The 112,621-nt window shown below is 71.9% G+C and carries 103 protein-coding genes and 1 riboswitch (2 of these 104 running past the window's edge); of the genes, 59 read left to right on the top strand and 44 right to left on the bottom strand.

The features are described from left to right. Positions 1-836, top strand: partial view of a glycoside hydrolase family 13 protein gene (locus tag AB0K18_RS16255; protein ID WP_364914800.1) — the 3' portion only. 658 nt of this gene lie to the left of the window's left edge; 836 of the gene's 1,494 nt are visible here — the last part of the coding sequence; the start codon falls outside the window, past its left edge; it ends in the stop codon at positions 834-836. Positions 837-910: 74 nt separating this feature from the next. Continuing rightward, entirely contained in the window at positions 911-2,281 is a 1,371-nt protein-coding gene (locus AB0K18_RS16250) for a HAMP domain-containing sensor histidine kinase (protein WP_364914799.1), read from the top strand. A gap of 116 nt (positions 2,282-2,397) precedes the next feature. Here the strand turns inward: AB0K18_RS16250 and AB0K18_RS16245 are convergent, their stop codons facing one another. Beyond that, entirely contained in the window at positions 2,398-3,735 is a 1,338-nt protein-coding gene (locus AB0K18_RS16245) for a cation:dicarboxylase symporter family transporter (RefSeq protein ID WP_364914798.1), read from the bottom strand. A gap of 109 nt (positions 3,736-3,844) precedes the next feature. On the opposite strand from AB0K18_RS16245, the gene AB0K18_RS16240 reads away from it, so the two are divergent. The 5 genes from AB0K18_RS16240 to AB0K18_RS16220 all read left to right on the top strand — a co-directional run bounded on the left by AB0K18_RS16240 (position 3,845) and on the right by AB0K18_RS16220 (position 10,502). Beyond that, positions 3,845-5,344 (top strand): sensor histidine kinase, encoded by a 1,500-nt coding sequence (locus AB0K18_RS16240; RefSeq protein ID WP_364914797.1) that lies wholly within the window; start codon positions 3,845-3,847, stop codon positions 5,342-5,344. Then, the gene (locus tag AB0K18_RS16235; protein ID WP_364914796.1) at positions 5,341-6,039 is read left to right on the top strand and encodes a response regulator; all 699 of its coding nucleotides are present in this window, start codon (positions 5,341-5,343) and stop codon (positions 6,037-6,039) included. The genes AB0K18_RS16240 and AB0K18_RS16235 overlap by 4 nt, the downstream gene beginning before the upstream one ends. 62 nt (positions 6,040-6,101) lie before the next feature. Then, positions 6,102-8,138, top strand: a complete 2,037-nt coding sequence (locus AB0K18_RS16230; protein WP_364914795.1) for an N-acetylneuraminate synthase family protein — start codon at positions 6,102-6,104, stop codon at positions 8,136-8,138. Positions 8,139-8,266: 128 nt separating this feature from the next. Further along, positions 8,267-9,247 carry a glycosyltransferase family 2 protein gene (locus AB0K18_RS16225; RefSeq protein ID WP_364914794.1) on the top strand — a complete coding sequence of 327 codons (981 nt, stop codon included), beginning with the start codon at positions 8,267-8,269 and terminating at the stop codon, positions 9,245-9,247. A 1-nt stretch (position 9,248) separates the two neighbouring features. After that, positions 9,249-10,502, top strand: coding sequence for a polysialyltransferase family glycosyltransferase (locus AB0K18_RS16220; RefSeq protein WP_364914793.1), 1,254 nt, complete (start codon positions 9,249-9,251; stop codon positions 10,500-10,502). Here AB0K18_RS16220 and AB0K18_RS16215 read toward each other — a convergent pair. Both AB0K18_RS16215 and AB0K18_RS16210 read right to left on the bottom strand, forming a co-directional pair. Next, entirely contained in the window at positions 10,486-11,652 is a 1,167-nt protein-coding gene (locus tag AB0K18_RS16215; protein ID WP_364914792.1) for a DUF6716 putative glycosyltransferase, read from the bottom strand. The genes AB0K18_RS16220 and AB0K18_RS16215 overlap by 17 nt on opposite strands. Then, positions 11,649-12,593 carry a hypothetical protein gene (locus tag AB0K18_RS16210; RefSeq protein ID WP_364914791.1) on the bottom strand — a complete coding sequence of 315 codons (945 nt, stop codon included), beginning with the start codon at positions 12,591-12,593 and terminating at the stop codon, positions 11,649-11,651. The genes AB0K18_RS16215 and AB0K18_RS16210 overlap by 4 nt, the downstream gene beginning before the upstream one ends. 93 nt (positions 12,594-12,686) lie before the next feature. Between AB0K18_RS16210 and AB0K18_RS16205 the strand changes: the two genes are divergently transcribed. The 3 genes from AB0K18_RS16205 to AB0K18_RS16195 all read left to right on the top strand — a co-directional run bounded on the left by AB0K18_RS16205 (position 12,687) and on the right by AB0K18_RS16195 (position 15,502). Next, complete coding sequence (locus tag AB0K18_RS16205; RefSeq protein ID WP_364914790.1) at positions 12,687-13,502, top strand: aldo/keto reductase; 816 nt, start codon at positions 12,687-12,689, stop codon at positions 13,500-13,502. 82 nt (positions 13,503-13,584) lie between these two features. After that, positions 13,585-14,538 carry a Gfo/Idh/MocA family oxidoreductase gene (locus tag AB0K18_RS16200; RefSeq protein WP_364914789.1) on the top strand — a complete coding sequence of 318 codons (954 nt, stop codon included), beginning with the start codon at positions 13,585-13,587 and terminating at the stop codon, positions 14,536-14,538. Between the two features lie 116 nt (positions 14,539-14,654). Next, positions 14,655-14,791: riboswitch (cyclic di-AMP (ydaO/yuaA leader) on the top strand. 12 nt (positions 14,792-14,803) lie between these two features. Continuing rightward, positions 14,804-15,502: a CHAP domain-containing protein gene (locus tag AB0K18_RS16195; protein ID WP_364914788.1), complete on the top strand. Its 699-nt coding sequence runs from the start codon at positions 14,804-14,806 to the stop codon at positions 15,500-15,502. A 62-nt stretch (positions 15,503-15,564) separates the two neighbouring features. Here the strand turns inward: AB0K18_RS16195 and AB0K18_RS16190 are convergent, their stop codons facing one another. Both AB0K18_RS16190 and AB0K18_RS16185 read right to left on the bottom strand, forming a co-directional pair. Further along, positions 15,565-17,316, bottom strand: coding sequence for an ABC transporter ATP-binding protein (locus AB0K18_RS16190; protein WP_364914787.1), 1,752 nt, complete (start codon positions 17,314-17,316; stop codon positions 15,565-15,567). Next, positions 17,313-18,974, bottom strand: coding sequence for an ABC transporter ATP-binding protein (locus AB0K18_RS16185; protein ID WP_364914786.1), 1,662 nt, complete (start codon positions 18,972-18,974; stop codon positions 17,313-17,315). Before AB0K18_RS16185 ends, AB0K18_RS16190 begins: the two co-directional genes overlap by 4 nt. A gap of 126 nt (positions 18,975-19,100) precedes the next feature. Here AB0K18_RS16185 and AB0K18_RS16180 point away from each other — a divergent pair, with 126 nt between their 5' ends. The 9 genes from AB0K18_RS16180 (at position 19,101) to AB0K18_RS16140 (ending at position 28,449) form a co-directional block, all read left to right on the top strand. After that, on the top strand, positions 19,101-19,649 hold the full coding sequence (locus AB0K18_RS16180) for a hypothetical protein (protein ID WP_364914785.1): 549 nt from the start codon (positions 19,101-19,103) through the stop codon (positions 19,647-19,649). A gap of 100 nt (positions 19,650-19,749) precedes the next feature. Beyond that, a complete protein-coding gene (locus tag AB0K18_RS16175; protein ID WP_364914784.1) occupies positions 19,750-20,190 on the top strand; it encodes a YciI family protein in 441 nt (146 codons plus the stop codon). Positions 20,191-20,232: 42 nt separating this feature from the next. Continuing rightward, the gene (locus AB0K18_RS16170; RefSeq protein ID WP_364914783.1) at positions 20,233-21,480 is read left to right on the top strand and encodes an RNA polymerase sigma factor; all 1,248 of its coding nucleotides are present in this window, start codon (positions 20,233-20,235) and stop codon (positions 21,478-21,480) included. 390 nt (positions 21,481-21,870) lie between these two features. Continuing rightward, a complete protein-coding gene (locus AB0K18_RS16165) occupies positions 21,871-23,211 on the top strand; it encodes an extracellular solute-binding protein (RefSeq protein WP_364914782.1) in 1,341 nt (446 codons plus the stop codon). Positions 23,212-23,268: 57 nt separating this feature from the next. Next, entirely contained in the window at positions 23,269-24,222 is a 954-nt protein-coding gene (locus AB0K18_RS16160; protein ID WP_364914781.1) for a sugar ABC transporter permease, read from the top strand. After that, positions 24,219-25,049, top strand: coding sequence for a carbohydrate ABC transporter permease (locus tag AB0K18_RS16155; RefSeq protein ID WP_345402170.1), 831 nt, complete (start codon positions 24,219-24,221; stop codon positions 25,047-25,049). The genes AB0K18_RS16160 and AB0K18_RS16155 overlap by 4 nt, the downstream gene beginning before the upstream one ends. After that, positions 25,046-26,455: a GH1 family beta-glucosidase gene (locus AB0K18_RS16150; protein ID WP_364914780.1), complete on the top strand. Its 1,410-nt coding sequence runs from the start codon at positions 25,046-25,048 to the stop codon at positions 26,453-26,455. Before AB0K18_RS16155 ends, AB0K18_RS16150 begins: the two co-directional genes overlap by 4 nt. Beyond that, positions 26,436-27,434 (top strand): LacI family DNA-binding transcriptional regulator, encoded by a 999-nt coding sequence (locus AB0K18_RS16145; RefSeq protein WP_364914779.1) that lies wholly within the window; start codon positions 26,436-26,438, stop codon positions 27,432-27,434. Before AB0K18_RS16150 ends, AB0K18_RS16145 begins: the two co-directional genes overlap by 20 nt. 19 nt (positions 27,435-27,453) lie before the next feature. Further along, a complete protein-coding gene (locus tag AB0K18_RS16140) occupies positions 27,454-28,449 on the top strand; it encodes an aminoglycoside phosphotransferase family protein (protein ID WP_364914778.1) in 996 nt (331 codons plus the stop codon). On the opposite strand, the gene AB0K18_RS16135 is transcribed toward AB0K18_RS16140, so the two are convergent. Both AB0K18_RS16135 and AB0K18_RS16130 read right to left on the bottom strand, forming a co-directional pair. After that, positions 28,393-30,621 (bottom strand): M64 family metallopeptidase, encoded by a 2,229-nt coding sequence (locus AB0K18_RS16135; RefSeq protein WP_364914777.1) that lies wholly within the window; start codon positions 30,619-30,621, stop codon positions 28,393-28,395. The two genes, AB0K18_RS16140 and AB0K18_RS16135, sit on opposite strands and share 57 nt — an antisense overlap. 155 nt (positions 30,622-30,776) lie before the next feature. Next, complete coding sequence (locus AB0K18_RS16130; protein ID WP_364914776.1) at positions 30,777-31,586, bottom strand: anti-sigma factor; 810 nt, start codon at positions 31,584-31,586, stop codon at positions 30,777-30,779. Positions 31,587-31,706: 120 nt separating this feature from the next. Between AB0K18_RS16130 and AB0K18_RS16125 the strand changes: the two genes are divergently transcribed. The 3 genes from AB0K18_RS16125 (at position 31,707) to AB0K18_RS16115 (ending at position 35,409) form a co-directional block, all read left to right on the top strand. Further along, on the top strand, positions 31,707-32,906 hold the full coding sequence (locus tag AB0K18_RS16125; RefSeq protein ID WP_364914775.1) for an FAD-dependent oxidoreductase: 1,200 nt from the start codon (positions 31,707-31,709) through the stop codon (positions 32,904-32,906). Between the two features lie 91 nt (positions 32,907-32,997). Next, positions 32,998-34,335: a class II 3-deoxy-7-phosphoheptulonate synthase gene (locus tag AB0K18_RS16120; RefSeq protein ID WP_345402146.1), complete on the top strand. Its 1,338-nt coding sequence runs from the start codon at positions 32,998-33,000 to the stop codon at positions 34,333-34,335. A 306-nt stretch (positions 34,336-34,641) separates the two neighbouring features. Then, the gene (locus AB0K18_RS16115; protein WP_364914774.1) at positions 34,642-35,409 is read left to right on the top strand and encodes an SAM-dependent methyltransferase; all 768 of its coding nucleotides are present in this window, start codon (positions 34,642-34,644) and stop codon (positions 35,407-35,409) included. A 69-nt stretch (positions 35,410-35,478) separates the two neighbouring features. On the opposite strand, the gene AB0K18_RS16110 is transcribed toward AB0K18_RS16115, so the two are convergent. Together AB0K18_RS16110 and AB0K18_RS16105 are read right to left on the bottom strand one after the other, a co-directional pair. Next, positions 35,479-35,853 (bottom strand): thioredoxin family protein, encoded by a 375-nt coding sequence (locus AB0K18_RS16110; RefSeq protein ID WP_345402140.1) that lies wholly within the window; start codon positions 35,851-35,853, stop codon positions 35,479-35,481. 118 nt (positions 35,854-35,971) lie between these two features. After that, positions 35,972-37,729: an ExeM/NucH family extracellular endonuclease gene (locus AB0K18_RS16105; protein WP_364914773.1), complete on the bottom strand. Its 1,758-nt coding sequence runs from the start codon at positions 37,727-37,729 to the stop codon at positions 35,972-35,974. A gap of 105 nt (positions 37,730-37,834) precedes the next feature. On the opposite strand from AB0K18_RS16105, the gene AB0K18_RS16100 reads away from it, so the two are divergent. Further along, the gene (locus tag AB0K18_RS16100) at positions 37,835-39,241 is read left to right on the top strand and encodes a pentapeptide repeat-containing protein (RefSeq protein WP_364914772.1); all 1,407 of its coding nucleotides are present in this window, start codon (positions 37,835-37,837) and stop codon (positions 39,239-39,241) included. 157 nt (positions 39,242-39,398) lie between these two features. On the opposite strand, the gene AB0K18_RS16095 is transcribed toward AB0K18_RS16100, so the two are convergent. The 3 genes from AB0K18_RS16095 to AB0K18_RS16085 are packed head-to-tail and all read right to left on the bottom strand — an operon-like array spanning position 39,399 to position 40,532. Then, positions 39,399-39,863, bottom strand: a complete 465-nt coding sequence (locus AB0K18_RS16095; protein ID WP_364914771.1) for an SRPBCC domain-containing protein — start codon at positions 39,861-39,863, stop codon at positions 39,399-39,401. Beyond that, complete coding sequence (locus AB0K18_RS16090) at positions 39,820-40,182, bottom strand: metalloregulator ArsR/SmtB family transcription factor (protein ID WP_364914770.1); 363 nt, start codon at positions 40,180-40,182, stop codon at positions 39,820-39,822. The genes AB0K18_RS16095 and AB0K18_RS16090 overlap by 44 nt, the downstream gene beginning before the upstream one ends. Next, the gene (locus tag AB0K18_RS16085) at positions 40,179-40,532 is read right to left on the bottom strand and encodes a VOC family protein (protein ID WP_364914769.1); all 354 of its coding nucleotides are present in this window, start codon (positions 40,530-40,532) and stop codon (positions 40,179-40,181) included. Before AB0K18_RS16085 ends, AB0K18_RS16090 begins: the two co-directional genes overlap by 4 nt. A gap of 108 nt (positions 40,533-40,640) precedes the next feature. Between AB0K18_RS16085 and AB0K18_RS16080 the strand changes: the two genes are divergently transcribed. Beyond that, positions 40,641-41,294 carry a permease prefix domain 1-containing protein gene (locus tag AB0K18_RS16080; protein WP_364914768.1) on the top strand — a complete coding sequence of 218 codons (654 nt, stop codon included), beginning with the start codon at positions 40,641-40,643 and terminating at the stop codon, positions 41,292-41,294. 31 nt (positions 41,295-41,325) lie between these two features. On the opposite strand, the gene AB0K18_RS16075 is transcribed toward AB0K18_RS16080, so the two are convergent. Next, complete coding sequence (locus AB0K18_RS16075; protein WP_364914941.1) at positions 41,326-41,661, bottom strand: helix-turn-helix transcriptional regulator; 336 nt, start codon at positions 41,659-41,661, stop codon at positions 41,326-41,328. 98 nt (positions 41,662-41,759) lie between these two features. Between AB0K18_RS16075 and AB0K18_RS16070 the strand changes: the two genes are divergently transcribed. From AB0K18_RS16070 to AB0K18_RS16035, 8 genes are all read left to right on the top strand, one after another. Next, positions 41,760-42,929 carry a cytochrome ubiquinol oxidase subunit I gene (locus tag AB0K18_RS16070; protein WP_364914767.1) on the top strand — a complete coding sequence of 390 codons (1,170 nt, stop codon included), beginning with the start codon at positions 41,760-41,762 and terminating at the stop codon, positions 42,927-42,929. A gap of 12 nt (positions 42,930-42,941) precedes the next feature. Beyond that, positions 42,942-43,706 carry a cytochrome d ubiquinol oxidase subunit II gene (locus AB0K18_RS16065; protein ID WP_364914940.1) on the top strand — a complete coding sequence of 255 codons (765 nt, stop codon included), beginning with the start codon at positions 42,942-42,944 and terminating at the stop codon, positions 43,704-43,706. 54 nt (positions 43,707-43,760) lie between these two features. After that, entirely contained in the window at positions 43,761-45,404 is a 1,644-nt protein-coding gene (gene cydD, locus AB0K18_RS16060; protein WP_364914766.1) for a thiol reductant ABC exporter subunit CydD, read from the top strand. Then, positions 45,401-47,083, top strand: coding sequence for a thiol reductant ABC exporter subunit CydC (cydC, locus tag AB0K18_RS16055; RefSeq protein WP_364914765.1), 1,683 nt, complete (start codon positions 45,401-45,403; stop codon positions 47,081-47,083). Before cydD ends, cydC begins: the two co-directional genes overlap by 4 nt. A gap of 79 nt (positions 47,084-47,162) precedes the next feature. Further along, positions 47,163-47,792: a hypothetical protein gene (locus AB0K18_RS16050; protein ID WP_364914764.1), complete on the top strand. Its 630-nt coding sequence runs from the start codon at positions 47,163-47,165 to the stop codon at positions 47,790-47,792. Further along, entirely contained in the window at positions 47,789-48,103 is a 315-nt protein-coding gene (locus AB0K18_RS16045) for a transcriptional regulator (protein WP_364914763.1), read from the top strand. Before AB0K18_RS16050 ends, AB0K18_RS16045 begins: the two co-directional genes overlap by 4 nt. Beyond that, positions 48,100-48,981, top strand: coding sequence for an ABC transporter ATP-binding protein (locus AB0K18_RS16040; protein ID WP_364914762.1), 882 nt, complete (start codon positions 48,100-48,102; stop codon positions 48,979-48,981). Before AB0K18_RS16045 ends, AB0K18_RS16040 begins: the two co-directional genes overlap by 4 nt. Continuing rightward, positions 48,974-49,714 (top strand): ABC transporter permease, encoded by a 741-nt coding sequence (locus AB0K18_RS16035; protein WP_364914761.1) that lies wholly within the window; start codon positions 48,974-48,976, stop codon positions 49,712-49,714. The genes AB0K18_RS16040 and AB0K18_RS16035 overlap by 8 nt, the downstream gene beginning before the upstream one ends. 85 nt (positions 49,715-49,799) lie before the next feature. Here AB0K18_RS16035 and AB0K18_RS16030 read toward each other — a convergent pair whose 3' ends face one another. The 6 genes from AB0K18_RS16030 to lon all read right to left on the bottom strand — a co-directional run bounded on the left by AB0K18_RS16030 (position 49,800) and on the right by lon (position 58,120). Further along, positions 49,800-51,038 carry a trypsin-like peptidase domain-containing protein gene (locus AB0K18_RS16030; RefSeq protein WP_364914760.1) on the bottom strand — a complete coding sequence of 413 codons (1,239 nt, stop codon included), beginning with the start codon at positions 51,036-51,038 and terminating at the stop codon, positions 49,800-49,802. A 156-nt stretch (positions 51,039-51,194) separates the two neighbouring features. Next, positions 51,195-52,730: an acyl-CoA synthetase gene (locus AB0K18_RS16025; RefSeq protein ID WP_364914759.1), complete on the bottom strand. Its 1,536-nt coding sequence runs from the start codon at positions 52,728-52,730 to the stop codon at positions 51,195-51,197. Positions 52,731-52,842: 112 nt separating this feature from the next. Next, the gene (locus AB0K18_RS16020; protein ID WP_364914758.1) at positions 52,843-53,667 is read right to left on the bottom strand and encodes a MetQ/NlpA family ABC transporter substrate-binding protein; all 825 of its coding nucleotides are present in this window, start codon (positions 53,665-53,667) and stop codon (positions 52,843-52,845) included. A gap of 9 nt (positions 53,668-53,676) precedes the next feature. Continuing rightward, positions 53,677-54,333: a methionine ABC transporter permease gene (locus AB0K18_RS16015; RefSeq protein ID WP_364914757.1), complete on the bottom strand. Its 657-nt coding sequence runs from the start codon at positions 54,331-54,333 to the stop codon at positions 53,677-53,679. Further along, positions 54,330-55,292, bottom strand: a complete 963-nt coding sequence (locus AB0K18_RS16010) for an ATP-binding cassette domain-containing protein (RefSeq protein ID WP_364914756.1) — start codon at positions 55,290-55,292, stop codon at positions 54,330-54,332. Before AB0K18_RS16010 ends, AB0K18_RS16015 begins: the two co-directional genes overlap by 4 nt. Before the next feature lie 467 nt (positions 55,293-55,759). Further along, positions 55,760-58,120, bottom strand: coding sequence for an endopeptidase La (lon, locus tag AB0K18_RS16005; RefSeq protein WP_364914755.1), 2,361 nt, complete (start codon positions 58,118-58,120; stop codon positions 55,760-55,762). Positions 58,121-58,356: 236 nt separating this feature from the next. On the opposite strand from lon, the gene AB0K18_RS16000 reads away from it, so the two are divergent. The 3 genes from AB0K18_RS16000 (at position 58,357) to AB0K18_RS15990 (ending at position 62,407) form a co-directional block, all read left to right on the top strand. Further along, positions 58,357-60,048: a histidine kinase gene (locus AB0K18_RS16000; RefSeq protein ID WP_364914754.1), complete on the top strand. Its 1,692-nt coding sequence runs from the start codon at positions 58,357-58,359 to the stop codon at positions 60,046-60,048. Then, the gene (locus AB0K18_RS15995) at positions 60,045-60,701 is read left to right on the top strand and encodes a response regulator transcription factor (RefSeq protein ID WP_364914753.1); all 657 of its coding nucleotides are present in this window, start codon (positions 60,045-60,047) and stop codon (positions 60,699-60,701) included. Before AB0K18_RS16000 ends, AB0K18_RS15995 begins: the two co-directional genes overlap by 4 nt. 347 nt (positions 60,702-61,048) lie before the next feature. Next, positions 61,049-62,407, top strand: coding sequence for a phenylacetate--CoA ligase family protein (locus tag AB0K18_RS15990; RefSeq protein ID WP_364914752.1), 1,359 nt, complete (start codon positions 61,049-61,051; stop codon positions 62,405-62,407). A gap of 166 nt (positions 62,408-62,573) precedes the next feature. Here the strand turns inward: AB0K18_RS15990 and AB0K18_RS15985 are convergent, their stop codons facing one another. From AB0K18_RS15985 to AB0K18_RS15955, 7 genes are read right to left on the bottom strand one after another with little or no spacing between them, the layout of a single operon-like run. Further along, entirely contained in the window at positions 62,574-63,566 is a 993-nt protein-coding gene (locus AB0K18_RS15985) for an Lrp/AsnC family transcriptional regulator (protein WP_364914751.1), read from the bottom strand. A 19-nt stretch (positions 63,567-63,585) separates the two neighbouring features. Further along, positions 63,586-64,449, bottom strand: a complete 864-nt coding sequence (locus tag AB0K18_RS15980; protein WP_364914750.1) for an alpha/beta hydrolase — start codon at positions 64,447-64,449, stop codon at positions 63,586-63,588. A 21-nt stretch (positions 64,450-64,470) separates the two neighbouring features. After that, the gene (locus AB0K18_RS15975) at positions 64,471-65,640 is read right to left on the bottom strand and encodes a Xaa-Pro peptidase family protein (protein WP_364914749.1); all 1,170 of its coding nucleotides are present in this window, start codon (positions 65,638-65,640) and stop codon (positions 64,471-64,473) included. Next, complete coding sequence (locus AB0K18_RS15970) at positions 65,637-66,491, bottom strand: ABC transporter permease (RefSeq protein WP_345402051.1); 855 nt, start codon at positions 66,489-66,491, stop codon at positions 65,637-65,639. The genes AB0K18_RS15975 and AB0K18_RS15970 overlap by 4 nt, the downstream gene beginning before the upstream one ends. Next, on the bottom strand, positions 66,488-67,441 hold the full coding sequence (locus AB0K18_RS15965; RefSeq protein WP_364914748.1) for an ABC transporter permease: 954 nt from the start codon (positions 67,439-67,441) through the stop codon (positions 66,488-66,490). Before AB0K18_RS15965 ends, AB0K18_RS15970 begins: the two co-directional genes overlap by 4 nt. A 4-nt stretch (positions 67,442-67,445) precedes the next feature. Next, complete coding sequence (locus AB0K18_RS15960) at positions 67,446-69,035, bottom strand: ABC transporter substrate-binding protein (RefSeq protein WP_364914747.1); 1,590 nt, start codon at positions 69,033-69,035, stop codon at positions 67,446-67,448. Beyond that, a complete protein-coding gene (locus AB0K18_RS15955) occupies positions 69,035-70,243 on the bottom strand; it encodes a membrane dipeptidase (RefSeq protein WP_364914746.1) in 1,209 nt (402 codons plus the stop codon). Before AB0K18_RS15955 ends, AB0K18_RS15960 begins: the two co-directional genes overlap by 1 nt. A 129-nt stretch (positions 70,244-70,372) precedes the next feature. Here AB0K18_RS15955 and AB0K18_RS15950 point away from each other — a divergent pair, with 129 nt between their 5' ends. From AB0K18_RS15950 to AB0K18_RS15940, 3 genes are all read left to right on the top strand, one after another. After that, positions 70,373-71,371, top strand: a complete 999-nt coding sequence (locus AB0K18_RS15950; RefSeq protein ID WP_364914745.1) for an ABC transporter ATP-binding protein — start codon at positions 70,373-70,375, stop codon at positions 71,369-71,371. Continuing rightward, positions 71,355-72,365, top strand: a complete 1,011-nt coding sequence (locus AB0K18_RS15945; protein WP_364914744.1) for an oligopeptide/dipeptide ABC transporter ATP-binding protein — start codon at positions 71,355-71,357, stop codon at positions 72,363-72,365. Before AB0K18_RS15950 ends, AB0K18_RS15945 begins: the two co-directional genes overlap by 17 nt. Before the next feature lie 129 nt (positions 72,366-72,494). Then, positions 72,495-73,145, top strand: a complete 651-nt coding sequence (locus AB0K18_RS15940; RefSeq protein ID WP_364914743.1) for a biliverdin-producing heme oxygenase — start codon at positions 72,495-72,497, stop codon at positions 73,143-73,145. 6 nt (positions 73,146-73,151) lie between these two features. Here the strand turns inward: AB0K18_RS15940 and AB0K18_RS15935 are convergent, their stop codons facing one another. Beyond that, positions 73,152-74,279, bottom strand: a complete 1,128-nt coding sequence (locus AB0K18_RS15935) for a Fic family protein (protein WP_364914742.1) — start codon at positions 74,277-74,279, stop codon at positions 73,152-73,154. Between the two features lie 129 nt (positions 74,280-74,408). On the opposite strand from AB0K18_RS15935, the gene AB0K18_RS15930 reads away from it, so the two are divergent. Both AB0K18_RS15930 and AB0K18_RS15925 read left to right on the top strand, forming a co-directional pair. Then, entirely contained in the window at positions 74,409-75,014 is a 606-nt protein-coding gene (locus tag AB0K18_RS15930; RefSeq protein WP_364914741.1) for a TetR/AcrR family transcriptional regulator, read from the top strand. After that, complete coding sequence (locus tag AB0K18_RS15925; protein ID WP_364914740.1) at positions 75,007-76,410, top strand: MFS transporter; 1,404 nt, start codon at positions 75,007-75,009, stop codon at positions 76,408-76,410. The genes AB0K18_RS15930 and AB0K18_RS15925 overlap by 8 nt, the downstream gene beginning before the upstream one ends. Before the next feature lie 8 nt (positions 76,411-76,418). Here AB0K18_RS15925 and AB0K18_RS15920 read toward each other — a convergent pair whose 3' ends face one another. Further along, positions 76,419-77,648 carry a cytochrome P450 gene (locus AB0K18_RS15920; protein WP_364914739.1) on the bottom strand — a complete coding sequence of 410 codons (1,230 nt, stop codon included), beginning with the start codon at positions 77,646-77,648 and terminating at the stop codon, positions 76,419-76,421. A gap of 166 nt (positions 77,649-77,814) precedes the next feature. On the opposite strand from AB0K18_RS15920, the gene AB0K18_RS15915 reads away from it, so the two are divergent. After that, positions 77,815-79,197 (top strand): FG-GAP and VCBS repeat-containing protein, encoded by a 1,383-nt coding sequence (locus tag AB0K18_RS15915; protein ID WP_364914738.1) that lies wholly within the window; start codon positions 77,815-77,817, stop codon positions 79,195-79,197. Positions 79,198-79,225: 28 nt separating this feature from the next. Here AB0K18_RS15915 and AB0K18_RS15910 read toward each other — a convergent pair whose 3' ends face one another. From AB0K18_RS15910 to AB0K18_RS15885, 6 genes are read right to left on the bottom strand one after another with little or no spacing between them, the layout of a single operon-like run. After that, on the bottom strand, positions 79,226-80,701 hold the full coding sequence (locus tag AB0K18_RS15910) for a HAMP domain-containing sensor histidine kinase (RefSeq protein WP_364914737.1): 1,476 nt from the start codon (positions 80,699-80,701) through the stop codon (positions 79,226-79,228). Positions 80,702-80,706: 5 nt separating this feature from the next. Next, positions 80,707-81,399, bottom strand: coding sequence for a response regulator transcription factor (locus AB0K18_RS15905; protein WP_364914736.1), 693 nt, complete (start codon positions 81,397-81,399; stop codon positions 80,707-80,709). Next, on the bottom strand, positions 81,396-81,965 hold the full coding sequence (locus AB0K18_RS15900; RefSeq protein ID WP_364914735.1) for a hypothetical protein: 570 nt from the start codon (positions 81,963-81,965) through the stop codon (positions 81,396-81,398). The genes AB0K18_RS15905 and AB0K18_RS15900 overlap by 4 nt, the downstream gene beginning before the upstream one ends. 11 nt (positions 81,966-81,976) lie before the next feature. After that, the gene (locus tag AB0K18_RS15895; protein WP_364914734.1) at positions 81,977-83,227 is read right to left on the bottom strand and encodes an ABC transporter permease; all 1,251 of its coding nucleotides are present in this window, start codon (positions 83,225-83,227) and stop codon (positions 81,977-81,979) included. Next, the gene (locus AB0K18_RS15890) at positions 83,224-83,991 is read right to left on the bottom strand and encodes an ABC transporter ATP-binding protein (RefSeq protein ID WP_364914733.1); all 768 of its coding nucleotides are present in this window, start codon (positions 83,989-83,991) and stop codon (positions 83,224-83,226) included. The genes AB0K18_RS15895 and AB0K18_RS15890 overlap by 4 nt, the downstream gene beginning before the upstream one ends. Next, positions 83,988-85,061 carry an efflux RND transporter periplasmic adaptor subunit gene (locus AB0K18_RS15885; RefSeq protein ID WP_364914732.1) on the bottom strand — a complete coding sequence of 358 codons (1,074 nt, stop codon included), beginning with the start codon at positions 85,059-85,061 and terminating at the stop codon, positions 83,988-83,990. The genes AB0K18_RS15890 and AB0K18_RS15885 overlap by 4 nt, the downstream gene beginning before the upstream one ends. A gap of 146 nt (positions 85,062-85,207) precedes the next feature. On the opposite strand from AB0K18_RS15885, the gene AB0K18_RS15880 reads away from it, so the two are divergent. Further along, positions 85,208-86,836 carry an efflux RND transporter periplasmic adaptor subunit gene (locus AB0K18_RS15880; RefSeq protein WP_364914731.1) on the top strand — a complete coding sequence of 543 codons (1,629 nt, stop codon included), beginning with the start codon at positions 85,208-85,210 and terminating at the stop codon, positions 86,834-86,836. A 190-nt stretch (positions 86,837-87,026) separates the two neighbouring features. On the opposite strand, the gene AB0K18_RS15875 is transcribed toward AB0K18_RS15880, so the two are convergent. From AB0K18_RS15875 to AB0K18_RS15865, 3 genes are all read right to left on the bottom strand, one after another. Beyond that, positions 87,027-88,571 carry an alkaline phosphatase D family protein gene (locus AB0K18_RS15875; protein ID WP_364914730.1) on the bottom strand — a complete coding sequence of 515 codons (1,545 nt, stop codon included), beginning with the start codon at positions 88,569-88,571 and terminating at the stop codon, positions 87,027-87,029. A 139-nt stretch (positions 88,572-88,710) separates the two neighbouring features. Then, positions 88,711-89,292 (bottom strand): HAD family phosphatase, encoded by a 582-nt coding sequence (locus AB0K18_RS15870; protein WP_364914729.1) that lies wholly within the window; start codon positions 89,290-89,292, stop codon positions 88,711-88,713. Beyond that, the gene (locus tag AB0K18_RS15865; RefSeq protein WP_364914728.1) at positions 89,289-90,104 is read right to left on the bottom strand and encodes a hypothetical protein; all 816 of its coding nucleotides are present in this window, start codon (positions 90,102-90,104) and stop codon (positions 89,289-89,291) included. The genes AB0K18_RS15870 and AB0K18_RS15865 overlap by 4 nt, the downstream gene beginning before the upstream one ends. Before the next feature lie 171 nt (positions 90,105-90,275). Between AB0K18_RS15865 and arfB the strand changes: the two genes are divergently transcribed. Then, positions 90,276-90,683: an alternative ribosome rescue aminoacyl-tRNA hydrolase ArfB gene (arfB, locus tag AB0K18_RS15860; RefSeq protein WP_364914727.1), complete on the top strand. Its 408-nt coding sequence runs from the start codon at positions 90,276-90,278 to the stop codon at positions 90,681-90,683. Positions 90,684-90,774: 91 nt separating this feature from the next. Here the strand turns inward: arfB and AB0K18_RS15855 are convergent, their stop codons facing one another. Beyond that, positions 90,775-91,218, bottom strand: coding sequence for an NUDIX hydrolase (locus AB0K18_RS15855; protein WP_364914726.1), 444 nt, complete (start codon positions 91,216-91,218; stop codon positions 90,775-90,777). 77 nt (positions 91,219-91,295) lie between these two features. Here AB0K18_RS15855 and AB0K18_RS15850 point away from each other — a divergent pair, with 77 nt between their 5' ends. The 3 genes from AB0K18_RS15850 (at position 91,296) to AB0K18_RS15840 (ending at position 94,967) form a co-directional block, all read left to right on the top strand. Then, positions 91,296-92,225 (top strand): acyl-ACP desaturase, encoded by a 930-nt coding sequence (locus AB0K18_RS15850; RefSeq protein WP_364914725.1) that lies wholly within the window; start codon positions 91,296-91,298, stop codon positions 92,223-92,225. A gap of 82 nt (positions 92,226-92,307) precedes the next feature. Further along, positions 92,308-94,302 carry an AarF/UbiB family protein gene (locus tag AB0K18_RS15845; protein ID WP_364914724.1) on the top strand — a complete coding sequence of 665 codons (1,995 nt, stop codon included), beginning with the start codon at positions 92,308-92,310 and terminating at the stop codon, positions 94,300-94,302. A gap of 62 nt (positions 94,303-94,364) precedes the next feature. Continuing rightward, positions 94,365-94,967, top strand: coding sequence for an NADPH-dependent FMN reductase (locus tag AB0K18_RS15840; RefSeq protein ID WP_364914723.1), 603 nt, complete (start codon positions 94,365-94,367; stop codon positions 94,965-94,967). Between the two features lie 49 nt (positions 94,968-95,016). On the opposite strand, the gene AB0K18_RS15835 is transcribed toward AB0K18_RS15840, so the two are convergent. Then, entirely contained in the window at positions 95,017-95,487 is a 471-nt protein-coding gene (locus AB0K18_RS15835) for a hypothetical protein (RefSeq protein ID WP_364914722.1), read from the bottom strand. Between the two features lie 171 nt (positions 95,488-95,658). Next, entirely contained in the window at positions 95,659-96,399 is a 741-nt protein-coding gene (locus tag AB0K18_RS15830; RefSeq protein WP_364914939.1) for an HAD-IIA family hydrolase, read from the bottom strand. 100 nt (positions 96,400-96,499) lie between these two features. Between AB0K18_RS15830 and AB0K18_RS15825 the strand changes: the two genes are divergently transcribed. The 8 genes from AB0K18_RS15825 (at position 96,500) to AB0K18_RS15790 (ending at position 105,457) form a co-directional block, all read left to right on the top strand. Next, complete coding sequence (locus AB0K18_RS15825) at positions 96,500-97,705, top strand: M20 family metallopeptidase (protein ID WP_364914721.1); 1,206 nt, start codon at positions 96,500-96,502, stop codon at positions 97,703-97,705. Between the two features lie 11 nt (positions 97,706-97,716). Beyond that, positions 97,717-98,697, top strand: coding sequence for a zinc-dependent alcohol dehydrogenase family protein (locus tag AB0K18_RS15820; RefSeq protein ID WP_364914720.1), 981 nt, complete (start codon positions 97,717-97,719; stop codon positions 98,695-98,697). Between the two features lie 145 nt (positions 98,698-98,842). Continuing rightward, on the top strand, positions 98,843-100,672 hold the full coding sequence (locus AB0K18_RS15815) for an ABC transporter substrate-binding protein (RefSeq protein ID WP_364914719.1): 1,830 nt from the start codon (positions 98,843-98,845) through the stop codon (positions 100,670-100,672). A gap of 3 nt (positions 100,673-100,675) precedes the next feature. After that, positions 100,676-101,683 (top strand): ABC transporter permease, encoded by a 1,008-nt coding sequence (locus AB0K18_RS15810; RefSeq protein ID WP_364366512.1) that lies wholly within the window; start codon positions 100,676-100,678, stop codon positions 101,681-101,683. Then, entirely contained in the window at positions 101,680-102,597 is a 918-nt protein-coding gene (locus tag AB0K18_RS15805) for an ABC transporter permease (RefSeq protein ID WP_364914718.1), read from the top strand. The genes AB0K18_RS15810 and AB0K18_RS15805 overlap by 4 nt, the downstream gene beginning before the upstream one ends. Positions 102,598-102,600: 3 nt before the next feature. Continuing rightward, the gene (locus tag AB0K18_RS15800) at positions 102,601-103,587 is read left to right on the top strand and encodes an ABC transporter ATP-binding protein (protein ID WP_364914717.1); all 987 of its coding nucleotides are present in this window, start codon (positions 102,601-102,603) and stop codon (positions 103,585-103,587) included. After that, positions 103,584-104,594: an ABC transporter ATP-binding protein gene (locus tag AB0K18_RS15795; RefSeq protein WP_364914716.1), complete on the top strand. Its 1,011-nt coding sequence runs from the start codon at positions 103,584-103,586 to the stop codon at positions 104,592-104,594. The genes AB0K18_RS15800 and AB0K18_RS15795 overlap by 4 nt, the downstream gene beginning before the upstream one ends. Next, positions 104,594-105,457: a GNAT family N-acetyltransferase gene (locus tag AB0K18_RS15790; protein ID WP_364914715.1), complete on the top strand. Its 864-nt coding sequence runs from the start codon at positions 104,594-104,596 to the stop codon at positions 105,455-105,457. The genes AB0K18_RS15795 and AB0K18_RS15790 overlap by 1 nt, the downstream gene beginning before the upstream one ends. Before the next feature lie 8 nt (positions 105,458-105,465). Here AB0K18_RS15790 and AB0K18_RS15785 read toward each other — a convergent pair whose 3' ends face one another. Then, a complete protein-coding gene (locus AB0K18_RS15785) occupies positions 105,466-106,575 on the bottom strand; it encodes a DUF1343 domain-containing protein (RefSeq protein WP_364914714.1) in 1,110 nt (369 codons plus the stop codon). A gap of 57 nt (positions 106,576-106,632) precedes the next feature. Between AB0K18_RS15785 and murQ the strand changes: the two genes are divergently transcribed. From murQ to AB0K18_RS15770, 3 genes are read left to right on the top strand one after another with little or no spacing between them, the layout of a single operon-like run. Next, the gene (murQ, locus tag AB0K18_RS15780) at positions 106,633-107,532 is read left to right on the top strand and encodes an N-acetylmuramic acid 6-phosphate etherase (protein WP_364914713.1); all 900 of its coding nucleotides are present in this window, start codon (positions 106,633-106,635) and stop codon (positions 107,530-107,532) included. A gap of 44 nt (positions 107,533-107,576) precedes the next feature. Then, positions 107,577-108,638, top strand: coding sequence for a serine hydrolase domain-containing protein (locus AB0K18_RS15775; RefSeq protein WP_364914712.1), 1,062 nt, complete (start codon positions 107,577-107,579; stop codon positions 108,636-108,638). Between the two features lie 10 nt (positions 108,639-108,648). Next, positions 108,649-109,029 carry a VOC family protein gene (locus tag AB0K18_RS15770; RefSeq protein ID WP_364914711.1) on the top strand — a complete coding sequence of 127 codons (381 nt, stop codon included), beginning with the start codon at positions 108,649-108,651 and terminating at the stop codon, positions 109,027-109,029. Here AB0K18_RS15770 and AB0K18_RS15765 read toward each other — a convergent pair. Then, positions 109,026-109,913: a TIGR03619 family F420-dependent LLM class oxidoreductase gene (locus tag AB0K18_RS15765; protein ID WP_364914710.1), complete on the bottom strand. Its 888-nt coding sequence runs from the start codon at positions 109,911-109,913 to the stop codon at positions 109,026-109,028. The genes AB0K18_RS15770 and AB0K18_RS15765 overlap by 4 nt on opposite strands. 65 nt (positions 109,914-109,978) lie before the next feature. Here AB0K18_RS15765 and AB0K18_RS15760 point away from each other — a divergent pair, with 65 nt between their 5' ends. After that, the gene (locus AB0K18_RS15760; protein WP_364914709.1) at positions 109,979-110,836 is read left to right on the top strand and encodes a phosphotransferase; all 858 of its coding nucleotides are present in this window, start codon (positions 109,979-109,981) and stop codon (positions 110,834-110,836) included. A gap of 59 nt (positions 110,837-110,895) precedes the next feature. Then, positions 110,896-111,159: a zf-TFIIB domain-containing protein gene (locus tag AB0K18_RS15755; RefSeq protein WP_364914708.1), complete on the top strand. Its 264-nt coding sequence runs from the start codon at positions 110,896-110,898 to the stop codon at positions 111,157-111,159. A 162-nt stretch (positions 111,160-111,321) separates the two neighbouring features. Here AB0K18_RS15755 and AB0K18_RS15750 read toward each other — a convergent pair whose 3' ends face one another. Both AB0K18_RS15750 and AB0K18_RS15745 read right to left on the bottom strand, forming a co-directional pair. After that, positions 111,322-112,296, bottom strand: a complete 975-nt coding sequence (locus tag AB0K18_RS15750) for a hypothetical protein (protein ID WP_364914707.1) — start codon at positions 112,294-112,296, stop codon at positions 111,322-111,324. 38 nt (positions 112,297-112,334) lie between these two features. Next, positions 112,335-112,621, bottom strand: the end of a protein-coding gene (locus AB0K18_RS15745; protein ID WP_364914706.1) for an ABC-F family ATP-binding cassette domain-containing protein. 1,387 nt of this gene lie beyond the right edge of the window; 287 of the gene's 1,674 nt are visible here — the last part of the coding sequence; its start codon lies beyond the right edge, outside the window — the gene reads right to left on this strand; its stop codon occupies positions 112,335-112,337.

Raw genomic sequence — 112,621 nt, 5'->3', positions numbered from 1 at the left:
ACTTCGACCAGGACGGCGTGCACGACATCTACCGCGAGTGGCGGCCGATCCTCGACTCCTACCCCGGCGGGCGCATGGCGGTGGCCGAGGCGTGGGTGTCCTCCCCCGAGCGGCTGGCCCGTTACGTCGGGCCCGACGAGCTGCACCAGGCGTTCAACTTCGAGTTCATGATGGCCGACTTCCACGCCAAGTCGTTCCGTTCCGTCATCGAGAAGTCGCTCGCCGAGGCCGAGCTGGTCGGCGCGCCCACCACCTGGGTGCTGTCCAACCACGACAAGCCGCGCCACGTCACCCGGCACGGCTCGCTCGCCCGCGCCCGCGCGGCCACCCTGCTCATGCTGGCGCTGCCCGGCTCCGCCTACCTCTACAACGGCGAGGAGCTGGGCCTGCCCGAGGTGCTCGACCTGCCGGACGAGCTGCGCCAGGACCCGGCGTTCCTGCGGCGCGGCGAGAGCCGCGACGGCTGCCGGGTGCCGCTGCCGTGGACCTCGTCGGAAGGGCTCGGCTGGCGGAACCCGTGGCTGCCGATCCCGGGCGAGTGGGCGGCGCTGTCGGCCGAGGCGCAGCACGACGACCCCGCCTCGACCCTGAACCTCTACCGCGCCGCCCTGCGGCTGCGCAGGCAGCACCCGGCGCTCGGCGGCGGCACGCTGACCTGGCTCGACTCGCCCGAGGACGTGCTGGTCATCGAGCGCGAGCCCGGCCTGGTCGTGGTGCTCAACACCGGCGACGAGCCGGTGCGCCCCGGCATCGCGGGCGAGGTGCTGCTGTCCAGTGGCCCGCTGGCGGAGGACGGCGCCGTCCCGCCGGACACCACGGTGTGGCTGCAGCGCTGAGGCTTGCCTAATCTTTTCCCTTATCCGGTATATAAGCGACAAAACACTGCAATCACGCTCGGTAGCCTCGGGGGATGGCACCCTGGTGGGCCAGGTCCCTGCGCGGACGCGTCACTCTCATCGCGACGGCCGTAGCCGCCCTCGTGCTGATCCCTGTGGCCGTCGCGGGGATCATGGTCGCGAGGACCCTCGTGAGCGCGAGCGTCTTCAACGACACGAGGAACACCGCCGAACGCATCGCCTCCGAGATGCGCGGCGGTGTTCTGCCGCTGGGCGCCGCCATCCCGGTGCCCGACCCGTCCGTGGACCTGATCCAGGTGGTGAGCGCCGACGGGCGGCTGCTGGGGGCCAGCGACGGGGCCAGGGCGCTGCCGCTGCTCGATGACGTCAGGCCCACGGACGCCGGCCAGGTCATCAACACCACGACCTGCCTGCCCACCGAATGCGTCCACGTGTCGGCGGTGCGGGTGTCGATGTTCCCCGACTCCCCCATCGTCTATGCCGGACGCAGCTCGCCCGACGTGCTGCAGACCCACACGCTGGAGATCGTCGTGTTCATCGAGGTCGCCATGCTCATCGCCCTGGCGGGCTGGTCCACCTGGCTGGTCACCGGGCGGGCGCTGCGGCCCGTCGGCACCATGCGCGCCGAGCTGGACGCCGTGCACGCCGGCGACCTGAGCCGCCGCGTCACCCAGCCGCCGGGCGACGACGAGGTGGCCCTGCTCGCCCGCTCCGTCAACGGCACTTTGGCCCGGCTGGAACGCTCGGCCGAGCAGCAGCGCCAGTTCGCCTCCGACGCCTCCCACGAGCTGCGCACCCCGATCGCCGGGCTGCGCGCCCAGCTGGAGAGCGCCCAGCTCTATCCGGACGACACCGACATGGAGGCGCTGGTCGAAAGCGCGCTGCGCGACACCGACCGGCTGGAGACCATCATCACCGACCTGCTGCTGCTGGCCAGGATCGGCTCCCGGGTGGACATCGTCAAGGAACGCCTCGACCTCGCCTGCCTGGTACGGCAGGAGCTGGCCACCCGCAACGACAAGATCCCCGTGCAGGTGGACCTGACGGAGGGCGCGTACGTGGAGGGCGTGCGGACGCAGCTCGCCAGGGCGCTGACGAACCTGCTGGACAACGCCCAGCGCTACGCCGAGCAGACCGTCCTGGTCACCGTGCACCCGGAGCCGGTCAGGACGGCCAACGGCTCCGACAACTGCGCCCTGGTGGTGCTGACCGTGGAGAACGACGGCATCGAGATCCCCCTGCACGACCGCGAGCGCATCTTCGAGCGCTTCACCCGCCTCGACACCGCCCGCAGCCGCGACACGGGCGGCGCCGGGCTGGGGCTGGCCATCGCGCGCGACGTGGCCGTCGCGCACGGCGGCACGATCTGCGTCGAGGACCGCCCGGGCGGCGCCCGCTTCGTGCTGCGCCTGCCGTCCGCATGACCGGACCGGCAGGCGGGGACGTCACACCGGCGTCTCCCGTCCGCATGACAGGGGCGGGGACGTCACGCCGGCGCCTCCCGGCCGCGCGGGCGGCGGGAGGCGCCGACGGCGCGTCGTCAGGCGGTCGAGAGCTCCTTGGCGGGCTCGCGGCCATCCGGGTCGCCCTCGGAGCCGCCGTCGTCCAGGAGCGTGGCCTCGTCGAACGGGGCCTGCCCGGCCAGCACCTGTCCCGCGCGTTCCCTGTCGAACTCGCCGGTCCAGGTGCCGACGAGCACGGCGGCCACGGCGTTGCCGGCGAAGTTCGTCAGCGCCCTGGCCTCCGACATGAACCGGTCGATGCCGACGATGAGGCCGACGCCGTCCACCAGCTCGGGCCGATGCGCCTGCAGGCCGCCGGCCAGCGTGGCGAGGCCCGCGCCGGTGACGCCCGCCGCGCCCTTGGACGCGATCATCATGAACAGCAGCAGCGTGACCTGCTCACCGAACCCGAGCGGCGACCCGGTGGCCGTGGCGATGAACAGGGTGGCCATGGTGAGGTAGATCGCGGTGCCGTCGAGGTTGAAGGAGTAGCCGGTCGGCACGGTGATGCCGGCCACGGTCTTGCTGACGCCGAGGTGCTCCATCTTGGCGATGAGCCGGGGCAGCGCCGTCTCCGACGACGAGGTGGACAGGATCAGCAGGAACTCCCTGCCGAGGTAGCGCAGCAGCGACCACAGGTTGATCCTGGCGACCAGCCACAGGATCGTGCCGAGCACGACGCCGACGAACAGCGCGCAGGTCACGTAGAAGGCGATCATGATGATGGCCAGGCTCTTGAGCGCTTCAAGGCCGGTGTCGCCGACGACGGCCGCGATCGCGCCGAACGCGCCCACCGGAGCCGCCCACATGATCATGGCGAGGATGCGGAAGACCAGCCGCTGGAAGTGCTCGATGCCGCGCAGGATCGGCTCGCCCCTGCGGCCCATGGCCTGCAGCGCGAACCCGGCGAGCAGCGCCACCAGCAACGCCTGGAGCACCGAGCCCTCGGTGAGCGCCGACACCAGCGTCTTGGGGATGATGCCGAGCAGGAAGTCCACCATGCTCGCGTCGGCGCCCTTGGCCGCCTCCGCCTCGGCCCTCTCCCTGGCCGCGTCGGTGAGCTGCAGGCCGGAGCCGGGGTCGATGACGTTGCCGACGGCCAGGCCGATGATCAGCGCGACCGTGGACATGGCGATGAAGTAGCCGAGCGCGAGCCCGCCGACCTTGCCGACCTGGGCGGCCTGGCGTACCGAGCCGATGCCCAGCACGATCGTGCAGAAGATGACGGGCCCGATCACCATCTGGATGAGCGAGACGAACCCCGTGCCGATGGGTTTCAGCTGGACGGCGAGGTCGGGCCAGATGAAGCCGACGAGGATCCCGAGCAGGACCGCCACGATGACGGCCAGGTAGAGATAACGGGTGCGATCGCGCATAGGGGGGTTCTCCGGCGGTTTTGGAACGAGCTTCTGTCCGTGCGACTATGCGCTGCACAAGTGATGCAGGTCACCATTGCGTAAGTTTCGTTCACGGGGAGGGTGGGACATGCGGCGCTGGAGCCTGGCCGGGCAGATGCTGGTGCTGCAGCTGCTCGTGGTGATCGTCACGGCGGCGGGCGGCGCGACGCTCGCGCTGGTGCAGGCCCACCGGCTGCTCACCGATGAGGCGGGCAGCACGGCGAAGGCGGTGGCGGTGAGCGTGGCGGCCTCGCCCGACGTGCTGACCGCGCTCGACGAGCGCGACCCGACGGCGCGGCTGCAGCCGTACGCCGAGCGCGTCCGCACGGCGACGGAGGTCGACTTCATCACGATCATGCGCCCCGACGGCACCCGCTACACCCATCCCAACCCGGCGGAGATCGGCGGGCGCTTCCTCGGCCACATCGAGCCCGCGCTGCGCGGCGAGACGTTCACCGAGACCTACACCGGCACGCTGGGCCCCTCGAAGCGGGCGGTGACGCCGGTGATGGCCGGCGGCCGGGTGCGGGCCCTGGTCAGCGCCGGCATCACCATCGACCGCATCGACGCCAGGCTGCGCGACCAGCTCGCCTGGGGCGGCCTCATCGTGGCGCTCGCGCTCGGCCTGGGCGCGGCGGGCACGTGGCTGGTGACCGCGCGGCTGCGCCGCCAGACGCACGGACTCGGCCCGGTCGAGCTGGGCCGCATCCACGAGCACCACGACGCCGTGCTGCACGCGGTCAGGGAGGGCCTGCTGCTGGTCGGCAGGGACGGCACGCTGACGCTGTGCAACGACGCGGCCAGGCAGCTGCTCGGCCTGCCCGCCGACGCCGAGGGGCGGCACGTCGCCGAGCTGGGCCTGGCGGAGCTGCTGACGGACGACGAGGAGCGCGTGCACCTGGCCGGTGACCGGGTGCTCGCGGTCAACAGCGCGGCCAGCAGGCTCGGCACGGTCGTCACCGTACGCGACCACACCGAGCTGCAGGCGCTGACCGGCCAGCTCGACGCCGAGCGCGGCTTCGCCGACTCGCTGCGCTCGGCCGCGCACGAGGCGGCCAACCGGCTGCACACCGTGATCACGCTGGTGGAGCTGGGCCGCACCGAGCAGGCGGTGGCGCTGGGCACGGCGGAGCTGCGGGCCGCGCAGGAGCTGACCGACCGGGTGGTGGGCGCGGTGCGCGAGCCCGTGCTGGCGGCACTGCTGCTGGGCAAGAGCGCGGAGGCGGCCGAGCGCGGCGCCGAGCTGGTGATCAGCGCCGACAGTGAGCTGGACGACCTGGGCCTCGACCCGCGCGACCTGGTCACGATCGTCGGCAACCTCATCGACAACGCCGTGGACGCGGCGAGCCGGGTGGAGGTGCATCTCAGCGGCGACGAGCGGGGCGTGCTCATCAGGGTGGCCGACGACGGTCCAGGGCTGACCGGCCGGGCCGCGTTCGAGAAGGGCTGGACCACCAAGGGCGACGGCCACGGGCTCGGCCTGGCGCTGGTGGGCCAGGCGGTGCGGCGCCTCGGCGGCACGATCGACGTGGCCGGCTCGGTCTTCACCGTACGGCTGCCGGCGCCGAGGCGGGAGCCGGTGCCGTGACGACGCCGGAACCCGGGCTCATCTCCGTGCTCGTGGTCGAGGACGAGGAGATCACCGCCGAGGCCAACCGCATCTACGTCGAGCGGGTGCCCGGCTTCGGGGTGGCCGGGGTGGTCAGGTCGGGCGGCGAGGCGCTGCGCTTCCTGCGCCGCAGGCCGGTCGACCTGATCCTGCTCGACCTCTACCTGCCCGACATGCACGGCCTCGAGGTGTGCCGGGCGGTGCGGGCGGGCGGCCTGCTGTGCGACGTGATCGCGGTGACGTCCGCGCGCGACCTCACCATGGTCCGCTCGGCGGTGTCGCTGGGCATCGTGCAGTATCTGCTCAAGCCGTTCACGTTCGCCGCCCTGTCCGAGAGGCTGACCCGCTACGCCCGCTTCAAGGAGGAGGCCGGGCTGGCGGTCGGGCAGGGCGACGTGGACCGCGTGCTGGGCACGCTGCGCGGCTCGTCCGCCGAGCTGCCCAAGGGCATGGCGCAGGACACTCTCGACGCGGTGGCCGCGCAACTGCGCGCCCAGGCGGGCGGGGTGGGCGCGCAGGCCGTGGCGGACGCGATCGGGGTGTCCAGGGTGACCGCGCGGCGCTACCTCGAATACCTGGTGGAGCTGGGCGTGGCGGCCCGCGTCCCGCAGTACGGCGGCGTGGGCAGGCCAGAGTTGCTCTACCGGATCCCCACGCAGAGTTCAGGACGGTGACGCCGCCCGTTCAATCCGGCCTTCTAGCTTCTGGGTGCAATCCGATGCACTGAGGAGTCATCTTGCGAGTCCTGGCCGTAGTTCCCGCCCGCGGAGGTTCGGCGGGCGTACCCCTGAAGAACCTCGCCCTGGTCGGGGGCGTCCCGCTGGTCACCAGGGCGGTGCGGGCCTGCCTGCGCGCCGAGTCGATCGACCAGGTGGTGGTGAGCACCGACCACGAGGGGATCGCCGAGACCGCCCGCCAGGCGGGGGCGGTCGTGGTGGAGCGGCCCGCCGAGCTGAGCGGCGCCGCCGCCTCCAGCGAGTCGGCGGTGCTGCACGCGCTCGACGCGCTCGGCGCCGAGCCCGAGGTGGTGGTGCTCGTGCAGTGCACGAGCGCGTTCATCGACCCCGCCGACCTGTCGGCGGCGGTGCGCAGGGTGCTGGACGGCGAGGCCGACTCGGTCGTGTCCGGGCTGCCCACGCACGAGTTCCTGTGGACGGCCGCGGGCTCCGGCGTCAACCACGACCCGGCCGTACGGCCGCGCCGGCAGGACCGCGAGCCGCAGTTCCGCGAGAACGGCGCCTTCTACGTCATGCGCACCGCCGGCCTGCGCGAGCACGGCCACCGCTTCTTCGGCACCGTCGCCGTGCAGCCGGTGCCGGCCCGGCACGCCATCGAGATCGACGAGCCCGAGGACCTGGAGCTGGTCCGCGCGCTCGCGCCGTTCATCGACCGGCCCGAGCCGATCGACGTGGACTGCGTCATCACCGACTTCGACGGCGTGCACACCGACGACCGCGCCTACGTCGACTCCGACGGCCGCGAGATGGTGCTGGTCAGCCGCTCCGACGGGATGGGCGTCTCGCTGCTGAAGCGGTCGGGGGTGAAGGTGCTGGTCATGTCCACCGAACAGAACCCGGTCGTGGCCGCCCGCGCCCGCAAGCTGGGCGTGCCGGTGCTGCAGGGCCTGGCCGACAAGCGCACGGTGCTGCGCGACTGGCTGAACATCGAGGGCCTCGACCCGGCGCGGGTGGCGTACGTCGGCAACGATGTCAACGACCTCGGCCCGATGGCGGAGGTCGGCTGGCCGATCGCCACGCCCGACGCGCACCCGAGGGTGCGTGCCGCCGCCCGCGTCGTGCTGACCAGGCCCGGCGGGTCGGGCGCGGTGCGCGAGCTGTGCGACAGGGTGGTGGCCGCCCGGCCTGAGCCGCCCGCCGCCGAGGCGCGCGTCCGTCCGCACTTCGGTCCCGTCGCGATCGGGGACGTGCTGGTCGGCGACGGCGAGCCGGTGTACGTGATCGGCGAGATCGGCATCAACCACAACGGCGACATCGACCTGGCCAGGCGGCTCATCGACGTGGCCGCCGACGCCGGGTGCCAGGCGGTCAAGTTCCAGAAGCGCACCCCGGCGATCTGCGTGCCCGAGGAGCAGAAGGGGCAGCTCCGGCAGACGCCGTGGGGCGAGATGACGTACCTGGAGTACAAGGAACGCACCGAGTTCGGGCGCGACGAGTACGCGCAGATCGCGAAGCACTGCGCCGAGCGGGGGCTGCACTGGTTCGCCTCGCCGTGGGACGTGCCGTCGGTGGAGTTCCTGGAGGAGATGGACGTCCTGGTGCACAAGGTGGCCTCGGCGGGCGTGGCCGACCACGAGCTGCTGCGGGCGCTCGCGGCCACCGGCAAGCCGGTCATCCTGTCGACCGGCATGTCCACGCTGGCGGAGATCGACGCGGCCGTGGAGATCCTCGGCACCGAGAAGCTGATCATGATGCACGCGACGTCCACGTACCCGCTGCCGCCCGAGGAGGCGAACCTGCGCACGATCACCACGCTCAAGGAGCGCTACGGCGTGCCGGTCGGCTACTCGGGGCACGAGCGCGGCCTGCAGATCTCGCTGGCGGCGGTCACGCTGGGCGCGGTCTGCGTGGAGCGGCACATCACGCTCGACCGGACGATGTGGGGCTCCGACCACGCCGCCTCGCTGGAGCCGGCCGGGCTGGAGCACCTGGTCCGCGACATCCGCATCATCGAGCAGGCCATGGGCGACGGCGTCAAGCGCGTCTTCCCCGGCGAGGAGGCCCCCAAGGCCCGCCTCCGCCGCGTAACCGTCTGACCCGGCGCCGTCTGACCCGGCGCCGTCCGAAACGGGTGCCGTCCGAAACGGGTGCCGTCTGCGACGGGTGCCGTCTCAGGCCCTGAACCGACGGCCACCCCCTCCCATCCCCCAGGAGACCAGCCGCTTTGATCACGCTCTCGGTCGTCGTGCCGGTGCGGGACGGTGAGCGCTTCATCGCCGACGCGCTCACCTCCCTGTGCCGCAACGCCGCACCCGGCTTCGAGTTCATCGTCGTGGACGACGGCTCCGTGGACGCCACGGCGGACATCGTCGCCGGCTTCGCCGGCGACCTGCCGGGCCTGACCGTGCTGCGCAACCCGGAGCCGCTGGGCCTGGCGGACGCGCGCAACACGGGCCTGACGGCGGCGACAGGCCGGTACGTCACGTTCATGGACGGCGACGACTGGCTGGCCCCCGGCCACCTGGCCCGGCTCGTCGCCGCGATCGACGGGCTCGGCTGCGACTTCGTCCGCACCGACCACGTGCAGGCGGAGGGCCGCAAGCGGGTCGTGCACCGCGCCCCGCTGGCGCGGCGGGGCGCGGTGCTCGACCCCCGCGAGGCGATCCTGCCCGCGGGGGTGCGCACGATGGTCGACTACCCGTACGCCTGGGCGGGCGTCTACCGGCGCTCGCTGGGCGACCTGCTGCACTTCCCCGGCTCGCTGCACACCGCGGAGGACCGGCCGTGGATCTGGCGGCTGCACCGCGAGGCCGCCTCGTTCGCGGTGGTGCCGCTGGCCGGCCTGTTCTACCGGCGCCTGGTGCCGGGCTCGCTCACGCAGGTGGGCGACGAGCGCCAGCTGCACTTCTTCGACGCCTTCGAGCTGGTGCTGAAGGACCTGGAGCCGGAGTTCCTGCCCAAGGCGGTGCGCAACTTCTGCGCGCTGCTGGCCCACCACCTGAACATCGGCGACCGGTTCACGCCCGAGCTGCGCGCCCGCTTCGAGGAGCGCGGCAGGGACATGCTGCGCACGCTGCCGCAGGAGCAGGTGTCCGAGGCGCTGGCGGGCATGCCGGCCGAGCGCGAGGCCGCCCTGCGGGCCCTGCTGCCCGATCTGGCGCCCGGAACGCGTTTCCGGGTCAGCCGCGACCACGAGGAGCTGTGACGTGCGGGTCTTCTACGCCTCGACGCTGTTCGGCGCCATGTCGCTGGCGGCGGCCATCGACGACGGCCGCTTCGGCGACGGCCGCAGGCTGCTGATCGTCTCCACGAACGCGGCCGTGCCCGAGGTGGCGACGCCGCTGGACGAGACGCCCGGCTTCGCCGCCTTGCGCTCCCGCTTCGACGAGGTGCGCTCGTGGAACGAGCTGATCGCGCCGCTGCACCCGTCGGACTGGCGGGCCCGCGTCATCGAGGTGCCGATGCTGGAGCGCCTCATCCGCGCCCACTGGGGCCTGGACGGCGTGGCGGAGCTGGTGCTGGAGTCGATCGCGGTGCCGCCCGCGCGGACGATCGCCGGGCTGGTGCGCGACTGCCCGATCACCGTCTACTCCGACGGGCTGATGAGCTACGGCCCCACCCGCGACCCGCTGCCCGCCGAGATCTTCCGCCGCGTCACCCGGCTGCTCCACCTCGACCTGGTGCCGGGCCTGACGCCGCTGCTGCTCAGCGAGTACGGCGTCGCCCCCGAGACCCTGCCCGCCGAGCGTTTCCTCGCGATCGTGGACGAGGTCGCCGCCGCCACCCCGCCCCCGCCGGCAGGCCGGGCGGTCGTCCTCGGCCAGTACCTGTCGGCGCTGGAGATCGTCACGCCCGAGGAGGAGGCCGCGCTGCACGAGACGATGCTGAAGGCGCTGGCCGCCCGCGGCCACACCTCCGTCCTCTTCAAGCCGCACCCGGCCGCCGGGCGCCGGCACGCCCAGCTGCTGCGGGCCGCCGCGGGACCGGCGGGCGTGCGGCTGGAGGTGGCCGGGGAGAGCGTGCCGGCCGAGGCGTGCTTCGCGGCGCTGCGGCCCGAGCTCGTCGTGGGCTGCTTCTCCACGGCCCTGGTGACCGCGTGGCGCTATTACGGGCTGCCGGTGGCCTCGTACGGCACGGAGCTGGTCCTGGAGCGGCTGACCCCGTACGAGAACAGCAACCGCGTGCCCGCCACCATCGTGGACGCGCTGCTGCCGCGCCTGTCGGCGGACGGCGGCGTCGAGCAGCCGCCGGAGACGGACCTGCCGGCGCTGGTGCGCGCGGTGGGCTACTGCATGCAGGCCGACGCCTACCCCGGGCTGCGCCCCGAGGGCGTCGCGTTCGACCCGCGCTACTTCAAGCGCCGCCGCCTGGAGGCCCTCGGCCTGGCCGGACCGCCGCCCGCGGCGGCCCGGCCCGGCACGCTCACCCGCATCCGCAGGAAAATCAGGTCAGCGCTCTGAGGTAGCGGCGCACGCGGCGCTTGGCGCGGTACCCCACCCGCAGCATCTTGGGCGGCACCTCCACGCGGAGCCTCGCCCTGCGCCGCGCCGCCGCGTGCTCGGGCCCGTCGAGCAGCGACCGCGCGGGCGTGTCGGGCCCCGCCTCCACGAGGCCGGCCAGCCGCCCGGCCCAGTCGTCGCGCTCGGCGGGGTGGAAGTAGTTGGCCGCGCACCAGGTGGGCGACGCCGTATGGAAGCCGCCTTCGGCCAGCTCGTCCAGCGTGCCCAGCAGGTCGCTGCCCTCGAACACCAGGTTGATCATCTCGGCGCTGACCCCGAAGTCGCGCAGCACCAGCGACGGCACCCCCATCGCGATGGCCTCCAGCGCCGCCGTCGAGCTGACCGTGACGAACCCGGCCGCCCGCTCCAGCTGCTCCCGCATCGGCCCGGCCGCGAACGTCAGCCGTCCCGGCTCCCCCATCTCGCGCCACAACCGCTGGTACGGCAGCCGCTCGTTGTGCGTCTGCCGCTCGCCGTCGAGGGCGCGCAGCTTGACCACGACCTCCAGGTCGGGCCGGTCGGCCGCCAGCGCGGCCAGCGACAGCAGGATCTGCTCGCGCTGCCGCCGCTCGCGCGGCACCTTGGCCTGAGTGGCGAACACCACCCGGTCGCCGCCGCCGGCGCCCCGCTGGGGCCGCAGGAAGGGCAGCCTGGCCAGGCCCACCGCGCCACCGCCGCCGAGCCGGCCGGCGATCGCGGTGAACTCGGCCACCTCGCGCTCGCTGTGCACCACGAACAGGTCGCAGCCGCTGCGGAACGTCCACGCCTTCTCCGTGGCGGGCACGGAGATGCCGGGCAGGCCGGAGACGAAGACGGGCCGGGGCCGCAGGCCGTCGAGCACCTCGGCGACCAGCACGTCCACCACCGGGCCCGTACAAGCCACCAGGATCGCGTCGGGCCTGGTGCGCTCGGCCAGCCGCCGCAGCGACCGCGCCGACAGCACCGGCGGCACGGCCCGCTCCCCCACGGCGGCGGCGATCTGCTCAGGCGAGGGCGCGATCGGCGTGCGGACCACGACCAGGTCGGTCACGCACCCGGGAGGCAGGTCGTCGAGCAGGCAGGCCGCCCATTTCAGATACGAGTCGGAGTCGGCGACGGCCAGCACTCTCACCCGGGAACTCCTGTCAAATGCGAGCGCAGGGCGGGCACCGCCCTGCTGGTCCACCAGTCATCGGGTACGTCCACGGGCTCGACGGCGACGCCGCGCGGCCCGAGCAGCACGCGCAGCGACGTGATCGCGGTCGAGGGCAGGCTGAGCACGCGCTGGTCCGCGTCGAGGCCGCGCAGCGTCAGCTCGGCCGGCACGCCGCCGTCGTGGACGGTGATGCCGGGACGCTCCCGGATCAGCGCGACGTCCACGGGGTCCTCGCGGCGGTGCGGGTAGTAGGCGAGCGGCTCGCGCGCGGCCAGGTCGGTCAGCCAGCGCAGGTAGTGGTCGCGGCGGATGAGACCGTTGCGGACGAGCGAGGTGCCGAGCACGACCGTACGCTCGGCGGGGCCCTCGGAGCTGGGCGGCTGCGCGCGCAGCCAGGCGAAGTCGTGGCGGACGAGATGCACCCCTGCTTCCCGTACGGCTTCGGCGAGCCGGTCGTCCACGGGCAGCGCGGTGAAGACCGACACCTCGCTCAGCCGCAGCCGCAGCGCCGCGGCCAGGCCGAGCACCGCACGCAGCCGTCCCCCTTCGGCGCGGGCCCGCAGCAGCGGCCGGTACGGCCCGGCGGCCAGTAGTTCGAGCAGCCGCAGCGTGGCCAGCCCGTCGTCCACCACGACGACGCGTCCCGGCCTGGACAGCAGCCAGCGCAGCTGCACCCGTCCCGAGAAGGCGTCGCCCACCGCCAGCGCGCGGCGCGGCATGCGCTCGCGCGGCTCGGCCAGCTCCAGCCCGCCGGGCAGCGCCATCGAGCGCAGCTCGCGCCGGGTGGCCTTGAGCGGGCGCAGGCCGGCGCGCGGCACGACCGCCGTGGCCGGGCCGAGCAGCCCGGCGTGGTGGGCCTCGACGGCGCACAGCATCTGGAGCGGTGACTCCACCCAGGCCGACGCCTGTTCGACCACTCCTGCCCTCCCAGGTGATGGGCCGTTCACGACCGCTTCAAGCTAGCCCGCCCGGCTTAAGCCGCCAGGAACGCGGCGTGAACAATGGAGGGTATGAACTCGCTCATGCTCAACACGGACGGCGTGCAGATCCCGCAGCTCGGTTATGGCGTCTGGCAGGTACCTGCCGAGGAGGCCGAGCAGGCGGTCACGACCGCGTTCAAGGCCGGCTACCGGCACATCGACACGGCCGCCGCCTACGGCAACGAGGAGGGCGTGGGCCGGGCGGTGCGCAACAGCGGGCTGCCCAGGGAGAAGGTGTTCGTCACGACCAAGCTGGCCAACGGCGAGCACGCCCGCGCCGAGGCCGCCTTCGACGAGTCGCTGGCCCGGCTCGGCCTCGACTACGTCGACCTCTACCTCATCCACTGGCCGATGCCGCGGCAGGACAAGTACGTGCAGGCGTGGAAGGCCATGGAGAAGATCTACCGGGACGGCCGGGCCAAGGCCATCGGCGTCTCCAACTTCACCGTCGAGACGCTCACCAGGCTCATGGACGAGGCCGACATCGTCCCCGCCATCAACCAGATCGAGCTCCACCCCTACTTCCAGCAGCGGCAGATGCGCGAGTTCCACGAGGCCAACGGCATCCTCACCGAGGCGTGGAGCCCGCTGGGGCAGGGCAGGGGGCTGCTCGACGACCCGGCGCTGCGGGTGCTGGCCGACAAGCACCGCAAGACGCCGGCGCAGATCGTGCTGCGCTGGCACCTGCAGCTCCGGAACGTGGTGATCCCGAAGTCGGTGACGCCGGCGCGGATCGCCGAGAACATCGACGTCTTCGACTTCATCCTGGACGCCGAGGACCTCGCGGCCATCGGGGCGCTCAGCCGGGGGCAGCGGCTCGGGCCCGACCCCGACTCGTTCGAGTGACGGATGTGACAAAACGACATTCCTGATATTTCCGGCACTACCGACATAAGCCCATATTTGCCTTCCGTATACGATCGCCGGCGTGCGAGATTTCACTTGGGGAATAGCCGCCACCGGCGGCATCGCCCGTACCGTGGGTGCGGCGATCGTGGCGGAGCCCGGCATGCGGGTGGCCGCCGTAGGAAGCAGGAACCTGGCCAGGGCGCAGGCCCTGGCGTCGACCTTGGGCGCCGAGTCGGCGTACGGGTCCTATGAGGAGCTGTGCGCCGACCCGGCGGTGGACGCGATCTACGTGGCCACCCCGCACGCCCAGCACCTGCAGGTCGCCGCGGCCGCCATCGCGGCGGGCAAGGCGGTGCTGTGCGAGAAGCCGCTGGCCGCGACCGTGGACGACGCGGAGAAGATGGTGCGGCTGGCCCGCGAGGCCGGGGTCTTCCTGATGGAGGCCATGTGGATGCGGTTCAACCCGCTCATCAGGCGCATCAAGGAGGATCCGCGCTTCGGGGAGATCCGGTCGGTGCAGGCGAGCTTCGGCTTCGCCCATCCGTACGACCCGGCGCACCGCCTGTGGGCTCCGGAGCTGGGCGGCGGCGCCCTGCTCGACCTGGGGATCTACCCGTTCGGGCTGGCCCAGTTCATCCTGGGCATGCCCACCGACCTGCACGTCACCGGCTCCCTGGCCCCGAACGGCGTTGACGCGGAGGCGGCCGGCGTCTTGCGTTACCCCGGCGGGCGGCACGCTCTCGTGGCCACCTCATTGCTCGGGAATTACCCGAACGGGGCCAGTGTTGTAGGTACCCAGATGCGGGCGGACATCCAGGCACCGTTCTGGGCACCGCAGCGGATCGTGCTCTCCGGGCCGGCGATGGAGCCGGAAGAGCACGTGCTCGACCCGGCCGACAACGGTTACGCCGGAGAGCTCCGCGAAGTCCGCGCCGCCACGGCCGAAGGCAGGACCGAATCCTCGATCATGCCGCTTGACGAATCCCTTGCCATGATGGGGCTTCTGGCCGAGGCGCGCAGTCAGCTCGGCTGACTTTACTTTTATGGATTTGTAATCCTCTTGCCTCATGTATTACCTTATGGGCATCTTGAGGCATACGTCCGGTTTGTCCGGCTATGTCAGACCATCGCACGACACATCACAGGATCGTCCTGTGACCGCTGAATCCGCCACGTGCGGAACCGGGGACCCATGTCCTTTGGGGTGAATCGGCACTTCGGTGCCGTAGGGCAGCTTCCACGCCCGAACCCGTCAGCTAACCCGGTAAGCGGCATGGAAGCAAGGAGTAACCCCCTCGATGGCCAAGCATCGTCTTACCGCTGTCTCGAAGAGCACCATCGCCCGCGCCGTCCTCGGCGCCGGCGTCCTGGCCTCGGCCTTCGGCGTCCCCGCCGCGGCCCACGCCGACACCTCCACCGCGGTCGCCGCGGCCACCGCCGCGAAGCACCCGGCCAGCGCGCTCGCCGCCCACAAGGCGGGCGAGCGTGACGAAACCAAGATCACCGCCACCGCCGACCAGGTCCTGGCCGTAGCCAGGGCGCAGGTGGGCGTCTCGGAGAACGCCAGCGGCGGCGGGACCAAGTTCCAGCAGTGGTACGCCAACTCGCAGCGTGCCGCCGAGACCGTCGCCCGTGACGGCGGCAGCCGCAACGCCTACCTGAACGCCGCCTGGTGCTCGATGTTCGTGTCCTGGGTCGGCGAGCAGACCGGCGCCCGCCCGCAGGTCGGCTGGGACGCCTGGACCGTCGCCCACGCCAAGTGGTTCGCCGCCAACGAGCGCTTCGGCCACGAGGCCAAGCCGGGTGCCGTGGTGTTCTTCTCCTGGAAGGGCGGCAAGTCCCTGAGCGACATCCAGCACGTGGGCTTCGTCGTCAAGGACAACCACGACGGCACCATCTCCACCGTCGAGGGCAACACCGGCAACGGCAAGGTCGAAGAGCGGGTCCGGCCGAAGTCGCAGGTCGTCGGCTACGGCTACCCCGAGTACGCCGGCTGACCTTCCCTCGCGTCCCTCTTCGTGACAGCGGAACGCGCGCCCCTTCCCGGGGCGCGCGTTCGTCATGTCAGGAGGTCGGCGTACGGCCCCGGGAGCTCGCTGAGCTCGTCATGGGTGCCGCACTGCACGATCCGGCCTTCGCCGAGCACGACGATCAGGTCCGCCATCCGCACCGTGGGGAAGCGGTGGGTGATCAGCAGCGTGACGGCTCCCGGACGGCTCCTGGCCGCCTCGGCGTAGCGGGCGAAGACCGCGCTCTCGGCCGGTGCGTCCAGCGCGGCGGTCGGCTCGTCCAGCACCAGCAGCAACGGCTCCGTCCGCATCGACCCGCGGGCCAGGGCCAGCCGCTGCCACTGCCCGCCGGAGAGCCGTACGCCGTGCTCGAACGTCTCCCCCAGCTCGGTCTCCAGCCCCTGGGGCAGCCCGGCCACCACCTGGCCGGCGTCGGCCAGTTCCAGCGCCCCCGCCACCGCCGCGGGGTCGTGCAGCTTGGGCAGATCCCCCACGCCGACCGTCTCGCCGGCCGTCAGCTCGAAGCGGGCGTGATCCTGGAAGACGGCGCCGACCCTGGCCTGCCACGCGTCCTGCGCGAGGTCGCCGAGCGGACGGCCGTCCACCAGGATCGTGCCGCGCGACGGCCGATGCAGCCCGCACAGCAGCTTCACCAGCGTCGTCTTGCCCGACCCGTGCGTGCCGACCAGCGCGACCGTGGCGCCCGCGGGCAGGTGCAGGTCGAGGTCGTGGAGCACCTCGCGGGACGTCCCCGGGTAGGTGAAGGAGAGCCCGGCCAGCGTGATGCCGCTGCGCAGCGCCGGCGGCGGCGCCGCGGCACCTTGATGCTCATGACGGGCGGCCGCGTAGGCGCGGAGCCAGGCCAGGCGGGTGGCGGCGTGCCGGCCCGCGGCGGCCGAGCCGAGGTGGAAGGCGAGGCGGGCGGCCTGGGTGACGAACTGCACGCCGACCGTGGCCACCAGCACCACGTCACCCGCCGTCGCCTGGCCCCGGCCGGCCAGCCAGGCGGCGTGGGCGAGCGCGGCGACGTATCCCGTGAGGAACGTGGCCGAGCCCGCGAACGTCAGCAGGCCCGCCCGCAGCCGCGCCCGCCCGAGCGCGGCCGACACCGCGTCCCAGTGCCGTCCCGCCATCGCGTCCAGGACCTCTCCGGCACCGCCGAGCCGCAGGTCCTTGGCCGCCCCTGCGGACGTGGCCGTCTCCGACAGGCTCAGCTCCAGCCGGGCGGTCTCGGCGGTGCGAATCGTGGCGGCGTCGATGCGGGCGGCGGCGCGGCCGCGTACCAGGAGTGAGGGCAGCACGGCGGCGCCCAGCAGGAGCGGGAGCAGCGGGTGCACGGCGGCGAGCAGCGCCACGCCCAGCCCGATCTGCAGGCCGTGCTCGGCCACCAGGGCCAGCGCCCACACCGCGAAGTACAGCTCCCTGCTCTCCTCGCGCAGCGTGCGCAGCCTGTCCAGGTACGCGGGCCGTTCCAGGTGCTCGATCGTGGGCAGGCTCGCCGTGAGCGCGAGGATCTCCTCCTGCACCGCCAGCCCCATCCGCTCGGCCAGCTCCTGCATCAGCGCCAGCTCGGCCCGGCCCAGCGCCACCCCTGCCGCCAGCGCCGCCCCCGCTGCCACGGCCTGGACGGCGGCCGGTCCGAGGAGGCCACGCGTGGCGGCGTCGGTCAGTTCCCGCAGGAACACCCCGACCAGGCCGTGGCTGACGGCGCCCGCGAGCAGGAGCCCGGCCAGCACGACCACCGCCCGCCGATCGATGCGCCACGCCACCCGCGCCAACGCCCCCAACGCGGCTCCGGTCATGAGGTGCCTCCGATGGTGAGGGTGGACTGGAGGGTGTACCAGCGGGCGTACCGGCCGCCCAGGGCCATGAGGTGGTCGTGGTCGCCCTCCTCCGCGATGACGCCTCCGTCCAGGACCACGATGCGGTCGGCGCGGCTGACGGTGGCGAAGCGGTGGGAGACGAGCACCAGCGTGCGGCCCCTGGCGTGGTCGAGGAGCCGGTCGAAGACGTCGCGTTCGGCGCGGGCGTCGAGGTGGGCGGTGGGCTCGTCCACGATGAGGACGCGGCGGCCCGAGCGCAGGGCGTACACGGCCCGGGCGAGCGCCACCTTCTGCCACTGACCGCCGGACAGGTCGCGGCCCCCGGTGAAGGCGCGCGACAGGGGCGTGTCGAGGCCGGCGGGGAGCGCGGCCACGAGGTCCAGCGCGTCCACCGCCTCCAGGGCGGCGAGCACGTCGGCATCGGTGCCGTCATAGCCGGCGTCGCCGAGGCGGACGTTGTCGCGCAGCGGCAGCGGGTAACGCGCGAAGTCCTGGAAGACGACGGCGGCGGGGCCGCTGGTGACGGTGCCGCAGGACGGGGTGTAGAGGCCGGTGAGGAGCTTGACCAGGGTGGTCTTGCCGGCGCCGTTCAGCCCGACGATCGCCAGCCGCTCACCCGGGCGGACGCGAAGGGTCAGGTCTTTCAGGAGCGGGCTCGGGCGGCCGGGGTAGGCGAAGGAGACGCCGTCCAGCGCGAGAGCCTTGTCCCCTTTGTCGGCCGTGTCGTCGCTGGACGAGGGTGTGAGAAGGCGGAGGGTGGCCTGGAGGGGGACGGCGCCGTGGCTGATCTCGAACATCTGGTGGCTGCCCGCCCCGTACGCGAAGACCAGCAGCGCCGCCAGCACGCACTGGGCCGGCGCCCCCGCGTCGAGCCGCCCCGCCGCGGTGTGCCAGGCGAGGACGGCGAACGTACCGGAGGCCGAGAGGAGTTGCAGGCCCAGCACCGACGCGTAGCCGCGCACGACGGCCCGCCGCACCAGGGCCTGCGGCGCGAGGTAGGCGCGCATGGCGGCCGAGTAGCGCCCGGTGAAGAACGCCTGCAGCCCGAACACGCGCACCTCCTTGGCCGCGCCGAGCCCGCCCGCGACGTCGGCCAGGTAGTCGGCGCGGCGCCGCAGGAGCGCCTGCGCCGGGCCGCCCGCCAGTGACTCCACTCCCCCGGGCCCGACGAGCATGGCCGCGATGCGCCGGTTCTGGGCCAGGGCGAGCGCGAGGACGAGGGCGGCCGGCCAGCCGATGTGCACGGCCAGGACGGCGGCCCCGAGCAGAGCCGAGACGAGCCGGCCCGCCTCGCCCACCACGGCCACCGCCGCCGTGCCGGGTGTGGCGCCCCGGTGGCCGTGCAGGGCGAGCCGCAGGTCACCCTGCACGTGGGCGGTCTCGAGCCGGGCGAGTGGCATGGCCGCGGCGGCGGCGCGTACCCGGTGGCGCAGCACCCCGTCGATGCGCCGCGCCACGGCGGCGCCTGCGGGCTCCAGCAGCGACGTGCAGAGCTCCTGGGTGAGCAGCACCAGCAGCAGGGTGACGAGCGGGCCCGCGCCGCCGTGGGTGACCAGCCGGCCGAGCGGGAGCGTGCCGACCGGCCCGAGGACGGCCGCGCCCGTGACGGCCGGCGCGTACGCCCCGAGGCGCCGCATCCCGGCCAGGGGCAGCAGCCTCGTTAATCCAATGTGTTCACATCGGTTTGCCACACTCGGGACGGTAACCCGGTTCCGCCCCGCCGGTCAATTGCGGAAAGTTGTAAGGCGCCTTACGATTTGGCGATGATCCACGGTGAGCGGCCGTCGTACGACGAGATGGTGTCGATGCTGGGAGTCCCCTTCGCGGTCGAGGACGCCCGCGCCCGCTGGGGCAGGCTCGTGGAGGAGGCCAAGGGCGGCAGGACCATCATGATCACCCGCGAGCGCTGGGAGTGGGCGGCCCTCGTGCCGCTCTTCAGGGTGGGCGGGGTGCTCACCGGCCTGCCGCTCGTGCCGCTGTCGACCGCGCGGTCCAAGCTGGGCGACCTCGTACGCCAGGTCGCCGACCCGTACGGCGAGCCCGTGCTGCTCGGCCGGCACCGCAAGCCGGTCGCCGGCCTGGTCGGCGCGCACGTCCTGCTCGGCAAGGACGCCCAGCAGGACCGCACGGCCACCGCCGACGCCCTGCTGGTCGGCGGCCACACGATCACGCTGGCCCACAACCCGGCCGAGGGCCTCGTCCTGGCCGTCGCGCGCGACCGGGAAGGCAAAGAGGTCTCCGCCGGCGCCGGCCGCAACGCCCGCGAAGCCCTCCACGCCCTCACCACCCCACCGCCCTGGCCGCAGACCTGACGTCCGGCGCCTCCGAGAAAAGTCGCGGGGGCGTGTCGATCCGGGACGCAGCCGTTCGACGCCTTGCAGAGAACGTTCGAAAGAGACCCGAGGAGAACCGATGAAGTTCATGATCGTGGGCAAGGCGAGCGCCGAGACCGAGGCGGGGGCGGTGCCCAGCCAGGAGCTCGTGGACGGCATGCGCGCCTACAACGAATCGCTGACCAAGGCGGGCGTGCTGCTGGCGGCCGAGGGCCTCTATCCCAGCTCGCACGGCGCCCAGATCTCCTACAGCGACGGCAGGGCGACCGTCATCGACGGGCCGTTCACCGAGGCCAAGGAGCTGATCGCGGGCTTCTGGCTGATCCAGGTCAAGTCGCGCGAGGAGGCCATCGAGTGGGCGCTGCGCGTCCCTGTGCCGCCGGGGAACGACGGGGTCGGCCTGGAGGTGTGGCAGGTGTTCGACGGCTCTGACACACCAGAGGGGACGCTGTCGCCGGAGCAGCACGCATACGACCAGGCCCTGCGCGAGCGCCTGCTGGGAGACGAGCCTCGCCCCTGATCCCGGTTGCGAAGCCGTGGGGCGGACTGGTCTCATGGGCCGGTGACGGGATCTGACGTCCAGCGGACGATCGAGGCGGTCTGGCGGATCGAGGCGGCGCGGCTCATCGCCGGGCTCGCCGGGCTCGTCCGGGACGTCGGGCTGGCGGAGGAGCTGGCTCAGGACGCGCTGGTGGCGGCGCTTGAGCAGTGGCCGGAGTCGGGGGTGCCGCGTAACCCCGGCGCGTGGCTGATGACGGTGTCCAAGCGCCGCGCCATCGACCTCGTCCGCAGGAACGAACGCCTCCAGCGCAACCTCGCCGAGCTGGGCCGTCGCATCGACCTCACCGAGGAGGCGCCGGAGCCCGACGAGATCGAGGACGACCTGCTGCGGCTGGTGTTCACGGCCTGCCATCCGGTGCTGTCGATGGAGGCGCGGGTGGCGCTGACGCTGCGCGTGCTCGGCGGCCTGACCACCGATGAGATCGCGCGGGCGTTCCTGGTGCCGGAGCCGACGGCGGCGCAGCGCATCGTCCGCGCCAAGCGCACGCTCGCCGAGAAGAAGATCCCGTTCGAGGTGCCGTTGGGGGCGGAGCTGGCGGCGCGGCTGTCGTCCGTGCTGGAGGTCGTCTACCTCATCTTCAACGAGGGGTACTCGGCGACGGCGGGCGACGACTGGATGCGGCCCGCCCTGTGCGACGACGCGCTCCGCCTCGGCCGCGTCCTCGCCGGGCTCATGCCCAAGGAGGCCGAGGTGCACGGGCTGGTGGCGCTGATGGAGATCCAGGCGTCCCGGTCGGCGGCCAGGGTGGGGCCGTCCGGCGAGCCGATCCTGCTGCTGGAGCAGGACCGCGGCCGCTGGGACCGCCTGCTCATCCGCCGCGGCCTGGCCGCGCTGGAACGCGCCGAGGCGCTGTCCGGCTCGCCGGGGTCGTACACGCTGCAGGCCGCCATCGCCGCCTGTCACGCTCGGGCGCTCGCACCCGAGGAGACCGGCTGGGCGCGGATCGCGAGCCTGTACGAGGAACTGGCCAAGCTGTCCCGCTCCCCCGTCGTCGAGCTGAACAGGGCGGTGGCGCTGTCGATGGCGTACGGCCCCGCGGCCGGGCTCGCGCTGCTCGACCAGATCGCCGGCCAGCCCGCGCTCAAGGGCTATCACCTGCTGCCGAGCGTGCGCGGCGACCTGCTGGCCAAACTGGGCCGCAGGGACGAGGCCCGTGCCGAGTTCGCCCGCGCCGCCGCCATGACCCGCAACGCCCGCGAACGCGCCCTCCTGGAGGAACGCGCCGCCGCCTGCGCGCCCGCCGACTGATCAGCCGACGGCGCGTGCCCCGAGCAGGCCGGCCAAGGCCGGGTGCGCGCGGCCCACGTCGATCGTGGTGATCCGCGTACGCGGCGACCCCGGCCCGCCCCATGATGACACCCGGAGGCTCAGGCCCCGTTCAGGTGAGGAGACATGCCCCGAAGCGACACGAAAGATGCCTCTTGTGATGGGAGCGCTCCCAATCAGCTCTTTGGGGCGTATGTGGCTAAAAATCCGATTTTCGAGTGGTAAACCGCCCCATTGGTAACGGTTGCGTTTCGCGGGATTGACGGGCGAACCGGGTAAGTGCACCCTTTGTGGGAGCGCTCCCAAAGATTCCACCGCGGCAGAGCGCGTGTCGCGGTGCCCTCCCAACATTCACCCCAGAAGGGCTCCACCATGATGATCAGGAAGCGTCGCGGCACCCTCGCCGCGGCCTCGGCCCTGGCCGCGGCGGCGCTCGCCGTCGCGTCGTGCGGCTCCGGTGGCACCGCGGAGCAGAGCGGCGCCCCGGCCTCCTCCGCGGCAGCGGGGCCGATCACCATCCGCGTGCAGACGTTCGGCGGCGGCACCAACTTCGGCTACAAGAACGCCGTCGACAAGTGGAACGCCGAGCACAAGGACATCCAGATCCAGCACGAGAACCTGACCGACCAGTTCGAGCAGCAGTACTGGCCCCAGATGATCCAGTGGCTGCAGGCCGGCAGCGGCGCGGGTGACGTCGTCGGCATCGACGAGGGCGGCATGGGTCTGGCCAAGGCGCGCACCGAGTGGTGGGCGGACCTTAAGGAGCACGGCCTCGAGTCGCGCAAGGCCGACTTCCCCGCCTGGAAGTGGGAGAACGGCGTCGCCGCCGACGGCAAGCTGTTCGCCCTCGGCACCGACATCGGCGGCATGAGCCTGTGCTACCGCAAGGACCTGTTCGAGAAGGCCGGCCTGCCGACCGACCGCGAGGAGGTCGGGGCGCTGTGGCCGACCTGGGACGAGTTCCTGAAGGTCGGCGAGAAGTTCCAGTCGAAGGTCAAGGACACCAAGTGGGCCGACGGCACGAACACGCTGTACCAGGTGGTGCTCTACCAGGAGGCGGCCAAGAACGGCAACGTCTCCTACTTCGACAAGGACAACAACCTGATCGTCGACAAGAACCCGGCGGTCAGGACGGCCTTCGACTTCGCCCAGAAGCTGAGCCAGCAGGGCCTGACCGCCAAGCTGCGCAACTTCACCGACGAGTGGGCGACGGGCACCCAGAAGGGCGCGTTCGCCACGCTCGGCTGCCCGTCCTGGATGCTCGGCGCGATCAGCGGCAACGCCGGTGACGAGGGCAAGGGCAAGTGGGACGTCGCGGCGGTGCCCGGCGGCGGCGGCAACTGGGGCGGCTCCTGGCTGGCCGTGCCGAAGCAGTCGAAGCACCCGAAGGAGGCGGCGATGGTCGCCGACTACCTGACGCAGGCGACGACGCAGGCGAGCATCTTCACCGACTTCGGCAACATGCCGAGCAACACGAAGGCGCAGCAGGACCCGGCGGTGCAGGGCGCGAAGAACGAGTACTTCAACGACGCGCCCGTCGGTGAGATCTTCGCCAAGTCCGCCGCCAGCCTCCAGCCGGTCTTCCTCGGCGTGAAGCACGCGCAGGTGAAGAGCGCGATCGAGTCGGTCGTGCAGGGCATGGACGACGGCTCTGTGCCGTACGACAAGGCCTGGCAGCAGCTGGTCGACGACGCGGTGAAGGCCGCGGGCTGATCTCCCGCCCGGCCCGCCTCGGGGCGGGCCGGGCTTGTTGCCGCCGAAAGGTCTGTTATGAGCCTCGACACCCTTCCGCGGGCGGCGCGGAGCAATCACCGCGCCCGCCCGCCCGGCCGCCGCTGGCGTTCCCGCCTGGACGTCAAGGCGATGCCGTACTTCCTGGTGTCCCCGTACTTCCTGCTGTTCGCCGCCTTCGGGCTCTTCCCGCTGGCGTTCACGCTCTACTACTCGCTGTACGACTACGACCTGACCGGCACCGTCGAGTGGGCCGGTCTGGGCAACTACACCGCGCTGCTGAGCGACGACGACTTCTGGCGGGCCACGGTCAACACCCTGGCCATGTTCATCATCGCCACCGTCCCCCAGATGCTGCTGGCGCTGTTCCTGGCCAACGCGCTGAACAAGCGCATGCGCTTCCGGCTGGCGCTGCGCATGAGCGTGCTGCTGCCGCTGGTCACCTCGGTGGTCGCGGTGGCGGTGGTGTTCACGCAGCTGTTCGCCCGCGACTGGGGCCTGGTGAACTGGCTGCTCGGCATGGCCGGGGTGGACAACACGAACTGGCGGGCCGAGCGCGTGCCGTCGTGGATCGCGATCGCGACCATGGTCGACTGGCGCTGGACCGGCTACAACGCGATCATCTTCCTGGCCGGCATGCAGACGATCCCGCGCGACCTGTACGAGGCCGCCTCGATCGACGGGGCCTCGCAGCGCCGGCAGTTCTGGCAGATCACGCTGCCGATGCTGCGCCCCACGATGATCTTCGTGGTGCTGAACTCCACGATCGGCGGCCTGACGCTGTTCTCCGAGCCGATGACGTTCTACAACGGCAACCCGGACGGCGGCTCGCAGGGCCAGTTCCAGACGGTGGCCATGTTCGTCTACAAGGAGGCGTTCCGTGAGTTCGACTACGGCTACGCCTCGGCCGCGGCCTGGCTGCTGTTCCTGCTGATCCTCATCGGAGCGGCGATCAACTTCGCGTTCGTGCGCAGGATCGGGGGCACGAAATGACCATCTGGAAACCGACCGTCCTGACGCGGGTGCTGCTCGGGCTGGCCATCTTCCTGTCGGCGTTCCCGCTGTACTGGATGCTGGTGATCGCCTCGCGGACGAACTCCGACGCGGTCTCGTCGCCGCCGAAGTTCCTGCCGGGCGGCAACCTGGGCCAGAACATCATCGCGGTGCTCCAGCACCCCGAGGCGAAGTTCGTGGCCGGCCTGACGAACTCGTTCATCGTGGCGAGCGTCGTGACGATCTCGGTGATCCTCATCTCGACGCTGGCCGGCTTCGCGTTCGCCAACCTGAACTTCCGTGGCCGCAACGCGCTGCTGCTGCTGGTGCTGCTGACGATGGCGGTGCCGCTGCAGCAGATGGGCGTGGTGCCGCTCTACCGGCTCATGGTGAGCCTGGAGTGGACGGGCACCCTCAAGGCGGTCATCCTGCCGTACCTGCTCAACGGGTTCGGCGTCTTCCTGATGACGCAGTACACGCGGCAGTCGGTGCCGATGGAGCTGGTCGAGGCCGCCCGGGTGGACGGCGCCGCCACGCTGCGCATCTGGTGGAACGTCGTGCTGCCCGCCGTGCGGCCCGGCATGGCCGTGCTCGGCATCAACACGTTCATGCTCATGTGGAACGACTACATGTGGCCACTGATCGTGCTCAACCAGGACAACCCGACCGTGCAGATCGCGATCAACGGGCTCAACGCGCGGTACTCCACGGAGTACTCGTTGATCTTCGCGGGCACCGCGTTGTCCATCATTCCGCTCATCGCAGTATTCGTCGCATTCGGCCGCCAGATCGTCGGCGGCCTCATGGAAGGTGCGGTCAAAGCGTGACGACACAAGAGGAACAGACGCGTTCCGGGCTGCGCTTCCCTGCGGGCTTCGCGTGGGGGGCCGCGACCTCGGCGTACCAGATCGAAGGGGCCGTCGCGGAGGACGGGCGCGGCACGTCCATCTGGGACACCTTCACCAAGACGCCGGGAAAGGTGCTGAACGGGCACCACGCGGACGTGGCCATCGACCACTACCACCGCTACCGGGAAGACGTCGCCATCATGGCGGAGCTGGGCCTGTCGGCCTACCGCTTCTCGGTCTCCTGGCCCCGGATCCAGCCGGACGGCTCCGGCCGGATCAACCAGAAGGGCCTCGACTTCTACCGGCGGCTCTGCGACGAACTGCGCGAGCACGCCATCGACCCGTGGCTGACCCTCTACCACTGGGACCTGCCCCAGGCGCTGGAGGACGAGGGCGGCTGGCCCAACCGCGACACCGCCTACCGCTTCGCCGAGTACGCCGCCGCGGTCCACGACGCGCTGAAGGACTACGTCCACACGTGGAGCACGGTCAACGAGCCATGGTGCGCCGCGTTCCTCGGCTACGCCTCGGGCGAGCACGCCCCCGGCCGTCGTGAGCCGGAGAACGCGATCAGGGGCGCGCACCACCTCAACCTGGCCCACGGTCTGTCCGTGCAGGCGATGAACGCCCAGCGGGTCGGCGGCTGCGTCAACCTGTACGCGGTCACGCCGGAGACCGACAGCGAGCGCGACCTGGACGCGGCCCGCCGCATCGACGGCCTGCAGAACCGCTTCTTCCTGGACGCCATGCTGCTCGGCCGCTACCCGGAGGACGTGCTGGCCGACCTGCCGGTCGAGCCCGACTTCATCCAGCCGGGCGACATGAAGACCATCAACGCGCCCCTCGACGTGCTGCTGGTCAACTACTACAGCCGCTTCACGGTCTCGGGCGCGCCCGGCGGCAAGCAGTCGGCCGCCGCGGCCCCCACGGACTCGGGGTCTCCGTGGGTCGGCAGCGAGCACGTCTCGTTCGTCAACGGCGGCCGCCCGGTGACCGCGATGGGCTGGGAGATCGACGAGGGCGGCCTGGTGGAGATCCTCACCAGGGTGGCGCGGGACTACCCGCCGATCCCGATGGTGGTCTCCGAGAACGGCGCGGCCTTCGACGACGTGCTGGACGACGGCCGGGTCCACGACAGGGAGCGGCAGGCGTACGTGGAGGCGCACCTCGGCGCCTGCAAGGAGGCCATCGACGCGGGCGTGCCGCTGGAGGGCTATTTCGCCTGGTCGCTGATGGACAACTTCGAGTGGGCCTGGGGTTACGGCAAGCGATTCGGCCTCGTGCTGGTGGACTTCGAGACCCAGGAGCGCGTTCTGAAGGACAGCGCGCTCTGGTACTCGGAGATCATCCGGCAGAATAGGCGCCATGAACCGACCGACTCTTGAGGCAGTCGCTGCTCGGGCCGGGGTGGGCCGGGGCACGGTGTCGAGAGTCATCAACGGCTCGCCCAACGTCAGCGCGAAGGCCCGCGAGGCCGTCGAGCTGGCGATCCGCGAGCTGGGCTACGTGCCCAACCGTGCGGCGCGCGCCTTGGTGACGCGCCGCACGGACACGGTGGCGCTGGTGGTGTCCGAGTCCCAGTTCCGGGTCTTCGACGAGCCGTACTTCGCGGGCACGATCCGCGGCATCGGCTCGGCGCTGGCCGAGACCGGGTTGCAGCTCATCCTCGCGATGGCGCGCACCCCGGAGGAGCACGCGCGGCTCGAGCACTACCTGACGGGCCAGCACGTCGACGGCGTGCTGCTGCTGTCCCTGCACGGGGCCGACCCGCTGCCGGGCAGGCTGGAGACGATGGGGGTGCCGACCGTGCTGGGCGGCCGCCCCGTCGGCCTCGACCCTTACAGCTATGTGGACATGGACAACAGGGCAGGGGCCCGGCAGGCGGTCAAACACCTGCTGGGCCTCGGCCGCACCGCGATCGCCACGATCGCCGGCTCCCAGGACATGGGCGTGGGCGTCGACCGGCTCTCGGGTTACCGAGACGCGCTGCTGCCCTCGGGCCTTCCCGAGCTCGTGGCCTACGGTGACTTCTCCGAGCACAGCGGCGCCGCGGCGATGACCGAGTTGCTGCGCGCCCACCCCGAGCTCGACGCGGTGTTCGCCGCCTCCGACCCGATGGCGCTCGGCGCGATGCGCGTGCTGAGGGCCGAGGGCCGCTCGATCCCCGACGACGTCGCGGTGATCGGGTTCGACGACTCCAAGGCCGCGTTGCACGCCGACCCGCCGCTGACGACCGTGCACCAGCCGACCGAGGCGATGGGGCGGCAGATGGCCCAGCTTCTGGTGGCCCGCATCAACGGCGAGGAGCTGCGCCAGCCCGTGGTGATCCTCGACACCCACCTCGTACGCCGGGAGTCCGCATGAGCAGCAGGATGCGAGGGCCATGGACAGCAGGACCAAGCGGCGTTTAGCGGCGGCCGAGCTCGACGCCCTGGCCCGCCGCGCGGTGGGCGTGGGCGTCGAGTCGGCCACCGAGCTGACCGACGGCTACGCCAACGCCGTGTGGCGGCTGCGACTGGCCGACGGCCGCGACGCGGTGCTCAAGCTGAGCCCGCCGCCCGACCTCGACCAGCTCAGCTACGAGCGCAACCTGCTGCGCATGGAGGCCGCCGCGATCGGCCTGGCCGCGCAGGCGGGCGTGCCGGTGGCGGCGCTGCTGCGCGCCGGGTTCGACGACCCGGTGCTGGGCGGCGACTACCTGCTGCTGGCCGCGCTCGACGGCGTGTCGTGGAACGACGTCAAGCCGGACGGCGAGGCCGCGCTGCGCAGAGAGCTGGGCCGCCACCTTGCCAGGTTCAACACCGTGACGGGCGAGGTGTTCGGCTATCCGCACGCGGGCATCACCGGCCCCACGTGGCGCTCGGCCTTCCTCGCGATGGTGGCGGCGCTGCTGGGCGACACCGAGCGCTACCCGACGCCGCTGCCGCTGCCCGCCGCGGAGATCATGGCGATCGCCGAGGCGGCGGCGCCGGTGCTGGACGAGGTGACGACGCCGCGGCTGGTGCACTTCGACGTGTGGGCGGGCAACGTCTTCCTCGACGTGAGCGGGCCGCCCCGCATCCAGGCGATCATCGACCACGAGCGGGCCTTCTGGGGCGACCCGCTGGCCGAGTTCGTCACGCCGACGATCTTCGGCGAGCTGGCCGACGACGACCCGCTGCTGGCCGGCTACCGCGAGGTGACGCCGCTGGAGCTCACCCCGGCCGCCCGCACCAGGCTCGACCTCTACCGCGCCTACCTCTACCTGATCCTGCTCATCGAGAACGGACCCCGGCAGTACCCGCCGGACGAGTACGCCAGGGTCCGCGACGCCGCGACCGCGTCACTGACGGACGTGCTGAACCGCCTCGTACGCGCGGCCGCGCGGCCCGTCGATTAGGTCGCCGCAGCTGCTGCCGCCCTTGACCGTGTTCGGCACGCCGAGGTCGGCCGGCGTGCCGCCGGAGCAGGCGAGCGCACCCTTGACCGTGCTGCCCGACAGGACGGCCGCACCGCTCTTGAGCCCGGTGAGCAGCGCCGCGCCGCGCAGGTCGGCGCCGGCGACGGTCAGGTTCGCCGCGCCGTGCACCGCGAGCGCGCCGCTGACCCGGGTGCCGAGCAGGTGCACCTCGGCGGGCCGGTCGGCGCTGACCGCGCCGGTGATCCGGCCGCCCGAGGCCACCAGCGACGCGTCCTTTCCGACCGTGACCGTGCCGGTGACCTCGGCGCCGTCGAGGCAGGTGACGCCGGCGGTGACGGTGAGCGGGCCCCGGTGCGCGCCCTTGATCGTGCGGGTGCAGGCGGGCGGCGGCGCGATCGTGGTGACGGTGAAGCTCTTCGGCCTGCCGTAGTTGCCGGCCGCGTCCATCGAGCGGTACTCGATCGTGTGCCGGCCGCGCGGCAGCTTGCCGTAGACCAGCGAGTCGATCTCCGTGCCCTCCTCGGAGAACGTCCACGGCAGTTCGGACGACGTCGGCCAGCCGAAGTAGTTGAACCAGCCGTCGCCGTCCACCCGCGACTCCGAGACCACGTAGCCGTCGTGGTCGTCGTCGCCGGTCAGCCGCATCGTGAACGGGCCGTTGTAGACGTAGGTGTCGCCCGACCTGGCCAGCGGCTCCGACAGCTCGTACGCCGTGCGCGGCGCGGTGGCGTCCACCGTCCACGTGAGCGTCTCGCCCGCCAGGGCCGCGGTGAGCGTGTGCGTGCCCTCGGGCAGGTCCAGCTCGCCCAGATCCAGGTCGGTGCCCTGGTGGCTCTTGCCGTTCAGCGTCCAGGTGACCTCGGGGACGGTCGCCGCCGGGTGGGTGGTCTCCACGTACACGACGTCCTCGCGGCCCACCGGACGGTCGGTCGGCGTGGACGAGACGAACGCCGGCGCGACGCCGTCCGGCGGAGTGGTGAGCGCGGTGTCCACCGTCCAGGTGCGGGTGGCGCTGACGGCCGCCTTGATCCCCGGGTCCCTGACGAAGTCCGTCGGGTCGGCGACGGTCGCGGTGACCGTGTGCCTGCCGGGCGACAGGTTCAGCGTCCTCAGGTCGAGCGCGTCGCGGTCGCCCTCGACCTGCTCGCCGTCCACCGTCCAGGTGGTGACCAGGGAGTGGCCGACCGGCCGCATCGGCTCCACCCACAGCACCCGGTCCGCGCCCACCGGCGCGCCGGACGGCGTCGCGTCCTGCACGACCGCGGTCTTCGCGGTGATGCGCTGCACCATGACCTCGCGGCCGACCTGGTCGTAGGCGTAGCCGAGGGTCTTCATCATCGAGTGGGCGCTCGGGCGCCACACGCCCGTCGTGTAGTACAGACCGCCCTCGTAGCGGCCGATCGTGCCGCCCGACTCGCTCTCCTCGCCCAGCCAGCGCCACCACTTCCCGCGCTGGTCGCGCATCTGCTGCTCGGTCAGCAGCGTGTGGTGCGCGGACGACGGCTCGGGCCCGGTGTAGGCGCCGCCGGGGACGCCGCGCTGGTAGTAGTCGTACTCGTCCTGCAGGCCGCCCAGCGAGTGGCCCAGCTCGTGCGGGCTGATCAGGGCCGACATGCTGTTGCTGCCCGACGCGGTGGCGTACGAGCCGCCGGCGCCGCCGTACGTGCCGCTGTTGGCCAGCGCGAGGATCTGCCGGTTGCCCGAGGTCGTGCCGGTGACCAGGTCGGCGTAGCGGGTGGCGGCGGTGTTGTCCATGGTGATGAGGCGCTGCACGCTGGCGGGGTTGCAGCGGCCCCAGAAGCCCATGCTGAGCGGGGTGGTCCTGCGCGGCGCGTCCAGTCCGGGGTCGCAGCTGATGCCGGACTCGCCGGAGACGATGTCGATCCGGTAGACGTTGATGTAGTTCCGGTACGACTTGAACGGCTCGATGGACCACATCACGTTGAGGTGCCGGTCCACGTCCGCCCGGAACTCGTCCTGCTCGGCCGCGGTGTAACCGTCGCCCATGACGATCAGGTTGAACCGCTTGGCCGGTGCTCCGGTGACCTGCACGGGCACGACGGTGGCCGAGCCGGGCTCGGCGGCGGGCGCGGGGGCCGCCGGAGCGAATAACACAGTGGCGGCCAGTGTCAGGGCCGCGAAAATACGCATGATCGCACTATCGGGTGACAGGCTCCGATAGTCCATCCCGATTCGATCACGCCTGGGCTGGGGAGCGCGCCCCGGAGAGGCCGGCGAACATGACGGGCCGGGAGGGAGGGCACGCCTCGGGGAGGTCGGCGAACATGACGGGTCGGATGGGAGGGTCACGCCTCGGGGAGGTCGGCGAGCATGACGGGGTCGGTGGTGGGCTGCCGGGAGCCCTCGGCCGGTTCGACGGTGAGCGCCACGCGGTCGTCGCGGCGCAGCGGGGTCAGCACCACCGGGGCGCTCGCCCCGCCGGGGCCCGGCTCCAGCAGGCCGGCCGGGCGCGCGCCTCCCGGGCCCATCAGCCACAGCTCGTACGCCTTCGCCCGCGGCAGTTCGGCCAGCCCCGACGAGGTGAACACCATCCGCCCCCGCTCGCGCGAGACGACGACCGTGCCGGTGCCGCCGGTGCTGACCGGCCGCCGCATGGTCTCGGCATCGGCCGCGGCCAGCACGGCGGCCAGCTCGCCGTTCCTGGCGGCGAGGTCGGCGAGGTCGCGGCGGGCGTCGAAGGCGAGCACGCCGAGCGCCACGGCCGCCGCCGCCGACACGGCGACCGACGCCCCGGCCACCACCTCCACGCGCCGCCTCCTTCGCCGCCGCAACGGCACCACCCGCCCGCCATCGCCGCCCCCGGGCGGCACAGGCGGCACAGGCGGCACGGGCAGTCGATGCGACACCGTGGGTGCGTCGTCGGGGATCCATGGCGAGCGGGTTCGGTGGGCGGCGGCGAGGAGGCGGTGACGGAGGCGGGCGGGCGGGGGTTCGGCGACCGTCTCCGCCAGGCGGGCCGCGGTCTCGCGCAGCCGGCGGACCTCGGCCGCGCAGCCGGCGCACACGTGCAGGTGCTCCTCGAACAGCACCCACTCGGCGTACGGCAGCGCGTGCACGGCGTAGGCGCCCGAGAGGGTGTGGAGCTCGTCGTTCATCGTCCACTCCCAGGTGTGAGAGGCGGCTCACCCCCGTACTTCGGCGCTCCTGGCACGCCGGATGGCCCCCGCCCTTGTGCATTTCGGCGAAAGTGCGACAATCTCACTGGGGGATGAATTATGGGATGTGTGATCGCGGGGGGCGGCCCCGCCGGTGCGATGCTCGCCCTCCTTCTGGCGCGATCCGGCGCCGAGGTGACGCTGCTCGAGAAACACGGCGACTTCCTGCGGGACTTCAGGGGCGACACGATCCACCCCTCGACCATGGAGGTGCTCGACGAGCTGGGCCTGGCCGAGGAGCTGCTGAAGCTGCCGCACCGCAAGGCGTACAGCCTGACCGTCGTGTCGGACGCCGGCGACATCCGCCTGGCGAACGTGCGGAACCTGCGGACGAGGTACAACTACATCACGTTCGTGCCGCAGTGGGACTTCCTCACGCTCATCACGCGCGCGGCGGCCCGCTACCCGAACTTCCGGCTGCTGATGAACGCCGAGGCGGTGGACCTGATCCGCGAGGGCGGCGCGGTCCGCGGGCTGCGCTACCGCGACCCGTCGGGCGAGCACGAGATCAGGGCCGATCTGACGGTCGCCGCCGACGGCCGCACCTCGGTACTGCGCGCGAAGGCCGGTCTGGCGCCGCAGGATCTTGGCGCGCCCATGGACGTGCTGTGGTTCCGGCTGCCGCGCGACCCTGGCGACCGCGAGGATCCGTTCCTGCGGGTCTCGCGGGGCCGCCTGATGGTCGCCATCAACCGGGGCGACTACTGGCAGCTCGCGTACGTGATACTCAAGGGCGGCCACGAGCGGCTGACGCACGAGGGCATCGACGCGCTGCGCCGGCCAATCACCGAGCTGCTGCCCTGGCTGGCCGGACGGGCGGAGCAGATCACGAGCCACGACGACGTCAGCGTGCTGACCGTCCGCCTCGACCGGCTGCGCCGCTGGCACCGGCCCGGGCTGCTGTGCATCGGCGACGCCGCGCACGCCATGTCACCGGTGTTCGGCGTCGGCATCAACATGGCCGTCCAGGACGCCGTCGCGACCGCCAACCTGCTGGCCGGCCCGCTCAGGCACGGCGGGCCGATCCCGGAGCGGGCGCTGCACCTGGTGCAGCGGCGGCGCATGCCGCCCACCCGGATCACCCAGGCGCTGCAGCGGGTGATCCAGAACCGCTTCATCAGCCCCACGCTCAGCGGCGACGCCGACCCGACGCGGCGGCTGCCGCGCGACCTGACGGCGATCCCGGTGCTCAACGCGCTGGTGGCCCGCGTGATCGGCCTCGGTGTACGGCCCGAGCACCTCCTGGCAAAGGAACTTTGACTTCCTCTGGGTTCGCACCCGTATAACCGCATTCTCACAACGTGGACAAGGGGGTCGGTGGTGCCGAGCCAGTGGAATACCCTCGTATCTCGTGAGCAGCAATCTAGTGGATCTCGATTCCTGGCGAGCCCTCCCCGCGGCGCAGCAGCCTGACTGGCCAGACCGCGGCGAGCTCGACAAGGTTGTCGCCGAACTCGGCGGCCTGCCCCCGTTGGTCTTCGCCGGCGAGTGCGACCAGCTCAAGGAGCAGCTGGCGGCGGTCGCCCGTGGTGAGGCGTTCGTCCTGCAAGGCGGCGACTGCGCCGAGACGTTCGCCGGCGCGACCGCCGACAACGTGCGTCAGAAGCTGAAGACGTTGCTGCAGATGGCGATCGTGCTGACCTATGCCGGCCGGGTGCCGGTGGTGAAGATCGGCCGGGTCGCGGGGCAGTTCGCCAAGCCGCGGTCCAAGCCCACCGAGGTCCGCAACGGCGTGGAGCTGCCGGCCTACCGGGGCGACATGGTCAACGGCTTCGACTTCACGCCCGAGGCCCGCATGCCCGACCCGTGGCGGCTGCTCAAGGCCTACCACTCCTCCGCCGTGACGCTCAACCTCGCCCGCGCCTTCACCAAGGGCGGTTACGCCGACCTGCGCCAGGTGCACGCCTGGAACCAGGACTTCGTGGCCGAGTCGCCGGCCGGGCGCCGCTACGAGCAGCTCGCTCGCGAGATCGACCAGGCGCTGGCCTTCATGCGGGCCTGCCGGGCCGAGCCCGAGGAGTTCCACACCGTGGAGTTCTACTCCTCGCACGAGGCGCTGATCCTCGACTACGACCGCGCGCTCACCCGCATCGACTCGCGTACGGGGCTGCCGTACGACGTGTCGGCCCACATGGTCTGGATCGGCGAGCGCACCCGCCAGCTCGACGGCGCCCATGTCGACTTCTTCGCCAAGATCCGCAACCCGATCGGCGTGAAGCTCGGGCCCACCACCACGCCCGACGAGGCGCTCGCGCTGGTCGACAAGCTCAACCCGGCCAACGAGGCGGGGCGGCTGACGTTCATCACCCGGATGGGCGCCTCCAAGATCCGCGAGCACCTGCCCGCACTGGTCAAGGAGGTCACCGCGTCCGGTGCGCGGGTGGCGTGGATCTGCGACCCGATGCACGGCAACACGTTCGAGGCGCCGAGCGGTCACAAGACGCGGCGCGTCGACGACGTGCTCGACGAGGTGGCCGGCTTCTTCGAGGTGCACCGCTCGCTCGGCACCCACCCGGGCGGCATCCACATCGAGTTCACCGGTGACGACGTGACCGAGTGCGTGGGCGGCGGCCACGAGATCAACGAGGCCGACCTCGCCACCCGCTACGAGACGGCCTGCGACCCGCGCCTCAACCGCGGCCAGTCCCTCGACCTCGCCTTCCGCGTCGCCGAGCTCTACCGCGGCTGACCGTTCCCGGCCGTCCGTTCCCGGCCGTCCGTCCACGGCCGTCCGTCCACGGCCGTCCGTCCACGGACGGTCGTCCGCGGCTGACCGTTCCCGATGCGCCGCCCCGGCCCCCGAGGCCCGGGCGGCGTGACGCGCCTGCCCCCCTTCCACCCCGCAGCGGGCCGGAGTTCTTCTCCGGTCCGCTGCGTCGCTTTCGGGAGAAGAGTGATCCAGGTCTCATCGGCGGGCAATCCTGAATTTGGGAGAAAGCTGAGGTTTGAGAGCTATGATCGCCCGGAAAAGCTCTCATATTTCAGGAGAAATGACGTGGCTGGTGCTCCGGAGGGGGTCGACCCGAACGTCCCCAACGTCGCGCGCATGTACGACTACTTCCTCGACGGCAAGGACAACTTCGCGGCCGACCGGGCAGCGGCCGAACAGATCCTCCAGAAATTCCCGCACACCAAGGAAGGCGCCAGGGCGAACCGGGACTTCCTCCGCCGGGCGGTGCGCCACCTGGTGGACTCCGGCGTACGCCAGATCGTCGATCTCGGCGCCGGCCTGCCCACCCAGGGCAACACGCACGAGATCGCCCCTGAGGCGCGCGTGGTCTACGTGGACTACGACTCGGTGGTGTGCGTGCACGGCAGGGCGTTGCTGGCCAGGAAGGAGAACGTCGACTTCCTCCAGGCGGACGTGCGCGAGCCCGACGCGCTGCTCGGCAAGCTGGGCGGACTGGTCGACTTCGACCAGCCGGTGGCGTTCCTGATGCTGGCGCTGCTGCACTTCGTCTCCGACGACGACGCCTACGACCTGGTGGCCAAGCTGCGCGCGGCGAGCGCGCCGGGCAGCTACCTCGTGATCAGCCACGCGGTGGACCCGACGCCGGACGAGACCCCGCAGGCGCTGGAGATCTACAAGAAGTCGACGGCCGCGCTGAACCTGCGCACGCGGGAGCAGATCGAGCGCTTCTTCGAGGGTTATGAGCTGGCCGAGCCGGGGCTGACGTTCCCCGCCAGGTGGCGGCCCGACCAGGAGATGATGCTGGGCGACCACATCACCTTCGGGTACGTCGGCGTCGCGCGCAAGCTCTGACCCGGCCTGTGGCGACAGGGAATGAGAAAGGCCCCGCCGTGAACCGGCGGGGCCTCGACGTGTCGGCGGTCAGTTCTGCTGGGCGTTCTTCAGCTCTTCGCTGAGCTCGGCCCTGATGGCGTCCATGTCGAGGGCCCTGACCTGCCTGATGAGGTCTTCGAGCGCGGGCGCCGGGATGGCGCCGGCCTGCGCGAAGACGACGATGCCGTCGCGGATGGCCATCAGCGTGGGGATCGAGGTGATGTCGAACCCCTGGGCGAGGCCCTGCTCCGCGTCGGTGTCGATCTTGCCGAAGGTGATGTCCTCGTGCTTGTCCGACGCCTGCTCGAAGATCGGCCCGAACTTCTTGCACGGCGGGCACCACTCGGCCCAGAAGTCGAGCAGCACGATCCCCTTGTCGGCGATGTCGTTGAAGTTCTTCTCGGTTACTTCGATGGTCGCCACAAGTGGCTCCTTGCTCGTTGTCGCTAGCAGTGCATCCGTCTCAACCACGTACCCACACCCAGCATTCCATGCTCCGGCGGCGGGCGCGGCCCTTCGGATCGGCCGCGCCCGCCGGGGCTCAGCGTCCGCCGGGCCCTCCGCCGGGCCCTCCGCCGGGCCCTCCACCGGGCAGGGTCAGGCCGATGACCAGCGGATCGTGGTCGGATGAGCGGTAGGCGTCCGGCCGGTAGAGGTCGGGCGGATTGAACTCGGTGTTGTAGTCGCGGATGCGCGGCTCGTCGGCGTTGATGTGCCAGATCGCGGCGCTGGTGACCCGCTTGAGCAGTTGCCTGCCGACCAGGGCGTGGTCGAGCTCGCCCGCCAGCCCGTCGAACAGGTAGCTGTAGCGCTGCGCGGCGGGCACGAACCGCTTGGTGACGCTGGTCAGGCCGCCCGCCTCGAGGGTGTCGATGGGGTCCTCCTCGCCGTAGGCGTTGAGGTCGCCGAGCACGATCGGGTTGGGCAGGTCCCGGTCCTCGATGAGGCCGAGCAGGGCCTGGGCCTGGGCGACGCGGGTGGCGTTCCAGCAGCTCTGGCCGTCGCCCTGGTCGGCGTCGGGGCCGCCGGACGGGCAGCTGCCCTTCGACTTGAGGTGGTTGACGAGCATCGTGAACGGCTGGCCGCCGCCCTTCCTGCGGAAGGTCTGGATCAGCGGGGGCCGGCTGAAGACGGGGTCGTCCGACGCCTGTGCCGCGCCGACCGGGATGAGCTTGGCGGGCTTGTAGATCAGGCCGACCTGGATGGCGTCGGTGCCGGGGTACGGGTGCGAGAGCGCCGCGTACGTACCGGCTCCGGCCTGGGCGTTGACCGCGTCCACGAGCGCCTGGAGGGCGGTCTGGCCGTTGTTCTCGACCTCCATGAGGGCGACCGCGTCGGCGTCGAGGCCCTTGAGCGCGGCCACCAGCTTGGCGAGCTGGCGCTCCTGCTCCGCGGCGTTGTTCGCGCCGCGCGAGCCGAGCGTGGTGAACCAGTTGAGGGTGTTGAACGAGGCCACCTTGACGTTCCCGATCACCGGGAACGGCTTGGGCGTGCGCGGGTTGGCGTTCGCGTACGCGATGGGCTTGGTGGGCTGCAGCCGGTAGGAGCCGAAGCCGTAGCCGAGCACGCCGGTGACGCCGAGCGCCACGTCGCCGGTCCGCACGATGGGCGGCAGCGTGGCGGGGTTCTCGCGGGTGGAGGCGTCGTCCACGAGCAGGGAGCGGCGCTCGTCGAGCCCGGCGTCCACGCCGCGCCGGTCGGTCGGCTGGAACAGCCGGCCCTGGGAGGAGAGCGTGACCTCGCCGTAGCGGCCCAGGTTGTAGTGCTCGCTGACGGTGAGCGGCTGCGGGAAGGTCAGCAGCATGTTCTCGACCGGCTCCAGGCTCTTGCCGGGGGTCACCGGCAGCCGGTACGGCAGCGCCGCCGCCTTGCCCTTGCCGCACACGTCCACGGCGGTGACGGGCGACAGCTCGGTCAAGCCGTTGAACTCGGTCACCGTGCCGGTCACCAGGACCCGGTCGCCGGCCTTGACGTCCTTGACCGACTCGCGGGCGTAGGCGAACAGCCCTTCCGACGTCGCCGGGTCGGCGTCCGGCCTGGGGTCCTGGAGGAAGAAGCCGCTGAGCTGGTCGGCCCGCTGGAAGTCGGCGGTCACGACGCCCTCGACGCGTACCGTCCGGCCGGCCAGGGGGCTGGCTTCTCCGCCGCCCTGCACCTGCGCGATGCGGTGCGAGGCCGGGGTGGCGCAGGACCCTGGGGCGGGGTCGGCGGTGTTGCCGGCGGCGGGAGCGGCCGGAACGGCCACCGGGATCGCCACCGCGATCAAGGCCGCCAGGGATGCTCGTGATAAAGCGTGCATGCCCGGCACTTTACGGCCAATATGACCCGCATATTTCCACATAAAGATGGATAGAACATTAAATCGCCGAACCTTGACATCGGCACCGGCGGGTATCACCTGAGCATGGACTGGGTCACCTGCGCGTATTCTGCTGCTTGCACCGGAATCGCTAGCCGTCCGACCGGGCTCTGTCTCGCCCACCTCGATCCCGAGCACCTGAGCGCGGCGCTCGCCGAGCTCTCCCCCGGCCGCCTGCTCGACCTGCGCGGCACCACCGTCACCAGCGCCCTGTTCGCCCGCGTCCTCGACGCCATGGGCGGCCGTCCAGGACGGGCCAGGCTCGACCGGGTCACCTTCACCGGCGACGTACGGCTGTCAGGGGTGACGTTCCGCGGCGACGTGTCGCTCGACGGCGCCAGGTTCGACCGGCTCGCCTCGTTCTTCGGCGCCAGGTTCGAGGGCAACGTGTCGCTGGCGGGCGTCAGGTTCGCCCGCGAGCTGTCCTTCCACGGCGTCACCGCACGCGGGCACGTCTCGCTCGACCAGGCCGTGATGTCGCGCGACGCGCTGTTCAGCCAGGCCGAGTTCGGGCACGGGCTGTCCTGCGAGCGCGCCAGGTTCGACGGGTACGCCACCTTCGACGGCGCCCACCTGGGCGGCGGCGCGGTCTTCAGGGGCGCGCGCTTCGGCCGTACGCTGTCGTTCCGCAAGGTCAGGGGGCACGCCGGGTTCGAGGCCGCCCACTTCGCCGCCGACGCGTACCTGTCGGCCACCGGCCGGCTGTCGGCGGCCAGGGCGCGCGCCGACGGGCTGCTCGACGTCGCGGTGGCCTGCTGCGGCGTGAACCTGCGCGGCGTCGAGGTGACCGGCCCCACCACCCTGCGGCTCACCGACTCCCAGGCCGACCTGGAGGGCGCGGTCCTGCACGGCCCGGCCACCGTGACCGGGCGCGGCCGCTCCACGCTCACCTCGCTGCGCCAGGTGGACGCCGGTGACCTCGCGCTGCACGGGCTCGACCTGACGACGTGCCGCTTCGCGGGGCTGGCGCACCCGTCAGGCGTGCGGGTCAAGGACTGCACGTTCGCGCTGACGCCGCGCGGCGTGCAGCTCAGCCTGCGCTGGCCGATGCTGCGCTGGTTCTCCCGCCGCCGGGCGCTGGCCGACGAGCACACCCTGCGCGACGGCCGCCGCGGGGGTGGCCACGGGGGCGGCCACGGGGGCGGCCATGACGACCCCGGCGACCCGGGAGCCACACCCGACGGGCTCGCCGCCCTCTACGCGGGCCTGCGCCCCAGCGACCGCGCCACCTCGGCCGACTTCGCGTTCGCCGCCATGGAGATGCGCCGCCAGGCCGGTCACGGCTGGTGGCTGTCGGTGTCGTGGCTGCTGTGCGGGTACGGCATGCGCCTCGGCCGGGCGGCGCTCTGGCTGGCCGTGGTGGCGGCGCTGGCGGCGGCGGCCGTCCTGTGGAGCACGGCCTCCCACGCCGGCCAGCACCGCACCCCGGCCAACCAGGCCGTCCCCCGCTGACGGCACCCCGCTCACGGCACCCCGCTGACGACGCCCTGCCGACGCCGCCCTGCGCCCTGCCCGCCGGCCACAGCGCCGGCCGACGGGCGGCGGACGTGCGGGCGTGCGGGCGGCGGGCGTGCGGGCGGCGGGCGTGCGGGCGGCGGGCGTGCGGGGCTCAGAGCTGGGCGGCGAGCGCCTCGATGGTGGCGAAGTGGCGGGGCCAGCCGCCGCCCATGATGCGCCGCGACATCTGCTGCAGCTCGTCGTCGGGGTCGAAGCCCTCGTGGTCGAGGAAGAGCCTGGTGCCCTTGCCCTCGGGCTCCAGCCGCCAGGTCACGGTCCAGTCCACTCGCCCGTCGCTCCAGGCCAGCCGGAGCAGCTTCTCCGGCTCGATCGCCAGCACCTCGCAGTGGACGACCCCGTCGAAGCCGACCGCCTTCTTGGGCGTGGTGGTGAAGGTGAAGCGGTGGCCGACCTCGGGCCTGAAGTCGTTCGGCATGAGCCAGCGGGCCAGCAGCTCCGGCTCGGTGAGCGCGCGCCACACCTTGGCCGGCGGGTGGGCGAGGAACTGGTCGAGCCTGATGGCCGTGCGCTCCTCAGTGGTCTCCGGCGGTCCGGCGGGTGGTGGTGTCTGCGGCATCGTCGTCCTCCAGGCCGTCGAGCAGGGTGGTCAGTGCGGCGAGGCGCTCTCGCCAGAAGCGTTCGTACGGGCTGAGCCAGTCGCGGATCTCCATCAGCGGTCCCGCCTCCAGGCGGTAGTGGCGTTCGCGGCCCTTGCGGGTCTCCGACACCAGCCCCGCGTCCCTGAGCACCTTGAGATGCTCCGACACGCTGGGCCTGCTCATGTCGAACCGCTCGGCCAGCCGGCCGGCGGGCTGCGCGCCCTCGTCGAGCAGCAGGCGCAGCAGCTCCCGCCGCGCGGGGCTGGCCAGCGCGGCGAAGACGTGGTCGGCGCTCACGCCTGGCTGACCACGAAACCGTTGCCGTCGGGGTCGTGGAAGAGCAGCTGCCGCCCCCACGCCTGCTCGCTCGGCCCGTCGAAGGCGACGCCGTGCTCGCCCAGCCGGGCGGCCAGCGCGTCGAGGTCGGGCGCGCCGACGACCAGGCCGCCGATCGGCGCCATGCCGGGGAACCACGAGGCCAGCAGCAGCGTCGTCGCGCTGCCCTTGGGAGCCACGGTGAGCCAGCGGCCCATGGGGAAGGGATTGTCGGTGCGTACCTCGAAGTCGAGCACCCGCGTGTAGAAGTCGTGTGCCGCGCTCTGGTCGGCGACCGGCACGGTGACGGTGAGGATGGAGGAGATGGGCATGTCGGACACTATATGTAGGAATTTTCCTACGTGACAAGCCCCGCCCCCGCGCCGGATATCAGGGGATTCCCCGATGAGACCGGCTGCCGTTCTCCTTACACTTGAGCCATGCTCATCGACGACTACGTGGCCGAGCTGGACAGAGCCGTCTGCGGGCCGCCTGGGCCCAAGCACGACCTGGTCGTCGAGGCACGTGACAGCCTGCTCGACACCGCCGAGGCGTTCGAGGCCGAGGGGCTCGACCGGGCGGAGGCCGAGCGGCGCGCGGTCGAGGAGTTCGGCGAGGTCGCCGAGATCGCGCCGGGCTTCCAGCTCGAGCTGACCGCCGCGTCGGGGCGGCGGCTCGGCATGCTGCTGTTCGTCAGCGTGCCGATCACGGTCGCGATGTGGTCGCTGTTGTGGCGCCTCTATCCCGCCGACGCGAGCGTCTGGCTCGACAGGCCCGGCTGGTACGTCCCGCTCTCCCGGCTGCTCGACGTGCTCCAGCTCGGCACCGGCCTGTACGGCGGCCTCGTGGTCTTCGCGCTGAGCAGGGGCGCCCGCTGGATCCGGCGGCCCAGGCTGGCCGTCCGGTCGATGGGCATCCTGGTGTGGACGGCGCTGCCGCTCACGGGTGTGCTGGCGATGGTGCTGTCGTTCGCCGTCGACGCACCCAACTCACTCGACTCGCTGCCGGCCCTGCTGGCGAACCTGGTCACCTCGGCGATGTGGGGCCTGCAGCTCTACGGCGCCGCCAGGTGCGTACGCGTGACGCGCGCCTGAGCCCCACTCACGGCACAGCTCACGACACAGCTCACGACACAGCCGCCGACTCGGCCCGCAGCACGCTGCCGATCACGGTGGAGAACTCCCGCCAGGCCGACCGCTCTCCCTGCAGCTGCTTCCTGCCCGAATCGGTGAGCCGGTAGGTGCGGCGCCTGCGGCCGCCCACGGTCGCCCACTCGCTCGACAGGTGGCCGATGCGCTCGAGCCTGCGCAGCGCCGGATAGACGGTGCCGGTGGGCACGCTGAGCGCTCCTCCGCTGCGTTCCTGCAGCGCCTCGATGATGGCGTAGCCGTGCAGCGGCTTCTCCTCCAGCACGGAGAGGAGGAGAGCGTCCATGTGGCCGCGCAGCGCATCCGGGTTCATGTCATCGATCCTAGACACCGGTTCATCATGTAGCCAAACTACATGTAGCCTTTCTACGTGTAGACTACCTACGTATGAACACGACTTCGGAGCGGTGAATGGACGTCCTGGATCTGGCACGCACGCAGTTCGCGGTGACCGGCAGCCTGCACTTCCTGTTCGTGGTGCTCACGCTGGGCCTGGCGCCGCTGGTCGCGATCATGCACACCAGGTGGGCACGGTCGGGGCAGCCCCTGCACGAAGGCATGACGCGCTTCTGGGGGCAGGTCTACGTCATCAACTACGCGCTCGGCATCGTGACCGGGCTCGTGATGGAGTTCCAGTTCGGGCTGGCGTGGAGCGGGCTGACCGACTACGCCGGCGACGTCTTCGGGGCTCCCCTCGCCATGGAGACGCTGCTGGCCTTCTTCCTGGAGTCCACCTTCCTCGGCCTGTGGATCTTCGGCTGGGGCCGGCTGCCCAGGTGGGCGCACGTGGCCTGCATCTGGGTCGTGACGCTCACCGCGTACGCCAGCGCGTTCTTCATCATGGTCGCCAACTCGTTCCTGCAGAACCCGGCGGGCGCCGTCGCCGACGGTGAGCGCCTGCGCCTGGCCGACTTCGGCGCGCTGCTCGCCAACAAGGCGCTGATCTTCTCCTTCCCGCACGTCATCGGGGCCGGGCTGTTCACCGGCGGGATGGTGCTGGTGGGCGCGAGCGCGTACCGGCTGTGGCGGCGCGCTCCCGAGACCGAGTTCTTCGGGCGCTCGCTGCGCACCGGCGTGCTCACCGCCGCCGTCGGCATCTTCGTGACCATGGCGTTCGGCTACGCCCAGTTCGGCGGCGTCACCGAGGACAAGTTCGGCGCGCACAACCCGGTGGCCGCCACCGCGCTCGGCTTCATGATCGAGATCGGCCAGCTCCTGGCGCTGGTCGTGCTGCTCGTGATGCTGCCGCTGATCCGCGTGCTGCCGCGGGCCCGCTGGGCGCATCCGATCCTCATGCTGATGACGCCGCTGCCGTTCGTCCTGTCGATACTCGGCTGGGTCGCCAGGGAGGTCGGCAGGCAGCCGTGGATGATCTGGGAGCGGCTCAGCGTCGCCGACGCCATGACGCCGGGCCTGACCTCCGGCATGGTGACGGGCTCGCTGGCCGCCTTCACGGCCGTGCTCGGCCTGCTCGCCGTCGTCGACTACGTGCTCATCGCCAAGGTGATCAGGCGCGGGCCGCGCGGGCTCGACCTCGGCGCCGCCGCCGATGAGCCCCGCTCCCCCGCCCTGACCTTCTGAGAGGTGCTGACGATGGACCTGCTGTGGTTCGCCATCTTCGCCGTGCTGCTCGCCGGATACTTCGCGCTGGAGGGCTTCGACCTCGGCGTGGGACTGCTGCTGCCGGTGCTCGGCAGGACGCGCGCCGACCGTGACCGCCTGGTGGCCGCGATCGCCCCGTACGTGCTGGCCAACGAGGTGTGGCTGGTGGCCGTCGCCGGGACCCTGGCCGGGGTCTACCCGCTGCTGGAGGGCGAGGTGCTGGTCGGGCTCTATCCGCTGGTCGTGGCCATGCTGATGAGCTGGGTGCTGCGCGACGCCGGGCTGTGGTTCCGCCGCAGGCTCGGCGGGTCGCTGTGGCGGGGCTTCTGGGACGGCGCCGTCGCGTTCGGCTCGCTCGGCCTGTCCGCGGGCTGGGGCATGGCCCTGTACGCCGCCGCCACCGGCTTCCAGGCCCCCGTCGTGCACCCGCTGGGCCTGCTGCTCGGCGTCGTGGTGACGCTGCTGTTCGCCTTCCACGGCTGGACGTTCCTGGCCTGGCGCACGCCGGGCGTCTTCGGCGCCGTCAGGTCGGGGCGGGCGGTGCTGGTGTCGGGGCTGGTGGCCGCGCTGCCCGCGATCGGGGTGCTGGCGGGCGCGATGCCGTACCTGCTGGCGCACACCGCTCCCCCGGCCACGCTGAATGTGCTGAGTCTCATGGTCCTGCCTGTCGCACCCATCCTGGTGGGGGCGCAAGTATGGGTATGGCGGACTTTCCGGCCAGGCAAGACCGCCACGTTGCTCCCTTCGTTCTTCTGAGGGCTTACTGAGCGCGATCTGAGGGGCTCTGTGCACAAAGGTTTGCTTTCGCTCATGCGGGCCGAGCGTGCGGTCCGCATGCACCTCGGCCTCACCATGGCCGCCGCCGTGCTCGCAGGGCTGCTCGTGCTGGTGCAGGCCGAGCTGCTCGCGGGCGTGCTGTCCGGGCGCTTCACCGCGGCGGCGCTCGGCGTGCTGGCGGCGGTGGTCGGGGTGCGGGCGCTGCTCGCCTGGACACAGGGCGTCTTCGCCGGGCGCACGGCGACCGGCGTCAAGTCGGCGCTGCGCCACCGGCTGCTGGACCGGCTGCGCGAGCTGGGCCCCGCCCGGCTCGCCGCCCACCGCTCGGGCGAGCTGGTCACGCTCGCGGGGCGCGGCCTCGACGGGCTCGACAACTATTTGACCGGCTATCTGCCGGCCATCGCCGTGGCCGGGGTCGTGCCGGTGGCCGTGCTCATCCGGCTGTTCGCCGCCGACCTCGCCAGCGCCGTGATCGTGCTGGTCACGCTGCCGCTCATCCCCATCTTCGGCGCGCTCGTCGGCATGACCACCAAGGCCGTCACCGAGCGGCAGTTCCACGCCCTGTCGCGGCTCGGCGGCCACTTCCTCGACGTCGTGCGCGGGCTGCCCACGCTGCGCGCCTTCGGCCGGGCCCGCTACCAGGCCGGCGTCATCAAGCAGGTCGCCGACGCCCACCGCAGCGCCACCATGCGGACCCTGCGGGTGGCGTTCCTGTCGTCGCTCGTCCTCGAACTGTGCGCGTCGCTGTCGCTGGCGCTGGTGGCGGTGCCGATCGGGCTGCGGCTGCTCGGGGGGTCGCTCGACCTGACGACGGCGCTGCTGGTACTGCTGCTGGCGCCGGAGGCGTACCTGCCGCTGCGGGCCATGGGGACCCGCTTCCACGCCTCCATGGAGGGGGTGGCGGCGGCCGACGCCGCCTTCGCCGTCCTGGACGACGAGCCTGAGCGCGCCGGCGGCGGCACCCGTGCGGTGCCCGGCGGCGGCGCGCCCGAGATCCGGCTGGAGAACGTCACCGTGCGCTATCCGGGCCGTGACACGCCGGCGCTGGAGGACGTCTCGCTCACCATCTCCCCCGGCGAGCGCGTCGCCCTGGTCGGCGAGAGCGGGGGCGGCAAGAGCACGCTGCTGCACCTCGTGCTCGGGTTCGTCCAGCCGTCCTCAGGCCGGGTCCTCATCGACGGGACCGACCTGCGGGAGCTCGACCTGGCGCGGTGGCGGGCGCGGCTGGCGTTCGTGGCGCAGCGCCCGCACCTGTTCGCCACGTCGGTGGCCGGCAACATCCGGCTCGGCGCCCCCACGGCGTCCATGGACGACGTCCGCAGGGCCGCCGCGGCGGCGCACGCCGACTTCGTCGAGGACCTGCCCGAGGGGTTCGACACGGTGCTGGGCGAGCGCGGCACGAACCTGTCCGCCGGCCAGCGCCAGCGCGTCGCCCTGGCCCGCGCCTTCTGCCGCCCCGCCGCCTCCGTGCTGCTCCTGGACGAGCCCACGGCCCGCCTCGACGGCCGCAGCGAGGCCGCGGTGGTGACGGCCACCGCCGAGCTGGCTCAGGGCCGTACGGCCGTCATCGTCGCGCACCGGCCCGCCATGATCGATCTGGCCGACCGCGTCGTCCGCGTCCACGACGGGCGCATGGTCTCCGACTCCGGGCTCCGCGTGGAAGGGAGCAGGCCGTGAAGCGGCGCATCGGGTTGCGCGTGTGGTGGGCGGTGCTGGCCGGGTCGGCGGCCGACCTCGCCGGGCTCGGGCTCATCGCCGCCGCCGCCTGGCTGATCACGCGGGCGGCCGAGCAGCCGCCGCTGGCCGCGCTGAGCGTGGCGATCGTGGCGACGCGGGCGTTCGCCACCGGCAAGGGCGTCTTCCGGTACGCGGAACGCCTCACCGGCCACGACGTCGCCCTGCGCGCCCAGGCGGGCACCAGGGAGGACCTGTACGAGGCCCTCATCCCGCCCCAGCGTCCCCGCCACGGCGGCGCCGACCTGCTGAGCCGGATGGTGGACGACACGGTGGCCGTGCAGGACCTGCTGGTCCGCTGCCTCCTGCCGGCCGCCGCGGCGGCGATGGCCGGGCTCGCGGCCGTGGTCATCGGCCTGACGATCCTGCCGGTGGCGGCGCTGGTGCTGGTGGCGGGCCTGGTGCTGGCCGGGGTGCTGCTGCCCGCCGGCACGGCCGCCGCGGCCCGCCGCTGGTCGGCGCGGATCGCCCCGGCGCGGGCGGCGCTGGCGGGCCGGGTGGCCGACCTGGTGCACGGCTCGGCCGACCTGGCCGCGTACGGGGCCGACGACGCCGCCCTGGACCGGGCCCGGGCGGCCGACGAAACTCTGGCCGCGCTCGAACGCCGCCAGTCCCGCGTGCACGCCGCCGCCCTGGCCGGCGGCACCCTGCTGCAGGGCCTCACGGTGGCCGCGGTGGTGCTGCTGGCCCAGGCGGCGGGCGTCGGCTCCGTCGGCACGGCGGTGCTCGCCCTGACCGGCCTGGTGGCGTTCGAACCCGTGCTGCCCCTCGCGGCGGCGGGCGAGCGGCTGGCGGGCATCACGGCCGCGCTGCGGCGCCTGCGCGAGGTGCGCTCCTCGGCCCCCGCCGTCACCGAGCCCGCCGCCCCCGCGCCCCGCCCGGAGTCCCCGCTCACCATCGAGATCGACGACCTGGTGGTCCGCCACCCGGCGAGCGGGGAGCGGGCGGCGCTGGACGGGGTGTCGCTGCGGGTCGCGCCGGGGCGGCGGGTGGCCATCGTCGGGCCCAGCGGCGCGGGCAAGAGCACGCTGCTGGCCGCCCTCATGCGCCTGGCCGAGCCCGAGTCGGGGAGCATCCGGGTCAACGGCGTGGACCTGCGCGACCTGGCGGGCGACGACGTACGGGAGCTCATGACGGGCCTCACCCAGGACCCGTACATCTTCCGCGCCAGCCTGCGCGACAACCTGCGCCTGGCCGGCCCCGGCGCGGACGACGAGCGGCTGCTGCGGGCGGTGCGCGACGCCCAGCTGGACGGCTGGGTCGAGCGGACCGGCTGGGACACCGAGCTGGGCGAGGACGGCAGGACGGTGTCGGGCGGCCAGCTGCAGCGGCTGGCGCTGGCCAGGGCCCTGCTCTACGACCCGCCCGTGCTGCTGCTCGACGAGCCCGCCGAGGCGCTCGACGAGGAGACCGCCGACCGGCTGATGGACGACCTGCTGGACGTCACCCGCGACCGTACGACCCTCCTGGTGACCCACCGGCTCAAGGGCCTGGAGTCGGTCGACGAGGTGATCGTGCTGGAGGACGGCAGGGTGACGCAGCGCGGCCGGCACGACGAGCTGGTGCGCGTGCCCGGCTATTACCGCGACCTCTGGGAGTCGGAGGTCCTCACCCGGCGGTGACGTACCCGTGCCCACGGGTTGTGTTGGCGACGCAATCAGGTTTACGATGCAAACTACTCTACAAAGCCGAGGAGTTTGCATGGTCGACGACGAGGAGCGCGTTCCCACTCCCGAGGAGATGCTGCGGGTCATCGAGGAGCAGAGCCACGCCACCACGAAGTGGCTGCACGGCGACCCGCGCCTGCTCTACGTCCCGTGGGGGGTCGCCTGGCTGCTCGGCTTCTCCGCCCTCTTCCTGCACTACGGGCTCGACGGCCGCCCCTACCTGGCGATCACGCAGATGCAGGCGGTGGGCGTGCTGCTGGCGGCCATGCTCGTCGCCGGCGCGGTCTCCGCGTACGGGATCGTCAAGATGAACAAGCTGGTGCGCGGCGACACCTCGGCCAGAGGCGCGATGTACGGCTACGCCTGGCTGGCCGGCATGGTGCTGACGTCGATCATCGCGATCCGGCTGGGCCCGCTGCTGCCCGCGGCGGAGCGCGGCCTGCTGTGGGCGGGCGGCTCGCTGCTGGTGGTGGCGCTGCTCTACATGCTCGGCGGCGCGATCTGGCTCAACTGGCCGATGTTCTTCATCGGCGGCTGGACGGCCGGCGTCAACGCGCTCGGCGTGCTGCTCGGCACGGGCCTGCACGCGCTGCTGACGGCGGTCCTGCTGGGCGGCGGGTTCATCGCGGCGGGGCTGTGGCTGTGGCGGAGGCAGCGCGGGTGAGCGGGCTGCCCGAACTCGATCCGGTGATCCACGCCCAGGCACGGCTGCGCGTGGTGGCCGCGCTCAACGTGCTGGCCGACGGCGACGAGATGGCCTTCAACTCGATGAAGGAGCTGCTCGGCATGACGGCGGGCAACCTGTCGGTGCACCTCACCAAGCTGGAGGACGCCGGCTACGTCCGCATCACCAAGACGCACAAGGGCCGCACCCCCGTCACGTACGTGGCGCTGACCAAGCGCGGACGGCTGGCCTTCGAGGAATACACCGCGGCGATCCGCGCCCTGCTGGACAACGCTGGAGGAGTGCGATGACGGTCCTGGCCCGCGCGTCCGAGGTCACCCGCCGCTACGGCGACGTGGTGGCGCTCGACCGCGTCTCACTCGGCATCGGGGCAGGTGAGCTGGTCGGCCTGCTGGGTCCCAACGGCGCCGGCAAGTCCACCCTGATCAACCTGCTGGTCGGGCTGCGCCGGCCGACGTCCGGCACGGTCGAGCTGCTCGGCGGCTCGCCGCTCGACCCGGCGACGCGGCGCCGCATCGGCGTGACCCCCCAGGAGACGGGGCTGCCCGAGTCGCTGCGGGTCGGCGAGGTGGTCGACTTCGTCCGCGCGCACTATCCCGACCCGGTCGGCGGGCCCGAGCTGCTCGACCGCTTCGGGCTCGGCGACCTCGCGAAGCGGCAGGTGGGCGGCCTGTCGGGCGGGCAGCGGCGGCGGCTGGCGGTAGCGCTGGCGTTCGCGGGCGACCCGCGGCTGGTCGTCCTCGACGAGCCGACCACCGGGCTCGACGTGGAGGCCAGGCACGCCCTGTGGGCGGGCGTCAGGGCGTACCACGAGGGCGGCGGCACGGTGCTGCTGACCAGCCACTACCTGGAGGAGATCGAGGCGCTGGCCCAGCGGGTGGTGGTGATGGGCGGCGGCCGGGTGCTCGCCGACGACACCGTGAGCGCGATCCGCGGCATGGTGGGCGTGCGCCGGGTCTCGCTGGTGGCCGAGCGGCTGCCCGAGCTGCCCGGCGTGCTGGGCAGCGAACTGGTGGACGGCCGCACGACGCTGGTCACCACCGACCCCGACCGGCTGGTGATCGAGCTCGTCCGCAGCGGCGCGCCGTTCTCCGGCCTGGAGATCAGGCCCACCACCCTCGAAGAGGCGTTCCTCACCATCACCGCGAAGGAGCCGTCCCATGTCTAGCCTGGTCGCCGCGCACACCAGGATCCTGCTGCTCGAACAGCTGCGGGTCCCCATCGGCCTCGCGGCGGGCGCGTTGTTCCCCGCGGTCGCGCTGGCGGCGTTCGTCGTGCCGTTCGCGGGCGACGACCCGCGAGCGGCCACGATGGCTACGGCGTCGCTGACGCTCTTCGGCGCGATGTCGCAGGCGATCATCGGGCTGTCCGTCACGGTGGCGCAGGACCGCGAGCAGCCCTGGAACCCCTACATCCGCACGCTGCCCGCCGGCCCGTTCCCCCGCTTCGCCGGGCGCATCCTCGCGATGCTCGCCCAGATGGTGCTCGCGGTGGTGCCGGTGCTTGTGGTGGCGGCGCTGTTCACCGCGGCCACCATCACGCCGCTGGGGCTCCTCGCGGGCCTGGTGACGCTGCTCGCCGGCGTGGTGCCGTTCATGCTGATGGGGTTGTTCATCGGCTTCCTGCTGACCGCGAAGGCGACGATCGCGGTGTCGCAGCTGCTGTTCTTCCCGATGGGCGTCCTCGGCGGGCTGCTGCTGCCGCCCCAGATCCTGCCCGGCTTCCTGGAGGCGGTCTCGCCGTTCACGCCGGCGCGCGGGGTGGCCGAGCTGCTGTGGGCGGTGACGGCGGGCACCACGCCCGGCGTGGTGTCGCTGGTCTCGCTGGCCGCCTGGACCGTGCTGGCGGCGGCGGGGGCCGTCTGGGCGTACCGGCGGGACGAGGGCCGGCGCTTCGCCTAAGGGGAAATGTCGCGAAAAAAAGGGGGTGTGCCGCCGAGTCCGCAGCGATCTCGACGGCACACCCGCTCATGAGGGGGTCCTGATGTTACGCGTTCTCCGCAAGGGTGACGTCGACCTCGTGGCTTTCGCCGTCCCTCATATATGTGATCTTGACCTCTTGGCCCGGTTTGAAACCTCTGACCTGCCCGACAACCGTATCGCCTCCGTCAACCGTCTTGTCGCCGATCTTCGTGATCAGGTCACCTTGCTGCAGTCCGGCCTTCTCCGCCGGGCTGCCCGGCGAGACCTGCCTGACCAGCGCCCCTGCCACGTCGCCGGTGGCGTCGGTGACGCTCACGCCGAGCCAGGCGTGGGTGACCTTGCCGCTGCTGATGAGCTGCTCGGAGACCTGCTTGGCGGTGTTGACCGGGATCGCGAAGCCGACGCCGCCGCCCGCCGCGTCGGAGGCGATGGCGGTGTTGATGCCGACCAGCTCGCCGGCCGCGTTGACCAGCGCGCCGCCGGAGTTGCCTGGGTTGATCGAGGCGTCGGTCTGGATCGCGCCGCCGATCGTGGTGGGCGCGCTCTCATTGTCCTGCGGCCAGCCGGGCGGCAGCTGCCTGCGCTGGTCGTTGCCGAGGTTCAGCGTACGGTCGAGCGCGCTGACGATGCCGGCCGTGACGGACCCGTCGAGGCCGAGCGGGCTGCCGATGGCCAGCACCGGGTCGCCCACCTTGAGCTGGTCGCTGTCGCCCAGCGTGGCCTTGGTCAGCCCCGAGACGCCCTCGGCCCTGATGACGGCCAGGTCGGTGGCCGGATCGGTGCCGACGACGGTGGCCTTGGCGGTCTTGCCGTCGCTGAACTTGACGCTCATCTGGCCACCCTGACCCGCCCCCACGGCCACGTGGTTGTTGGTCAGGATCAGGCCGTCCTCCGAAAGCACCACGCCGGAGCCCTCACCGCTCTGTCCCTGGATCATCACGACCGTGGGCTGCACCTTGGCCGCCACTTCCGCCACCGTGAGCTGGTCGGAGGCCGACTTGAAGACCGGGCTCGGGGCGCTGGGGCTGCTGCCGGCGACCGGCTCGGGCTGGAACGAGGTGGCGACGACGGCCCCGACGACACCGCCGCCGACGGCCATGGCGGCCATGGCGAGAGCCGCGATGGCCTTCTGGCCGACGGTGAAGCGCTGCCTCTTGGGCTGCGCCGGCGGTGGCGGCACCTCCATGACGATCGTCTCCCGCCGGGGGAAGCCCCCGGCGGCCGGTGGGGTGGCGCCGAACTGGCTCCACCCACCGGTGTCCCGCCGCTCGGGACCCTGCTCGTGAGGCTCGTTCGCGTTCATCCTGTCATCTCCCTCGAATCCCTCTGCTTCAAGGGTGTCAAGACTGTCGTAAGAGCAGGTTAAGGGGCGGATTCCGGGGGCGCGCCACGCCCTGACGCGACCCTTATCGATCGAGGTCGCGCCGGGCGTGGGCCTCGCGGAAAATATTTGAGATTTCTACCGCTTCGCGGGCCAGTACTCGTCCTTGAGCAGCCGCTTGTAGAGCTTGCCGGTCGGATGGCGGGGCAGCTCGGCACGGAAGTCCACCGACTTGGGGCACTTGTAGTGGGCGAGGTGCTCGCGGCAGTACGCGATCAGCTCCGCCTCAAGACCCGGCCCCGCCTCCGCCATGGACACCGGCTCGACCACGGCCTTGACCTGCTCGCCCATCTCCTCGTCCGGCACGCCGAACACCGCCACGTCGGCCACCTTCGGGTGCACCGACAGCACGTTCTCGGCCTCCTGCGGGTAGATGTTCACGCCGCCCGAAATGATCATGTATGAGCGGCGGTCGGTCAGGTAGAGGAAGCCCTCCTCGTCGAGGTAGCCGATGTCGCCCAGCGTGGTCCAGCCCCTGCCCTGCGGGTCCTGGGCGGAGCGGGTCTTGTCGGGGTCGCCGTGGTACTCGAAGCGGCCGCCGTTCTCGAAGTAGATGGTGCCGTGCTCGCCGGGCGGCAAGTCGTCGCCGTTCTCGTCGCAGATGTGCACGACGCCGAGCAGCGAGCGGCCGACCGTGCCCTTGTGGGCCAGCCAGTCGTCGGGGCCGGCATAAAGGAAGCCGTTGCCCTCGGTGCCCGCGTAGTACTCGTGGACGATCGGGCCCCACCACTCCATCATCTGCTCCTTGACCGGGACGGGGCAGGGGGCGGCGGCGTGGATGGCGTACCGGAGGGAGGAGACGTCGTACTTGTCCCTGACCTCCCGCGGCAGCTTCAGCATCTTGATGAACATCGTCGGCACGAGCTGCGAGTGCGTGACCGCGTACTGCTCGACCGCCGCCAGGTACCGCTCGGGCTCGAAGCGCTCCATGACCACCACGGTCGCGCCGAGCCGCTGGAAGGACATGCAGTAGCGCAGCGGCGCCGCGTGGTAGAGCGGGGCCGGCGAGAGGTAGACGCTGTCGGCCGACGGCGCGAACATGCCCTGGATGAGCCTCAGCAGCATGCCGGGCTCCTCCAGCGGGCCATGCGTGGCGGGCACCTTGACGCCCTTGGGGCGGCCTGTGGTGCCGGAGGAGTAGAGCATGTCGGCGCCCGTGCACTCGTCCTCGATGGGGGTGGCGGGGTACTCGGCGACGGCCTGCTCGTACGAGGTGAAGCCCTCGGCCTCGCCGCCGAGCATGAGCCGCAGCTCGACGCCCGGCGTGCCGGCGGTGACGGAGGCGGCGACGGCGGCCAGGTCGGCGCCGGCGATGAAGACCCGGGCGCCGCAGTTGGAGACGATGTAGGCCAGCTCGTCGGCCTGCAGCCGGGAGCTGATCGGCGTGTAGTACAGGCCGGCGCGGTGCGCGGCCCAGGCGACGGCCAGGAAGAGCGGGTGGTTGGCCAGCATGAAGGCGACGTGGTCGCCGGGACGCAGGCCGGCGGCGCGGAAGAGGTGGGCCAGCCGGTTCGACTCCTCGTCCAGCTCGCGGTAGGTGACGACCTGCCCGGAGCCCGCCATGATCACAGCGGGCTTGTCGGGGGTGACTGCTGCGATGGCTCCCGGGTACATGAACAGAACAGTATTCGGTCAGTCGCCCGGCGCGCCAGAACCGGCGCGGCCCCCTGTCACGGGGGCCGCGACCGGCCTCACCCGGCTGTCACTCTGGCCGTCACTCTGGCTGTCACTCGGCCGGGAGGACCGAGCCCTGATACTTCTCCTTGATGAAGTCCTTGACCTTCTGGTCCTGCAGCAACTTGCCGAGGGTGACGATGTTCGCGTCCTTCTCGTGGCCGTTCGGCACGACCAGGCCGTTGACGTACGGGTTGCCCTCGGTCTTCTCCAGCACCAGCGCGTCGGAGGCGGGCTTGAGACCGGCCTCCAGGGCGTAGTTGCCGTTGATGACCGCGGCGTCCACGTCCTCGAGCGAGCGCGGGAGCTGCGCCGCCTCCAGCGGCTTGAACTGCAGGTTCTTCGGGTTCTGCGCGACGTCGCGCTCGGTCGCGGCGGTGCCGGCGCCGTCCTTGAGGGTGATCACGCCGTTGTCGGCGAGCAGCTTGAGCGCACGGCCCAGGTTGGTGGCGTCGTTGGGCAGCGCCACGGTGGCGCCGCTCGCCAGCGCCGACACGTCGGTGATCTTCTTGGAGTACAGGCCGAGCGGCTCCAGGTGGACCCCGGCGACGAAGGTCAGGTTCGTGCCCTTGCTCTTGTTGAAGTCGTCGAGGTACGGCCGGTGCTGGAAGTAGTTGGCGGTCAGCTTGCCCTCTTCGAGCTGCACGTTCGGCTGCACGTAGTCGGTGAACTCGACGACTTCCAGCTTGAGTCCGGCGGCCGGGGCCAGGTTGTCCTTGACGAAGTTCAGGATCTCCGCGTGCGGCACCGGGTTCACGCCGACCTTGAGCACGGTGTCGGCTGATTCGGCCGTGTCGCTGGTCGCGGACTGCGACGTGCCACATGCGGCGAGCGACAGAGCCAGCGCGACAGCACCCACAAAGCGGTGAATTTTCATGATTTTTCCTTACTTGTGCGATAGGCGCCGAGCGACCCAGTCGCCCAGGCTCTGCAGGAGTTGCACGATGACGAGCAGCAGCACGACCGTGACGATCATCAGGAGCGTCTCGAAGCGCTGGTAGCCGTACCGGACGGCCAGGTCGCCCAGCCCGCCGCCGCCGAGCGTGCCGGCCATGGCGCTGTAGCCGATGAGCGCCACCACGGTCACGGTCAGGCCCGCGACCAGGCCGGGCAGCGCCTCGGGCAGCAGGACCTTGCGCACGATCGAGGCCCTGCTCGCGCCCATGGCCTGGGCGGCCTGCACGACGTCCGTGCCGACCTCGCGCAGCGCGGTCTCGACCAGCCGGGCGAAGAACGGCACCGCGCCGACGGTCAGCGGCACCACGAACGCGGCCGTCCCGATGGTGGTCCCGACGACGAGCCGGGTGAACGGGATGATCGCGATCATCAGCACGATGAACGGCAGCGAGCGCCCCACGTTCACCACGAACCCGAGCGCGGACTTCAGCGCCGGCAGCGGCCGCAGCCCGTCACGGTCGAACACCACCAGCGCCACGCCCAGCGGCAGCCCGAGCAGCAGCGTGAACAGCGTCGCCCAGCCGACCATCAGGCCCGTCTCCACCGTCGCCGGCCACAGCAGCGGCAGCATCTCTTCCCAGGTCACGCGGCCTCCCCCGCTTCCTCCACGATCAGCCCGCAGTCGCTCAGGTACGCCAGCGCCGCACGCCGGTCGGCGCCGTCGAGCGCCACCCGCAGCCGGCCCACCGAGCCGCCCGCCAGGTCCTCGATGGAGCCGCCGAGGATGCTGAGGTCCACCTCGAACTTGCGCACGACCTCCGACACCACGGGCTGGCGTGGGTCGCCGGTGAACGTCAGCGTCACCGAGCCGGCCGGGGCGGGCTCGGGCAGCGGGAAGATCTCCCTGGTCAGCCGGGAGCCGGGGGTCCTGATGAGGTCCGCGATGACGCCGGACTCCTCGATGCGGCCCTGCGCCATGATGGCGACCGAGTCGCAGACGCTCTTGACCACGTTCATCTCGTGGGTGATGAGCAGGATCGTCAGGCCCAGCTCCGCGTTGAGCCGCTTGAGCAGGGCGAGGATCGACTGCGTGGTGGCCGGGTCGAGGGCCGAGGTGGCCTCGTCCGACAGCAGCACCGACGGGTTGCCCGCCAGCGCCCTGGCGATGCCGACGCGCTGCTTCTGGCCGCCCGACAGCTGGTGCGGGCGGTCCTTGCCACGTCCCGCCAGGCCGACCAGCTCGAGCAGCTCGGCCACCCGGCGCTCGCGCTCGTCCCTGGGCACGCCCATGACCTCCAGCGGGAAGGCCACGTTCCCGGCGACCGTGCGCGAGGACAGCAGCGCGAAGTGCTGGTGGATCATGCCGATGCGCTGCCTGGCGCGGTTCAGGTCGCGATCGCCGAGCGCGGTCATGTCCTGTCCCGCGACGGTGACGGTGCCCGCGGTGGGGCGTTCGAGCAGGTTGACGCAGCGCAGCAGCGTGCTCTTGCCGGCGCCGCTCTGGCCGAGCACGCCGTAGATCTCGCCTTCGCGCACATGCAGGTCGACGCCGTCGAGCGCGACGGTGTCGCCGTACTGCTTGCGCAGGCCGGAAGCCTGGATCACGGAGAATCCCCACGACTGAGGGCGGCCACGTGGCGGGCCGCGAGAACGGACATCCTTGGGAAGGCGGCGCTGGTCGGCGCCGTCAGCTTCAGAGTCAGCGCGTGCCGGGGTGGAAGGGCAGGTGGCTCAGCCTGCGCAGCACGAAACCGGGTGTGATCATGATGACCTTCGACATCGAGGAACGGGCGGTGGGTCTGCTCTAGCGGGCCGGCATTCGCCCCATACGCATGCTGCGACACGCGGCGCCCATGGGGACGCAGCGAGCGGTCGCGTATGCCTCGTTCACGCCCGTCCTAACGATGGTGACATTTCCCGCTATTCCCCGTCTTCTGAGTGAGATACGTCACGACCTGCGAACATGACCGTCCCGCCGTACCCCAGGAGGCCGGGTACGGCGGGACGGCCGCTCGTGGCGGGGGACGCCGCCGGTTACTCGGCGGCACGGTTCTTCGGCGGGCCGCCGGGTGTCAGGCGGCGACCGTGGTGGCCACCTGGGCCGGGCTGAGCGCGATGTCGAGGACCTCGCGCACGTCGCTCACCGTGTGGATGGTCAGCTCGTCGCGGACCTCCTGCGGCACGTCGTCCAGGTCGGGCTCGTTGCGGGCCGGGATGAGCACGGTCGTGATGCCGGCCCGGTGAGCCGCGAGCAGCTTCTGCTTGACGCCGCCGATCGGCAGGACCCGCCCGGTCAGCGAGATCTCGCCGGTCATCGCGACGTCGTTGCGGACCAGCCGCCCGGACAGCAGCGAGGCCAGCGCCGTGGTCAGCGTCACGCCGGCGGACGGGCCGTCCTTCGGCACGGCGCCGGCCGGGAAGTGCACGTGGACCGAGCGGTCCTTCAGCGCGGTGACCGGCAGCTCCAGCTCCGCGCCGTGGGAGCGCAGGTAGGACAGCGCGATGCGGGCCGACTCCTTCATCACGTCGCCGAGCTGGCCGGTGAGCGTGAGCCCCGTCTCGCCGGTCTCGGGGTCGGCGAGCGACGCCTCGACGTAGAGGACGTCTCCCCCGGCTCCGGTGACGGCCAGGCCGGTCGCCACGCCGGGCACGGACGTGCGCTGCTTGGCCTCGGGCAGCGACGACTCCGGCACGAACCTCGGCCGCCCGAGGTAGCCCACCAGGTCGTCTTCGCCCACGGTGACGGGCAGCTCGTCCTTGGCCGCGACCTTGCGCAGGATGCGGGCCACCGACCGGTCAAGCGAGCGGACGCCCGCCTCGCGGGTGTACTCGGCGGCCAGCCTGCGCAGCGCCGCCTCCTCGACCGTGACCTCCTCGGCCGTCAGCCCGGCCAGCTCGCGCTGCCTGGGCAGCAGGTGGTCGCGGGCGATGGCGACCTTCTCGTCCTCGGTGTAGCCGTCGAGCGTGACGACCTCCATGCGGTCGAGCAGCGGCCCGGGAACGGCCTCCAGGACGTTGGCGGTGGCCAGGAACAGCACGTCGGACAGGTCGAGCTCGACCTCGAGGTAGTGGTCGCGGAACGTGTGGTTCTGCGCCGGGTCGAGGACCTCCAGCAGCGCGGCCGTGGGGTCGCCGCGGTAGTCGGCGCCGACCTTGTCGACCTCGTCGAGCAGCACGACCGGGTTCATCGAGCCGGCCTCGCGGATGGCGCGGACGATGCGGCCGGGCAGGGCGCCGACGTAGGTGCGGCGGTGGCCGCGGATCTCGGCCTCGTCGCGGACGCCGCCGAGCGCCACCCGGACGAACTTGCGGCCCATCGCGCGGGCCACGGACTCGCCCAGCGAGGTCTTGCCGACTCCGGGAGGGCCGGCCAGCGCCAGCACGGCGCCGCTGCGCCGGCCGCCCACCACCCCGAGCCCCTTGTCCTGGCGGCGCTTGCGCACGGCCAGGTGCTCGATGATGCGGTCCTTGACGTCGGCGAGGCCGGTGTGGTCGGCGTCGAGCACGGAGCGCGCGCCGGTCAGGTCGTAGTTGTCCTCGGTGCGCTCGTTCCACGGGATGTCGAGCACGGTGTCGAGCCAGGTGCGGATCCAGCCGGTCTCGGGCGACTGCTCGGAGGTGCGTTCGAGCTTGTCGACCTCCTTGAGCGCGGCCTCACGCACCTTGTCGGGCAGGTCGGCGGCCTCGACGCGGGCGCGGTAGTCCTCCTCCTCGCTCTCGGCGGCGTCGCCGTTGAGCTCCTTCAGCTCCTTGCGGATGGCGCTCATCTGCTGGCGCAGCAGGAACTCGCGCTGCTGCTTCTCCATGCCCTCCTGGACGTCCTTGCGGATCGTCTCGGCGACGTCGAGCTCGGCCAGGTGCTCGCGGGACCACTCGATGAGCCGGGCCAGCCGCTCGGCCGGGTCGGCCTGCTCCAGCAGCTCGACCTTCTGCGCGGTGGTGAGCCAAGGGGTGTAGCCGGAGCTGTCGGCCAGCACGGAGGGGTCGTCGATCTGGTTGACCTGGTCGACCACCTGCCAGGCGCCGCGCTTCTGCAGGATGGTGGTGGCCAGCGCCTTGTACTCCTTGGCCAGCTCCTGGGCGCGCTCGCCGGCGGCGACGGTGTCGATGCTCTCGGCCTCGACCCACAGTGCGGCGCCTGGGCCGGTGGTGCCGGTGCCCACGCGGACGCGGTCGACGCCGCGTACGACGGCGGCGGGCTCACCGCCCGGCAGCCTCCCGACCTGCTCGACGACGGCCCTGACGCCGATCGCGCCGTAGCGGCCGTCTATGCGGGGAACGAGGAGGACCCGTGGCTTGTTGCCACCGGATGCACGAGCCGCCTCTATCGCAGCGCGCACCTCGGAGTCGGACAGGTCCAGCGGAACCACCATGCCCGGCAGGACGACGGCGTCGTCGAGCGGCAGGACCGGGAGGATCAAGCTCTCACTCATGCGAACTCCAAAGGGTTGAGTTATACCGACTCAATTCATCGGAGCCGCGCATTGTTCCCTTCCTTGCCGATGTTCGCTCACGGCGATCGTAATGATGTAAGCCATACCTGAGGGTGACCGAGAATCAGACCCTGGTGTGACGACGCCCGGCAACCCCCTCTTCTACTCTTGAGCAGGCGTTTTCCCTGCCTCTTCGTGGCTCACCGGAGGGAGGGGCCGGACGGGCGGGGGGTGTCGTGAGCGAAGGGGTGGTGCGGCGGGCGACGGGGGCGGTGGTGCGGCCGCTCAAGCTCGCCCTCTACCGGGGCGACGCCGATGCGCCGCCCGCCCGGCGCAGGCTGACCTTCCGGGTGCCGCAGTGGCTGTGGCCGGTGATCCCGGCGCGCACCTTCAACCTGGTGCAGCTCGCGGACCTGGTCCTGGCGTTCGCGCTCTACGGGCTGACCGTCTCCATGATGCTCGACTGGAACGCCGAGGCCGCCTTGCTCCGGCCGCACGGCGGCACCCGGGCGCCCATCCTCGACGCCTATGCCTACCTGGGCGCGCTCGGCGTCGCGCTCCCCGTGGCGCTGCGCGACCGGTGGCCGCTGGCCGCCTGGCGGGTGGCCGCCGGGGCGATGCCGCTCGTGGTGTGGGTCGACGGCAGCCTCGACTCCGGCCCGCCGCCCTACCCGTGGACGACGGTGGTCGGCTACCTGGTGGTGCTCTACTCGGTCGCCGTGCGCTGCGAGCGGCGGATCACGGTGGGCGTGTGGGTGGTCACGATGCTGGCGGCGTGGATCATCCACCCCGACTCGATGCCACTGGCCGGCGTGTTCGTGACGATCGCGGCGGCGTTCGGCTACAACGTACGCGTGCGGCGCAGCGCCACGGCCAAGCTCGTCGAGGAGGAGCGGCGCGTCAAGGAGGCCGAGAGCGCGCAGGCGGTGCTGGAGGAGCGGGCCCGCATCGCCCGCGAGCTGCACGACGTGGTCGCCCACCACATGTCGGTGATCGCCATCCAGGCCGAGGCGGTGCCGCTCAAGGCGGCGGGCGACCCGGCCCAGCTGGAGGCGGGGCTGGCCGAGATCAGGGGCCTGTCCCTGGAGGCGATCGCGCAGCTCCGCCAGGTGCTGGGCGTCCTGCGCGACCCCACGGGGCGGGCCGACACCGCGCCGCAGCCGGGGCTCGACCGCGTCGACGAGCTGATCGCCAACGCCCGCGCGGCCGGGCTGGCGGTGCTGGTCAGGCGGAGCGGAGAACTCGGCGGGGTGCCGTCGGCGGTGGAGCTGTCGGCGTACCGGATCGTGCAAGAGTCCTTGTCGAACGTCATGCGCCACGCCCCCGGCGCCGCCGTGGCCATCGACATCACCCGCACCGCCGGCACCCTCCACCTGGCGATCGCCAACGGCCCCACCCCCACCACCCGCACAACCACACCCCATAACTTCCCGACCACCGTGCCTGGAACGCCCAACAAGCCCATGGGACAAGCCGAGCCGGCCGGCGCCAGGTCAGGCAGCAGAGGCGCCCACGACACCGGCGACCTCGATGCTGCGAGCGGCCGGGGCATTCCGGGGAGCAGGGGCGATGCGGGTAAGGCCGGCGGCCCCGACGATCCGCCCGGCCGGAGTGGCCTGGCCGACACCGGCGGCCTGGGCCGCACGCGCCGCCTTGGCGACACGCGCGGCCTCGGGGAACCGGAGGGCGGGGGTGGCCTGGGTGACGGTGTCGAGGTGGGGCGGACGGGTGCGGCGGGCGACGACCACGGTGGGGATGGTCCGGGTGGTGAGGTGGGGCGGGTGCCTGTGAACGGGAGCGGGCAAGGGCTCGTGGGGATGCGGGAGCGGGCGGCGCTGCTGGGTGGCACGCTGGAGGCGGGTCCGGTGCCCGGCGGCGGGTTCGAGGTGCGGGCCGCGTTACCGATCACGGGGAGGGAGAGCGCGTGATCAGGGTGCTGATCGCCGACGACCAGGGCATGGTGCGCACCGGGTTCACGGTGTTCCTGAGCGGCCAGCCGGACATCGAGGTGGTGGGCGAGGCGGCCGACGGGCGCGAGGCCGTCGAGCGGGCGGCCGAGCTCAAGCCCGACGTGGTGCTGATGGACGTCCGCATGCCGAGCATGAACGGCCTGGAGGCCACCAGGGAGCTGATGGCCCGGGGCGGCGCACCAAAGGTGCTCATCCTGACCACGTTCGACCTCGACGACTACGTCTACGAGGCGCTGCGGGCGGGGGCGAGCGGGTTCCTGCTCAAGGACGCGTCGGCGGCTCAGCTCGCGGAGGCCGTCCGCGTGGTCGCCGCCGGTGAGGCGCTCATCGCGCCGGCCATCACCAAGCGGCTCATCACCGAGTTCGCCCGGCTCGGCTCCCCTCGCCCGGTGCCGGCCCGGCGGCTCGACGAGCTGACCGAACGGGAGACCGAGGTGCTCCTGCTGGTCGCCCAGGCGCTGTCCAACCAGGAGATCGCGGAGAAGCTGTTCGTGGCCGAACAGACGGTCAAGACCCACGTGGGCCGCGTCCTGATGAAACTGGGCCTGCGCGACCGCGCTCAGGCCATCGTCTTCGCCTACGAGAGCGGCCTGGTCCGCCCCGGCGAGTAACCCCCTGGAACGGACGCCGGACTACGCAACCTCCAGGCGCGAACACGGCCTGAGGCAACCCCGGAAAGACGAACACCGAACCGCACAACCCCCGAAAGACGGACGCTGGAGCGGGTCGCCCCAGCGACACCAGGCGCAGGGCCCTCCCGACTGAAGCCGAGTGCGGGGTTCCTCCTGGGGCGGCCGCCCCGATCAGCGGGATCGGCGCGGTGGGCAGGATGCCGCCCGTCGGCACGTGGCGGGAGCCGGGTCCGGCTCCGCTGCTGAGGGGAGCCGGGCGGGAGATCCGGGAAGACGGGATGAGTGGGGTGGTTTTCCAGGGCGGGGTCAGGTCGTACAGTCGGCGGGTGGATCCTGTTGAGCTTTTTCATCAGGTGGCGGCCACCGTGCCTGCCTATGGCGAGTTCCTTGCCCAGCATCACGTCGATCCGGCTAAGGTGACGACGCCGGCGGAGTTCGCGACGTTGCCGATGACGACCAAGGACGGTTATACCCGTCGTTATCCACTGCCCGATCTGTGCAGGGGCGGGGTGATCGGGGACATGATCGCTGTGTCGTCGGGGTCCACCGGGGAGCCGTCGTTCTGGCCGCGGTCGGTGGCGGACGAGCGGGTGATCGCGGATCGGTTCGCGGAGGTGTTCGACGCGTTCGGTGCGCGGGAGCGGCGGACGCTGGCGGTCGTGTGCTTCGCTCTCGGCACCTGGGTGGGCGGGCTGTTCACGGTGAGCTGCTGCCGGCATCTGGCCGAGCGCGGCTATCCGGTCACGGTGGTGGCGCCGGGGACCGACCGGCGGGAGATCCGGCGGGTGCTGCCCGAGCTGGCCCCGCACTTCGACCAGGTCGTGCTGCTGGGGTACCCGCCGTTTTTAAAGAACGTGATCGACACCGAGGACCTGCCGTGGCACGCGTGGGACCTCAAGCTGGTGACGGCGGGCGAGGTGTTCAGCGAGGAGTGGCGGGCGCTGGTGGCCGGGCGGGCGGGCATCGCCGATCCGCTGCGGGGCATCGCCTCCCTGTACGGCACCGCCGACGCGGGTGTCCTGGGCAACGAGACGCCGCTGTCGGCCGAGATCCGGCGGTTCCTGGCGGGCAGGCCGGAGACGGCGAGGGAGTTGTTCGGCGAGTCGCGGCTGCCGACCCTCGTCCAGTACGACCCCGGGGTCCGGTACTTCGAGGAGTACGAGGGGACGCTGCTGTTCTCGGGGGACAACGGTGTGCCGCTGATCCGGTATCACATCGCGGACGAGGGTGGTGTGCTGCCGTACGACAGGCTGTTGTCGTTCGTCGGGGAGCGGGGGTTCACGCCGTCGGTGAGCGGGCCGGAGCGGCCGTTCGTGTACGTGTTCGGCCGCAGCCACTTCACGGTCTCCTTCTACGGCGCGAACGTCTACCCGGAGAACGTCGCGGTCGGTCTGGAGCAGCCGGAGGTGAGCGGGACGGTGACCGGCAAGTTCGTGGTGGAGGTGGGCGAGGACGAGCGGCGCGACCGGTTCCTGACGGTCACGGTGGAGCTGATGCCCGGTGAGCGGCCGTCAGAAGAGTTCGCCGGCGTGGTGGGCGAGGCCATCCTGGACCAGCTGCTGCGGCTGAACAGCGAGTTCGCCGCCTATGTGCCGGCTGACCGGCAGCGGCCGTTCGTCCGGTTGCGGGAGGCCGGCGACCCGGAGTACTTCCCTCCGGGCGCCAAACACCGTTACACCCGCTGACCGCCAAGAGGAGGCGTGTGCCCGGCCCTGCCCGCGGGGCAGGGCCGGGCAGGGCCGGCAGGGCCGGGCAGGGCAGGGCCAGGCGGGCAGAGCCGCGGGGGCAGGGCCGAGCGGGCAGGGACGGGGCGGGCGGGCAGGGGTGTCGGCCGGAGCGCCCCCGCGCGGGTCAGTCCACCAGGGCGGCGGCGATGCGGTTCTCGGCCCAGGGGACCATGAGGAAGCCGCGTTTGACCGTCAGCACCTGCACCCCGGCCGTCCATGACTGGATGCCCGGTACGGAGGCCAGGGTGCGGGAGGTGAAGTGGTGGAGGTCGGCGGTGGTGGGGACGATGACCTCGCAGATGAGCGAGGCCTGCCCCAGCACGGAGGCGATCATGCGGACGCCGCGCTCGCCGGACAGCCGCTCCGCCACGCTGTCCTGCATGCTCGGCTCGACCGACAGCCAGAACAGGATCTCGGCCTCGTAGCCGAGGGCGGCGGCCGGGATGAACGTGGTGACGCTGGCGCAGCCCCGGTCGAGCATGGCCTCCAGGCGCCGCCTGGCGGTGCTCTCGCTGATGCCGACGCGGCGGCCGACGGACTGGAAGCCGGCCCGGCCGTCGTCGCGCAGGGCGGCCAGCACCTCGCGGTCGACGTCGTCGAGGTGCCCGCGCTCGCAGGTGTGCAGCGGCCTGGGCGTGGCGAAAGCGGCCGCCTGCGGGCCGAGCACTGGCGCGCTCCAGTCGTAGCTCACCTTGTACGTGTGCAGCACCAGGTCGGCGTTGCTCTGCTGCGCCCCCGGGATGGTGTGGACGAAGTCGACCAGCATCGAGTAGAGGTCGCGGTGCTTGGGCGCGACCAGCTCGAACACGATGTCGTAGCCGCCGGTGACGATGGTGACGTACCGGATGTCGGGGTTGGCGGCGAGCAGCCCCGCCACCCTGAGCTGGCTGCCGGGCGCGCAGGTCAGCCGGACGAGGAACACGTGGACGGGTCCTTCGTGCTCCAGGTGCGGCAGCACCGCGACCCGGGCCAGGCCGGCGCCGAACAGATGCTGGGCCCGCCGCGCCACCGTCGTGGTGGAGGTGCCGATGAGCTGGGCGATGTCGGTCCAGCTCGCCCGGCCGTTCACGTGGAGCGCGGCGAGGATCTTGCGGTCGAGGTCGTCGAGATCTTCCATCGGGGGCATCATCGCGCGATCAGGGCCGTTCTCGCACCTGTCCTGAGCCCCCGGTCAGGGCCCGGGCGAGGAAGTCGCGGACGGTGGCCTCCCACAGCTCGGCCTCCTCGACCTGCGGCGAGTGACCGGATTTTTCGAAGATCCGCAGCTCTGAGCCGGGGATGAGGCGAGCGATGGTCTCGCTGCACTCGGGCGGCGTGATCCAGTCGTGCCGGCCGACGGTGATGAGGGTCGGCGCGGTGATGCCGGGCAGGAGGTGCTTGATGTCGTAGTTCGGCTGGTTGTAGGCGAAGGCGTAGTTGTGCGTCTCGTAGTGGTACGGGGTGGCGGCCACGCGCTGCTCGACCTTGGCGGGGTCGTAGTCGTGGTCGTACAGGGGGAGGATCTCGCGCCAGCAGTCGCGCAGGTCCTCGTCGTCGCGCACGGTGCCCGCCATGATGCGGTCGAGCTTGTCGCGGTCGATCGCCACGCGGGCTGAGGCGGCGGCGTTGCGGATGGCGAGGTCCTGGTTGCCGTTGTCGGCAGAGGTGTCGCGCAGCACGACGGCGGAGACGCGGCCGGGGTGGCGGGCGGCGTACTCCATGGCGATGAAGCCGCCGTACGAGCCGCCGGCGATGACGACCTGCTCGGCGCCGATCCACTCGCGCAGCGCCTCGACGTCGGCCACCCACTGCTCGTGGGTGAACGGCCCGGTCAGGCCGCTGGCCCCGGAGCCTCTGGCGTCGAAGACGACCACCCGGTAGGCGTCGGCGAGGCGGCCGAAGCTGGCCTTGGGCTCGGCGAGCGAGCCGAGCCCGGGGGCGCCGTGGTGGGCGATGACGACGTTCTCGCCGTCGCCGAGTATCTCGACGTTGAGGCGGTTGCCGTTGATGTCGACGTGCACGGGGGTCCTCTCAGATGGCGGTCAGATGACGATGTCGGTGAGCTCTCGGGGGTACGCGGTGAGCCGGCGCGGCCCCGACTCGGTGACGAGCACGGTGTCGGAGATGCGGTAGCCGGCGTGGCCCGGCACGTAGACGCCGGGCTCGCTGGACAGGATCATGCCGGGGGCGAGTTCGGTGGCGTCGCCGTCGGACAGCCACGGCGGCTCGTGGAAGCCGAGCCCGATGCCGTGCCCCTGGCGGTGGCGCAGGTGCTCGCCGTAGCCGGCCTCCTCGATGACGGCCAGGCAGCGGCGGTTGACCTCCTCGCAGGTGGCGCCGGGGACGAGCGCCTCGGTGCCGATCTCCTGCGCCTCGCGTACGGCCTCGTAGTAGCGGGCCTGCTCGGGGGTGGGCTCGCCGATGACGAACGTGCGCTCGCTCTCCACGAACCGGCCGCCGACGGCGCAGCCGAGGGAGAGCATGAACGTCTCCCCCGCCTTCAGCCGGTCGCCGCCGGGCAGGCGGTGCGGCTGGGCGGAGTTGGGGCCGCCGTAGACGAGGCCGCCGGTCAGCATGGGGACGACCACGACGTCCTCGTGGGAGGCGTACATGAGGCGGGAGCCGTAGGAGATGACGTGGCCGGCCAGCTCGGTCTCGGCAGGCAGCTCGCCGCCGTCCTCGACGGCCTGCCTGACCAGCTCGACGCCGGCCTCGATCATCCGGTCGGCGATGCGGGCGGCCTCCTCGTGCAGCGCGATCTCCTCGGGGAGCTTGCGCAGCCGCACCTGGCCGACGGCGTCGGAGACGCTCCACCGGGTCCCGGGGAAGGCCGCCGCGAGCGCCGCCGTACGGCCGACGGAGGTGGAGGGGGCGTAGCCGGCCGTGGCGGGGGCCGGTACGTGCGCGGCGAGCACCGCGAACGGCGAGCGCACGCCGGGGAACTCGGGGTAGGCGAGGATCCCGGCCCTGGCGTCCTGGTCGGCGGCGTACTCGCGTTCGAGGTCGGGCACCAGCAGCACCGGGTCGCCGTCGAGCGGCAGCCAGCAGGCGACCGGCCGCTCGTTCGGGAAGTGGTGGAAGCCGGTGAGGTAGGCGACGTCGAGCGGGTCGTCGAGCAGGAGCGCCGCCTGCCCGTCCGCGGCCATGCGGGCGCGTACCCGGTCGAGGGCGCCCGCGTAGAAGGAGGCGGGCAGCTTCTGGGAGAAGGTCATGTATCGCTCCTGTGGTTGCGGGCGTCGTTGTAGGCCACCGACAGCAGGGTCGTGGACAGGACCAGCAGCAGGATCGCCAGCGACGGGAACAGCGTGGTCCACCAGGCGGAGGCGAGCGCGCCCGACTGCTGCGCCTTGTGCAGGATCGTGCCCCACGACCAGCTGTTGGGGTCGCCCAGGCCGAGGAAGGACAGCCCGGCCTCCGACAGCACGGCCCGGGAGGTGGTGAGCACCACGGACACGCCGACGACGGGGACGACGCCGGGCAGCAGGTGCTTGCGCACGATCCACAGCGACGAGCCGCCGACGACCTTGGCCGCCGACACGAACGGCATGGGCACGATGGCCAGCGCCTGAGAGCGCACCACGCGGGCCACCTCGGGCCAGCTGAACAGCGCGATCACCACGGCCAGCGTGCGCACGCTGGGCCCGGCCAGCGCCGCCACCAGGATCATCAGCGGCAGCACGGGCAGCGACAGCGACAGGTCCACCAGGACGCCGAGCGGGGTGTCCAGGCGGCGGAAGTACGCGGCGCTGACGCCGATGAGCAGGCCGATGACGATGGCGAGGACCGACGCGCTGACCCCGACCGCCATGCTGACCCGCGTACCCCAGACGACCTGGGCGAACACGTCCTGGCCGATGTCGTCGGTGCCGAACCAGTGGGCCGCCGACGGCGGCTGGGAGGTGTCGGCGCCGTACCCCTCGGGGAAGGGCGCGATGAGCGGGGCGAAGATCGCGACCAGGAGCATGAGGAGCAGCACGACGGCGCTGGCCATGCCGAGCGGGTTGCGGCGGAAGGAGCTCCAGGTCCGCGCGCGGGGGGTGAGCTCCGCTGCGATGGCGGTCATGAGGTGCGCACTCTCGGGTCGAGGATGCCGTAGGCCACGTCCGTGATCAGGTTGGCCACCACGACGGCGGCCGCCAGCAGCACGAACGCGCCCTGCAGCACGGGGAAGTCGAGCTGGCCGACCGCCTCGTAGATGGCGCGGCCGATGCCCGGGTAGGCGTAGATGGTCTCGGTCAGCACCGCGCCGCCGACCAGGGTGCCGAGCTGCAGGCCGGCGATGGTGGTGGTGGGCAGCAGCGCGTTGCGCAGCGCGTGCTTCCACACGACCTTGCCGGGCCGTACGCCCTTGGCCTTGGCCAGCGAGACGTAGTCCTCGCCGAGCGCGTCGATGAGCGTGGTCCGCATGGTCAGCACGTAGCCGCCGAGCTGGATGAGCACCAGCGACAGGCAGGGCAGCACCAGGTGGTGCACCATGCTGACGGTGGCGCCAACGCCGGTGGCGTCGAGGTCCACCGCGCCGCCGATGGGGAACCAGCCGAGCCAGACGCCCAGCACGTACATGAGGAAGATGCCAACGCTGGGCACGAACAGCGACTGGGCGGTGACGCCGGTGAGCTGGATGACGCGGTCGAGCCAGCCCTTGGCCCTGGTGGCGGCGAGCACGCCGAGCGGGATTCCCAGCACGATCGTCACCGCCATGGCCGAGATGGTGAGGATCAGCGTCCACGGCAGCCGTTCCATCAGCACGGTCGTCACGGGGACCGACTGGCGGAACGACATGCCGAGGTTGCCGTGCAGGAGCTGGCCGAGGTAGTCGACGTACTGTGCGGCCAGGGGTTTGTCCAGGCCGAAGTCCGCGAGCAGCTTCTGGCGCAGCTCCTCGGTCATGTTCGGGTCGGCCACGGCCAGCACCGGGTCGCCCGGCAGCAGGCGGACCAGGAAGAACGTCACCGTGACCGCGAACCACAGGGTGAGCAGGCCGCGGGCCAGCCGGAGGCCGATGAACCTCATGCGATCATCCCGCCGGCTTCGCCGAGGCGAGGGGGAGCGGGTTGAGGATGGACAGCAGCTCGCTCGGCATCGGCTTGAAGCCGGTCCACTTCGCGGAGTACGCGATGTTGAACGTCTCCACGTACAGGACGTTGTCGTAGACCTGGTCGTGGATGATGCGGGCGGCCTCCTGGATCGGGGTCCTGGCCTCCTCGACGGTCAGCGCGCGCTGCGCCTGGTCGATGAGGTCGTCCAGCTTGGGGTCCTCGACCTGGGCGTAGTTGATGAACCCGCCGCTCTTGAAGGCCAGCCCCAGGTTGGCGGGCGGGTTGTCCATGACCGCCCACGACCCGGCGTAGATGTCGAAGTCCCGCTTGGTCGTCTTGTCCAGGTACGTGTTGCGCTCCAGGCCCTGCAGCTCGATCGTGATCCCGGCCTTCTTCGCCGCGTCGCGCACCATGGGCGCCCAGCGGGCGATGTTCGGGTCGGCCTGGTCGTAGATCATGCCGAGCTTCAGGTTCGTCTGCCCGGCCTCGGCCAGCAGCTTCTTGGACTGCTCGGGGTCGAAGGCGTACTCCTTCGAGCTCGGGTCGGCGTAGTCGGGCAGCGTCGGGGTCAGGACGCTGGAGTTGGAGGACTTGGCGAAGCCCTTGAGCGCGATGTTCCTGATGGCCTCGTAGTCCACGGCGTGGGCCAGCGCCTGCCGCACGCGGACGTCGTCCAGCGGCTTGCGCTTGGTGTTGTACTGCAGGTGCGCCCAGCCGAGCGACGGGATCTCCTGCAGCTTGACCTCGGCGTCGTTCTTCAGCTCGGCCGCGGTGGCGGGCGGCAGCACGTTGCCGATCATGTCGATCTCGCCGTTGCGCAGCGCCAGCACCTCGGTGTTGACGTCGGGGAAGACGCGGAAGACGACCTGCTTGACGGTCGGCTGGCCGGGCCCGAAGTCGTCGACCCGGTCCATGATGTAGCGCTGGCCGCGCTCGACCTTGGTCAGCTTGTACGGCCCCGCGCTCACCCAGTCCTTGTCGTTGGCGAACTTCTGCACGCTCGGCGCCTTCTCGAACACGTGCTTGGGCACGATCGGCAGCCAGAAGCCGACGTTGTCGAGGAACGTCCCGTCGGGGCGGCTCAGCTTGAAGCGCACCTCGGTGGGCGAGACGGCCTCGGCCTCGTCGAGGGCGGTGATGAGCCCCGCGACGACGCCGAACTTCTCCTTCTGCACCGCCGTCACCGCGAACACCACGTCGTCGGCGCTGACCGGCTTGCCGTCTGTCCACTTCATGTCGCCGCGCAGCTTGACGGTGGCGCTCTTGCCGTCCTCCGCGTACGACCACTCGGTCGCCAGGTACGGCGTGCGCTTGCCGGCCTCGTCCATCTGCATGAGGTGCGGGTACATGAGGCTGGTGACCCACGAGTCCGTCCGGCTGTTGCCGACCAGCGGGTTGTAGTTGACGACGTCGGCGGTCGTGCCGATGGTCAGCCGGTCGGCCGAGGCCGGGGCGCCCTGCTCGGCGGACGACGACGAGGAGCCCGACTGGCCGGGCACGCTCGGGGCGCACGCGGCGACGGCGGTAAGTGCGGCGGCCAGCGCCGCGGCGAGGATGACACGTCTCATCAGATCCAGACCTCTTCCAGCACCCGCATGACGTTGCCGCCCACGACCTTGGTGATCTCGTCGTCGGAGTACCCGTGGGCGACGAGCCAGGAGATGATGTTCCAGAAGCATTCGGCCGGGTTCTCCAGGCCGTCCACGTACGCGACCTTGTCGTAGTCGATCCCGGCGTGCGCCTCCCTGATCGACAGGTGGTCGGCGAACGTCTCGTGCAGCCCGACGTGGTCGCCGAACAACGTGTCGGGGCCGAAGGCCACGTGGTCGATGCCGACCAGGTCCACGCAGTACGTGAAGTGGTCCATGACTGACTCCAGGGTGTGCCTGGGGTGGTCGGGCGACAGCGTGGTGTGCGGGGCCGCCTCCAGGCCGATGACGCCGCCGCGCTCGGCCGCCGCCTTGATGACGGAGTCCGGCTTCATGCGGTTCGTGGGCCAGACCGAGCGGGCGCCGGCGTGGGTGATGAGGATCGGCTTGGTGGAGTGCCTGATCGTGTCGAGCGAGGTCTGGTCGCCGGAGTGGGAGACGTCGATGGCGATGCCGAGCTTGTTCATGCGGCGCACGGCCCGCTCGCCGAACAGGGTCAGGCCGCCGTCGCCGCGCTCCTTCAGGCCGCTGCCGAGCGTGTTGGCCTCGCTGTAGGCGATGCCCATCTGCCGTACGCCGAAGCCGTACAGCATGTCGATCCTGTCGACCTCGTTCTCGATCATCGTGGCCGCCTCCAGGGCGAGCACGAGGCCCATGCGGCCGCTGCTGTGCGCCTCGTGCACGTCGGCCAGGCGCTCGACCTTGATGAGGTAGTCCTGGTGGGCGATGTCCGACAGGCGCATGCCGATGTCGGCGATCACGTCGTTCCACTTCCAGCCGGCCTGGCTGGTGACGCAGCAGGTGCCGTCCATGAGGTTGTCGAAGACGACCGTCATGCCGGAGCGGGCCAGGCCCTCGTAGCCGGTGCGGTGGCGGGCGGTCCTGTTGTAGTCGACGGTCTGGCCGATGTCGTCGGGGAAGATCGACGGGTGGTCGTGCAGGGAGACGACCAGGCTGTCGGTGAGCAGGCGGCGGACGCGCTCGGTCTGCTCGGTGGTGAGCTCGGGGCCCTGGTACGCGGGGACACGGCCGATCTCAGGCGCCAGGTCGAAGTGCCGGTAGTCGACGCCCTCCTCCAAGTATTCGTACGAACGGTAGCCCTTGTAGCTCTTCGCGGCTTCCAGCATCTGGTATCCCCTCTTGTCCGATTGCCGGAAGTTTGCCAGGATCAGGCGCTAAAGACAATATCCGAGTTGTTTTTCGGCAACAGGCGTCCAGTCAGCGCCAGCATTCGTCACAATCGAGAAGGGGGTGCGGTGAGCGAACCACCGGCCCTGGAGATCCGCGGCCTCCACGTCACCTTCACCGCCCAGGGACGCGAGATCCCGGCGGTCCGCGGGGTGGACCTGACCATCGAGCGCGGCCAGACGCTCGCGCTGCTCGGCGAGTCGGGCTCGGGCAAATCCGTCACCGCCAAAGCCGTCATGGGACTGCTCGACCAGCCGAACGCCCACGTACGCTTCGAGACGGCCAGGCTCGGCGGGCGCGACCTGCTCACCATGAACGCCGAGCAGCTCAGAGCCCTGCGCGGCAGCGAGATGACGCTCGTCTTCCAGGACGCGCTGTCCGCGCTCAACCCCGTGCTCAGCATCGGCGACCAGATCGGCGAGCTGTACCGCGTGCACCGCGGCCTGTCACGCAAGGAGGCACGGGCCCGCTCGATCGAGATGCTCGACCTGGTCGGCATCCCCGCCGCCGCCAAGCGCATCGACGACTACCCCCACCAGTTCTCCGGCGGCATGCGGCAGCGCATCCTCGTCGCCATGGCGGTGGCGCTCGAACCTGACCTGATCATCGCCGACGAGCCGACGACCGCGCTCGACGTGACCGTCCAGGCGCAGATCCTGGAGCTCATCGACCGGCTGCGGCGCGAGCTCGGCACCGCGGTCCTGCTCATCACGCACGATCTCGGCGTCGCGGCCGAGGTCAGCGACCGGATCGCGGTCATGTACGCCGGGCGCATCGTGGAGCGCGGCGAGGTCGGCGAGCTGTACGACCGGCCCGCGCACCCGTACACGGAGGCGCTGCTCGCCGCCATCCCCGACCTGGACAGCCCCGCCTCGGAGCTGCGCGCCATCCCCGGCGCGCCGCCCAGCCCCGCCGAGGTGCCGCCGGGCTGCTCGTTCGCGCCGCGGTGCGCGCGGGCGAGCGAGGTGTGCGGCACGACCCGGCCGCCGCTGACCGTCCTGCCCGGCTCTGACCGTTCCGTCGCCTGCCACCACGCGGAGGAGATGCTCGATGGCGCTCTCACCTGACACCGCCCCCAAGCCCCTCGAACAGCGGGGCGAGCCGGTGCTGCGGGCCACGAACCTGCACAAGACCTACCGCGGCGGCCTGCTGTCCAGGGGCGGCGCCGTACGCGCGGTGGCCGGCGTGGACCTCGACCTCCACCCCGGCGAGACGCTGGGCATCGTCGGCGAGTCCGGCTGCGGCAAGTCCACCCTGGCCCGGATGCTCGTCGGGCTCGAACGCCCCGACCAGGGCGAGGTCACCTTCCGCGGCCGGCCGTTCTTCACCAGGGGCGGCGTGCCGCGCGACATCAGGCGCCGCGTCCAGATGGTCTTCCAGGACCCGCTGACCTCGCTCAACCCGCGCATGACCGTGCACGACATCGTGGCCGAGCCGCTGCGGGTGCACCGCCTCGCGCCGAACTCCCGCGCCATGCGCGAGCGCGTCGCCGAGCTGCTCACCCTGGTCGGTCTGTCGCCCGACCGGATGAGCCGCTTCCCCTACGAGTTCTCCGGCGGGCAGCGGCAGCGCATCGGCATCGCCCGCGCCCTGGCCACCGAGCCCGACGTGATCGTCTGCGACGAGCCGGTGTCGGCGCTCGACATGTCGGTGCAGGCGCAGGTGGTCAACCTCTTCGCCGAGCTGCAGCGTACGCTCGGGGTGGCCCTGGTGTTCATCGCGCACGACCTGGCCGTCGTCCGGCACGTCTCGCACCGGGTGGGCGTGATGTATCTCGGCCGGGTGGCGGAGCTGGGCGCGGCGGCCGACGTCTACTCGGCGCCGGCGCATCCGTACACGATGGCGCTGCTGTCGGCGGCGCCCGTGCCGAAGCCGGCGCTGCGCGGCCGCTCCCGCATCATGCTGGCCGGCGACCCGCCGAGCCCGGTGGCGCCGCCCCCGGGCTGCCGCTTCCACACCCGCTGCTGGAAGGCCACCGACCGGTGCGCGGAGGTGGAGCCCGTGCTGGAGGACGTCTCCGGGCACTACGCGGCCTGCCATTACCCGGAACGCCCGTCTTGACGTGGCCTTTCCCGGAGTACCTGAGAGGGAGAGCAAGCTTTGCTGACACACTGTCGTCATCGGCTTGACGCCGCCCGCCGCCGTTTGTGACACTTCGTCATGAAACGTCAGCACGAGCAGAGGTGGGCCGTGACCTCGTCCTTCTCAGAAACCCTGCGGAACGCCACGTGGGCCGACCACGAGTCCGCCGAGTCCGAAGGCTACCTGTCCGCGCTGATGGCCGGCCGCCTGACCGAGCACGACTACGGCGAGATGGTGGCCCAGCACTACTTCGCGTACACCGCGCTCGACGGCGTCTCCCGCGAGCTGGCCGGCCACCCGGTGGCGGGCCGCTTCGTCTTCCCCGAGCTGTACCGGGAGCAGGCGCTCGAACGCGACCTCGCCACCATCTACGGCCCCGGCTGGCGCGAGCGCATCACCCCGTCGAAGGCCACCCGCACCCTCGTGGCCCGCATCCACCAGGTCGCCGACTGGCCGGGCGGCTACGTCGCCCACCACTACACCCGCTACCTCGGCGACCTGTCCGGCGGCCAGTTCATCCGCATGGAACTGCAGAAGATCTACGGCTACGCCAAGGGCGGAGGCGTCGACTTCTACTTCTTCGACGAGCTGGGCAGCCTCCCCCGCTTCAAGACGGAGTACCGCTCCCGCCTCGACGCCCTGGGCCAGGATCTGGACGACCGCGAGCAGCAGCGCATGATCGCCGAGGTCCGCCTGGCGTACCAGCTCAACACCGAAGTCCTGAGCGACCTCCGCCACCTCGTCAGAACCGCCGCCTGACCCCGGTCAGGCGTACGGATCCCGCAGCGGCACGGCCCGCTCGGCGAGCTCCTCGCGCAGCCGCCTCAGGCGCGGGCCCGCCTGGTAGTAGCGTCCCTTGGTCTCCCCGTACGGCTGGAGCCACTTCCTGGCGGTGAGCTCGCGCAGGTCGCGGGCGGCCTGGCCCTGGCTGAGGTCCTCGTCGGCCTGGTAACGGCTGCGCCGCAACCGCCGGTTCACGAACGCCTCGTAGAGCGCCGACACGCACCGGTCGTTGAGCCCGTCGGCGTCCACCTGCTCCTCCAGGTACGTCCAGATCTCGCCCGCCTCGGCCAGCCGGGCCGCCACCCGCTGCGCCTGCATGTGGTGGGCCCTGAGACAGAACCGCACCCAGGCGAGCGTGTCGTCGTGCGGGCTCCAGCGACGGCGGCCGACGGCGCCCAGGACGTCGTAGTACTCGATGGTCGTGCGCTGCTGCCCGAGCCACTCCTCGATGGAGCAGAACTCCGGGGCCATGATCTGGTCACGGCCCAGGACCAGGGCCTGGAGTGCGCGCGACATGCGGCCGTTGCCGTCGCGCCACGGGTGGACCTTCACCAGGTTGAGGTGCGCCATCGCGGCCCGCACGTAGCTCGGCGCCTCCAGGTCGCCCTCGTTGAGCCAGGCGACCAGCTCGTCGAGGAGCGCGGGGACCAGCGCGGCGTCCGGGCACTCGTAGACGACCTGGCCGGAGGAGAAGTCGCGGATGTAGATGGTGCCCGGCCGGATGACGCCCGGAGTCTCGGGTCCGTGGTGGCCGATCATCATGAAGTCGAGTGCGTTCAGCAGGCCGACGTCGTAACGGAACACCGGGGCGCGGGACAGCGACCTGATGTACGTCAGCGCCTGCTGGTAACCGGCGATCTCCTTGGTCACCGCGTTCGACGCGTCCAGGGGCTCCTCCCCCGCCATGATGGATCGGATGTCCTCCACGCTGGCGTGATAGCCATCGATCGAGTTCGAGCCCTGGATGGCACGGGCTTGCAACTGCCTGCGCAACTGACCGTCCCACCGGTGCGTCTCGGCCAACCGGTATTCGAGGTCCTGCCGCATGTCCTCGACCTCGGCCAGCACGACCTTGTCCGCCGCCTCAAGCGCAGGAGTCCCGTAGAGCATGCCGCCATGGAAGCATGAACGAATCATCCGGTCAAAGGAATGAATGATTCATCCATTATGTCGTTTCCCCGTGTCAGGGATGTCCGCGTCGGGCGGGAGCGGGGGCTTGGGGCGGCCTACGATGGGGGTATGCCCCGGATCAAGGCCGCCACCATCGGTGAGCACCGTGCGCAGACGCGCGACCGCATTCTGCAGGCCGTGTCGCGGTTGTCGCGGGTGCAGGGCATCGATGCGATCTCCATGACGGACGTCGCCAACGAGGCCGGGATCACCCGGACTGTTCTGTACAACTATTTTCCCGACAAGGCGGCTTTGCTGCTGGCGTTCACCGAGCGGGTGACGCACTACTTCATCGAGAGTTACGAGCGGGAGCTGCCGGTCGGGGCGTCGCCGTCCGAGCGGTTGCGGGGGTTCGTGCGGCTGCAGCTGGCCGGGCTCGTCGCTCATCCGCATCCCGGGGCCGCTGATCTCAGTGCGGCTCTGGGGCCTGATGCCTACCAGCGGCTGGCCGAGCATGTCGCGCCCATGCAGCGGGTGCTGGTGGACATCCTGGAGAGCGGGGTCGAGGCCGGTGAGTTCCGGGTGCTCGACGTCGCGGCCACCGCCCGGATGGTGCTCGCCGTCATCGGGGCTGAGCGGGTGCCGCTGATCAGTGGTGAGGTGACGGTGGAGGCGGCCGGGGAGCTGGTTGCCGAGTTCGTTCTGAGGGCCTTGGCCCCTCGGTCGCATGAGTGATCAGGCCGGGCAGGTCAACGGGCAGGTCGCCGTCAAGTCGGCGCGCGGGCGCTGGATTCTCGGGGCCACGGTGCTCGGGTCGGGGCTGGCGCTGCTCGACGGCACGGTGGTGAACGTGGCGCTGCCGTTCCTCGGCCGCGAGCTCGACGCGCAGATGGACGGGCTGCAGTGGACGGTCAACGCGTACACGCTGACGCTGGCCGGGCTCATCCTGCTGGGCGGGTCGCTCGGTGACCGGTACGGCCGGCGGCGGATCTTCCTGGTCGGCGTCGTCTGGTTCGCGATCGCCTCGGCGCTGTGCGGCCTGTCGCCGAACATCGAGGTCCTCATCGCGGCACGCGCCCTGCAAGGCGTCGGCGGGGCGCTGCTGACGCCGGGGTCGCTGGCGATCATCCAGGCCAGCTTCGTGCGCCACGACCGGCCGCGCGCGGTGGGCGTGTGGTCCGGGCTGGGCGGCGTGGCGAGCGCGATCGGGCCGCTGCTGGGCGGCTGGGTGGTGCAGTCGGCCGGCTGGCGGTGGGCGTTCCTCATCAACCTGCCGTTCGCGGTGCTCATCGTGATCGTCACGCTGCGGCACGTGCCGGAGAGCCGGGACGAGGAGGCCGCCGGGCGGTTCGACGTGCTCGGATCCGCGCTGGCGGCGCTGGCGCTGGCCGGCATCACGTACGGGCTGATCCAGAAGGGCGCGGCGGTGCCGCTGGTCGCAGGGCTGGTGCTGGCGGCGGCGTTCGTGGTCGTCGAGGTGCGCAGGTCGCCGGACGCGCTGGTGCCGGTGGGCATCTTCCGCGACCGCGTGTTCACGGCGGTGAACATCGTGACGCTCGTCATGTACGCCGCCATGGGCGTGGTGTTCTTCCTGCTGGTGGTGCAGCTCCAGGTGGTGTCCGGGTTCTCGCCCATCGCGGCCGGGATGGCGATGCTGCCGGCGACGATCCTGATGATGCTGCTGTCGGCCAGGGCCGGCGAGCTCGCCAAACGGTACGGCCCGCGCCGCCCCATGACGATCGGGCTGCTCGCGGCGGGCGGCGGCTTCCTGGCGATGAGCACGATCGGGTTCGGCGCCTCCTACGCCTTCCAGGTGCTGCCCGCGGTCACCCTGTTCGGGCTGGGCCTGTCGGCGACGGTCGCGCCGCTGACCGCGACCGTGCTGGCCTCGGCCGACGAGCGGCACGCGGGCATGGCCAGCGGCGTCAACAACGCGGTCGCGCGTACCGGCGGGCTGCTGGCGGTGGCCGCGGTGCCGCCGCTGGTGGGGCTGGTGGGCGACGCCTTCCAGAACCCGCCGGTGTTCGACGCCGGGTTCAGGACGGCGATGCTGATCTCGGGGGCGATGATGGTCGTCGCGGCGGTGCTCACGTGGGTGACGATCAGGTCGAACGTGCTGGCCGCCGACTGACCCCGGCGCTAATAGGTGAAGCGCTGGCTGCGGACGCTGTTGTCGAAGTTCGACAGCAGCAGCTCGGGCTCACCCACCGTGCGGATCTCGGGCAGCCGGGTGAGCAGCTCGCGGAACATCGTCCGCATCTCCTGCCGCGCGAGGTTGGCGCCCAGGCAGAAGTGCGGGCCTGGGCCGCCGAAGCCGACGTGGGGCTTGGTGTCGCGGGTGATGTCGAAGGTGTCGGGGTCGGGGAAGACCGTCTCGTCGCGGTTGGCGGAGCCGTAGAAGAGCACGACCTTGTCGCCCTTCTTCAGCTCGAGACCGCGCAGCGAGTAGTCCTGGGTGACCGTGCGGCGGAACTGCATGATGGGCGAGACGTAGCGGACCATCTCCTCGATGGCGCCGTTGACGTGGCCGTCGAAGTCGCTCATGAGCAGCTCGCGCTGCGCGGGGTTCTCGGTGAGCAGCCTGATGCCGTGGGCCATCGTGTTGCGCGCGGTCTCGTTGCCGGCCACCAGCAGCAGCGAGAAGAACGAGCCGAGCTCCTTGTCGGTCAGCTTCTCCCCGTCGGGGTTGGCGTTGACCAGCAGGGACACCAGGTCGCCCTTGGGGTCGGCGGCGCGCTCGTGGCCGAGCTTGATGACCATGCGCTGGAGGGCGAACAGGGCCATCATGTTCTGGCCGGCCATCTGGACGGTGCGGGCCAGGCTGGGGCGCACGCCGGTGTAGGCGGTGGAGATGTCGACGTGGCGGTGCACCTGCTCGCGCAGCTCCTGCGGGATGTCGAGCATGTCGCAGATGACGTGGATGGGCAGCCGGGCGGCCACCTGGGAGACGAAGTCGCGGGGGCCGTCCTGCATGACGTCGTCGACGATGCGGGCGCACGCGGCCTCGATGTCGCTCTGCAGGCCGGCCAGCATCTTCGGGCTGAACGAGCGGGTCACGATGCGGCGCAGGCGGGCGTGGCGCGGGTCGTCCATGTTGACCATCGACTCGCCGAACACCTGCTTGACCCAGCCGGGCGGCTCGGGGTTGGTGACGGCCGGCTCGCTGGAGAAGACCTTCGCGTTGCGGCTGGCCTCGACGACGTCGGCGTGGCGGACGAGGGCGTAGAAGCCCTTGCCGGAGCGCAGGAACGGCACCTTCTTCTCGGGGAAGAACACCGGGTGCTCCAGTTGCCGGAGCCGGGCGAAAGCCTCATTCCGCTCTTTCAGCGGCTTGCCCCAGAAATCCAGATCAGCGAGGTCGATGTCCACCGTCCTATCCTGGCACGGTCCCACGCCCCTCCGGCCATCGACGGCCGTACCGGAAACCCCTGCCGCCACGGGCCCGCGCGATTCGGACACGGATGTGCATCCTGCCCTTCTGGCACGTTCTCACGGCGTTAAGCCGCAATTCGCGCCGTCTGGTCTTACTGGCGGTATGAACGCGCTGCTCGCCGCTCTCCTGGTCCTCCCCCTCGCCTCAGGTACGGCTCCCGCCGCCGCCCGCGCGTGCGGCGGGCACCCGCTGGACTTCGACGCCGACGGCCGCCCCGACCTCGCCGTGGCCGCCCCGTACGCCCATGACAGGGCCGGTGCCGTGACCGTCATGTACGGGTCGGGCGAACGCGTCGAGCTGACCCAGGACGGCGCGGAGCCGGGCGACGCGTTCGGGTCGGCGCTGGCCGTGGGCGACTTCAACGGGGACCGCTGCGCCGACCTCGCGGTGGGGGTGTCGGAGGAGTTCACCGGCGAGCGGGTGCCGGGCGGCGACGGCAACGGGGTGGTGCAGGTGTACGACGGCTCGCCTCGGGGGCTCGTACCGGGGCGGGAGCTGGCACTGGCCAAGCCGTCCAGCGACCGGTTCGGCGCGGCCCTGGCGGCCGGCGACCTCGACGGCGACGGCAGGGACGAGCTGATCGTGGGCGCGCCGAGCCACCGGTCGGGCGGCCAGGTCACGGTGTACGGGCTCAAGGGCCGCAAGCCGGTCGCGATCAGCCAGAAGACCTCCTGGGTACGGCAGCGCGCCGCCGTCACCGACCAGTGGGGCGCCGCGCTGGCCACCGGCGACTTCGACGGCGACGGCAAGGACGAGCTGGTCGTGGGAGCGCCCGCCGACAGCGTGCGGCAGGACGGGCAGGGCTCGGTCACCGTCATCGACGTACGGGCCCGGCGGGCGCGCCTGCTGACCCAGGCGACGCCCGGCATCCACGGGGCCGAGGAGAAGTGGGACGGGTTCGGCGCCGCCCTGGCCACCGCGGACTTCAACGGCGACGGCAGGGCCGACCTCGCCATCGGCGTGCCCGGTGAGGGCATCACCGAGAACCAGCGGGCCATGGACTACGGGGAAGGCGTCGTGGACGTGCTCTACGGGTCGGGCGGCGGGCTGCGTACGGACAGGACCGAGGCGTGGTCGCAGAACAGCCTCGACGGCCGCCCCCGCTACTACGACCGGTTCGGGACGGCGCTCGCCGCCGCCGACCTCAACGGCGACGGCGTGGACGAGCTGGCCATCGGGGTGCCGGGTGAGAAGGCCGTGCAGGTGCTGGCCGGGCGCCGGTCGGGCGGGCTGACGCGCGAGGGGAACCTGCTGGTGAAGGGCAGGGGGCAGGACTTCGGCGCGTCGGTGTCGGCGCTGCCCGGGTGGGAGCGGTACCGGTCGCTGTCGGCGAAGCGCCGTCCCGTGTACGGGCTCGTGATCGCCTCCCCCGACCAGGGCCTGGTCATGTACGCGCCGGGCCGGCGCGGCTCGGACCGGGTCAGGCTCGGCAAGCTCCGCCGCCTCGCCGAGGGCACCGGCCTGTACGGCTACGCCTTCGGCTGACCCGGGGACAGGCGAGAGCCGGAGGGGGTCAGGGGCGGGCGTCGCCGGTGCGCGGGCCGGCGTCGAGGGGCAGCAGGACGCGGAACAACGCGCCCTTGCCCGGCTCCGCTTCGGCCATGACGATCCCGCCGTGCGCCTCCACCAGCGTCGCCGCGATCGACAGGCCCAGCCCCGACCCGCCCGCGCTGCGTGCCGGATCGGCCCGGTAGAAGCGTTCGAACACGCGCTCCGCCACCTCGGGCGCGAACCCCGGCCCCTCGTCGGCCACCTCCACCACGGCGTGGTCGCCGTCGGCCCCCACCCGCACCTGGAACGGGGTGCCCGGCGGGGTGTGGGTGAGCGCGTTGGTGACGAGGTTGTTGAGCACCTGCCCGAGCCGGGTCTCGTCGCCGGTGACGACGACCTCGCCGTCGCCGCCGAACAGGCGGACCAGCTCGATCCGCCGGTCGGGGGCGAGCGTCTGGGCGTCGATGACGGCGGTGGCGCACAGGCTCAGCAGGTCCACGGGCCGCATCGCCAGCTCGCGCCGCTGGTCGAGCCTGGCCAGCAGCAGCATGTCCTCCACCAGCAGCCCCATCCTGGCGGCCTGGCCCTCGATGCGGCCGAGCAGCCGTACGGCCTCGTCCAGGTCCTTGGTCTCCCCCAGCCGGTACAGCTCGGCGAACCCCCTGATCGAGGTGAGCGGCGTGCGCAGCTCGTGGGAGGCGTCGGCCATGAACCGGCGCATCAGCTCCTCCGAGCGGCGGGCGGCGGTCGCGGACGCGCGGGCCGACTCGGCGGCCTCCTCGCGCTCGCGCACCGCGCTCTCGATGCGGGCGAGCATGGTGTTGAGCGAGCGGCCGAGCTTGCCGACCTCTGTGGTGCCGGCCCAGAGCGGCACGCGGCGCGACAGGTCGCCGCCGGCGATGTCGTTCGCGGTACGCGCGATCTCGCCCAGCGGGCGCAGGCTCCTGCGTACCAGCCAATAGCAGAGGAGCCCGAGCACGGCCAGCGTGCCGCCGCCGCCCACCGCCACGATGAGGGCGAGCTGGGAGACGGTGGCGTCCACCTCGCCGAGGCTGATGGCCATCATCCTGGTCTGTCCCGCGCGGGTGGGCACGGCGATGACCCGCCAGTTCGGGCCGCCCGCGACGGTCGACTCGACGGTGAAGGGGCGCCCGTCGCGGACGCGCACCTCGGGGCCGGTCAGGCGGGGCAGGGCGGGCGTGTACTCCTCGGTGGACTCGCTGAAGGTGCGCACCAGCTCGCCGCCCGGGTCGAGGACGACGCCGTGGAACAGGCCGAAGAAGCGCTGCGGCCGCCCGTCGGGGCGCGGCTCGACCGGCGGCAGCGTCTCGCGCGGCATGGCGGCCACGTGGAGCTGGCGGTCGACGCGTTCGACGAGGTAGTTGCGCAGCAGCCGCACGGCGAACAGGCCGGTCAGCGTGATCGCGAGGGTGACCAGCAGCAGGGTGGCCGAGACGAGCCGCAGCCAGAGCGGCGCCCTGGACAGCTGTTTGCGCATCTTCCTCATATGCGGGGCGGGCGCAGGATGTAGCCGACGCCGCGCAGGGTGTGCAGGTATTTCTGCTCGCCGGTGTCGATCTTGCGGCGGAGGTAGGAGACGTACGACTCGACGAGCCCGACGTCGGTGCGCCAGTCGCCGTTCCAGACGTGGTCGAGTATCTGCTTCTTCGACAGCACCCGGCCCGCGTTGAGCATGAAGTAGCGCAGCAGGCGGAACTCGGTGGGCGAGAGCCGGACGAGGACGCCGTCGCGCCAGACCTCGTGCGTCTCGTCGTCCAGCTCGACGTCGGCGACCCTGAGCCGGTTCGGCGGCGGGGCGCCGCGGCGGGTCCTGCGCAGCACGGCTCTGATGCGCGCGATGACCTCCTCCAGGCTGAACGGCTTGGTCACGTAGTCCTCGCCGAGCCCCAGCCCGGCCAGGCGGTCCTCGGGCGTGTCCTTGGCGGTCACGAACAGCACAGGGACCCGGCGGCCGCGGGACCGCAGCCTTCCCGCGACCGCCAGGCCGTCCAGATCGGGCAGCATCACGTCGAGCATCACCAGGTCCGGCGTGCTCTCCTCGGCCACCCGCAGCGCCTCCTTGCCGTCGGCCGCCGTCAGCACCTCGAACCCGGCCATGCGCAGGCTGGCCGAGAACAACTCCCTGATGTTGGGCTCGTCGTCCACCACCAGCAGCCTGGCCTCGGGTTCGCTCATCGCGGGCCGCCTCCCCGGGCGGCGGAGCCGCCCTGCGTGATGGAGGTGGCGGTCACCGTGCCGTCCTCGCCCGGCGTGCCGCGCACCACGATCGTGGCGCCCGGCTTCAGGTCGGCGACCTTGCCCGGCTCGGAGATCTGCACGGTGGTCTCGCCGGTGGTGGTGACGGTGACGCTCTCGCCGGTCACGGTCTTCAGGTGGACGGTGCCGTCCTCGACCTTCTCGACCGTGCCGGTCGTGCCGCCGCCGAAGCCGCCCGGCCGGCGGCCCTCCCCGCCCGTGCCGCCCGGCCGCTCACCGGACGCGGCCTGCCGTGACGGGCCCGCCTGCGGCGTGCCCAGCGGCCTGCCCGACGAGCCGGCCCACGAGCCGCCCGAGCCGCCCGAGCCGCCCGAGCCGCCCGACGAGCCGAACGCGCTGTGCGCCTGGATGCCGATGAGGATCCCGGCCACCAGCACGACCCCGGCGCCCAGTGCGAGCGTGACCTTCGACAGGCCCCTCGCCGGCCGGACGGCGAGCTCCTCCCGCAGGTCGCCGGGGAACGGCGAGGAGTCCAGCTTGTCCAATGTCCCTCTCCTTACTCGTGGCGCAGGGCCTCGATCGGCCTGAGCTTGGCCGCCCGGTTGGCCGGGTAGCCGCCGAAGAACAGCCCGATCCCCACCGAGACGCCCAGCGCCAGCGCGACCGACGACGGCACGAGGACCGGCTCGATGCCGGCGATGCTGAACCTGGTCCCCGCGAACGCCACCAGCACCCCCGACAGGCCGCCGACCAGGCTCAGCAGCGTGGCCTCCATCAGGAACTGGCCCAGGATGGCGCTCCTGGGTGCGCCCAGCGCCTTGCGGATGCCGATCTCGCGGGTGCGCTCGGTGACCGTCACCAGCATGATGTTGGTGATGCCGATGCCGCCCACGAGCAGCGAGATCGCGGCGACCGCGGCGAGCAGCACGGTGAAGGTGCCGGTGGCCTCGCTGACGGTCTCCTGCAACGTCGCCTGGTTCAGGATGCGGTAGTCGGGATTGGTGGTGTTCGTGATGCCGTGTCGTTGGTTGAGGATAGCGGTGACCTCGGCCTGCGCCGCCGAGGTGGTGCCCGCTCCCGTCGCCTGCACGACGATCTGGTCCAGCGAGCCGAACCCGCTCAGGCTCTGCTGTACGGCGGGCAGCGGCGCCACGGCCACGTCGTCGGCGTCCTGCGCGCCGCTCGACCCGGCCGCCTTGAGCACCCCGACCACCGTGAACGGCACCCCCGACACGCTCACCTGTTTGCCGATCGGATCGACGGCGCCGAACAGCTCGTCCGCCACGGTCTGGCCGATCACCATGACCTTCCTGGCGGCCGGCACGTCGTCGTTGTAGAAGTAGTCGCCCTTCGCGACCGGCTTGTTGACGGCCTCGAAGTAGCTCGGGTAGGTGCCGACGAGCTGGGCGATCGGGTGGGCGGCGGCGCCGTACGAGGCGGGGGCCGCCGAGACCGTCACCACCGGCGAGACACTGCGCACGGACGGCGCCAGCGTCGCGTCCGTCAGCGCCTTGGCGTCGGCCAGGCTGAGCTGCCTGGCCTGCGTACGCGGCCCGGTGTTGCCGCCCCTGCCGGGACCCCGCTGGGCGCCACCGCCGCCGCCGGAGAAGGACGGCGAGATGGTCAGCGTGTTCGCGCCGAGCCGCTGGATGTTCTGCTGGATGCTGCGTGACGAGCCCTCGCCGACGGCCACCAGCATGATCACGGCGGCCACCCCGATGAGGATGCCGAGCGTGGTGAGCGCGCTGCGCATCTTGTTGGCCAGCAGGCCGCGCAGGGCGAAGCGGAGGATCTCGACCTGGTTCACGAGGCGGCCTCCATCTGGCGGGGCGGCGGGCCGTCCACGGGAGCCTGACGGCGGTCGTCCACGATCTCGCCGTCCACCAGCCGGATCACCCGCTTGGCGTGCTCGGCGACGTCGTCCTCGTGGGTGATGAGCACGATCGTGCGGCCGGACGCGCTGAGCCGGTCGAGGATCTCCAGGACGTCGCGGGTCGAGGCGGTGTCGAGGTTGCCGGTCGGCTCGTCCGCCAGCAGCAGCGCGGGAGCGGTCACCAGGGCTCTGGCCACGGCGACCCGCTGCTGCTGGCCGCCGGAGAGCTGGTTCGGCTGGTGGTGCACCCGGTCGGTCAGGCCGACCTGCTCCAGCGCGGCCAGCGCGCGGGCGCGCCGCTCCGCCGGGCGCACGCCGCCGTAGACGAGGGGCAGCTCCACGTTGGCGAGGGCGCTCATGCGCGGGATCAGGTTGAACGACTGGAAGACGAAGCCGACGCGGCGGTTGCGCAGCAGCGCGAGCCGGTGCTCGTCGAGGTGGCCGACGTCGGCGCCGTCGATCAGGTACGTGCCCGAGCTCGGGACGTCGAGGCAGCCAAGGATGTTCATCAGCGTGGACTTGCCGGAGCCCGACGCGCCCATGATGGCCACGTAGTCGCCGCGCTCGACGTCCAGGCTGACGCCGCGCAGCGCGCGCACCCTCGCCTCGCCCGCGCCGTACTCCTTGACCAGGTTCCGCACCCGCAGGACCGGGACCGTCCCCTCAGCCGTCCCCTCAGCCGTCACCTCAGCCGTCACCGCCTGCCTCCGCCCGGGAAGCCCCCGCCGAAGCGCTGGCCGCCGCCGGTCCCCTGGCCGGTGGACGGGGTGGACGGCGGCACGATCTCGTCGCCCTCGGACACGCCTGACGTGATCTCGGTGAGCGCGGCGCCCTGGACGCCGACCTCGACCGGGGTCCTGACCTGGCGGCCGTCCCGCAGCACGGTGACCGTGGTCCGGCCGCCGCTCGTGGAGATCGCCGTGGAGGGGACGGTGACCACGTTCTCCGCCCGGCCGGTGACGACCTCGACCGTGGCGGTCTGTCCCAGCCTGACCTGGTCCGGCACTTTCGTGAACGTGATCGTCACCGGGTAGCGCACGACGTTCTCGCTGGTGGCGGCGACCGGCTCGATCTGCGTCACCTTGCCGGTCGCGGTCACGCCGGGCAGCGCGTCGAACGTGATCGTCGCCTGCCGGCCCTTCTTCAGCCGGCCCGCGTCCGACTCGGTGAAGGTGCCGACGAGCTGGAGCTTCGTGGTGTCGGCCAGCTCGATGAAGCCGGTGCTCGCGCCCGCCCCTTGCCCGCTTTGGGTGTTGCCGGTGCTGGTTCCGCCCACCGAGCCGTTCACCGCGGTGATCGTGCCCTTGAACGGGGCCTTGAGGACCGTGGCCGCCACCGTGCGCTGGGCCTCGCGGTAGGCGTTGCGGGCCTTGATGTAAGCGGCGTAGAGCTGCGCCGTGCCCGTTCCGTCCGACACGGCGCCGTCGTACGCGGCCTTCGCCGCCGTCAGGCTCTCCTGGGCCGCCGCGTCGTCCAGCCTGGCCAGGATGTCGCCCTTGGCGACCTTGTCCCCTGCCTTGACGTAGATCTTCTCGACGGTCCCGCTCGTACCGAAGGACAGCGCGCGCGACCGCGAGCTCTCCACCGCCCCCGACGCCGACACCGACGCGGTCACCGAGCCGCGTCCCGCCGTCACCGTGCGCACCGCCGTCTCGCCCGCCGCCTGGTCCGTGCCGAGCTGCGCGTACACGAGGCCGGCACCGCCCAGCAGGAGCACCGTCAGCACCCCGTTGGTCAACAGCGCCCTGCGCCTGATCGACACCTTCACGAGCGGTGACCCTCGCACACCAGGCTGCGACGCAGCCGCGAGCAAGCTGAACGTTCGCTGGACGGCGGCGGCCCCCATCCGGCGTCCAGGAAACTCTGAGGGTGCGCGCAGGCTGCCGCCAACCTGCTCGGCCAGGATGTCCCCTCATGAGACCGAGATTCGTGCTGGGCGGGCTCGCCCTCGCCGTGCTCGTGGCCGGGTCCGGCCTCGCGCTGGCGCTGCGCGACGATCCCCGGCCGGCCACCCAGGTACGGCTGGCCGCCGCGCAGCGCGGGCAGGTCACGGCCTCGGTCAGCGCGGCGGGCGACACCGTGGACGGCTCCCGCCGCGACCTGGCGTTCGGCTCGGCCGGGACGGTGACGAAGGTGTCCGTCGAGGTCGGTGCCAAGGTGCGCAAGGGCCAGGTGCTGGCCAGGATCGACGGGCGGGCGGCGCGGGAGGCGTACGAGGCGGCCAAGGCCGACCTGGCCGCCGCCCAAGAGGCCCTGGACCAAGCCTCCTCAGCCACCACCGCCCCGTCAGCCAGCGTCCCGGCAGCCACCGGCGCCTCCGTAACCACGGCCGCCCCGGCGACCACCGCGACCACCGCGGCCGCCGAGGCCGCCGAGGCCGCCCCTGAAGCCACCGGCGGTGGGACCGCGGGGACAGGCTGCGTGCCCGCCGCCGGTGCCGTCCTCGGCCCAGAGGCGCCGTTCACCCCGCATCCGTCCCGCACGCACGGCCCTGAGCCGACCGATCTCCCAGAGCCGCAGCCGACCGTCACCGTCACCGCGACGGCCACCGCGACGCCCACCGTGACGGTGACGGCCACGGTCACCGCGACGGTCACCGCGACCGGCACCGCGACCGGCACCGCCGCTCCCCCGCCCGCCCTGCCCACGCCTGACCCGTCCGACGGCGGCCTGCAGGGCCTTCCCGGTGACGACACCCCGGGTGTGGTCGGCGTGGACGACACCCAGGAGCCTTCGCCGACCGCGTCCCCGAAGCCGTCGAGGAAGCCCGCCACCAGCGCGAGGCCGACGGTAGCGAGGCAGCCCAAGACGTCCAGGCCGGGTGAGTGCGCCAAGTCAGGGACCCGGCAGGCCAGGACGGGCGGCACCAAGGGCTCGACGGGCAAGGGCGGGCTCAGCGCCGAGCAGGCCGCCCTGAACGTGGACCGCGCCGAGGCCGCCGTCGAGCAGGCCGCGGACGCCGTACGGGCGACCAGGATCGTCGCCCCGGTGGCGGGCACGGTGCTGTCGGTCGCGGGCGCGGCCGGCGACAAGGCGGGCACCGGCACCTTCATCACGCTGGGCGACCTGGACGAGCTGCAGGTCCAGGCCATGGTCACCGAGTCCGACGTGAACCGGCTGAAGGTCGGCCAGCACGCCGCGATCACGCTGGCGACCCGCCCGGGCGAGCGGTACACGGGCACGGTCACGGCCGTCGCGCCGACCGCCACGGTGTCCGACCGGCTGGTCAGGTACGGGGTGACGCTGGCCTTCGACAAGCCGCCCGCCGGGCTCATGCTCGGGCAGACCGCCTCGGTGACGATCACCACGGACGAGGCCAGGGACGCCCTCTACGTGCCGGCCTCCGCGGTGCGCAGCCGTACCGACGGGACGCAGGTCGTCACCGTGCGCGCCGGCGGCAGGGACTCGGCGAAGGTCGTCCGCACGGGGGTGCGCGGCGACCAGTACGTGCAGGTCACCTCGGGGCTGAGCGAGCAGGACCAGGTGGTCATGTCCGGCGGCACGTCGGGCGAGTTCCCCGAAGCGAGCTGGCCCGGCACATGAGCCGGCCGGGCCGGGCGCCCGCCACCCGCGCGCCCGGCCCGGCCACCGGCCGGACCCCGGCGAAACCTGCCATGCCGGGGCCCGGCCGACCCCCCACCGATTGAGCAAACCCGCAGGCGGCCTTCAGGAACCTTTCAGCGAACGCCCCGCGCCGGGCCGGCCGATCGGGGTGGGGCGTGGGGGTGGGTGGTCAGGCTGGTGGCGCGGCTTGGGCGGCGGCGGAGCGGTCCTGCGCCGCCGGGACGGTGAGTCGGTGGGAGGTCTTCGCGGGGGCGCCTCTGCGGGAGATGTAGTCGAGGGTGCGGAAGTCCACCGACAGCTCGTCCCTGGTCAGCCGCCCCATCAGGTAGCCGCGCCGCTGATCGATGTAGGAGAAGTGCGGGTTCTCCTGCAACGCCTCGGAGATCCACGTACGGTCGCGGTACCCGTCGCCGTCGCTGGCGATCGACGACGCCACCAGCTCCCTGGCCACCACCGGCGAGTCGGGGTCGTCGAAGTCGGTCTTGAGCTCGGCCAGATGGTGCATGTGGGCGTCACCGGTCAGCACCACGGGATTGGCGGTGCGGCCCAGGGCGGTCAGCAGGCGGGTGCGCTCGGCGGCGTAGCCGTCCCAGGAGTCGAGGTTGACCTCGCGCCCAGGCCCGGTCCTGAAGTCGCGCTGCGCCACCATGATCTGCTGCCCCAGCAGGTTCCAGCGGGCGGTGGAGGCGTCCAGGCCGCGCTCCAGCCAGCGCCACTGGTCGGCGCCGAGCAGCGTACGCCGGTCGTCGAGCCGGTCGTCACACCCGGCCCGCACGCCGTCGAGGCACGCCTGGTCGTCGCGGAACTGCCGGGTGTCGAGCAGGTGGAAGCGGGCCAGCGTGCCCCAGGAGACCCGCCGGTTCACCCGCAGCACCGCACCCTGGAGGCTGGCACGGCGCAGCGGCATGTTCTCGTAGTACGCGCGGAACGCCTGCGCCCGCCGCTGCTCGAAGCCGGGCGCGCCGGTGCTGGAGACGTGCCCGGCCCAGTTGTTCTCCACCTCGTGATCGTCGAACGCCACCAGCCACGGCGCCACCGCGTGGGCGGCCTGGAGGTCGGGGTCGCTCTTGTACTGGGCGTGGCGCAGCCGGTAGTCGGCCAGGGTGCGGCACTTGCCGGGCGTGTGGGTGCGTACGCGGCCGGCGAGCGCGGTGTAGCCGCTGGGACCGTACTCGTACATGTAGTCGCCGAGGAACACCACCAGTTGCGGCTCCTGCTCGGCGAGGCGGCGGTAGGCGGTGTAGAAGCCGTGCTCGTAGTGGGCGCACGCGGCGACGGCGAAGTGCAGCGGCGTCTCCCCCACCGGCGTCGTACGGGTGCGCCCGGCCGGCGACAGCCTGCCCTCGCTCTTGAAGCGGTAGAAGTATTCGCGCCCCGGCTCCAGCCCCTTCAGCTCGACGTGCACGCTGTGCGCGTCGCGGGCGCGGGCGGTGGCGGTGCCGGACCTGACGATCCTGCGGAACCGTTCGTCGGCGGCGACCTGCCAGGCCACCTCGACGTCGCGGGACGGCATGCCGCCGCGCCCGTCGCCGCCGAGGGGGTCGGCGGCCAGTCTGGTCCACAGCACGAAGCCGTCGGTGGAGGGGTCCCCCGAGGCGACGCCGAGGGTGAAGGGGTCGGTCTTGAGCGTTCTGGAGGTCGCGGCCGCCGGGAGGGCGGGCGAGGAGACGAGGAGGCCGGCTGTCGCCGCTGTCAGGAAGGCTCTGCGGTCCACGCTCCCAGGTATCGCCTCCCGGTCTGACTCCGCCGTGACAGCGGAGTCAAGCCAGGATGAACAGCACCGGTCGGTACGCGGCCACCGCGTACGCGAGGTGACGGCCCCCTGACGCCCCCGTGAACGGCGGCCGCGCACCTCAGCCGGGCAGGGACGCGCGCAGGGCGGCGGCGTCGGTGAAGTGCACCGCGCGCAGTCCGGCCCGCAGGGCGCCCTCGACGTTCTCCTCACGGTCGTCGACGAAGACGATGTCGGACGGGTCGGCGCCGAGCCCGTGCGCCAGCGCGTCGTAGATCTCCTTGTCGGGTTTGACCAGGCCCATCCGCCCGCTGTAGTAGCGGTGGCCGATCGCGGCGACCCATGGCAGCTGGTCGAGGCCGTCGCCGACGCAGACGGGCGCGTTCGACAGCAGCGCCACGTCACGGCCGGCGTCGAGCAGCTCGCCGAGCAGCGCGACCGTGCCCCTGTCGGGGTTGGCCCAGCTCGAGACGTCCATGGCGACCAGGCGCGCGACCTCGGCGGGCGTGGCGGCCCGGCCCAGCACGGCGCTCCAGTAGGCGTGCGGGCTCAGGTCGGCCCGGTCGAAGGCGAGGCGATGCTCCCAGTAGCCGCGCCTGAACGCCCCGGGCTCGGCGCCCACCGCCCGCGCCATCGCGTCGGCGTCGTCCGCCGACTGGGGCAGGGAGAGCACGCCGCCGTAGTCGAACACGATCCATGTCATGCGAGGAATGGTCGCAGATGCGGGCCGAGCGCCGGGCAGCCCAGGTACTTCTCGGCGGTGTGGAAGTCGATCCAGTCGAGGTTGACCAGCTCTTCCGCGTCGACGCCGGTGAAGCAGCCGGCGAGGGCGGGCGGTATGGCGGCGATGTCGTCCTTGTCGGAGATGTTCACCCAGCGCCGCACGCCGGGCGGACGCTCGCCGCGCCCGCCGACGGGGGCCGGCAGGAGGTGCTCGAAGACGACGTGGCGCATGCCGAGGGGGCTGCCGAGGGTGACGAGCAGGTCCGCCTCGAGGTCGGGGCAGGCCCACAGCGCCTCGTACGTGACCACGCTGCCCAGCGAGTGCGCGATGACGATCCGGGGGCGGTTGCGCCTGATGACGTCGGCCACGGCCTGCCGGCACTTCTCGCGGCGGCCCTTGTCGGTGAGGTAGGCGGCCACCTCGGGCGCGAACAGCTTGGCGAACGCCGCCGACCGCTCGTCCAGCCTGTCCAGCAGCCAGCCGGTGACCGACTTGAGGGCGCCCGTGACGTGCTCGCCGAGCCCGAGGTTCCTGGCCCAGCCGGCGAGGACCTCCTGCGCCTGGAGCTCCATGGCGGCCTTGGGGGCCTCGCCGAGGTCGGCGCCGTCGTTCAGGAGGTGGGAGAAGTAGGCGATCTCCGAGAAGTACGGCCGCGTCTCGCCGCCGAGCGCCGCGTGCAGGTAGCGGTCCCATTTGCGGCGCATGGCCGCCTCGGCGCCGGGCACCGACCGTCCGGCTCTGAGGTAGTAGTCGTACTTGCCGATCCCGTGCACGCCGACGATGCCGGACACCGCGTCCTCCCTGACCCCGTGCTTCTTCCGCGCGATAGTGGCATACGCCGCCGTCCGGCGGAGTGTCAACGAGCACTCGCGGCGGGAAAATGTGATTGCGGGCGGTATATGCCGTCCATATACGGTGATATGTCGTAAGAAAGAGCGCATCGCGAACAGGAGCTCCCCACCATGCCCGGCCCGCTGGTCGTCAACGACGCCGTCGTCATCCCCGACGCCGAGCTCGTGTGGCGCTTCTCGCGTTCCTCGGGCCCCGGAGGCCAGGGCGTCAACACCACCGACAGCCGGGTGGAGCTGACGTTCGACCTGTCCGCGACCACGGCGCTGCCGCCCGCGCTCAAGGCGCGCGCCCTCGACCGGCTCGGCACCGGCACGATCACCATCGCCGCCTCGGAGTACCGCTCCCAGCTGCGCAACCGCGAGGCCGCCGCGCACCGGCTCGCGCAGCGGCTGCGCGAGGCCATCGCGCCGCCGCCCAAGCGCCGGCGGCCGACCAAGCCGAGCCGCGGCTCGGTGGAACGGCGCATCGCCGCCAAGAAGCAGCGCAGCGACCTCAAGCGCCTCCGCCGCGAACCCTGACGCCCCGCTTCCGGGAGCTTCCGGGGACCTTCCAGGCTTCCCGCCTGTCTCCCCACCGCCCGCCTCGCCTTCGGCGGGCGCGCTCCCGAGGTCAGGTGCCGATGAGGCGGGGCAGGGTGGTGATGGTGGCCGAGAGGTAGCCGGCCACGGCCTGCGGGATGAGGTTCCGCGCGAACAGCTCAGAACGGTGCAGCCGGACGTGCTCCACCTCGTACAGGCCGCGCGCCGGGTCATCGAACTCCGGCCCGTGGCGTAGCTTGGGGTCCATGCTCAGCAGGCGGCAGCCGTACACGTGCTGGGTCTTGACCTCGCCCCGCCAGGGGTAGGACACGGTGACCAGGTGACGCACCGCGAAGACCGTCGCGCCCAGCTCCTCCAGGAGCTCTCGGTGCAGGGTGTCCTCCAGCGTGCCGTCCTCGGGCTCGACGTGCCCGCCCGGCACCGTCCAGTAGCGCGCGCGTCCCGGCACCGTACGCCGGAACAGGACGAGCCGATCGTCGTGGTCGAGTAGGACACCACGGACACTGGGTCGCATACATCCACCCTATTTGACCGGTATGTCCTTCGGGTAGCCTAACCTACGGTACCGTAACCGCAAGGAGAAGATCTTTTATGGCGATGTCTCAGACGGAGCTGCTGCACGAACTCGAGCCGGTGGTGGCCGGCGAACTCGACCGCCACGAGAAGATGGCCAAAGAGTGGTTCCCGCACGAGTACATCCCGTGGAGCGAAGGCCGCGACTTCGACGGCATCTACGGGGGCGAGGCGTGGCAGGAGGGCGACTCCAAGATCCCCGAGGCCGCCAGGGTGTCGCTCATCGTCAACCTCCTGACCGAGGACAACCTGCCCAGCTACCACCACGAGATCGCCACGACGTTCGGCCGCGACGGCGCCTGGGGCACCTGGGTGCACCGGTGGACCGCCGAGGAGGACCGTCACGGCACCGCCCTCCGCGACTACCTCACCGTCACCCGCGCCGTGGACCCGGTGGCGCTGGAGCGCGCCCGCATGCGGCACATGGAGCAGGGCTTCGCCACCGAGTACAGCACGATGCTGCAGCAGCTCGCGTACGTCTCCTTCCAGGAGCTGGCCACCCGCATCGCCCACCGCAACACCGGCAGGGCCTCCGGCGACGAGGGCTGCGAGCGGCTGCTGGCCAGGATCGCCGCCGACGAGAACCTGCACATGCTCTTCTACCGCAACCTGCTCAAGGCGGCCTTCGAGCTCGACCCCAACCAGACCATGCGCGCGGTGACCGACGTGGTGACCACCTTCCAGATGCCCGGCCAGGGCATGGAGGGCTTCGCCCGCAAGTCGCTGATCATCGCCCACGAGGGCATCTACGACCTGCGCCTGCACCTCGACGACGTGCTCATGCCGGTGCTGCGGCAGTGGTCGGTGTTCGACAAGACGGGGCTGGACGCCGAGGGCGAGAAGGCGCGCGAGGAGCTGTCCGCGTTCCTGGCCAAGACGGACGCCACGGCCGCCCGCTTCGTCGAGCGCCGCGAGGCGCGCCGCGCCCGCGAGGCAGCCCAGAAGTAACCCGCAAGGGCGCAGAACGTACAGAACATCATGAAGAGGGGCATGGCACCGCAGTAGCGGCGGCATGGGAGGATCCTGGCCCATGGACTTTCCCACCACGGTCGCCGTCGGGATCGCCACGCTGCTGACGATCATGCTCCTCGCGGTCGTGACGCAGCGGCTGCTGGATGTCCGCTTCGGCGCGCTGCGCACGTTCCTGGCCGCGCTGGTCGCGTTCGCGCTCGCCCAGCCGGTGCTGGAGCCGATCATGGCCATGGTCGGCCCTATGGACGGCACTCAGCCGCCCGACGCGGCCGCCCTGGGAGTCCTCCTGCTCGTCCTCATGGCCATGGTGCTGATCCCCATGGCCATGCTCGTGCTGGCCGAGGCGCTGGTGCCGCCCGGCTCGGTGCCGGGGCCGCTGGAGCTGGCGCGGTCCGTACGCGGCCGGTTGTCCAGGACCAGGCGTTATTCGCAGATCACCAGGATCGCCGTCCGGCACGGACTCGGCCCCTACCTGCGCGGCAGGGGCGAACGGCTGGACGACCGCTCGGGCAAGCTCCGCCTGGCCGCCTCGCTGCGGGCCGCGCTGGACGACGGCGGGGTGACGTTCATCAAGCTCGGGCAGGTGCTGTCCACCCGGCGCGACCTGCTGCCCGCCGAGTTCGTCGAGGAGCTCGGACGGCTGCAGGACCAGGTCGCCCCCGCCCCGTGGGAGCAGGTCGAGCCGGTGCTGCGCGCGGAGCTGGGCGGGCCGGTGGAGGAGGTCTTCGCCGCGTTCGACCGGACGCCGCTCGCCGCCGCCTCCATCGGCCAGGTGCACGCCGCCCGGCTGCACTCGGGCCGCGAGGTCGTGGTCAAGGTACGCCGACCGGGCATCGAGGCGGTCGTCGGCCAGGACCTGGAGATCGTCCGGCGGCTGGCCGCCACGCTGGAGGGCAGGACCCGCTGGGGCCGCTCGCTCGGCCTGCTCGACCTGGCCGAGGGCTTCGCCACGGCGATCAGGGAGGAGCTGGACTTCGGCGTCGAGGCCGCCAACATGGCCGCCGTCTCGGCCGCCCGCGCCTCAGGAGCCCCCGGGGAAGACTCCGGCGGCGGAGCGAGCGTCGCGTATCCCGCGCCGATCAGCGCCATGTGCTCGGAACGGGTGCTGGTCATGGAGCGGCTGTCGGGACGCCCGGTCACCGCCGCCGACCCCGCCGAGGGCCCGCGCCTGGCCCGCGACCTGCTCGACTGCCTGCTGCGGCAGATCCTCATCGAGGGCGTCTTCCACGCCGACCCGCACCCTGGCAACCTCATGCTGCTGGACGACGGCACGCTGGGCCTGCTCGACTTCGGCTCGGTGGGCCGGCTCGACGGCTCCGTACGCGCGGCGCTGCAGCGCTTCCTGCTCGCCATGAACCGCCAGGACCCCCTGGGCGTCACGGACGCGCTCCTGGAGGTCGTGCCGCGCCCCGAGGAGATCGACGAGCCGGCGCTGGAGCGGGCCCTGGGCCAGTTCATGGCCAGGCACCTGGGCCCCGGTCTGGACAGCGCGCAGCTGTTCACCGACCTGTTCAAGATCGTCTCGGAGTACGGCCTGTCGATCCCGCCCGAGGTGGCCGCCGTCTTCCGCGCGCTGGCCACGCTGGAGGGCACGCTGGTGCGCCTGTCGCCCGGCTTCAACCTGATGGGCGAGGCCCGCGCGTTCGCGGGACGCTACCTGTCGGAGCAGGTCACGCCGGAGACGATCCGCGAGTCGCTGACCCAGGAGCTGACCGCCCTGGTGCCGATGCTGCGCCGCCTGCCCCGCCGGATCGAGCGCATCGCCAGCGCCGCCGAACACGGCCGCTTCAGCATGAACGTGCGGCTGCTCGCCGACGACCGCGACCGCCGCTACGTGACGGGCCTGCTGCACCAGGTGCTGCTGACGGTGCTGGGCGCGACGGCGGGGCTGATGGCGGTCATCCTGCTGACCACGGACGGCGGGCCCGCCCTGGTGGGCTCGACGACGCTGCTGCAGCTCATCGGCTACAACCTGCTGATGGTCGCGGCGATCCTGGGCTTGCGGGTGCTGGCGCTGATCTTCCGCCGCCCCCGCGCCTCCGACGACCGGTAGCCGGGACATCTCCGCACAAGATCGCCGAGTTCGGGGAGAACTGTGCGCCTCTTGACTTCGGCATGGTCTTGGACATCCGCGGCATCGGGCAGGTTCCCGGTAACACCGGAACCCCTTGGGAGCAGTGGGTGAAAATCATCGGGATCGCCGCCAGTCTCCACGCGGGGTCATTCATCACCAGATTGTTGGACGCGGCAGGCGGCGAATTGCCGGAGAACGTGTGTTTCGAGGTGTGGCAGGGGTTGGGCGAGATCCCGCCGTACCAGCCGGGGCCCGTCCCGGGGCCGGCGCGGGAGCTGGTCTCGATGGTCGCGGGGAGCGACGCGATCCTGCTGACGGCTCCCGAGCACAGCCTGCTGCCGATGGAGCTGACCCACGCACTGGACTGGATGGCCGCGCGGGACGGGTTGTCGGGCAGGCACGTCGCGGTGATGAGCGCGAGCGCGCGGGCCTGCGGGGCCATGTGGGCGCAGGCGGAGCTGTACAAGCAGTTGCTCGGGGCGGGCGCCGTGGTGATGGGGGCCGAGCTGGTGATCTCGCCGGTCTGCCCGCACTTCGACGAGGACGGCCACCTGACCTCGGCCGACCTGCGCGACCAGGTGCGGCGAGTGATCCGCCAGCTCTGCCCCGCCGAGGTCATGGAGCCGGTGCTGTCGGCCCTGTGACAGCGCTGGGACGGCGCTGGGACGGCGCTGGGACGGCGCTGTGATGCGGTCAGTGCTCGCGCCGCTGCAGGCGCTCCAGCTTGATGCTCAGGTCGAGGACCTCGGACCGCAGGAAGTCGAACTCGCGCTGGATCTCCGACCGGACGACGGCGAACTCGACCGCGATCTCCGCCCGCACGTCCGCCCCTGGCTCGGCGGCCTCGTCCGTGTCGGATGTCCCGGGGGTCTCGGGCGTCTCGGTGGTCTCGGCGGCGGGGCGGGAGGCGACCTCCCTGCGCACGCCCGCGATCTCCGTGCCGACCGCGGCGAACTCCTCGCCGATCTCGCCACGGGCACGGGCCAGCTCGGCCCGCAGCGTGGTGATCTCGGCCTGCAGCCGCTCCGAGAGGCCGAGGACCTCCCGCATGAGACCGATCTGCTCCTCGGGCCCCGCCTGCTCCAGGGCCGTCTCGAGATCCTCGACCCGGAGTTTCAGGTCGAGGACCTCCGCGCGTACGTCCACCTGCCCCCGCCCTCTCATGCTCTGCGCTCTTCCTTGCCGCCATCGTCGCAGCCGAGGGACGGGGGCGCGGAGCGGAGGAAAAGCGCGGGTGTGCTTCTTTCCTCTCGCGCCCCTCGAACCCCTCTCGACGGCGGGAACAAGAGCAGGGAGCGGGTGCAGGTTTTTCCTCCTGAGCCCGTCCCGCGGGCCTCAGATGAGCTCGATGAGGTCGGCGACCGAGTCGACGATCAGGGAGGGACGGTAGGGGAAGCGGTCGATCTCCTGCCGCTGGGTGACGCCGGTGAGCACGAGGATGGTGAACAGCCCGGCCTCCATGCCCGAGACGATGTCGGTGTCCATGCGGTCGCCGATCATCGCCGTGGTCTCGCTGTGGGCCTCGATCTCGTTGAGCGCGCTGCGCATCATGCGCGGGTTGGGCTTGCCCACGAAGTACGGCTCCACGCCGGTGGCCTTGGTGATCATGGCGGCGACGGCGCCGCAGGCCGGCAGCGAGCCCTCGGTGGAGGGGCCGATGGGGTCGGGGTTGGTGGCGATGAAGCGGGCGCCGCCCTCGATGAGCCGGATGGCGCGGGTGATCTGGGTGAAGCTGTAGGTGCGGGTCTCGCCGAGCACCACGTAGTCGGGGTCGAGGTCGGTCAGCACGTAGCCGACCTCGTGCAGCGCCGTGGTCAGCCCGGCCTCGCCGATCACGTAGGCCGACCCGCCGGCCCGCTGGTCGTCGAGGAACTGGGCGGTGGCCAGGGCGGAGGTCCAGATGGACTCGGCGGGCACGTCGAGCCCCGCGCCCGCGAGGCGTACGGACAGGTCGCGCTGGGTGTAGATCGAGTTGTTGGTCAGGACCCGGAACTTCCGGCCCGACTCGCTGAGCCTTTTGATGAATTCGTCCGCACCTGGGACCGGCCGCCCTTCATGTACGAGCACGCCGTCCATGTCGGACAACCAGGAGTCGATCCGCTTACGCTGAGTCACGCGTTCATCGTACCGAGCGCGCCTTATCGACTTCCCGCCCGGCGGGTGAACAATGTTGCTCATGTCGTTCACTGAAACCGCCCAGGACATGCGGGACGAGATCGTCCAGCTCAGGCACTCCCTGCACACCACCCCCGAGATCGGCCTGCACCTGCCGCGCACCCAGGAGAAGGTGCTCGCGGCCCTGGAGGGGCTGCCGCTGGAGATCACGACCGGGTCCGCGCTCAGCTCGGTGACGGCGGTGCTGCGGGGTGGCAGGCCGGGGCCCGCGGTGCTTTTGCGTGGCGACATGGACGCGCTGCCGGTGGCCGAGAAGAACGACCTGCCGTACGTCTCCCAGTTGCCGGGCCAGATGCACGCCTGCGGCCACGACCTGCACACGGCGATGCTGGTGGGGGCGGCGCACCTGCTGAGCGGGCGGCGCGACGAGCTGGCCGGTGACGTGATCTTCATGTTCCAGCCGGGCGAGGAGGGCCACGACGGCGCCAAGCGCATGATCGAGGAGGGCGTGCTGGAGGCGGCGGGCGCCCGGCCGGTGGCGGCGTACGGGATGCACGTGGTGTCGTCGGTCCTGCCGCAGGGGCTGTTCGCGTCGCGGCCAGGGCCGCTGATGGCGGCGGCCGACACGTTCAAGGTGACGGTGAAGGGGCGCGGCGGGCACGGCTCGACGCCGCACCTGTCGCTCGACCCGATCCAGGCGGCCTGCGAGATGGTGACGTCGCTGCAGACCATGGTGACCAGGACGTTCAACGTCTTCGACCCGGTCGTGGTGACGGTGGGCAGGTTCCAGGCCGGCTCGGCCGACAACGTGATCCCCGACGAGGCGCACTTCGAGGCGACGCTGCGGACCTTCAGCAAGGAGAACAGGGCGCTGGCCAAGCGGCGCCTGGTGGAGGTCGTGGAGGGCATCGCGGCGGCGTACGGGCTGGGCGTGGAGCCGTCGTTCGCGATGGGCTACCCGGTGACGGTGAACGACAGGACCGAGGCGGAGTTCGCCGGCGCGACGGCCGACGAGCTGTTCGGGCCGGGCCGCTACGCCGTCTCGCCCAACCCGATCATGGGCTCGGAGGACTTCTCGTACGTGCTGGAGAACGTGCCGGGCGCGTTCGTGTTCCTGGGCGCCTGCCCGCCGGACCGCGACCCGGTGACCGCCCCCTACAACCACTCCCCCGACGCGCTCTTCGACGACGCGGTGCTGCCGGACGGCGCCGCGCTGTACGCCTCGCTGGCGGCCTCCAGGCTGGCGCAGGAGGCGACGAACGGATAAGGGGTGACCACATGCGTGCCTGGGTGGTGGAGCGGCCCGGACCGATCGCGTCGGGGCCGCTGCGGCTGATCGAGCGGGCGGCGCCCGTGCCGGGGCCCGGCGAGGTCCTGGTGAAGGTGGAGGCGTGCGCGGTGTGCCGTACGGACCTGCACCTCGCGGAGGGCGACCTGGAGCCGCGCCGGCCGCGCACCACCCCCGGGCACCAGGTGGTGGGCAGGATCGAGGGCACCTGCCCGCGCGCGGGCAGGCGGGTGGGCGTGGCGTGGCTGCGCTCGACCTGCGGCCGGTGCCGGTACTGCCGCAGGGGCATGGAGAACCTGTGCCCGTACTCGACGTACACGGGGTGGGACGCCGACGGCGGCTACGCCGAGTACGTCGTCGCCCGCGAGGACTACGTCTATCCGCTGCCCGACGACCGCCCGGCCGAGTGGCTGGCGCCGCTGCTGTGCGCGGGCATCATCGGCTACCGGGCGCTGGCCAGGTGCGACCTGCCGCAGGACGGGCGGCTCGGCATCTACGGCTTCGGCTCGTCGGCGCATCTGACCGCGCAGGCGGCGATCGCGCGCGGGGCCACGTTGCACGTGGTCACGCGGTCGGAACAAGCACGTAGGCTGGCGCTTGAGCTGGGCGCGGCCTCCGCGGACGCGCACCGGCCGCCCGAGCCGCTGGACGCGGCGATCCTGTTCGCGCCCGTCGGCACGCTGGTGCCGCCCGCGCTGGAGGCGCTCGACCGGGGCGGGACGCTCGCCGTGGCGGGCATCCACCTCACCGACGTCCCTGCGCTCGACTACGACCGGCACCTGTTCCAGGAGCGCACGCTGCGCAGCGTGACGGCCAACACCAGGGCCGACGGGCACGCCTACCTGGAGCTGGCCCTGTCGCATCCGCCCAGGGTGTCGGCGGTGGCCTACCCGTTCGATGAGGCGGACCGGGCGCTGGCGGACCTGGCCGCCGACCGGGTCAACGGGGCGGCCGTCTTGGTGCTGACCTGAGGTTTTACTTGATGGCGCTTAGCGCCACTTCCTACACTCATGAAGGAAAGTTACATTAGCCTCACAACCGCTGGAGATTATTGACGCCGATCTGGCGCGATCGTAATGTCCGGTCAATCCCTAGAGACATCCCCCGGAGCGGCAAATGAAGCGACTGGCAGCGGTAGTGGCGTTGCTGGGTCTTGCCACCGCGACTGCGGCGTGCAGCGGTGGCACCACCAACAAGTCCGGCTCGGGCGGTGGAGGCGGCGGGCTCTTCACCACGATCGACGTGAACAGGCCGGGCCTTGAGGCGTCGGCGCCGGCCAACCCGTACAACCCGAAGGGCAACTCCTTCCCCGGCTACAGCTCCATGAAGCTGGGCTGGGTCGTCAACCACCTGACCGACCCGAACAAGGCCCTGCCCGGTCTGGCGGCGAGCTGGGAGCTCGCGGACGACAACTCCGCGATCACGTTGAAGTTGCAGCCCAACGCGAAGTGGTCCGACGGCAAGCCGGTCACAGCCGAGGACGTCAAGATGTCCATCGGCATCGCCTACACGCAGGGCAGCACGGCGTTCTCGACCACCCCGGGCGCGGCGGGCGCCGCTGCCGAGGTCGAGGTGGTCGACCCGCAGACGGTGAAGATCACGCAGGACATGGCCAACCCCAGCCCGAAGTTCGCCCGCGGCGTGCTGGACACCACGATCCTGCCGGCGCACGTGTGGAGCAGCGTGCTCCCCGCCGACTTCTGGGACAAGCTCAAGGCCGCGCGCGGCGACGGCGCCGACGCCGAGAAGGCCCGTGAGGAGATCACGTCCCTGGGCGAGAGGGTCATCGCCTTCGCCCCGCCGAAGGACGTCTCCGCCGGTCCGTTCGTGCTGGAGCGGGTCAACCCCTCCGAGGCGCTGCTGGTCAAGAACAAGTACTTCTTCAACGCCGCCAACGTCGCTCCTTCGCAGGTGAAGTTCCTCAACTACACCGGCAACGAGCAGATCTGGAACTACCTCACCGCCGGCAAGCTCGACCACGCCGGGTTCACCGCCGCGCCGACGGACGTGATGAACCGGATCAAGGCCGCCTCCGGCAACGAGGTCATCAAGGGCTACTCGCCGGTGGCCGTGGGCATGGCCTTCAACCAGACCAAGAAGCCGTACGACAACGTCCACGTGCGCAGGGGCCTGGCCTACCTCATCGACCGCGACCAGGTCACCAAGGTCGCCTCGCCCGAGGGCGGCACGGCCGCCGCCACCACCAGCGGCATCCACCAGAAGGCCGCGCAGGCGTGGATCCCCGACACGGTCCCGCAGCTCGAGCCGTACAAGGCGGACCTTGCCAAGGCCGAGACGGAGTTCAAGGAAGCCGGCCTGGTCAAGAAGGACGGCAAGTGGACCCTGGCCGACGGCACGCCGTGGAAGGTCTCCATGCACGCGCCCGCCGGCTTCTCCGACTGGCTGTCGGCGCAGGAGAACATCAAGGGCCAGCTCATCAAGGCCGGCGTGGACGCGGAGGTCGTGACGACCGCCGACTACCCGCTGTACCTGGAGGAGCTGGCGGCCGGCAAGTACGACGTCGGCTTCTGGCTGATGGCGCTCGGCCCCGCGCCGTACGACATCTTCCAGCGCCTCTACGGCGCCTCCAACGGCTGGACCAACGTCGCGGGCAAGGTCACGCACAGCGCACCCGGCAAGAACAACAACTGGATGGGCGGCCCCGAGGAGATCGAGGTCGACGGCGAGAAGATCAACCCCGGTGAGCTGACCGCCGAGCTGAACTCCGCCGACGAGGAGGCCGCCAAGCCGATCATGGCGAAGCTGGCCAAGGCCGCCAACCAGGACCTGCCGGTCATCCAGCTCTGGGACTACGTGAACACGCAGTTCGTCAACAACAACCGTTTCACCGGCTGGCCCCACGACGACGAGGTCCTGCGAATGGGCACCGGCGTGCTCCCCTCCGGCGTGTGGATCCAGCAAGGTCTGATCAAGGCGAAGCAGTAGCCTATGACGTCCATCGCACGGCGACTCGCGGGCCACCTGGCCCGCGGGTTCGTCATGATCCTCGTTGTCGCGACGATCAGCTTCTTCATCATCAACAACATCCCGGGCGACCCCATGGCCGCCCGCTACGAGAAGCTGATCGAGGGCGGCATGGCCCCCGAGGCGGCCCAGCAGGCGGTGAAGGTGCTGTACGGCTTCCAGCCGGACGGCACGCTGTGGCAGCAGTACAGCGAGTACATCACCGGCCTGCTCCGTCTCGACCTCGGTGTCTCGGTCACCAGGCCCGGCACCCCCGTGCTCGACGTGCTGACCGACGCGGCGAAGTGGACCGTTCTACCGGTGCTGGCCGGCACGCTGCTGAGCTTCCTCGTCGGGATCATCCTCGGCGTGTACGCGGCGATCAAGCGCACCGGCAAGCTCGGCGACGCGCTGTCCATCTCGGGCTCGCTGCTGCACGGCATCCCGCAGTACGTGCTGGCGATGCTGCTCGTTGTGATCTTCGCCACGCTCATCCCCATCCTGCCCGCCGACGGGTCGGTGGACATCCTGTACGAACCGGGATTCAACGCCGGCTACATCGGCTCGCTCGTCGAGCACGCGATCCTGCCGGTCCTGACGTACGCGCTGTCGGCGTACGGCGGGTGGATCCTGGCGATGAAGTCGAGCGTCGTGACCGTGCTCGGTGACGACTTCATCCTGGCCGCCGAGCTGCGCGGGATGAAGCGCTCGATCGTCTTCAGGTACATCGCGCGCAACGCGATCCTGCCGCTGTTCACCATGCTCGCCCTGTCACTGGGGCTGCTGCTCGGTGGCGCGGTCTTCATCGAGAAGATCTTCAACTATCCGGGCCTCGGCTGGCTGCTGATCAGCAGCGTCACCGACCGCGACTACGCCCTGATGGGCGGCGCCTTCCTGCTGATCACGGCCGGGACCATCATCGCCAACATCGTGGCGGACCTGTTCTACACGGTCATCGACCCGCGGGTGCGCAGCGGAGAGGAGGCGTCGTGAGCGCCACGCTCATTCCGGAGACCGGTGCGGGCACCGGCTCGGCGGCCTCGGCCATGCGCCGCAACTTCTGGCGCGGCGTGTGGCGGGTGATGAAGCGCAAGCCCAGCCGCATGGTCGGCGTCGTCATCCTCGCGGGCTTCGTGATCATGGCGGTCGTCGGGCCCATGCTGCTGCCCGCCAACCTGCCGGGCGACACAAACGCGATCACCCAGCCGCCGAGCTGGGAGCACTGGTTCGGCACCGACCCGCAGGGGCGGGACGTGACCGCGCTGGTCATCAAGGGCTCGCGCTACGTGCTGCTGACCGCCGCGGTGACCGCGGTCATCACGGTCGTCGTCGGCACCGCGATCGGGTTGTTCTCCGGCTTCCGCCGGGGCCGCTGGGACACCGTGCTCATGCGGCTGACCGACATGAAGCTCACCATCCCCGGCCTGCCGCTGCTGCTGGTCCTCGCGACCGTGTGGCGCTTCAGCAGCCCGGTGCAGATGGGCCTCGTGCTCGGCCTGCTCGGTTGGGGCGGCGTGGCGCGGGCCGTGCGCTCGCAGACGCTGTCGCTGCGCGAGCGCGGGTTCATCGAGGCGGCGCGCGGACTCGGCCTGTCCACCACGCACATCATCGGCAAGGAACTGCTGCCGAGCATGGCACCGTACATCGCCATGAACATGCTCATCTCGGTCACCGGCGCGGTCTACTCGCAGGTGGGCCTGTTCTTCCTGGGCGTGCTGCCGTACGAGTCGGACAACTGGGGCGTGATGCTCAACCTGGCCGTGTTTCAGGCGGGCGCCATGATCACGCCGAACGCGCTGGGCTACCTGCTGGCTCCGCTGCTGGCGATCCTGCTGCTCACGCTCGGGATCGTGCTCGTGGTGGACGCCATGGACGAGATCTTCAATCCCCGGCTGCGCGAGGAGTAGAGGGTGAGCAACAAGGCGCCCGGAGTGCGCATCGGCGGCCTGACGGTCGTCTACAAGACCCCCGCGGGCGAGCTGCCCGCCGTCAGGGACGTCAGCCTGACGCTGGAGCCCGGCTCGATCACCGGCATCGTCGGCGAGTCGGGATCCGGCAAGTCGACGCTCGCGCTGTCGCTGCTCAACGCCGTGCAGCCGCCCGGCAGGATCGCGGCGGGCAGCGTCGAGATCGACGGGCTGGGCGACGTGGCGGCGCTGTCGGGCGAGAAGCTGCGCAAGGCGCGCGGCAAGCACATCGGCTACGTCTTCCAGGCCGCCCAGAACTCCCTCAACCCGCTCAAGACGGTCGGCAAGCAGTTGCTCGACCTGGGCCGTTCGCACGGGGTCGAGGACCTGCGCGGGCTGGTGCGCGAGGCCAAGGAGCTGCTCGGCCGGATGGGCATGGACGGCGCCCGCGTGCTGGACTCGCACCAGCACGAGCTGTCCGGCGGCATGCGCCAGCGGGTCGGCATCATGCTGGCGCTGGTGCTCAACGCCCACCTGGTGGTGCTGGACGAGCCGACGACCGCGCTCGACATGATCACCCAGGCGAACATCCTGAAGATCGTCCGCGAGGTGCACGCGGAGCGCGGCCTGACCACGCTGGTCATCACGCACGACATCGGCGTGGTGGCCGAGGTCGCCGACCGGCTGGCCGTCATGTACGGCGGCCGCCTCGTCGAGCAGGGCCCCACCAGGGAGGTGCTCGGCGCGCCCAGCCACCCGTACACGCGCGGCCTGATCAAGGCCATCCCGCGGCTCGTCGGCGACATCGACGAGGCGCAGGCGCTGCCGGGCCGGCCCCCCACGCTGGCGACCGTGCCCGAGCAGGGCTGCGTGTTCAGGGAGCGGTGCGCGCTGCGCATGGACGTGTGCGACACCGTGGACCCCGAGGCCGTCGAGCACGGCACGCGTACCGTGGCCTGTCACGCCGTGACCGTGAAGGAGCACGCATGATCACCGGAACGGGCGTCGTCAAGACGTTCAAGCAGCGGGGCAAGGTGCTGGGCGCCCGCGAGGTGCGGGCGCTGCGGGGCGTGGACTTCGCCATCCCCAAGGGCGGCGCGGCCTCGTTCATCGGCGAGTCCGGGTGCGGCAAGACCACGCTGGGGCGGATCATCGCGGGGCTGGAGTCGTACGACGAGGGCGAGATCGCGATCGACGGCGTCGAGCTGTCGGGGCTGAAGCCCAAGCAGCGCCAGCCGCACTTCCGCAAGATCCAGATGATCCACCAGGACCCGTACTCGGCCCTGAACCCGACCAGGACCGTCCACCAGACGCTGTTCGCGCCGCTCAGCCTGCGGGCCAGGCAGACCGGCCGCTCGCGCGCCTGGATCGAGGAGCGGGCCGCCGAGGTGCTCTCGCTGGTCGGCCTCGACCCGGGCTCGGTGCTGTCGCGCTACCCGCACCAGCTGTCCGGCGGCATGCGGCAGCGCGTGGTCATCGCCCGCGCGCTGACCGTGGACCCGGAGATGCTGGTCGCCGACGAGGCCGTCTCGATGATCGACGTCTCGCTCCGGCTGGGCATCCTCGCGCTGCTGAAGGACCTGCGCGAGCGGCTCGGCGTGAGCGTGCTGTTCATCACGCACGACGTGGCGACGGCCCGCTACATCGGCGGCGACGGCGAGCTGTACGTCATCTACCGGGGCCAGGTCGTCGAGCACGGCCCGGTGGACACGATCATCGCCGACCCGGTGCACCCGTACACGCAGTCGCTGCTGTCGGCCATCCCCGTCCTGCACGGCCTGGAGCAGCCGGGCGAGCAGCCCGTGGTGCCGCTGGAGTCGCTGGACGAGAGCCAGGCCGACGAGGGCTGCCTGTTCGCCCGCCGCTGCCCGTTCAGCACCGAGCGGTGCGCGTCGGAGCGGCCGCTGCTGCAGCTCACCGAGGGCGTGCCGCAGGAGCACGCGTGCTTCTACCCCGAGCGCCGCAGCGTGATCGCCCGCCCGATGAGCGAGGTGTGATGACGCACTCCGTGCGGGAATTCGACGCCGGGGAGGCCGCGCGGGTGGCCGAGTCGGCGCTGACGTTCGACGCCGGCGAGGGCGCCGCGCTGGTGCGCAGCCTGTCGCGGCCCCCGGCCGAGCGGCGCTGGACGGCGCTGGCCGTGGACGGCGGCGTCGTGATGGCCTCGCTCAACTCGGTGGACCCGGCGGTCGGTCACGTCGATCTGCTGGCCGTGGAGCCCTCGGCCCAGGGCGCCGGGCGCGGGCGGGCGCTGGTGCGGGCGGCCGAGGACTGGCTGCGCGGCCAGGGGGCCCGCGAGGCCCGCTTCGCCGGCAACCCGCCCTGTTACGCCTGGCCCGGCATAGACGTGCGCTACACCGCCGCCGCCTGCCTGGCCGAGCGCCTCGGCTACGAGCGCTACGAGGTGGCCTGGAACATGACCGCCGACCTGCGGCACGCCGACCTGTCCGTCGAGGACGAGCTGGCCGGCCTCAAGCGTGCGGGCGTGTCCGTGCACAGCCTGGACGCGGGTTCGGATCGCGAGCGCGTGGCGGCCTTCGTCGCCGGGCATTGGAACGATCGCTGGGCCTGGGAGGCGGTCAACGCAACCGGGCTGCACTACGCGGAACGCGACGGCCGCGTTCTCGGCTTCGCGGCCTGGGGAGCGCGGCCGTCCTGGTTCGGCCCCATGGGCACCGCGCCCGACGCCCGCGGCCTCGGCCTCGGGCGCGTGCTGCTGCGCAGGTGCCTGGCCGAGCAGCGGGCCGCCGGGCAGGACCACGCCCAGATCGGGTGGGTGGGGCCGTTGCGGTTCTACTCGCGCGCCGTGGGCGCGCGAGCCGAACGCGTCTTCTGGCTCTACCGGCGCGATCTGGCGTGATGGGCCGGTCAGTACAGAAGTCCTCCCTCAGGGTGGGCGGGCGGCGGGCACAGCTCGCGCGGGTCCCCACCGGCCTCCAGGCACTTCTTGAGCGTGCCGGACCCCCACAGGTGGTCGAGGAACAGCTCAGGGCCCTCCCAGCGCAGCTCGTCCGGGTGGAGGGTGCGGGCCACGTGCAGCATCGACAGGCCCGTCAGCACCGGGCGGAACGCGGCGGGGTCGTGCACGTGGAGCTGCACTCCCCGTACGGGGACGCCGGCGTGCTTGTGGAACGTCGGCGTGAACCACGCCTCCCTGAACCGCACCCCCGGCAGGCCCAGCTCGCCGAGCGCCGGGGCGAAGCGCGCGTCCAGGTACGGCGCCCCGACCAGCTCGAACGGCCGGGTGGTGCCGCGCCCCTCGGAGAAGTTGGTGCCCTCGAACAGGCCGGTGCCCGGATAGACCAGCGCGGTCTCCGGGGTCGGCATGTTGACCGAGGGCATCACCCAGGGCAGCCCCGTGTCGGCGTGGGTCATCTCCCGCCGCCAGCCCTCCATCGTGACGACGGTCAGGTCGAGGTCGAAGCCGTACAGGCCGGCCAGTTCCCCGGCCGTCCTGCCGTGCCGCAGCGGCAGCGGGAAGCGGCCGACGAAGCTCGCGTACGCCGGGTCGAGCAGCGGCCCCTCCTCGACGGTCCCGCCCAGCGGGTTGGGCCGGTCCAGCACCACGAACCGCAGCCCCAGCCGGGCGGCCGCGGCCATGAGGTCGTACATGGTCCACACGTAGGTGTAGAAGCGGGCGCCCACGTCGGCGATGTCGAAGACCAGCGTGTCCACCCCGGAGGCGGCCACCACCGCGTCGAGGGCGTCGCCGGAGAGCTTGTGCGTGTCGTAGACCGGCAGCCCGGTCCGCTCGTCCACGCCGTCGGCCTCGCTGCCCGCGGCCTGCGCGGTGCCGCGCATGCCGTGCTCGGGGCCGAAGAGCGCGGTCAGGTTCAGACCCGCCGCCAGCAGGGCGTCGGGTACAGGGGTCAGATCGGGCAGGACGCCGGTGGGGTTGGTGATCAGGCCGAGGCGCGTGCCGCCCGCCAGGGCGGGATCCGCGGCCAGCCGTTCGGCTCCTGTTCGTACGTGTGGCATGAACCCATTGTCTGAAAGATATTTACAAGAGAGAAGTAGAGGGTGGAAATTAGCGACATGATTGATCCGCTATCAGAGCCGTCCACCGAGCAGAGCGACCCCCGCTACGCCCAGATCGACCGGCTGCCGACCCTGCAGCTCGCCCGGCTGATGAACCAGGCCGACGCCGCCGTGCCCGCCGCCGTCGCGGTGGTGCTCCCGGCGATCTCGGGGGCGATCGACGCCGTCGCGGAGAGGATGGGCCAGGGCGGCCGGCTGCTCTACGTCGGCGCCGGCACGTCGGGGCGCCTGGCCGTGCTCGACGCCAGCGAGTGCCCGCCGACGTTCGGCACCGACCCGTCGCTGGTGCAGGGCATCATCGCCGGCGGGCCGGACGCGCTGACCCGTTCCGTTGAGGGTGCCGAGGACGACGCCGAGGCCGGCGCCGCCGCGCTGAAGGACCTGGAGGTGGGACCGCTCGACTCGGTGGTGGGCGTGTCCGCCAGCGGGCGGGCTCCTTTCGTGCTGGGCGCGCTGGCGGAGGCGCGCGGCCGCGGCGCGCTGACCGTGGGGCTGTCGTGCAACGACGACGCGCCGCTGTCGGCCGCCGCCGAGCACGCCATCGAGGTGGTCGTGGGGCCCGAGGTGGTGACCGGCTCGACCCGGCTGAAGGCGGGCACGGCCCAGAAGCTCGTGCTGAACATGATCTCGACGATCTCGATGGTCAAGCTGGGCCGCACGTACGGGAACAAGATGATCGAGATGTCGGCCATGAACAGCAAGCTCGCCGGGCGGGCGCTGCGCATCGTCAGCGACATCACCGGGGCCGACCAGGAGACGGCCGGCGCGGCGCTGGACGCGGCGGGCGGGCAGGCGAAGGTCGCGGTGCTGATGATCAGGCACGGCCTCGACGCCGACGCGGCCAGAGCGCTGCTGAGCTCGCACGGCGAGCGCCTCAGCGACGCGCTCAGCGGCTGAGACGTCCGGGCGGGCGGTTGAACTTCACGGTGAGGAGGACGGAGATGCCGGACCGGCTGGAGGCGATCCTGGCGGCGGCGGTGCCCGAGGTGTGCCCCGCCGCGGTGGCGCTGATCGCCGTGGACGGCTGCGTGGCGGCCCAGGCGGCCGCCGGGGAGCTGGTGCGGTACGCGGACGCCGGCGGCACGCTCGCCGCCGGCCGCCCGCCGGCCCGCCGCGACTCGATCTTCGACCTGGCCTCGGTCAGCAAGCTGTTCACCACGACGGTGCTGCTCTCGCTGGCCGAGGAGGGCAGGCTGGACCTCGACGCGCCGGTGACCGCGCACCTGCCGGCCGCCGATCCCCGCATCACCCCCCGCCGCCTGCTCACCCACACGGCTGGCCTGCCGCCGACCCGCCGCATCGACCAGGAGCTGCCGGACGCGGACGCCGGCGCCCGCCTGGCCGCCATGGTCGCCACGCCGTCCGCGCATCCGGTCGGCGGCCCCTACCTCTACAGCGACGTCGGCATGGTCATGGCCGGCCGCCTGGCCGAGCTGACCGGAGGGGCGCCGCTGGACGTGCTGGTACGCGAGCGGGTCACCGGCCCGCTGGGGTTGTCCGACACCGGCTACCGGCCGGGTCCCGAGGTGCTCGGCCGGGTGGCCGCGACCGAGTGGAAGGCCGAGCGTCCAGGGCCCGGGTGCGTGCGGGGCGAGGTGCACGACGAGACCGCGTACGCGCTCGGCGGCGTGGCCGGGCACGCGGGCGTCTTCGCCCCCGCCGGCGACCTGCTGGCCTTCGGTGAGGCGCTGCGGCTGGGCGGCGGGCCGGTGCTGGGGGCGGCGGCCGTGGCGGAGATGACGCGCGACCAGGGCGCCGAGGGCGCGCCGTTCCGTCACGGGCTGGGCGTGCGGATCGGCGATCCAGGCATCGTCGGGCCGCTCAAGGACGCGTACGGCCACTCGGGCTTCACCGGCACCTCCCTGGTGATCGACCCGGCCCGCCACCTCACCGTGGTCCTGCTGACGAACGCCGTGCACCCCGTACGCGGGCGCGAGGGCGTCAGGGAGCTGCGGAACGCGGTGGCGGAGGAGGCGGCCCGCCTGTCCGGCCTCCTGACGTAGCCTGCGAAGTATGAGTGTCCAGCTGAACCACACGATCGTCCCGGCTCGGGACCGGGACGCCACGGCGGACTTCCTCGTCGACGTGCTCGGTCTCGAGCCGGCGCCGGTCTACGGGCCCTTCCGCGTCGTCACGCTCGCCAACGGCGTCTCGCTCGACGTCGTGCAGGCCGGCGATGACGTGCCGGAGCAGCACTACGCGTTCCTGGTGAGCGAGGAGGAGTTCGACCGCATCCGGGGCCGGATCAGGGAGCGCGGGCTGACGTACTGGGCCGATCCGTACCACCGGGAGCCGGGGCGGATCAACACCAACGACGGCGGGCGCGGGCTCTACTGGTCCGACCCCAACGGGCACAATCTGGAGATCATCACCGTGCCCTACGGCGGCGGCTAGGGAGCCAGCGCCTCCAGGGCCTCCTCGGCCCTGCGCATCGCCTCCTCGGGGTCCGCGGCCGGGATGTCCTGATCGAAGTTGAGGTCGTGGAAGACGTCGGTCACGCCGGCCGCGCCCAGGGCCGCCACGTCGCGGCGGATCTTGTCGTACGTGCCCGACAGCGGCCGGTCCTCGTCGGCGGCCCGCACCCGCGTCACCCCGCGCACCACGAAGCGGAACGCGCCGGGGTCGCGCCCGGCCGCCGCCAGCTCCGCCTTGATCATCTCGATCCTGCCGCCGATGGCCGCCAGGTCCTCCCTGCTGGAGCTGACCCACCCGTCGGCCAGCCGGGCCGCCCTGCGCAGCGCGACCTCGGCCGACCCGCCGAGCAGGATCCGCGGCGGCCCCGGCTCCGGCTTGGGGTCGATGTGGGCGGGCGGCACCCGGTAGAAGTCGCCGCTGTGCTGGACCACGTCGTCGCTCCACGCCCGGCGCAGCAGCTCGACGAACTCCTCGCCCCTGCGCCCGCGCCGCTCCATGCCGACGCCGCTCGCCTCGAACTCCTCGGGCAGCCAGCCCAGGCCGATGCCGGCGCTGACCCGGCCGCCGGACAGCGTCTGCAAGGTGGCGAGCTGCTTGGCCAGCAGGATCGGCGGCACGTACGCGTTGATCACCGCGACGCCGAGCCCGATGCGGCTGGTGATGGCCGACACGTGGGACAGCGTGATCAGCGGGTCGTGGACGGCGCGGTAAGTGGGCCCCATGGTGCTGCCGACCGGATAGAGCAGCCGCTGGAACGTCCACAGCTCCGCGTAGCCGAGCTCCTCGGCCCGGACGGCGGCACGGCGCATGTGCCCGGGTGTGGCCCACGGCCCTGACACGGGTACGGCGAAACCGATTCTCATGCGCCCAGTGTTCCCTACGCCGCCGCCGGGAGCCGCGCCACCTGCGGACGAAATAGGCTGTACGGGTGGGTCTCGAGGAGGAGCTGGCGGGCATCGCCGCCGCGTACGGCGGCACCGGCACGCCCGTGTGGCACCCGACGCGCACCGACGTGAAGGTGTTACGGCTGGGCGAGGTCGTGGTGAAGGCCCACTCGGCGCGCGACGACGCCGAGTCGCTGCGGCCACGGCTGCGCGCCACCGCGTCGGCCGCGGTGAGCGGCGTGATGCTGGCCCCGCTGGTGCCCGAGGTGCTGTCGGCGGCGGGGCGCGCGGTCACGGTGTGGCCGGCCGGGCGGCCGATCTCGCAGGACGACGACCCGGGCGCGGCCCCCTGGGAGGAGGGCGCCCGGCTGCTGGCCCGGCTGCACGCGGTGCCGCTGACGTTCCTGCCGGCGCTGCCGCCCGCCGGAGGCCCGGCCAGGGCGGCCCGCGCGGTCGATCGCATGCCGGGTGACGGGCCGGTCGAGCAGCTGATCAGGCGGGCGTTCAAGGAACTGCCCGAGCCGCCGCCACTGCCCGGTCTGCTGACGCACGGCGACTGGCATCTCGGCCAGCTCGTCCACCGAGACAGGTGGCTGCTCATCGACGTCGACGACCTGGGCGTGGGCGACCCGGCGTGGGACCTCGCGCGGCCCGCCGCCTGGTACGCGGCCGGCCTGCTCGAACCGGCCGTGTGGGAGCGGTTCCTCGGCGCCTACCTCGCCTCCGGCGGGCCCGCCCTGGGCCCTGGCGACGACCCGTGGCGGTGGCTCGACGTGCCGGCCAGGGCGCTGACCGTGCAGCTCGCGGCAGTGGCGGTGGTCAACGCGGGCCGCGAGGGCCGGGAACTCGACGAGGTCGAACATTCGTTAGTCGAGGCGTGCAACAGAATCGTCAGGGCGTGACGGCGTTGCGCGCGGTAGGTTTCAACCCAGAGACCTCGAAGTCAAGGAGAGCGACTTAGATGCAGTGCCCCAAGTGCCGCGGGAACATGCGGACTTACGAGCGCAACGGCGTCCACATCGAGCAGTGCGACAACTGCCGGGGTATCTTCCTCGACTATGGCGAGCTCGAGACGCTGACCCGGATGGAGACGCAGTACCACGCGGCTCCCCCGCCTCCTCCTCCGGCGGCTCCCGGGCCGGCCTGGGGAGCCCCCCACCACGGCGGCCACCACTACGGCCACCACCGTCAGCGCAGCTGGGTGGGCATGCTCTTCTCCACCTGATCCTCTTGAGGCCGCGCCCCGCCAGGGAGCGCGGCCTTTCCCGTCGCCGGGCCTCGTCTGCCGGGCCTCGTCTGCCGGGCCTCGTCTGCCGGGCCTCGTCTGCCGGGCCTCGTCTGCCGGGCCTCGTCTGCCGGGCCTCGTCTGCCGGGCCTCGTCGCGGCTCTAGCCCGGGAAGTCCTCGGGGTCCACCGGCGCGGTGCGGGCGTTGCCGCCGCTGATCGTGTGCAGCGTGAGCCGCCAGTCGTGCCAGAGGATCTGCGTCGCCGTGTACGTCGTCTTGAACTTCACGGTCTTCTCGAAGCGTTCGAAGCTGCAGTCGCGGGTGAAGGCGCCGGACCTGCCGTCCCAGTCGGTGCCGTGCGTGAAGTAGATCTTGTAGTTGCCGTCGCGCACGCCCTTGACCTTGAACGTCGCCTTCCTGCGCACGTACACGCTGAACACCTTGCTGCCGCCCCTGAGCGCGGTCACCACCGCGTCGAGGCTGCCGCCGTTGTCGATCTCCAGCGAGCTGCGGCCGTCGAGCGTGCCGCCCTTCTTGACGAACGCGCCGTTGCGCAGCCGCCGCGTACGCCGCTCGCCCGCCTTGACCGTCACCACGTCGGCCGGGTAGTCGCCGGCGGTCTGCAGGGCGCGGCCCGCCCTGTCGAGCGCGGTCAGCTTGTCGCCGAGGTCGGTCAGCACCGCCGACGGGGTGCACAGGTCGCGGGAGCCGACCTTGCCCGCCGTCGAGCCGAGGCCGGTGGCGACCTCGCGCAGGCTGGCGACGTACGCCTCGTGCTGGGCGCGTACGGCGTCGGGCGGGGTGAGGGCGGACAGCGCCTCGACGGCGCCGCTCAGCGCCTCCTCGGCCCGTCCCACCCGCGTGTCGAGCGCCTTGACGCCGCGTGCCTTGGTGAGGCCGCTGATCGCGTCGGTCATCGCCTTGCGCCGGCTCTCCAGCTCGCCCTTGTACGCCTCGGGCGTCAGCGCGGCCGAGGTCTCCTTGCCGTCGGTGGCAGGGGCGGTGCCCTCGCCGCCCGCGACGCCGCTCACCTTCGACTCGCCCCCGGTGGGTGACTCACCGGCCGCTGAGCACGCGCCGAGCGTGGTGAGGGTCGCCAGAGCGAGAACGGAGGAGATCAACCGGGGTGTAACCACCTGCCACACTATCTCCGGGTTGATCCCCCACCGTCAATTCACGATTCCGACAGTCCCTCCTCCCGGTCCTGCCGCAGCCATCGGGTGATCCCGAGCGTCTCCAGGAACGGCAGGTCGTGGCTGGCCACGATCAGTGCGCCCCGGTACGCCGCCAGCGCCTCGGCCAGCTGCCGGACGCTGGCCAGGTCGAGGTTGTTGGTCGGCTCGTCGAGCAGCAGGAGCTGCGGCGGCGGCTCGGCCGACAGCAGCGCGGCCAGCGTCGCGCGGAAGCGCTCGCCGCCCGACAACGTGCCCGCCCGCCGCTCAGCCCGCTCCCCGCGGAACA

The sequence above is a fragment of the Nonomuraea sp. NPDC049421 genome, from assembly GCF_040677005.1.
In the GTDB taxonomy this organism is placed as follows: Bacteria; Actinomycetota; Actinomycetes; order Streptosporangiales; family Streptosporangiaceae; genus Nonomuraea; species Nonomuraea salmonea.
The sequence above is the reverse complement of the archived record's forward strand: the minus strand, read 5'-3'. Positions and strand labels throughout refer to the sequence as shown.

What these genes read in the sequence shown, in the direction of transcription:
- AB0K18_RS16250 (WP_364914799.1), top strand. Translation starts at nt 911, where the DNA reads ATGGCACCCTGGTGGGCCAGGTCCCTGCGCGGACGCGTCACTCTCATC.
- AB0K18_RS16245 (WP_364914798.1), bottom strand. Translation starts at nt 3,735, where the DNA reads ATGCGCGATCGCACCCGTTATCTCTACCTGGCCGTCATCGTGGCGGTC.
- AB0K18_RS16240 (WP_364914797.1), top strand. Translation starts at nt 3,845, where the DNA reads ATGCGGCGCTGGAGCCTGGCCGGGCAGATGCTGGTGCTGCAGCTGCTC.
- AB0K18_RS16205 (WP_364914790.1), top strand. Translation starts at nt 12,687, where the DNA reads ATGAACTCGCTCATGCTCAACACGGACGGCGTGCAGATCCCGCAGCTC.
- AB0K18_RS16195 (WP_364914788.1), top strand. Translation starts at nt 14,804, where the DNA reads ATGGCCAAGCATCGTCTTACCGCTGTCTCGAAGAGCACCATCGCCCGC.
- AB0K18_RS16190 (WP_364914787.1), bottom strand. Translation starts at nt 17,316, where the DNA reads ATGACCGGAGCCGCGTTGGGGGCGTTGGCGCGGGTGGCGTGGCGCATC.
- AB0K18_RS16185 (WP_364914786.1), bottom strand. Translation starts at nt 18,974, where the DNA reads ATGCGGCGCCTCGGGGCGTACGCGCCGGCCGTCACGGGCGCGGCCGTC.
- AB0K18_RS16180 (WP_364914785.1), top strand. Translation starts at nt 19,101, where the DNA reads ATGATCCACGGTGAGCGGCCGTCGTACGACGAGATGGTGTCGATGCTG.
- AB0K18_RS16175 (WP_364914784.1), top strand. Translation starts at nt 19,750, where the DNA reads ATGAAGTTCATGATCGTGGGCAAGGCGAGCGCCGAGACCGAGGCGGGG.
- AB0K18_RS16165 (WP_364914782.1), top strand. Translation starts at nt 21,871, where the DNA reads ATGATGATCAGGAAGCGTCGCGGCACCCTCGCCGCGGCCTCGGCCCTG.
- AB0K18_RS16160 (WP_364914781.1), top strand. Translation starts at nt 23,269, where the DNA reads ATGAGCCTCGACACCCTTCCGCGGGCGGCGCGGAGCAATCACCGCGCC.
- AB0K18_RS16155 (WP_345402170.1), top strand. Translation starts at nt 24,219, where the DNA reads ATGACCATCTGGAAACCGACCGTCCTGACGCGGGTGCTGCTCGGGCTG.
- AB0K18_RS16145 (WP_364914779.1), top strand. Translation starts at nt 26,436, where the DNA reads ATGAACCGACCGACTCTTGAGGCAGTCGCTGCTCGGGCCGGGGTGGGC.
- AB0K18_RS16140 (WP_364914778.1), top strand. Translation starts at nt 27,454, where the DNA reads ATGGACAGCAGGACCAAGCGGCGTTTAGCGGCGGCCGAGCTCGACGCC.
- AB0K18_RS16135 (WP_364914777.1), bottom strand. Translation starts at nt 30,621, where the DNA reads ATGCGTATTTTCGCGGCCCTGACACTGGCCGCCACTGTGTTATTCGCT.
- AB0K18_RS16130 (WP_364914776.1), bottom strand. Translation starts at nt 31,586, where the DNA reads ATGAACGACGAGCTCCACACCCTCTCGGGCGCCTACGCCGTGCACGCG.
- AB0K18_RS16125 (WP_364914775.1), top strand. Translation starts at nt 31,707, where the DNA reads ATGGGATGTGTGATCGCGGGGGGCGGCCCCGCCGGTGCGATGCTCGCC.
- AB0K18_RS16105 (WP_364914773.1), bottom strand. Translation starts at nt 37,729, where the DNA reads ATGCACGCTTTATCACGAGCATCCCTGGCGGCCTTGATCGCGGTGGCG.
- AB0K18_RS16100 (WP_364914772.1), top strand. Translation starts at nt 37,835, where the DNA reads ATGGACTGGGTCACCTGCGCGTATTCTGCTGCTTGCACCGGAATCGCT.
- AB0K18_RS16095 (WP_364914771.1), bottom strand. Translation starts at nt 39,863, where the DNA reads ATGCCGCAGACACCACCACCCGCCGGACCGCCGGAGACCACTGAGGAG.
- AB0K18_RS16085 (WP_364914769.1), bottom strand. Translation starts at nt 40,532, where the DNA reads ATGCCCATCTCCTCCATCCTCACCGTCACCGTGCCGGTCGCCGACCAG.
- AB0K18_RS16080 (WP_364914768.1), top strand. Translation starts at nt 40,641, where the DNA reads ATGCTCATCGACGACTACGTGGCCGAGCTGGACAGAGCCGTCTGCGGG.
- AB0K18_RS16075 (WP_364914941.1), bottom strand. Translation starts at nt 41,661, where the DNA reads ATGAACCCGGATGCGCTGCGCGGCCACATGGACGCTCTCCTCCTCTCC.
- AB0K18_RS16070 (WP_364914767.1), top strand. Translation starts at nt 41,760, where the DNA reads ATGGACGTCCTGGATCTGGCACGCACGCAGTTCGCGGTGACCGGCAGC.
- AB0K18_RS16065 (WP_364914940.1), top strand. Translation starts at nt 42,942, where the DNA reads ATGGACCTGCTGTGGTTCGCCATCTTCGCCGTGCTGCTCGCCGGATAC.
- cydD (WP_364914766.1), top strand. Translation starts at nt 43,761, where the DNA reads ATGCGGGCCGAGCGTGCGGTCCGCATGCACCTCGGCCTCACCATGGCC.
- AB0K18_RS16050 (WP_364914764.1), top strand. Translation starts at nt 47,163, where the DNA reads ATGGTCGACGACGAGGAGCGCGTTCCCACTCCCGAGGAGATGCTGCGG.
- AB0K18_RS16040 (WP_364914762.1), top strand. Translation starts at nt 48,100, where the DNA reads ATGACGGTCCTGGCCCGCGCGTCCGAGGTCACCCGCCGCTACGGCGAC.
- AB0K18_RS16035 (WP_364914761.1), top strand. Translation starts at nt 48,974, where the DNA reads ATGTCTAGCCTGGTCGCCGCGCACACCAGGATCCTGCTGCTCGAACAG.
- AB0K18_RS16030 (WP_364914760.1), bottom strand. Translation starts at nt 51,038, where the DNA reads ATGAACGCGAACGAGCCTCACGAGCAGGGTCCCGAGCGGCGGGACACC.
- AB0K18_RS16025 (WP_364914759.1), bottom strand. Translation starts at nt 52,730, where the DNA reads ATGTACCCGGGAGCCATCGCAGCAGTCACCCCCGACAAGCCCGCTGTG.
- AB0K18_RS16020 (WP_364914758.1), bottom strand. Translation starts at nt 53,667, where the DNA reads ATGAAAATTCACCGCTTTGTGGGTGCTGTCGCGCTGGCTCTGTCGCTC.
- lon (WP_364914755.1), bottom strand. Translation starts at nt 58,120, where the DNA reads ATGAGTGAGAGCTTGATCCTCCCGGTCCTGCCGCTCGACGACGCCGTC.
- AB0K18_RS15985 (WP_364914751.1), bottom strand. Translation starts at nt 63,566, where the DNA reads ATGGAAGATCTCGACGACCTCGACCGCAAGATCCTCGCCGCGCTCCAC.
- AB0K18_RS15975 (WP_364914749.1), bottom strand. Translation starts at nt 65,640, where the DNA reads ATGACCTTCTCCCAGAAGCTGCCCGCCTCCTTCTACGCGGGCGCCCTC.
- AB0K18_RS15970 (WP_345402051.1), bottom strand. Translation starts at nt 66,491, where the DNA reads ATGACCGCCATCGCAGCGGAGCTCACCCCCCGCGCGCGGACCTGGAGC.
- AB0K18_RS15965 (WP_364914748.1), bottom strand. Translation starts at nt 67,441, where the DNA reads ATGAGGTTCATCGGCCTCCGGCTGGCCCGCGGCCTGCTCACCCTGTGG.
- AB0K18_RS15960 (WP_364914747.1), bottom strand. Translation starts at nt 69,035, where the DNA reads ATGAGACGTGTCATCCTCGCCGCGGCGCTGGCCGCCGCACTTACCGCC.
- AB0K18_RS15955 (WP_364914746.1), bottom strand. Translation starts at nt 70,243, where the DNA reads ATGCTGGAAGCCGCGAAGAGCTACAAGGGCTACCGTTCGTACGAATAC.
- AB0K18_RS15945 (WP_364914744.1), top strand. Translation starts at nt 71,355, where the DNA reads ATGGCGCTCTCACCTGACACCGCCCCCAAGCCCCTCGAACAGCGGGGC.
- AB0K18_RS15935 (WP_364914742.1), bottom strand. Translation starts at nt 74,279, where the DNA reads ATGCTCTACGGGACTCCTGCGCTTGAGGCGGCGGACAAGGTCGTGCTG.
- AB0K18_RS15930 (WP_364914741.1), top strand. Translation starts at nt 74,409, where the DNA reads ATGCCCCGGATCAAGGCCGCCACCATCGGTGAGCACCGTGCGCAGACG.
- AB0K18_RS15925 (WP_364914740.1), top strand. Translation starts at nt 75,007, where the DNA reads ATGAGTGATCAGGCCGGGCAGGTCAACGGGCAGGTCGCCGTCAAGTCG.
- AB0K18_RS15915 (WP_364914738.1), top strand. Translation starts at nt 77,815, where the DNA reads ATGAACGCGCTGCTCGCCGCTCTCCTGGTCCTCCCCCTCGCCTCAGGT.
- AB0K18_RS15910 (WP_364914737.1), bottom strand. Translation starts at nt 80,701, where the DNA reads ATGCGCAAACAGCTGTCCAGGGCGCCGCTCTGGCTGCGGCTCGTCTCG.
- AB0K18_RS15905 (WP_364914736.1), bottom strand. Translation starts at nt 81,399, where the DNA reads ATGAGCGAACCCGAGGCCAGGCTGCTGGTGGTGGACGACGAGCCCAAC.
- AB0K18_RS15880 (WP_364914731.1), top strand. Translation starts at nt 85,208, where the DNA reads ATGAGACCGAGATTCGTGCTGGGCGGGCTCGCCCTCGCCGTGCTCGTG.
- AB0K18_RS15870 (WP_364914729.1), bottom strand. Translation starts at nt 89,292, where the DNA reads ATGACATGGATCGTGTTCGACTACGGCGGCGTGCTCTCCCTGCCCCAG.
- arfB (WP_364914727.1), top strand. Translation starts at nt 90,276, where the DNA reads ATGCCCGGCCCGCTGGTCGTCAACGACGCCGTCGTCATCCCCGACGCC.
- AB0K18_RS15855 (WP_364914726.1), bottom strand. Translation starts at nt 91,218, where the DNA reads ATGCGACCCAGTGTCCGTGGTGTCCTACTCGACCACGACGATCGGCTC.
- AB0K18_RS15850 (WP_364914725.1), top strand. Translation starts at nt 91,296, where the DNA reads ATGGCGATGTCTCAGACGGAGCTGCTGCACGAACTCGAGCCGGTGGTG.
- AB0K18_RS15845 (WP_364914724.1), top strand. Translation starts at nt 92,308, where the DNA reads ATGGACTTTCCCACCACGGTCGCCGTCGGGATCGCCACGCTGCTGACG.
- AB0K18_RS15840 (WP_364914723.1), top strand. Translation starts at nt 94,365, where the DNA reads ATGGTCTTGGACATCCGCGGCATCGGGCAGGTTCCCGGTAACACCGGA.
- AB0K18_RS15835 (WP_364914722.1), bottom strand. Translation starts at nt 95,487, where the DNA reads ATGAGAGGGCGGGGGCAGGTGGACGTACGCGCGGAGGTCCTCGACCTG.
- AB0K18_RS15830 (WP_364914939.1), bottom strand. Translation starts at nt 96,399, where the DNA reads ATGGACGGCGTGCTCGTACATGAAGGGCGGCCGGTCCCAGGTGCGGAC.
- AB0K18_RS15825 (WP_364914721.1), top strand. Translation starts at nt 96,500, where the DNA reads ATGTCGTTCACTGAAACCGCCCAGGACATGCGGGACGAGATCGTCCAG.
- AB0K18_RS15820 (WP_364914720.1), top strand. Translation starts at nt 97,717, where the DNA reads ATGCGTGCCTGGGTGGTGGAGCGGCCCGGACCGATCGCGTCGGGGCCG.
- AB0K18_RS15815 (WP_364914719.1), top strand. Translation starts at nt 98,843, where the DNA reads ATGAAGCGACTGGCAGCGGTAGTGGCGTTGCTGGGTCTTGCCACCGCG.
- AB0K18_RS15810 (WP_364366512.1), top strand. Translation starts at nt 100,676, where the DNA reads ATGACGTCCATCGCACGGCGACTCGCGGGCCACCTGGCCCGCGGGTTC.
- AB0K18_RS15795 (WP_364914716.1), top strand. Translation starts at nt 103,584, where the DNA reads ATGATCACCGGAACGGGCGTCGTCAAGACGTTCAAGCAGCGGGGCAAG.
- AB0K18_RS15790 (WP_364914715.1), top strand. Translation starts at nt 104,594, where the DNA reads ATGACGCACTCCGTGCGGGAATTCGACGCCGGGGAGGCCGCGCGGGTG.
- AB0K18_RS15785 (WP_364914714.1), bottom strand. Translation starts at nt 106,575, where the DNA reads ATGCCACACGTACGAACAGGAGCCGAACGGCTGGCCGCGGATCCCGCC.
- murQ (WP_364914713.1), top strand. Translation starts at nt 106,633, where the DNA reads ATGATTGATCCGCTATCAGAGCCGTCCACCGAGCAGAGCGACCCCCGC.
- AB0K18_RS15775 (WP_364914712.1), top strand. Translation starts at nt 107,577, where the DNA reads ATGCCGGACCGGCTGGAGGCGATCCTGGCGGCGGCGGTGCCCGAGGTG.
- AB0K18_RS15770 (WP_364914711.1), top strand. Translation starts at nt 108,649, where the DNA reads ATGAGTGTCCAGCTGAACCACACGATCGTCCCGGCTCGGGACCGGGAC.
- AB0K18_RS15765 (WP_364914710.1), bottom strand. Translation starts at nt 109,913, where the DNA reads ATGAGAATCGGTTTCGCCGTACCCGTGTCAGGGCCGTGGGCCACACCC.
- AB0K18_RS15755 (WP_364914708.1), top strand. Translation starts at nt 110,896, where the DNA reads ATGCAGTGCCCCAAGTGCCGCGGGAACATGCGGACTTACGAGCGCAAC.